This is a genomic window from Mesorhizobium sp. M0074, from assembly GCF_040322975.1.
Lineage (GTDB): Bacteria > Pseudomonadota > Alphaproteobacteria > Rhizobiales > Rhizobiaceae > Mesorhizobium.
Genome location: NZ_JAMYUM010000004.1, coordinates 113,303 through 226,923, shown reverse-complemented (window position 1 = coordinate 226,923; position 113,621 = coordinate 113,303). Strand labels below are relative to the sequence as shown.

At 62.4% G+C, this 113,621-nt stretch carries 101 protein-coding genes and 1 pseudogene (2 of these 102 running past the window's edge); 46 read left to right on the top strand and 56 right to left on the bottom strand.

The genetic code is table 11. The features are described from left to right. A protein-coding gene (locus NKJ73_RS07970) for a DUF4893 domain-containing protein (RefSeq protein ID WP_352568947.1) crosses the window boundary here: on the bottom strand, positions 1-148 show its 5' end (the start). 428 nt of this gene lie to the left of the window's left edge; 148 of the gene's 576 nt are visible here — the first part of the coding sequence; the start codon lies at positions 146-148; the stop codon falls past the left edge of the window. A gap of 121 nt (positions 149-269) precedes the next feature. On the opposite strand from NKJ73_RS07970, the gene NKJ73_RS07965 reads away from it, so the two are divergent. Then, positions 270-1,193, top strand: a complete 924-nt coding sequence (locus tag NKJ73_RS07965) for an NAD-dependent epimerase/dehydratase family protein (RefSeq protein ID WP_352568946.1) — start codon at positions 270-272, stop codon at positions 1,191-1,193. A gap of 8 nt (positions 1,194-1,201) precedes the next feature. Here the strand turns inward: NKJ73_RS07965 and NKJ73_RS07960 are convergent, their stop codons facing one another. Next, on the bottom strand, positions 1,202-1,831 hold the full coding sequence (locus tag NKJ73_RS07960) for a DUF1638 domain-containing protein (protein ID WP_352568945.1): 630 nt from the start codon (positions 1,829-1,831) through the stop codon (positions 1,202-1,204). 64 nt (positions 1,832-1,895) lie between these two features. Here NKJ73_RS07960 and NKJ73_RS07955 point away from each other — a divergent pair, with 64 nt between their 5' ends. Further along, positions 1,896-2,036, top strand: coding sequence for an entericidin A/B family lipoprotein (locus NKJ73_RS07955; protein WP_023676507.1), 141 nt, complete (start codon positions 1,896-1,898; stop codon positions 2,034-2,036). 81 nt (positions 2,037-2,117) lie between these two features. On the opposite strand, the gene NKJ73_RS07950 is transcribed toward NKJ73_RS07955, so the two are convergent. Continuing rightward, positions 2,118-2,816, bottom strand: coding sequence for a cobalamin B12-binding domain-containing protein (locus tag NKJ73_RS07950; protein WP_023676506.1), 699 nt, complete (start codon positions 2,814-2,816; stop codon positions 2,118-2,120). 308 nt (positions 2,817-3,124) lie between these two features. On the opposite strand from NKJ73_RS07950, the gene NKJ73_RS07945 reads away from it, so the two are divergent. The 5 genes from NKJ73_RS07945 (at position 3,125) to NKJ73_RS07925 (ending at position 9,086) form a co-directional block, all read left to right on the top strand. Beyond that, the gene (locus NKJ73_RS07945) at positions 3,125-4,699 is read left to right on the top strand and encodes a trimethylamine methyltransferase family protein (RefSeq protein ID WP_292654762.1); all 1,575 of its coding nucleotides are present in this window, start codon (positions 3,125-3,127) and stop codon (positions 4,697-4,699) included. A gap of 148 nt (positions 4,700-4,847) precedes the next feature. Next, entirely contained in the window at positions 4,848-5,477 is a 630-nt protein-coding gene (locus NKJ73_RS07940) for a hypothetical protein (protein WP_352568944.1), read from the top strand. A 104-nt stretch (positions 5,478-5,581) separates the two neighbouring features. Next, positions 5,582-6,337: a dienelactone hydrolase family protein gene (locus NKJ73_RS07935; RefSeq protein ID WP_352568943.1), complete on the top strand. Its 756-nt coding sequence runs from the start codon at positions 5,582-5,584 to the stop codon at positions 6,335-6,337. A 68-nt stretch (positions 6,338-6,405) separates the two neighbouring features. Next, positions 6,406-6,966, top strand: a complete 561-nt coding sequence (locus NKJ73_RS07930) for an RNA polymerase sigma factor (RefSeq protein WP_352452095.1) — start codon at positions 6,406-6,408, stop codon at positions 6,964-6,966. 2 nt (positions 6,967-6,968) lie between these two features. Next, a complete protein-coding gene (locus tag NKJ73_RS07925; protein ID WP_352568942.1) occupies positions 6,969-9,086 on the top strand; it encodes a vWA domain-containing protein in 2,118 nt (705 codons plus the stop codon). Positions 9,087-9,235: 149 nt separating this feature from the next. On the opposite strand, the gene bmt is transcribed toward NKJ73_RS07925, so the two are convergent. Continuing rightward, the gene (gene bmt, locus NKJ73_RS07920; RefSeq protein ID WP_352568941.1) at positions 9,236-10,252 is read right to left on the bottom strand and encodes a betaine--homocysteine S-methyltransferase; all 1,017 of its coding nucleotides are present in this window, start codon (positions 10,250-10,252) and stop codon (positions 9,236-9,238) included. Positions 10,253-10,340: 88 nt separating this feature from the next. Continuing rightward, positions 10,341-11,183 (bottom strand): helix-turn-helix domain-containing protein, encoded by an 843-nt coding sequence (locus tag NKJ73_RS07915; RefSeq protein WP_352454605.1) that lies wholly within the window; start codon positions 11,181-11,183, stop codon positions 10,341-10,343. Between the two features lie 227 nt (positions 11,184-11,410). Here NKJ73_RS07915 and NKJ73_RS07910 point away from each other — a divergent pair, with 227 nt between their 5' ends. Continuing rightward, complete coding sequence (locus NKJ73_RS07910) at positions 11,411-12,421, top strand: fatty acid desaturase (RefSeq protein WP_352568940.1); 1,011 nt, start codon at positions 11,411-11,413, stop codon at positions 12,419-12,421. An 83-nt stretch (positions 12,422-12,504) separates the two neighbouring features. After that, positions 12,505-13,305: a phosphate/phosphite/phosphonate ABC transporter substrate-binding protein gene (locus NKJ73_RS07905; RefSeq protein ID WP_352454603.1), complete on the top strand. Its 801-nt coding sequence runs from the start codon at positions 12,505-12,507 to the stop codon at positions 13,303-13,305. A gap of 110 nt (positions 13,306-13,415) precedes the next feature. Here the strand turns inward: NKJ73_RS07905 and NKJ73_RS07900 are convergent, their stop codons facing one another. The 4 genes from NKJ73_RS07900 to NKJ73_RS07885 all read right to left on the bottom strand — a co-directional run bounded on the left by NKJ73_RS07900 (position 13,416) and on the right by NKJ73_RS07885 (position 20,716). Then, on the bottom strand, positions 13,416-14,729 hold the full coding sequence (locus NKJ73_RS07900; RefSeq protein WP_352568998.1) for a M24 family metallopeptidase: 1,314 nt from the start codon (positions 14,727-14,729) through the stop codon (positions 13,416-13,418). A 25-nt stretch (positions 14,730-14,754) separates the two neighbouring features. After that, positions 14,755-16,332 (bottom strand): ArnT family glycosyltransferase, encoded by a 1,578-nt coding sequence (locus tag NKJ73_RS07895; protein ID WP_352568939.1) that lies wholly within the window; start codon positions 16,330-16,332, stop codon positions 14,755-14,757. A gap of 88 nt (positions 16,333-16,420) precedes the next feature. Continuing rightward, entirely contained in the window at positions 16,421-19,006 is a 2,586-nt protein-coding gene (locus NKJ73_RS07890; RefSeq protein ID WP_352568937.1) for a GcvT family protein, read from the bottom strand. 132 nt (positions 19,007-19,138) lie between these two features. After that, entirely contained in the window at positions 19,139-20,716 is a 1,578-nt protein-coding gene (locus NKJ73_RS07885) for a trimethylamine methyltransferase family protein (protein WP_023676493.1), read from the bottom strand. 208 nt (positions 20,717-20,924) lie between these two features. Between NKJ73_RS07885 and NKJ73_RS07880 the strand changes: the two genes are divergently transcribed. The 3 genes from NKJ73_RS07880 to NKJ73_RS07870 all read left to right on the top strand — a co-directional run bounded on the left by NKJ73_RS07880 (position 20,925) and on the right by NKJ73_RS07870 (position 25,869). After that, positions 20,925-22,085 (top strand): MFS transporter, encoded by a 1,161-nt coding sequence (locus NKJ73_RS07880; protein ID WP_352568936.1) that lies wholly within the window; start codon positions 20,925-20,927, stop codon positions 22,083-22,085. A 94-nt stretch (positions 22,086-22,179) separates the two neighbouring features. After that, positions 22,180-24,249: a prolyl oligopeptidase family serine peptidase gene (locus NKJ73_RS07875; RefSeq protein WP_352568935.1), complete on the top strand. Its 2,070-nt coding sequence runs from the start codon at positions 22,180-22,182 to the stop codon at positions 24,247-24,249. A gap of 240 nt (positions 24,250-24,489) precedes the next feature. Further along, positions 24,490-25,869, top strand: a complete 1,380-nt coding sequence (locus NKJ73_RS07870) for an aspartate aminotransferase family protein (RefSeq protein WP_352568934.1) — start codon at positions 24,490-24,492, stop codon at positions 25,867-25,869. 329 nt (positions 25,870-26,198) lie between these two features. Here NKJ73_RS07870 and mmsB read toward each other — a convergent pair whose 3' ends face one another. Further along, positions 26,199-27,083, bottom strand: a complete 885-nt coding sequence (gene mmsB, locus NKJ73_RS07865; protein ID WP_352568933.1) for a 3-hydroxyisobutyrate dehydrogenase — start codon at positions 27,081-27,083, stop codon at positions 26,199-26,201. A gap of 140 nt (positions 27,084-27,223) precedes the next feature. Continuing rightward, complete coding sequence (locus NKJ73_RS07860) at positions 27,224-28,390, bottom strand: isobutyryl-CoA dehydrogenase (RefSeq protein WP_352568932.1); 1,167 nt, start codon at positions 28,388-28,390, stop codon at positions 27,224-27,226. Between the two features lie 151 nt (positions 28,391-28,541). On the opposite strand from NKJ73_RS07860, the gene NKJ73_RS07855 reads away from it, so the two are divergent. Then, positions 28,542-29,156: a dimethylsulfonioproprionate lyase family protein gene (locus tag NKJ73_RS07855; protein ID WP_023676484.1), complete on the top strand. Its 615-nt coding sequence runs from the start codon at positions 28,542-28,544 to the stop codon at positions 29,154-29,156. A gap of 2 nt (positions 29,157-29,158) precedes the next feature. Further along, complete coding sequence (locus tag NKJ73_RS07850; protein ID WP_023676483.1) at positions 29,159-30,628, top strand: cobyric acid synthase; 1,470 nt, start codon at positions 29,159-29,161, stop codon at positions 30,626-30,628. A gap of 52 nt (positions 30,629-30,680) precedes the next feature. Here the strand turns inward: NKJ73_RS07850 and NKJ73_RS07845 are convergent, their stop codons facing one another. The 3 genes from NKJ73_RS07845 to NKJ73_RS07835 all read right to left on the bottom strand — a co-directional run bounded on the left by NKJ73_RS07845 (position 30,681) and on the right by NKJ73_RS07835 (position 32,286). After that, positions 30,681-31,100 carry a VOC family protein gene (locus NKJ73_RS07845; protein WP_023676482.1) on the bottom strand — a complete coding sequence of 140 codons (420 nt, stop codon included), beginning with the start codon at positions 31,098-31,100 and terminating at the stop codon, positions 30,681-30,683. Positions 31,101-31,173: 73 nt separating this feature from the next. Continuing rightward, positions 31,174-32,004: a helix-turn-helix domain-containing protein gene (locus tag NKJ73_RS07840; protein WP_352568931.1), complete on the bottom strand. Its 831-nt coding sequence runs from the start codon at positions 32,002-32,004 to the stop codon at positions 31,174-31,176. A gap of 111 nt (positions 32,005-32,115) precedes the next feature. Further along, complete coding sequence (locus NKJ73_RS07835; protein ID WP_023676480.1) at positions 32,116-32,286, bottom strand: hypothetical protein; 171 nt, start codon at positions 32,284-32,286, stop codon at positions 32,116-32,118. A gap of 511 nt (positions 32,287-32,797) precedes the next feature. On the opposite strand from NKJ73_RS07835, the gene NKJ73_RS07830 reads away from it, so the two are divergent. Next, positions 32,798-33,229 carry a TerB family tellurite resistance protein gene (locus tag NKJ73_RS07830; RefSeq protein WP_023676479.1) on the top strand — a complete coding sequence of 144 codons (432 nt, stop codon included), beginning with the start codon at positions 32,798-32,800 and terminating at the stop codon, positions 33,227-33,229. 298 nt (positions 33,230-33,527) lie between these two features. Here NKJ73_RS07830 and NKJ73_RS07825 read toward each other — a convergent pair whose 3' ends face one another. From NKJ73_RS07825 to NKJ73_RS07770, 12 genes are all read right to left on the bottom strand, one after another. Continuing rightward, positions 33,528-33,803, bottom strand: coding sequence for a hypothetical protein (locus NKJ73_RS07825; protein ID WP_023676478.1), 276 nt, complete (start codon positions 33,801-33,803; stop codon positions 33,528-33,530). 134 nt (positions 33,804-33,937) lie between these two features. Next, positions 33,938-34,129: a hypothetical protein gene (locus NKJ73_RS07820; protein WP_156937333.1), complete on the bottom strand. Its 192-nt coding sequence runs from the start codon at positions 34,127-34,129 to the stop codon at positions 33,938-33,940. 17 nt (positions 34,130-34,146) lie between these two features. After that, a complete protein-coding gene (locus NKJ73_RS07815) occupies positions 34,147-34,587 on the bottom strand; it encodes a hypothetical protein (RefSeq protein ID WP_352568929.1) in 441 nt (146 codons plus the stop codon). Between the two features lie 127 nt (positions 34,588-34,714). Continuing rightward, positions 34,715-34,915, bottom strand: a complete 201-nt coding sequence (locus NKJ73_RS07810; protein WP_023676476.1) for a DUF4926 domain-containing protein — start codon at positions 34,913-34,915, stop codon at positions 34,715-34,717. 139 nt (positions 34,916-35,054) lie between these two features. After that, positions 35,055-35,246, bottom strand: a complete 192-nt coding sequence (locus tag NKJ73_RS07805; protein WP_023676475.1) for a hypothetical protein — start codon at positions 35,244-35,246, stop codon at positions 35,055-35,057. 137 nt (positions 35,247-35,383) lie between these two features. After that, positions 35,384-36,007, bottom strand: coding sequence for a DNA polymerase Y subunit UmuC family protein (locus tag NKJ73_RS07800; protein ID WP_156937332.1), 624 nt, complete (start codon positions 36,005-36,007; stop codon positions 35,384-35,386). Between the two features lie 292 nt (positions 36,008-36,299). Then, positions 36,300-36,764 (bottom strand): Imm26 family immunity protein, encoded by a 465-nt coding sequence (locus NKJ73_RS07795; protein WP_023676473.1) that lies wholly within the window; start codon positions 36,762-36,764, stop codon positions 36,300-36,302. Positions 36,765-37,212: 448 nt separating this feature from the next. After that, the gene (locus NKJ73_RS07790; protein WP_023676472.1) at positions 37,213-38,832 is read right to left on the bottom strand and encodes an ABC transporter ATP-binding protein; all 1,620 of its coding nucleotides are present in this window, start codon (positions 38,830-38,832) and stop codon (positions 37,213-37,215) included. Then, positions 38,829-39,698 carry an ABC transporter permease gene (locus tag NKJ73_RS07785; protein WP_023676471.1) on the bottom strand — a complete coding sequence of 290 codons (870 nt, stop codon included), beginning with the start codon at positions 39,696-39,698 and terminating at the stop codon, positions 38,829-38,831. Before NKJ73_RS07785 ends, NKJ73_RS07790 begins: the two co-directional genes overlap by 4 nt. Further along, positions 39,695-40,642, bottom strand: coding sequence for an ABC transporter permease (locus NKJ73_RS07780; RefSeq protein WP_352568928.1), 948 nt, complete (start codon positions 40,640-40,642; stop codon positions 39,695-39,697). The genes NKJ73_RS07785 and NKJ73_RS07780 overlap by 4 nt, the downstream gene beginning before the upstream one ends. A 236-nt stretch (positions 40,643-40,878) precedes the next feature. Continuing rightward, a complete protein-coding gene (locus NKJ73_RS07775) occupies positions 40,879-42,357 on the bottom strand; it encodes an ABC transporter substrate-binding protein (protein ID WP_352568927.1) in 1,479 nt (492 codons plus the stop codon). 130 nt (positions 42,358-42,487) lie between these two features. Next, positions 42,488-43,777 carry an acetylornithine deacetylase/succinyl-diaminopimelate desuccinylase family protein gene (locus NKJ73_RS07770; RefSeq protein WP_352568926.1) on the bottom strand — a complete coding sequence of 430 codons (1,290 nt, stop codon included), beginning with the start codon at positions 43,775-43,777 and terminating at the stop codon, positions 42,488-42,490. A gap of 222 nt (positions 43,778-43,999) precedes the next feature. Between NKJ73_RS07770 and NKJ73_RS07765 the strand changes: the two genes are divergently transcribed. Beyond that, on the top strand, positions 44,000-44,428 hold the full coding sequence (locus tag NKJ73_RS07765; RefSeq protein WP_023676467.1) for a L,D-transpeptidase: 429 nt from the start codon (positions 44,000-44,002) through the stop codon (positions 44,426-44,428). Positions 44,429-44,571: 143 nt separating this feature from the next. Here NKJ73_RS07765 and NKJ73_RS07760 read toward each other — a convergent pair whose 3' ends face one another. From NKJ73_RS07760 to NKJ73_RS07730, 7 genes are all read right to left on the bottom strand, one after another. Then, complete coding sequence (locus NKJ73_RS07760) at positions 44,572-45,564, bottom strand: lipid A biosynthesis lauroyl acyltransferase (RefSeq protein ID WP_352568925.1); 993 nt, start codon at positions 45,562-45,564, stop codon at positions 44,572-44,574. 1 nt (position 45,565) lies between these two features. Then, complete coding sequence (locus tag NKJ73_RS07755) at positions 45,566-46,594, bottom strand: zinc-binding dehydrogenase (RefSeq protein WP_352568924.1); 1,029 nt, start codon at positions 46,592-46,594, stop codon at positions 45,566-45,568. Positions 46,595-46,630: 36 nt separating this feature from the next. Then, positions 46,631-47,920: a beta-ketoacyl-ACP synthase gene (locus tag NKJ73_RS07750; RefSeq protein WP_352568923.1), complete on the bottom strand. Its 1,290-nt coding sequence runs from the start codon at positions 47,918-47,920 to the stop codon at positions 46,631-46,633. Between the two features lie 75 nt (positions 47,921-47,995). Further along, complete coding sequence (locus tag NKJ73_RS07745) at positions 47,996-49,183, bottom strand: beta-ketoacyl-ACP synthase (RefSeq protein ID WP_352568922.1); 1,188 nt, start codon at positions 49,181-49,183, stop codon at positions 47,996-47,998. 39 nt (positions 49,184-49,222) lie between these two features. Further along, entirely contained in the window at positions 49,223-49,507 is a 285-nt protein-coding gene (locus tag NKJ73_RS07740) for an acyl carrier protein (protein ID WP_023676462.1), read from the bottom strand. Between the two features lie 213 nt (positions 49,508-49,720). Beyond that, positions 49,721-50,269, bottom strand: a complete 549-nt coding sequence (locus NKJ73_RS07735; RefSeq protein WP_023676461.1) for a histidine phosphatase family protein — start codon at positions 50,267-50,269, stop codon at positions 49,721-49,723. Between the two features lie 106 nt (positions 50,270-50,375). After that, positions 50,376-53,387, bottom strand: coding sequence for a caspase family protein (locus tag NKJ73_RS07730; protein ID WP_352568921.1), 3,012 nt, complete (start codon positions 53,385-53,387; stop codon positions 50,376-50,378). Between the two features lie 149 nt (positions 53,388-53,536). On the opposite strand from NKJ73_RS07730, the pseudogene NKJ73_RS07725 reads away from it, so the two are divergent. The 6 genes and pseudogenes from NKJ73_RS07725 (at position 53,537) to NKJ73_RS07695 (ending at position 63,067) form a co-directional block, all read left to right on the top strand. Continuing rightward, positions 53,537-54,486, top strand: a pseudogene (locus NKJ73_RS07725) (AEC family transporter). A gap of 191 nt (positions 54,487-54,677) precedes the next feature. Beyond that, a complete protein-coding gene (locus NKJ73_RS07720) occupies positions 54,678-56,135 on the top strand; it encodes an NAD-dependent succinate-semialdehyde dehydrogenase (protein WP_352454576.1) in 1,458 nt (485 codons plus the stop codon). Positions 56,136-56,215: 80 nt separating this feature from the next. Further along, positions 56,216-57,241 (top strand): aldose epimerase family protein, encoded by a 1,026-nt coding sequence (locus tag NKJ73_RS07715; protein ID WP_254818213.1) that lies wholly within the window; start codon positions 56,216-56,218, stop codon positions 57,239-57,241. Positions 57,242-57,576: 335 nt separating this feature from the next. Further along, positions 57,577-59,505: an adenylate/guanylate cyclase domain-containing protein gene (locus tag NKJ73_RS07710; protein ID WP_352568919.1), complete on the top strand. Its 1,929-nt coding sequence runs from the start codon at positions 57,577-57,579 to the stop codon at positions 59,503-59,505. 1,315 nt (positions 59,506-60,820) lie between these two features. Further along, complete coding sequence (locus tag NKJ73_RS07700) at positions 60,821-62,557, top strand: adenylate/guanylate cyclase domain-containing protein (RefSeq protein ID WP_352568918.1); 1,737 nt, start codon at positions 60,821-60,823, stop codon at positions 62,555-62,557. Positions 62,558-62,656: 99 nt separating this feature from the next. Next, a complete protein-coding gene (locus NKJ73_RS07695) occupies positions 62,657-63,067 on the top strand; it encodes a GNAT family N-acetyltransferase (protein WP_352568917.1) in 411 nt (136 codons plus the stop codon). 499 nt (positions 63,068-63,566) lie between these two features. On the opposite strand, the gene NKJ73_RS07690 is transcribed toward NKJ73_RS07695, so the two are convergent. The 5 genes from NKJ73_RS07690 to NKJ73_RS07670 all read right to left on the bottom strand — a co-directional run bounded on the left by NKJ73_RS07690 (position 63,567) and on the right by NKJ73_RS07670 (position 68,375). Then, the gene (locus NKJ73_RS07690; protein WP_352568916.1) at positions 63,567-64,421 is read right to left on the bottom strand and encodes a phosphorylase family protein; all 855 of its coding nucleotides are present in this window, start codon (positions 64,419-64,421) and stop codon (positions 63,567-63,569) included. Positions 64,422-64,501: 80 nt separating this feature from the next. Further along, positions 64,502-65,293: an ABC transporter permease gene (locus NKJ73_RS07685; RefSeq protein ID WP_352568915.1), complete on the bottom strand. Its 792-nt coding sequence runs from the start codon at positions 65,291-65,293 to the stop codon at positions 64,502-64,504. Further along, entirely contained in the window at positions 65,286-66,173 is an 888-nt protein-coding gene (locus NKJ73_RS07680; RefSeq protein ID WP_352568914.1) for an ABC transporter permease, read from the bottom strand. The genes NKJ73_RS07685 and NKJ73_RS07680 overlap by 8 nt, the downstream gene beginning before the upstream one ends. Beyond that, a complete protein-coding gene (locus NKJ73_RS07675; RefSeq protein ID WP_352568997.1) occupies positions 66,170-67,207 on the bottom strand; it encodes an ABC transporter ATP-binding protein in 1,038 nt (345 codons plus the stop codon). Before NKJ73_RS07675 ends, NKJ73_RS07680 begins: the two co-directional genes overlap by 4 nt. A 127-nt stretch (positions 67,208-67,334) precedes the next feature. Beyond that, entirely contained in the window at positions 67,335-68,375 is a 1,041-nt protein-coding gene (locus NKJ73_RS07670; protein ID WP_352568912.1) for an ABC transporter substrate-binding protein, read from the bottom strand. A 146-nt stretch (positions 68,376-68,521) separates the two neighbouring features. Between NKJ73_RS07670 and NKJ73_RS07665 the strand changes: the two genes are divergently transcribed. Further along, positions 68,522-69,571 carry a LacI family DNA-binding transcriptional regulator gene (locus NKJ73_RS07665; protein ID WP_352568911.1) on the top strand — a complete coding sequence of 350 codons (1,050 nt, stop codon included), beginning with the start codon at positions 68,522-68,524 and terminating at the stop codon, positions 69,569-69,571. A gap of 12 nt (positions 69,572-69,583) precedes the next feature. On the opposite strand, the gene NKJ73_RS07660 is transcribed toward NKJ73_RS07665, so the two are convergent. Beyond that, positions 69,584-70,168: a TetR/AcrR family transcriptional regulator gene (locus tag NKJ73_RS07660; protein ID WP_352568910.1), complete on the bottom strand. Its 585-nt coding sequence runs from the start codon at positions 70,166-70,168 to the stop codon at positions 69,584-69,586. A 107-nt stretch (positions 70,169-70,275) separates the two neighbouring features. Here NKJ73_RS07660 and NKJ73_RS07655 point away from each other — a divergent pair, with 107 nt between their 5' ends. The 3 genes from NKJ73_RS07655 to NKJ73_RS07645 all read left to right on the top strand — a co-directional run bounded on the left by NKJ73_RS07655 (position 70,276) and on the right by NKJ73_RS07645 (position 73,132). After that, positions 70,276-71,091, top strand: coding sequence for an oxidoreductase (locus tag NKJ73_RS07655; protein ID WP_352568909.1), 816 nt, complete (start codon positions 70,276-70,278; stop codon positions 71,089-71,091). Between the two features lie 86 nt (positions 71,092-71,177). Further along, the gene (locus NKJ73_RS07650) at positions 71,178-72,125 is read left to right on the top strand and encodes an alpha/beta fold hydrolase (RefSeq protein WP_352568908.1); all 948 of its coding nucleotides are present in this window, start codon (positions 71,178-71,180) and stop codon (positions 72,123-72,125) included. Positions 72,126-72,130: 5 nt separating this feature from the next. Then, the gene (locus tag NKJ73_RS07645) at positions 72,131-73,132 is read left to right on the top strand and encodes an NADP-dependent oxidoreductase (protein ID WP_352568907.1); all 1,002 of its coding nucleotides are present in this window, start codon (positions 72,131-72,133) and stop codon (positions 73,130-73,132) included. On the opposite strand, the gene NKJ73_RS07640 is transcribed toward NKJ73_RS07645, so the two are convergent. Then, on the bottom strand, positions 73,125-74,054 hold the full coding sequence (locus tag NKJ73_RS07640) for a sugar kinase (RefSeq protein WP_352568906.1): 930 nt from the start codon (positions 74,052-74,054) through the stop codon (positions 73,125-73,127). The two genes, NKJ73_RS07645 and NKJ73_RS07640, sit on opposite strands and share 8 nt — an antisense overlap. Before the next feature lie 158 nt (positions 74,055-74,212). On the opposite strand from NKJ73_RS07640, the gene NKJ73_RS07635 reads away from it, so the two are divergent. Next, positions 74,213-74,659, top strand: coding sequence for a FixH family protein (locus tag NKJ73_RS07635; RefSeq protein WP_352568996.1), 447 nt, complete (start codon positions 74,213-74,215; stop codon positions 74,657-74,659). A gap of 7 nt (positions 74,660-74,666) precedes the next feature. Beyond that, entirely contained in the window at positions 74,667-75,866 is a 1,200-nt protein-coding gene (locus tag NKJ73_RS07630) for a cytochrome-c peroxidase (protein WP_352568905.1), read from the top strand. A 237-nt stretch (positions 75,867-76,103) separates the two neighbouring features. Here the strand turns inward: NKJ73_RS07630 and NKJ73_RS07625 are convergent, their stop codons facing one another. Then, positions 76,104-76,556 carry an Lrp/AsnC family transcriptional regulator gene (locus NKJ73_RS07625; RefSeq protein WP_352568904.1) on the bottom strand — a complete coding sequence of 151 codons (453 nt, stop codon included), beginning with the start codon at positions 76,554-76,556 and terminating at the stop codon, positions 76,104-76,106. 162 nt (positions 76,557-76,718) lie between these two features. On the opposite strand from NKJ73_RS07625, the gene putA reads away from it, so the two are divergent. Continuing rightward, complete coding sequence (putA, locus tag NKJ73_RS07620; RefSeq protein WP_352568903.1) at positions 76,719-80,330, top strand: bifunctional proline dehydrogenase/L-glutamate gamma-semialdehyde dehydrogenase PutA; 3,612 nt, start codon at positions 76,719-76,721, stop codon at positions 80,328-80,330. A 169-nt stretch (positions 80,331-80,499) separates the two neighbouring features. Here putA and NKJ73_RS07615 read toward each other — a convergent pair whose 3' ends face one another. From NKJ73_RS07615 to NKJ73_RS07605, 3 genes are read right to left on the bottom strand one after another with little or no spacing between them, the layout of a single operon-like run. Then, entirely contained in the window at positions 80,500-81,780 is a 1,281-nt protein-coding gene (locus NKJ73_RS07615) for an energy transducer TonB family protein (protein ID WP_352568902.1), read from the bottom strand. A gap of 48 nt (positions 81,781-81,828) precedes the next feature. Next, a complete protein-coding gene (locus tag NKJ73_RS07610) occupies positions 81,829-82,260 on the bottom strand; it encodes a hypothetical protein (RefSeq protein WP_352568901.1) in 432 nt (143 codons plus the stop codon). 5 nt (positions 82,261-82,265) lie between these two features. Beyond that, a complete protein-coding gene (locus NKJ73_RS07605) occupies positions 82,266-84,479 on the bottom strand; it encodes a TonB-dependent hemoglobin/transferrin/lactoferrin family receptor (RefSeq protein ID WP_502905366.1) in 2,214 nt (737 codons plus the stop codon). 201 nt (positions 84,480-84,680) lie between these two features. Between NKJ73_RS07605 and hemP the strand changes: the two genes are divergently transcribed. From hemP to NKJ73_RS07580, 5 genes are read left to right on the top strand one after another with little or no spacing between them, the layout of a single operon-like run. After that, the gene (gene hemP, locus NKJ73_RS07600; protein WP_352568899.1) at positions 84,681-84,887 is read left to right on the top strand and encodes a hemin uptake protein HemP; all 207 of its coding nucleotides are present in this window, start codon (positions 84,681-84,683) and stop codon (positions 84,885-84,887) included. Between the two features lie 9 nt (positions 84,888-84,896). Beyond that, positions 84,897-85,955, top strand: a complete 1,059-nt coding sequence (locus tag NKJ73_RS07595) for a hemin-degrading factor (protein ID WP_352568898.1) — start codon at positions 84,897-84,899, stop codon at positions 85,953-85,955. An 11-nt stretch (positions 85,956-85,966) separates the two neighbouring features. Further along, positions 85,967-86,875: a heme/hemin ABC transporter substrate-binding protein gene (locus tag NKJ73_RS07590; RefSeq protein WP_352568897.1), complete on the top strand. Its 909-nt coding sequence runs from the start codon at positions 85,967-85,969 to the stop codon at positions 86,873-86,875. Positions 86,876-86,880: 5 nt separating this feature from the next. Next, on the top strand, positions 86,881-87,984 hold the full coding sequence (locus NKJ73_RS07585; RefSeq protein WP_352568895.1) for a FecCD family ABC transporter permease: 1,104 nt from the start codon (positions 86,881-86,883) through the stop codon (positions 87,982-87,984). 10 nt (positions 87,985-87,994) lie between these two features. Continuing rightward, positions 87,995-88,783, top strand: coding sequence for a heme ABC transporter ATP-binding protein (locus NKJ73_RS07580; protein ID WP_352568894.1), 789 nt, complete (start codon positions 87,995-87,997; stop codon positions 88,781-88,783). A gap of 29 nt (positions 88,784-88,812) precedes the next feature. On the opposite strand, the gene NKJ73_RS07575 is transcribed toward NKJ73_RS07580, so the two are convergent. Next, positions 88,813-93,978 carry an ATP-binding protein gene (locus NKJ73_RS07575; RefSeq protein WP_352568893.1) on the bottom strand — a complete coding sequence of 1,722 codons (5,166 nt, stop codon included), beginning with the start codon at positions 93,976-93,978 and terminating at the stop codon, positions 88,813-88,815. A gap of 394 nt (positions 93,979-94,372) precedes the next feature. Further along, on the bottom strand, positions 94,373-94,834 hold the full coding sequence (gene rirA, locus NKJ73_RS07570; RefSeq protein ID WP_023676431.1) for an iron-responsive transcriptional regulator RirA: 462 nt from the start codon (positions 94,832-94,834) through the stop codon (positions 94,373-94,375). Positions 94,835-95,025: 191 nt separating this feature from the next. On the opposite strand from rirA, the gene NKJ73_RS07565 reads away from it, so the two are divergent. The 3 genes from NKJ73_RS07565 to NKJ73_RS07555 all read left to right on the top strand — a co-directional run bounded on the left by NKJ73_RS07565 (position 95,026) and on the right by NKJ73_RS07555 (position 97,478). Further along, positions 95,026-96,330, top strand: a complete 1,305-nt coding sequence (locus tag NKJ73_RS07565) for a DUF445 domain-containing protein (RefSeq protein ID WP_352568892.1) — start codon at positions 95,026-95,028, stop codon at positions 96,328-96,330. Between the two features lie 83 nt (positions 96,331-96,413). Beyond that, positions 96,414-96,842, top strand: a complete 429-nt coding sequence (locus NKJ73_RS07560) for a phasin family protein (protein WP_352454553.1) — start codon at positions 96,414-96,416, stop codon at positions 96,840-96,842. Positions 96,843-96,980: 138 nt separating this feature from the next. Continuing rightward, complete coding sequence (locus tag NKJ73_RS07555; protein WP_292664992.1) at positions 96,981-97,478, top strand: MaoC family dehydratase; 498 nt, start codon at positions 96,981-96,983, stop codon at positions 97,476-97,478. A gap of 30 nt (positions 97,479-97,508) precedes the next feature. On the opposite strand, the gene NKJ73_RS07550 is transcribed toward NKJ73_RS07555, so the two are convergent. Beyond that, positions 97,509-98,912, bottom strand: coding sequence for an aminotransferase-like domain-containing protein (locus NKJ73_RS07550; protein WP_352568891.1), 1,404 nt, complete (start codon positions 98,910-98,912; stop codon positions 97,509-97,511). A 104-nt stretch (positions 98,913-99,016) separates the two neighbouring features. On the opposite strand from NKJ73_RS07550, the gene NKJ73_RS07545 reads away from it, so the two are divergent. After that, positions 99,017-99,925, top strand: coding sequence for a DMT family transporter (locus NKJ73_RS07545; RefSeq protein WP_352568890.1), 909 nt, complete (start codon positions 99,017-99,019; stop codon positions 99,923-99,925). A 42-nt stretch (positions 99,926-99,967) separates the two neighbouring features. Here NKJ73_RS07545 and NKJ73_RS07540 read toward each other — a convergent pair whose 3' ends face one another. Then, on the bottom strand, positions 99,968-101,416 hold the full coding sequence (locus NKJ73_RS07540; protein ID WP_502894569.1) for an MFS transporter: 1,449 nt from the start codon (positions 101,414-101,416) through the stop codon (positions 99,968-99,970). A 139-nt stretch (positions 101,417-101,555) separates the two neighbouring features. Here NKJ73_RS07540 and NKJ73_RS07535 point away from each other — a divergent pair, with 139 nt between their 5' ends. After that, the gene (locus tag NKJ73_RS07535; RefSeq protein WP_352568889.1) at positions 101,556-102,449 is read left to right on the top strand and encodes a LysR family transcriptional regulator; all 894 of its coding nucleotides are present in this window, start codon (positions 101,556-101,558) and stop codon (positions 102,447-102,449) included. 19 nt (positions 102,450-102,468) lie between these two features. On the opposite strand, the gene NKJ73_RS07530 is transcribed toward NKJ73_RS07535, so the two are convergent. From NKJ73_RS07530 to NKJ73_RS07520, 3 genes are read right to left on the bottom strand one after another with little or no spacing between them, the layout of a single operon-like run. After that, a complete protein-coding gene (locus tag NKJ73_RS07530; protein ID WP_352568888.1) occupies positions 102,469-103,509 on the bottom strand; it encodes a zinc-dependent alcohol dehydrogenase family protein in 1,041 nt (346 codons plus the stop codon). Positions 103,510-103,543: 34 nt separating this feature from the next. Next, a complete protein-coding gene (maiA, locus tag NKJ73_RS07525; RefSeq protein ID WP_023676422.1) occupies positions 103,544-104,194 on the bottom strand; it encodes a maleylacetoacetate isomerase in 651 nt (216 codons plus the stop codon). Continuing rightward, entirely contained in the window at positions 104,191-104,901 is a 711-nt protein-coding gene (locus NKJ73_RS07520; protein WP_352568887.1) for a fumarylacetoacetate hydrolase family protein, read from the bottom strand. The genes maiA and NKJ73_RS07520 overlap by 4 nt, the downstream gene beginning before the upstream one ends. A gap of 373 nt (positions 104,902-105,274) precedes the next feature. Between NKJ73_RS07520 and NKJ73_RS07515 the strand changes: the two genes are divergently transcribed. Then, positions 105,275-106,297 carry an acyltransferase family protein gene (locus NKJ73_RS07515; RefSeq protein WP_352568886.1) on the top strand — a complete coding sequence of 341 codons (1,023 nt, stop codon included), beginning with the start codon at positions 105,275-105,277 and terminating at the stop codon, positions 106,295-106,297. Between the two features lie 19 nt (positions 106,298-106,316). Here NKJ73_RS07515 and NKJ73_RS07510 read toward each other — a convergent pair whose 3' ends face one another. Then, entirely contained in the window at positions 106,317-106,814 is a 498-nt protein-coding gene (locus tag NKJ73_RS07510; RefSeq protein ID WP_352568885.1) for a GNAT family N-acetyltransferase, read from the bottom strand. Positions 106,815-106,833: 19 nt separating this feature from the next. After that, a complete protein-coding gene (locus NKJ73_RS07505; RefSeq protein ID WP_352568884.1) occupies positions 106,834-107,598 on the bottom strand; it encodes a copper homeostasis protein CutC in 765 nt (254 codons plus the stop codon). Positions 107,599-107,823: 225 nt separating this feature from the next. On the opposite strand from NKJ73_RS07505, the gene NKJ73_RS07500 reads away from it, so the two are divergent. Together NKJ73_RS07500 and NKJ73_RS07495 are read left to right on the top strand one after the other, a co-directional pair. Then, complete coding sequence (locus tag NKJ73_RS07500) at positions 107,824-108,267, top strand: SRPBCC family protein (RefSeq protein ID WP_352454545.1); 444 nt, start codon at positions 107,824-107,826, stop codon at positions 108,265-108,267. 119 nt (positions 108,268-108,386) lie between these two features. Then, positions 108,387-108,842 (top strand): carboxymuconolactone decarboxylase family protein, encoded by a 456-nt coding sequence (locus NKJ73_RS07495; protein WP_352568883.1) that lies wholly within the window; start codon positions 108,387-108,389, stop codon positions 108,840-108,842. A 28-nt stretch (positions 108,843-108,870) separates the two neighbouring features. On the opposite strand, the gene NKJ73_RS07490 is transcribed toward NKJ73_RS07495, so the two are convergent. After that, positions 108,871-109,779, bottom strand: coding sequence for a LysR family transcriptional regulator (locus NKJ73_RS07490; protein ID WP_352568882.1), 909 nt, complete (start codon positions 109,777-109,779; stop codon positions 108,871-108,873). 122 nt (positions 109,780-109,901) lie between these two features. Between NKJ73_RS07490 and NKJ73_RS07485 the strand changes: the two genes are divergently transcribed. Genes NKJ73_RS07485 through NKJ73_RS07475 form a run of 3 tightly spaced genes read left to right on the top strand, consistent with a single transcriptional unit; the run spans position 109,902 to position 111,996 of the window. Continuing rightward, complete coding sequence (locus NKJ73_RS07485; protein WP_352568881.1) at positions 109,902-110,405, top strand: nuclear transport factor 2 family protein; 504 nt, start codon at positions 109,902-109,904, stop codon at positions 110,403-110,405. Positions 110,406-110,464: 59 nt separating this feature from the next. Continuing rightward, positions 110,465-111,448 carry an alpha/beta hydrolase gene (locus NKJ73_RS07480; protein ID WP_352568880.1) on the top strand — a complete coding sequence of 328 codons (984 nt, stop codon included), beginning with the start codon at positions 110,465-110,467 and terminating at the stop codon, positions 111,446-111,448. Continuing rightward, entirely contained in the window at positions 111,445-111,996 is a 552-nt protein-coding gene (locus NKJ73_RS07475; RefSeq protein ID WP_352568879.1) for a nuclear transport factor 2 family protein, read from the top strand. Before NKJ73_RS07480 ends, NKJ73_RS07475 begins: the two co-directional genes overlap by 4 nt. 37 nt (positions 111,997-112,033) lie before the next feature. Here the strand turns inward: NKJ73_RS07475 and NKJ73_RS07470 are convergent, their stop codons facing one another. After that, complete coding sequence (locus tag NKJ73_RS07470; RefSeq protein WP_352568878.1) at positions 112,034-112,465, bottom strand: cupin domain-containing protein; 432 nt, start codon at positions 112,463-112,465, stop codon at positions 112,034-112,036. A 70-nt stretch (positions 112,466-112,535) separates the two neighbouring features. Further along, positions 112,536-113,366 (bottom strand): AraC family transcriptional regulator, encoded by an 831-nt coding sequence (locus NKJ73_RS07465; protein WP_352568877.1) that lies wholly within the window; start codon positions 113,364-113,366, stop codon positions 112,536-112,538. Positions 113,367-113,450: 84 nt separating this feature from the next. On the opposite strand from NKJ73_RS07465, the gene NKJ73_RS07460 reads away from it, so the two are divergent. Next, positions 113,451-113,621, top strand: partial view of an amidohydrolase gene (locus NKJ73_RS07460; RefSeq protein WP_352568876.1) — the 5' portion only. Its footprint extends 1,029 nt past the window's final position; 171 of the gene's 1,200 nt are visible here — the first part of the coding sequence; it begins with the start codon at positions 113,451-113,453; its stop codon lies off the right edge, out of view.

Below are 113,621 nucleotides of genomic sequence, written 5' to 3'. Positions count from 1 at the left end.
CGTCAAGCGCTGCCTTGCGCGTCTCGCCATATTTGTTGAGCCGCGCCTTGTCGGCAGCCGTTATCAGCTTCTGCACCTCGCCATCGGCGAACGCGGGCATGGTCAAGCAGAGGACAGTTGCTGCGGCAAACATGAGGCGAGCGATCATCGGTGGCGTTTCCCTTTTGATGGCTGGAGCAGGCTGTTTTCTTGTCTGGCGCATACCTTAATGTTTCGCCGCGTTCTGTCATCCGTGCCTGAGCATCGACAGCAGAAACGAGGTGGAAAGAATGCGGATCTTGCTGACGGGATCGTCCGGTTGGCTGGGCAGCGCCTTGGCGCCGCGGCTGCGGGCTCTTGGTCATGACGTCACCGGCCTCGATCCCGTCCCATCCTCGGAAACGCGAATCGTCGGCTCTGTCGCCGATCGCGACCTGGTCATGAGGGCGGTCGAGGAGAACCGCATCGAGGCCATCATCCATAGCGGCGCGCTGCACAAGCCTGACATCGAACGTCATCGCAACGAGGATTTCGTCGAGACGAATGTGCGCGGCACGCTCAACCTGCTCGATGCGGCAGCAGCTTTTGGCGTTCAGCGCTTCGTGTTTACGTCGACGACATCGCTGATGATTTCCGAGTCCATACGCACCGGCTTCACCGGCGGGGCGCGCAAGGCGGCATGGCTGACGGAAGACATGTCGCCTGAACCGCGCAACATCTACGGCGTCACCAAGCTTTCAGCCGAACAGCTCTGCCGGCTCTATCATTTGCAGTTCGGCCTGCCGGTGATCGTGTTGCGCACCGCCCGGTTTTTTCCCGAGGCGGACGACACGGCGCACGTGATCGAACAGTCGGATGCCAACACCAAGGCCAATGAGCTGTTGTTCCGCCGGCTGACGGTGGAGGACGCAGCCGACGCCCACATCGCTGCCCTGGAGAAAGCGCCGCAATTGGGCTTCGACACTTTCATCATCTCGGCACCGACGCCTTTCCAGCCCGAAGATTGCGCGGCCTTGATCGCCGACGCGCCGTCGGTCGTCGCGCGCTATTTTCCGGATTATCCGGCACTCTACACGAAGAAAGGCTGGACGATGTTTTCGTCGATCGACCGGGTCTATGATGCGTCGCGGGCGAGGGACCGGCTGGGTTTCGTCTGCAAGACGAGCTTTGCCGATGTGCTCGCCGGGCTCGAAGCTGAAGAACGCTTTGCCTAGAAATATCGTCAAGCCAGGATTGCAGCGCTGGCCAGTTCCTTCGTCAGGTCACCATAGCCGGTCGAGCGCCGCTCATAAGCGAGGCCGAGCATTTTCGCCGCCTTTTCGGCGACCTTGTCGAGTTCCGGGTCGTCGGTCTGGGCGATATAGATCAGCTTCTCGTAATTGCCGAAATAGTCCTTGATCAGCTCCGGGTGCTTGTCCAGACCGAGCGGCTTCATGAAGAAGGCATCGAATTGCCGGCAGAGGAAATCGGTCATGTAGAACGACATCATGTCGTCATCGGCGACCTTCGCATAGGCATCCATGCCCTGGTAGAAGGCAAAGCAATGCGGCCCGGCCATACGCTCGACGCCGTGCTTCTCGCAGATCCGGTCGAGCAGGCCACCCGTGCCGCAATCGGCATAGCCGACGAATATGTGTCTGTAGCCGTCGGTCTTGGCCTTCTCGATAGCCTTGTCCATGGCCGGCGCGATGCGGTCCGGATAGAAATGGAACTCCGCCGGCAAGCAGGTCAGGTCGAGATGGTCGAGCCCGAGCTGCTCCTTGACCGCCAAAACTTCGCGCGCAATCATCCCGCAGGCGATGACGAGCAGCCTGTCGCCTTGATCGGATTGTTGTTTTCGCGCGGTAGTCATGGAACCAGTCTAATCCATCTTCGTTGCTGTCCAGCGAATTTATATCCTGAGGGAGACACCATTCATGAAATTGTTCCGCGTCGCGCCAATCGCTATTCTCGCCTGCGCCTTGGCTGTTTCGGCCTGCGCCAACACGGTGCGCGGCGTCGGTAAGGATATCAAATCCACTGCGAAGGCTGTTGACGATACCGTCAAGAAACCCTGATCCGCACGGCTCTAAATATTTGGGAATAAAAAAGCCGCACTGCAAGGCGCGGCTTTTCTCGTCGGTGCCGGACTTATTGGCTCAGGCCGAAGCGCGGACGTTGTGCTTGCGCTTCATGAAGTCCTTGGCGGTCTCGACCGCCACCGCGGCGTCGCGGCAATAGGCGTCGGCGCCGACGGCTTTGCCGAATTCCTCGTTGAGCGGTGCGCCGCCGACCAGCACGACATAGTCATCGCGAATGCCCTTTTCCTTCATCGTATCGATGACGACTTTCATGTAAGGCATGGTCGTCGTCAGCAGCGCCGACATGCCGATGATGTCGGGCTGGTGCTTTTCGATGGCATCGAGATATTTTTCGACCGCATTGTTGATGCCGAGGTCAATGACATCGAAGCCGGCGCCTTCCATCATCATGCCGACCAGATTCTTGCCGATGTCATGGATGTCGCCCTTGACGGTGCCGATCACCATCTTACCCTGCTTCGGCGCGCCGGTGGCGACAAGCAGCGGACGCAGGATGAACATGCCGGCCTTCATCGCGTTGGCCGACAGCAGCACTTCGGGAACGAACAGGATGCCGTCGCGGAAGTCCTCGCCGACGATGCGCATGCCCTCGACCAGAGCCTCGGTTAACACCTTGTAAGGCGCCCAGCCGCGCTCGAGAAGGATATTGGTGCCTTCCTCGATTTCTTCCTTCAACCCGTCATAAAGATCGTCGTGCATCTGCTGCACCAACTCGTCGTCGGAGAGTTCCGAAAGGATGATCTCGTCGTCGGCCATTTTTTCTCAGGCTCCTTGCCGGCTACAACTGTTGCGGCAGCTTAAAAATATCGCGTCAATACCTAACCCGCACGGGCCGGTTGTCCATAGCTGATTTGCGACTTCCCGCAAAACGAAAGCGACCGTAAATCTCTTGGAATTCTTGTCGATTTTGCGACAGGCGTTGGCGCTGGCGGGCCGTTTCGAATAGGGTGCATGGCTACGATCCGGCCAGAGACCGCAATATGCGGCCGCAAACGGATTTCAGGCCGGTTCAAGAGCCCGGCCGGAGTAAATCAGGCCAGAACGAAAGCCAGGGAAGAACGATTATGAGTGAGAACGCGCCGGTCGATCAGGAAGCGTCAAACGCACGGCGCGGGCGCGCTGCCAGCGGTGGCGCCGCAGCCCGACGGGCTGCGCGTTCGGGCGGCGGCCCCGGCACACAGCTCACCTATATCAAGCGCAAGATCAACGTCTATGAAGTGCTGGACGAGGAAGGGCTGGCGCTGATCGAAAAGAACACCGACACCGTGCTGGAGGAGATCGGCATCATCTTCCGCGACGACGCCGAGGCGCTGCAGCTTTGGAAAGAGGCGGGCGCCGACGTCAAGGGCGAGCGGGTGCATTTCCCCAAGGGCCTCTGCCGCTCGCTGTTGAAGACCGCTCCGTCCGTCTATACCCAGCACGCCCGCAACGGCGAGCGCTCGGTGCAGATCGGCGGCAACGCGACAGTGTTCGCGCCGGTCTATGGACCGCCCTTCGTGCGCGATCTCGACGGCGTCCGGCGCTACGCGACGATCGAGGATTTCCGGAATTTCGTGAAACTCGCCTATATGGCGCCGTCGATCCACCATTCGGGCGGCACGGTTTGCGAGCCGGTCGACGTGCCGGTCAACAAGCGCCATCTCGACATGGTCTACAGCCATATCAAATATTCGGATAAGCCGTTCATGGGTTCGGTTACCGCGCCCGAGCGCGCCGAAGATACGGTGGCAATGGCCAAGATCGTATTCGGCGACGATTTCGTCGAGAACAACACGGTGCTGACCAGCCTGATCAACGCCAACTCGCCGATGGTCTTCGACGAAACCATGCTGGGAGCGCTGAAGGTCTATTCGCGCCACAACCAGGCCTGCATTGTCACACCATTCATCCTTGCCGGTGCGATGAGCCCGGTGACGGTCGCCGGTACGCTGACGCAGGTTTTGGCCGAAGTGCTGGCCGGCGCGTCGTTCACGCAGCTGATCCGGCCGGGTGCGCCGGTGCTGTTCGGCACCTTCGCCTCGTCGATCTCGATGCAGTCGGGCGCGCCGACCTTCGGCACGCCGGAGCCATCGCTGGTCTCGTATGGCGCCGCACAGCTTGCCCGCAGGCTCGGCCTGCCGTTCCGCACCGGCGGTTCGCTCTGTGCTTCAAAAATCCCCGATGCGCAGGCCGCCTACGAGAGCGCCAATACGTTGAACTCGACGATCCTCGCCGGCACCAATTTCGTGCTGCATTCGGCCGGCTGGCTCGAGGGCGGTCTCGCCTCCTGCTACGAAAAATTCATGATGGATATCGACCAGCTCGGCATGACGCAGAAGTTCTCCGAAGGCGTCGACCTGTCGGAAAACGGCCAGGCGATGGACGCCATCCGCCAGGTTGGCCCGGGCAGCCATTATCTCGGCTGCGATCACACCCAGGCCAATTTCCAGACCGCGTTCTACCGTTCCAACATCGCCGACAACAATTCCTACGAGCAGTGGCTGGCGGAAGGCGAAAAAACCGCACCCCAGCGCGCCAACGAGCTCGCCCGCCGCTGGCTGGAGAGCTACGAGGCGCCGTATCTCGACCCGGGCATCGACGACGGGCTGAAGGACTTCATCGCCAGGAAGAAGGCGTCGATGGCCGACGCCTTCACCTGAAAGGAGCCCGAATCAGGCGGGGCTAAAGTCGCCAACATCATCCACAAGGAAGTCTGGCGGAGTGCCTTCTCCGACCCGGACAAGAAGGGATGATCCCGAGCGCGGCATGACTGAAACAATCGCGGCAGCGCTTTCCGCCTCCGGCCTCATGCTTCGCGGCGGCTTCAATTTTGCAGGTGGTGAAGAAACACCCTCCGGTCTCTCCGGCGCTGCCGCCAGATCCGTTCTGCTGGTGGGGCAGGCGGGCGCTGCGCCATGGCCGCATTTCCTGCGCTGGCTGGAAAGACAGTCACAGCCGATCGACGATCCGCTCGACAGATGGTCTCGCGAAGTGATCGGCGCGGTGGCCGGAAAATTCGGGGCGCGCGCCGTGTCACCGTCCGACAGGCCTTATCTGCCGTTCCAGCAATGGGCGATACGTGCGGAGGGGCTGAAGCCGTCACCGCTCGGCATTCTCATGCATCCGCAATACGGGCTCTGGCATGCCTATCGCGGCGCGCTGCTGTTCGAAAATGAGATTGCGCTCCAAGAACCCCACGACGTGATTCACCTTTGCGATACATGTTTGGAAAAACCTTGCCTGAAATCCTGTCCGGTCGAGGCTTATTCTGCGAATGGTTTTGCACATGAAACCTGTCTGGCCCATGTGCGCGGGCAAAACGGCGCGCCCTGCCGGACCGGCGGCTGCCTCGAACGCAACGCCTGTCCTTACGGTACCGATTATCGCTATCCGGCCGAGGTTCAGGCCTTTCACATGGCAGCATTCGCGCGTCTGTAGCGTCGCCGAATGCCGCACGAAATCTTGAAGCAGATCGCCTCATTACAGCTTGCCGCGACGGTCACCGCGGGTATCTATCGCACGTCAGATCAACGGAGCGGATGATGGCCACGCAAGCGATGCAGATCAAGACAAGCGACGGCATTGCCAAGGCCCGGCTGTTCCGTTCGGCGGCCCCAGCCAAGGCAGCGATCATCCTCTACATGGACGTTTTCGGTCCGCGACCGGCGCTTGATCAGATGGCGGAGCGGCTTACGGGCGAGGGCTATGCGGTGCTTGTGCCGGACCTTTTTTACCGCAACGCGCCCTACGGCCCTTTCGAAGCCAAGACTGCGTTCAGTGACGAGAGGAGCAAGGCCGCAATCACAGGTCTCGTCGGCGGCACGACCCAGGAGATGACGATCCGCGACAGCGGCGCTTTCCTCGATGCGCTCGCTGCGCAAGGCCTGACCGGGCCGGTCGGCATTGTCGGCTACTGCATGGGCGGAGCGCGGGCGCTGAACGCCGCGGCCACCTATTCCGACCGCATCGCCGCCGCTGCCAGTTTCCACGGCGGCAATCTGGCCGGTGACGCCGCCGACAGTCCGTACCGGAAGGCAGCGTCAATCAAGGCAAGGATCTATATCGGCACTGCCGGTGTGGACCGCAGCTTTCCGCCGGAGCAATCGGCGCGGCTCGCCGAAGCACTGCGCGCCGCCGAGGTCGACCATGTCATAGAGAACTATGCCGGTGTGACGCATGGCTGGTGCATGCCGGACCATAGTGCCTTCGATGCAGCCGGCGCCGAACGCCACTGGAAGCGGCTGACGACGCTGTTTGCGGAGACGCTCGGCCAAGGCACGCCAACCATTACGACGTGACCGCCCGCCAAAAAATTCTTTCCATCGCCCCAAGGAACCGCCATTAGCCTTCGTCCAACAGGCAAATGATGGCGATGATGCTGGACGAAAGCGAAGCCTCCGACGCCGAACTGATCGGACGGGCGAAGGGCGGAGACCGGGGTGCTTTCGGCAAGTTGCTCGAAAGGCACTATGGTTTCGTCTATCGCGCCGCCTATCGTTGGTGCGGGAAAAAGGCCGACGCCGAGGACATCGCCCAGGAAGTCTGCGTCCGGCTCGGGCGGGCGATCCGCGACTATCACGGCAGCGGTGCCTTCACGACGTGGCTCTACACCATGACGCTGAATGCGGCGCGCGACATGATGCGCAAGACCGCCCGCGAGACGGTCAAGACCGAGGCCTATGGCGCCTATGCGCTGATTTCGGGGGAAATCTCGGCTGAGCCGGAAGACCCGGCCGAGGCGCTCTGGGCAGCGGTGCGCAAGCTGCCGGACAAGCAGCGCGATGCGGTGCTGCTGGTTTATGGCGAAGGGCTGAGCCACGCCGCCGCCGCCGAGGCGATGGCGATCTCGGAGACGACGGTTTCCTGGCACATCCATGAAGCGAAGAAACGGCTGAAGACGCTGATGCGTTCAGCCGGGGAAGTGTGACCATGGTCGACGACAACGAACTGAACAGACTGCGCGACATCGCAGCACCGGCGCCGGACGCGGACGCAAAGGCGCGTGCCCTCCAGGCCGCGCTGCGCGCCTATGACATGGAAGAAAAAACTTTGCCGGGCGCCCAAGGATCGGTGAGCGGGCTTCGTCTCACAGAGCGAGCACAAAGGCTCTGGAGCGAAATCATGCAAAAGAAACTCTTCGCCACGCCGGCCATTGCCGGGCTCGTTGCCCTGCCGATCGCCGGATACGCTACCATTTATATGCTGGGGGAATCCAAATTCGGCGGGCCCGAATTCGGCGGGGATAAGATCACCGAAACGCTGGCTGACAAACCGGCGACCGTCAAACCGCCGGTCGTTGCCGAAGCGGACAAGCAGAAGAAGGCGGACGCCGACAGTGAAAGCCGCGACACCGGCGAGGCGCTTGTGGCGCCGACATCGCCGCCGAAGGCGGAATCGACCGCGGTCGGCGGGCTGACGCAGCAGGATGTGCTCAGCCGCAATGCACCCGAACCGGCGCAGAGCGGCGAGTTCGCGTTGGATGGGGGTGCAAGCTCCGCGGCTCCGGCAGTCGATGGCGGCGCGCGGGTCGGACGCATGCCTGGCACGGTTGCCGAGCCCAAGCTGATGGCACAGCAGCCCGCCGCTGCGCCGGCCGACCAGATGCTGCCGCAAGAGGAAAACCGCGACCGTGTCGAGAATTTCAAGACCAACCCCGTGCATGCCGCACTTGAAGACCCGGTCTCGACCTTCTCGATCGATGTCGACACCGCTTCCTATTCCTTCGTCCGGCGCTCGCTGAAGGAAGGCTTTATCCCGCAGGCCGACACGGTTCGCGTCGAGGAGATGGTCAACTACTTCCCCTATGACTGGAAAGGCCCGGACTCCGCCTCGACGCCGTTCAACTCGACCGTCAGCGTCATGCCGACGCCGTGGAACGAGCACACCAGGCTGATGCATGTCGCCATCAAGGGTTTCGACGTGAAGCCGGCCGAGCAGCCCAGGGCCAATCTGGTCTTCCTGATCGATGTGTCGGGCTCGATGAACGAGCAGGACAAGCTGCCGCTCCTGCAGTCGGCCTTCCGGCTGCTGGTCAACAAGCTGAGACCTGACGACACCGTCTCGATCGTCACCTATGCGGGCGATGCCGGTACCGTGCTGGAGCCCACCAAGGCTTCGGAAAAGGACAAGATCCTCGCTGCCATCGACAATCTGACATCCGGCGGCTCGACGGCAGGCGAGGCCGGCATCAAGGAAGCCTACAGGCTGGCGCAGAAATCCTTCGTCAAGGACGGCATCAATCGGGTGATGCTCGCCACCGATGGCGACTTCAATGTCGGCCAGACCGACGACGACGACCTGAAGCGGCTGATCGAAAAGGAGCGCAAGACAGGCGTATTCCTGTCGGTGTTCGGCTTCGGCCGCGACAATCTGAACGACCAGATGATGCAGACCATCGCCCAGAACGGCAATGGCACTGCTGCCTACATCGATACGTTGGCGGAGGCCGAGAAGGTGCTGGTCGAGGATGCCTCCTCGACACTGTTCACCATCGCCAAGGACGTGAAGATCCAGGTCGAGTTCAACCCGAACAAGGTCTCGGAGTACCGGCTGATTGGCTACGAAACCCGCGCCTTGAACCGAGAGGATTTCAACAATGACCGGGTCGATGCCGGCGAGATCGGCTCAGGTCATTCAGTCACCGCGATCTACGAGATCACGCCTAAGGGCAGCGGCGGCGAACAGATCGACCAGCTGCGCTACGGCCAGGCCTCGGTGAACAATGGCGGTGTCGCCAATGCCGACGAATATGCTTTCGTCAAGATCCGCTACAAGCTGCCGAACGAGGACACCTCGAAGCTGATCACCACGCCGGTAACGTCAGCCAACGAGGTGGCGTCGTTCGACCAGGCCAGCACCGACCAGCGTTTCTCCGTTGCCGTTGCTGCTTTCGGCCAGAAGCTGCGCGACGAGGATGCGACCGCGAAGTTCGGCTACGACAAGATCATGGAGATTGCCACCGCCGCCAGAGGAGCCGACCCGTTTGGATACCGGTCCGAGTTCCTCTCGCTTGTGCGCCTTGCCTCGGCGCTCGGCGGTAACCGGTAGTGGCAATGACGGCCGGTTTCTTTCAGATGGGATCGTTCTGATAGGGGGAGCCGGCCTACGGGCGGGTGAGGCAGGCCGGCGAGGGAAACCTTGCCGGCCTTTTTTCGCGGCCGCACTGCTTCGCGCGGACTATGTCGCAGACGAAAGCGTCAGGCGCGTCCGCGGCGCCGCTCGCGGCGGGCTTCGCTGGTCTCGGCGGCATTGACCGTAGCCTGCTTGTTGCGCATCGGGCCGATGCGTTCGACGATCTGCTCGACGGTCGGGCGATCCGACTTGGTGTGCGCATCGAGCGCCTTGCGCATGGCGGCGAGGTGCTGGAACGAGGTGCCGCAGCAGCCGCCGACGATTTTGGCGCCGGCATCGACGGCGAGGCGCACATAGTCGGCCATCAGCTCGGGTGTGCCGGAATAGTAGATCTCGGCACCGCGAAATTCGGGAATGCCGCAATTGCCCTTGACGATCACCGTTGCTTCCGGCTTCGCCTCGGTCATGTCGAGCAGCGACGCGAGAATGTCGGAGGCGCCGACACCGCAATTGGCGCCGACACCGAGCGGTGTCTGCGACAGGCCATCGACGACGCCGTGGATGTCCTTCGGCAGCAGTCCCATCATGGTGCGGCCGGCGGTGTCGAAGGAGCCGGTATAGGTATAGGGCAGGCCGACGCGGATGGCGGCTTCGGCGGCGGCGCGGATTTCGTCAGGCGCCGACATGGTTTCGATCCAGGCGACTTCGGCGCCGCCGGCCTTCAGCCCCTCAATCTGCTCGGCAAAGGCTTCGACCGCCTCGTCATAGGTCATGGCGCCGAGCGGCACCAGCAGCTCGCCGGTCGGGCCGACGGAGCCGGCCACGATCACCTTGCGGCCAGCGTTGCCGGCGACGGCGCTTGCGATCTCGGCCGCGCGCTTGTTCAGCGCATAGACGCGGTCCTGCGCGTGGTGCAGCTTGAGCCGATGGCGGGTGCCGCCAAAAGAGTTGGTCAGGATGATGTCGGCGCCGGCATCGACAAAGTTCTGGTGCAGGCTGGTGATGGTGTCGGGCGCGGTCTCGTTCAAGAGCTCGGGAGCCTCTCCGGCCTCAAGGCCCATGGCGAACAGATTGGTGCCGGTGGCGCCATCGGCGAGCAGGACGCCCTTTTCGGCAAGCAGAGCGTCGATCGGATTGGTCATGTGAAATACGCCTTCGCGGAAGAATAACTGAGATAAGGATATAAAGAATTCTTTATGTGCCGTCAATGTCGGCGCGTAGAGCAACCGGTCAAAATCGCATCTCCGCCAGCTTTCGTGTGAAGCTGGCCGCTTCATGCGCGTTGACGTCCGCGGCACGGATCAGATTGTCGAAATGGCTGGTCAGGATGCGGATCGGCTGCGTGGCGTTCAGCACCAGATACATGTCGCCGACGTAAATGGCGGCGCGATAGGGTCCAAAGATGGTGTATGGGATCGAATAGCGCATCCGCCCGTCATAGAGAAACAGGCGGAAGGTGGGATAGAGGTCGTCGAGCAGCGTCGCCATATGGAGGAGCTGCTGGTGGCGGTCGGCCTCCGGAAAGCGGTCCCACACGCCCAGCCCACGCGAGAAGATCTCCAGCGTGTGGCGCGGCATACAGACTTCCATGTCGGTTTCGGGCCGGCGGTTATAGTCGATGCGGTACTGCGTTTCGCCGGCCTGTGCCTCGCGGCTCTTGTTGGCGATGACGGCTTCGTAGTCGACAAGCGCCTCGGTGCGCAGAAGGTCGGGAATGCCGGCCGGCACGTAGCGGATTTTCGTTCCCGCCGCCTCGGCATGCCAGCGAGCCAGCAGCGTGCGGTCGAAGCCGTCCGGCGCCTCCTCGATCTCAAGGCTCTCGCGGATTTCACCGGTGACGCCCTCATCGTGGCTGAGGCCGAGCAGCCAGTCGAGCGAGACTTTGAATTCGGCGGCGATGTTGAGCAGCGTTTCAGCACGGGGAAGGCGGGTCGAGGCGCCGGAGAGCAGCTGCGACAGTGCCGAACGGTCGATGCCAACCGCGGCGGCGAAGGCCGACTGGTTCAAATCGGACCTTGTCAAGAGCATTTTCAGGCGCTCGCGAAAGATCGTCGACAGGTCGCGCTTGTCCAAATCCCTACTCTCCCTACGTGAGCAAAATTTTGCGCCGAAGCGGTCTACATGGCGTTTCGAGCGTAAATGAATCTACGAGCTTGTTTACAATACATAACATATGCAGCTGAAAATGCGCAATCGCAACAGTTTGTGCGCTTTATCGCGTTGCGCCGACGCAACGCTCCTGACACAATGTTGTCAGGAATCAAACGGGTTCCGGCGACTGGAAGGCAGTGGTCGATAGCATGACGAGCATGGGCAACAGGCGACACGGCGCAGCGACCATCGAATGGCCGACCGTATTTCTCGCACTTCTATGCTACGGCGGCTGGCTCGCTGCCGGCTTTCTGCTCTGGCCATCCTACCCGCTGCTGGCACTCGCCTTTCTGACCCTGATTGCGGCGCTGCAATCCTCGCTGATGCACGAGGTCCTGCACGGCCACCCAACCCGGAATGCGCGGCTCAACGAAGCCTTTGTGTTCCTGCCGATTGGCCTTGTCTGGCCGTTTCGCCGATTCAAGACCATTCACCTGCGCCACCATGCGGACGAGCGCCTGACCGATCCGCTCGACGATCCCGAAAGCTATTACAAGGCGCTCTGGCAGCACGAGGAGCTGCCGTCGGCGATGAAATTCCTGCTGAAGGTCAACAACACGATGATCGGGCGTTTGGTGCTAGGCCCGTGGCTTTCCTGCATCGGCTTTTTCATCGACGACGCCAGGCAGGTTGCCGCGGGCGACAATTCCATCCGCAAGGCATGGCTGCTGCATGCGATCGGCCTCGTCGTGGTGCTGCCTGTCGTGCAGTTCGGCTTCGGCATGCCGTTGTGGCTTTACGTTCTGGTGCCGGTGTGGCTTGGGCAGTCGCTGATTTCGATCCGCACCTACGCCGAGCACCAATGGTCTGAACATCCGGAAGGCCGCACGATCATCGTCGAGCGCTCGCCGCTGTCCTTCCTGTTCCTCAACAACAATCTGCATTTCGTCCATCACAAGAGCCCGACGGTGGCCTGGTACAGGCTGCCGAAGGTGTTTCGCGACCGCCGTGACGAATGGCTGCGGATGAACAATGGCTACGCCTATCCGAACTATTTCGCGCTGCTCAAGGCCTATGCCTTCAAGGCGAAGGAGCCGGTCGTCCATCCCGTGCTGCGGCGCATGCCGGAACCAGGACGCGCATTCAAGCCGCGCGTCAGGGCACGCAGCCTCAATGGGCTTGGCAGCGCACCGGTACCCGCCGAGCCGCCGAAAGAATGATTCTTGCGTTGTTGCAGGCGGTGCCGCGCGGACGACGCTTTCCTGACCTTGTCAATTTCCCCGCATAACGGTCAAATCCCGGCATGAGTGAATTCATTGCGGCTTTGCCGATGTACGACTGGCCGGAAGCGCGGGACGATGTCGACGCGCAATGGGCGCGGCTGCGCGATGCTTTCAGACAAAAAGGCATCGATGCGCCGGAGACGATCATCCGCCGCACCGGCGATTTGCCCCCCGTGCCTGGCGGTATTCGCGATGATCAGGGAAAACCCATCGCGCCCGATCCGGCGACATTGCCGCCGGACGAACTGGATTTTCACCAGCTCTGGCTGCATCCGGCGCTGCTCTTTGCGCAAACCTGCTGGGGACCGATGGAACTCGGCCTGTCGCAGCGTGTCCAGCTCGTCGGCCAGCCGCGTTACGACGCCTTCGAGGGTGGACAGGGCGAACTCTATTCGAGCGCCATCGTCATGAGGGCGGGCGAGGCACCGCCGGCAAGGGCGCCGGCCGACGGCGGTGCCGTCATTCCGCTCGATCAGCTTCGCAGCAAGCGCTTCACCTTCAACAGCCTCGATTCCATGTCGGGCATCATCGCGCCAGCCCGCGACCTGCAAGCATTGGGCGAGAGTTTGGATATCTTTTCCGCGCTGAGCGAAAGCTGTGGGCACCGTGCTTCGATCGTTGCCGTTGCCGAGGGCAGGGCGGACGTCGCGGCGATCGATTGCGAGAGCTGGGCGCTGGCGCAGAGTTTCGAGCCGGCGGCGCAGAAGGTGACGGTCGTCGGCTGGACAAGGCGGCGCAAAGGCTTGCCGTTCATCACGGCCAGGACAACGCCGGAAACGATCGTCGCTGCGATGCGCGAGGCGATCGCCGCGCTCGCATAAAGCGCGTCGCGTTCGGTCGGCCTCATGCGACGCGCTTTAGATTCTTGTTTTATGCATGTCGTTTATCGCAAAGCCGCTGCACACTTTTGCGCGACATGCATTAGCGTCGCTCAGCCGCCAAGCAGCCGATTGTCGAGCGGGTAGGTCGAAAGCTTCTCGTTGCCGGTTTCAGTGATCAGGATCTGTTCTTCGATCTTGACGCCTTCGTAGCCGCCAAGCCGACCGATATAGCTCTCGACGCACAGCACCATGCCAGGTTCGAGCACTCCGTCCGGTGTGTCGTCGGTCCAGTCGCTAGCATGCGGCAAAGTCGGGTATTCGTCGGCAAGGCCGACGCCGTGATAGAGCACCCCGTAACGGGCCGGGAAGCAGTCTCCCGGTGGCACTGACGAGCGCTCGACGAGGTCGCGGAACGATATGCCCGGCCGCATCAGCTCCGTGTTGTGGGCGATCTGGTCGGCGGCGATGCGGAACAGGTCGCGCTGCTCCTGCGACGGCGGCGCGTCACCGCAAAGCCAGGTGCGCGAAAGGTCGGCGCAGAAGCCGTAAGGACCGATCAGGTCGGTGTCGAAAGCGACGAGCTCGCCGGCCTCGATCGTCCGCGACGAACACTCCTGGAACCATGGATTGGTGCGCGGACCCGACGACAGGAGCCGGGTTTCGATCCATTCGCCGCCGCGCGCGATGTTGCCGCGATGGAGTTCGGCCCACAATTCGTTCTCGGAGATGCCAGGCCTCAGCGCCTTCTCCATCTCGCCCATTGCCGCCTCGCAAGCGGCGATCGCCCGGCGCATGGCAAGGATTTCGTCGGGCGATTTGATCAGCCGCGCATTTTCCATCACCGCCTCGCCATTGCCGGTCGAGATGCCGAGGCGGGCGAGCTCTTCGATGCCCTCGGGATTGATGTGGTCGACTGCGATGCGGCGATTGCCGCCGCCATGTTCCAATACCAGGTCGGCGATGCCGGCTGCCCAGCGGCGGACTTTTTGACCGGTCAGCTCGCCGCTGTACAGATAAGCCCACGACACCGCCGGCCGCACCTCGTCGACGACGCCGGAATGATCGGAAAGGTGCTCGCAGGAGAAATAGTCGAACAGCACCACCGGGCCATCGGTGGCAACGAAACAATGCCTGGTCCGATTGTGTGCGACCCAGAGCTGCATGTTGGTTGCGTCGGTGGCATAGCGGATATTGACCGGATCGTAGAGCAGGGCTCCCGCATAGTCGCGGCGCTTCAGCTCGGCGCGGATGCGCTCGAGCCGGTATCGGCGCATGGCGGGCAGGTCAGGAGCAGCAATGCCCGCCGCCTGCCATTCGGCTTCCGCCAGCGCTCCATAGCCCAGCGCATGCTGGTTGAGTTCAGCGGCCTTCAGCTGCGATTTTTTGCGCAGCACATCATTCGAGCCGTCGGGCTCGAACGGCATGATCTTGCGGTGATGACGGGGCCGGTCAGTCGGGTTCCTGTCCACCCTCGGCTCCTCCGCTAACGCCTCCCTTGGGCGCCGTGGCTTCTCCCACCGCCATTCTCTTCAATCTTACATAGGCGCCGGCCCGGGCGGACTTGCCGGTGCCGCGCAACAGCGGAACCATCATTTGCCGTGGTTGGCCGTCCGGCTCATAGCCGGCCGCTTTGAGCTGCTCCAAAATGACCGGACGCGGATCGTCTCGGTCAAGCCAGACGAGTACGGCCGGCTCCTGCATCAGCGTTTCGAAATTAGGCACTTCCTGGTCAAGTGCGAGCAGTTTTTCGTCGACCAACCGCAGGTTTCCGACCCATGCACCATCAGATATTGCGGTTTTGACCGGTCCGTCCGCAGTCAGTTGGCGATAGAGGGCGGGGTAATCCACGCGGATCATCCGCGAGAGGCCACTGGTCCCGTTTATCTGGACGTACCAGGTGGCGGGCGCGAGCAGCACGGCGATGATCGCTCCAGCCGCGATCACCAGGAGCTGCGCATTCCTGCCCCGCGGCGCCAGCCGTTCCATAGTGGCGACGATGGCCAGCGGCAACATGAACAGGACCGGCAGCAGCCAGCGGTCCTTGACCACCGTCACGCCGGTGGCAAGTACAAGTATTGCCAGCATGGCCAAGCCGAGCGCCAAGGTACGCCACAACAGAATTTCCCTTGCCGGACCTTTCGGGAGCCGCTCCGAGAAACGGAACTTCGCCAGCCAGAAAGCCAGGGCGGAAACGAGCACCGGCAAGACCGCGAAATTGAAGGTGCCCATGATAAACTTGCCGGCGCCGACAAAGGCCGCCGCCACGCGCCCTTGTTGCGCGTCTATTCCGAACTTCTCGCCTCTCGACAATAAATCGGCGGGATGCATGAGGCTCCAATAGGTGGTCGGCGCCAGCACCAATATCGCGACCGCTATGCTGATGGCGAACTTCGGATCGAGGATCGCGCTGCGCCATTCGCGCAGCGACAGCACGGCCGCAACAAGGGCCACCACGAGGAAGACATCATTATATTTGGCAAGAATTGCCGCCGCGGTGGCCAGGCCAAACGCCGCATAGGCGATCATGCTTCGCCGCTCGAGAAGATAGGCCATGGCCAGCAGGAGCAGCGAGCAGAAGCCGACGACGGCGACGGAATGCGACAAGGCGCGCTGCGATTCCCAGACGATCTGCGGGATCGTAAACAGGCCGAACATGGCCGCCGCCGCTGTCGCTTTGGTGTAGCCGAACCGCCGCATGGCGGCGAACACGCTGCAGGCGGCAAGGAACAGCACGGAGTATTTGACGAGCTTCAGCGTGAAGATACTGGTGCCGAAAACATGCGCGGCCAGCCAGTTGATCCAGGTGTACAGGGGTGGTTGCGAGCCGCCATATCCAGCCCAGAGATACGGAACATAGATCAGCTGCTCCGCATCATCGATGCCGACGCCGGTTCCCGCCCAAGAGCTCAACAGGGACAGTATGATGGTCTGCAAGGCAAAATAAGCCGCGACCATGACGATCGTTGCCGGGAAGGGGCCGATCCGTCCCTCGGCCAGCCACTCGGCCCATCTCAGATTGTACTTCAATGAAATCTCATCGCCCTTGCCAGCAGAGTGTTGCCGGCTGCGCTAGCATGAAGAGTATGCTCCGCACAATGCGACCGGCTGGCTGCGCCTACGTCCTCATCTTTTCGCCGCTCGGGTCGAAGGGCGGTTCGACATTGATGCGTGCGGGACGCCGGTGCCCGAGGATTTCGATCTCGAACAGGCCGGCGCTCTCGTTCTCGGCAAGCGCTGCCGGTACATAGCCTTGCGCCATCGACTTCTCGACATAATGCGCATAGCCGCCGGAGGTGACCCAGCCGACCACCCGCCAGTCGCCGTCGACAATGCCGCGCACGGCAGACGCGCCTTCGGCGGCGTTCGAGCCGCGCACTTCCTTGCCGCCCGCGTCGAAGCGCGGCGCGCCATAGCCATGCGGCTTTTCCACGGTGCCGTAATCCTTGCCGCCGACCTTGGCCCAGATCGGCTCGTCGCCCATGACGTCTGCATCCGCGGCATCGACGATGAAGGAGACACGGCGCAGTTTCGGCCCTTCTGCCTGTTCCTTGGCCGCTGCTTCCCGGCCGATGAAGTCGTTCTTCTCCAGCTTGATGAAGCGGTCCATCGAGCCTTCGAACGGTCCGTAGATCGGACGTAGCTCGCGGAACCAGGTCGGGAAGTTCTTCTCAAGGCGCATAGAGAGCAAAGCCCGCATGCCGAAATCGACAAGCCCAAACTCTTCGCCAGCCTCCTTGATCGCCTTGTAGACCAGGCGCTGGTAGGCAGGCGCCATCCATATCTCGTAGCCGAGGTCGCCGGTGTAGGTGATCCGATTGACCATGCAAGGCGCGCCGCCGACCGCCATCTCGCGGAAATCCATAAAGCGGAAGGCCTTGGTCGAGATGTCGACATCGACCAGTTTCTGCAGCAGGTCGCGGGATTTCGGCCCGGCGATGGAGAGACCGACCAGCGTCTGGTCGAAGCGGTGGATGCGGATGCTTCCATCCTTTGGCAGATGCTTCTCGAACCAGCGCATGTGGTATTTTTGCGCTGCCGAAGAACCCCAGATCATGAAGCGGTCTTCCCCACCCCTTGGGCCCGCCTTGGCGATGGTGAAGTCGCCGATCAGTCTGCCGAACTCGTTCAGCATCGGCGTCAGCACGATGCGGCCGGTCTTCGGCATGCGATTGGTCATCAGCCGGTTGAGAAAGTCCTCGGCCCCCGGTCCGGAGACTTCGTATTTGGCGAAGTTGGCGATCTCGGTGACGCCGACCTTCTCGCGGGTGGCGCGCACCTCCTCGCCGATCGGGCGGAAATCATTGGAGCGGTGGAAGGACACGACGTCGTTCGGCTCCGAGCCTTTCGGCGCGAACCAGAGCGGGGTTTCGAGACCCCAGCTGTCGCCCATGACGGCGTTGTTGGCCAGCATGGTGTCGTAAAGCGGGGTCGTCTGCGCTGGTCTTGCCGCCGGTAATTCCTCGTTGGGAAAGCGGATGGAGAAACGGCGCGAATAATTTTCGCGGACCTTTGCGTTGGTATAGCGCAGCGTTGCCCATTCGCCGAAGCGCGCAACGTCCATGCCCCAGACGTCGAAGCCGGGGTCACCATGGACCATCCAGTTCGACAGCGCCAGGCCGACGCCGCCGCCCTGGCTGAAGCCGGCCATGACGGCGCAGGCGCACCAGAAATTGGTCAGGCCCTGCACCGGGCCGACCAGCGGGTTGCCGTCCAGCGCGAAGGTGAAGGGGCCGTTGATGATCTGCTTGATGCCGGCCTTTTCGATGCCGGGGAAATGCTTGAAGCCGATCTCGAGCGACGGCGCGATGCGGTCGATGTCTGGCTGCAGCAGCTCGTGGCCGAAATCCCAGGGCGTGTTGACCGGCGACCACGGCTTGCAGGCCTTTTCATAGGTGCCGAGCAGGATGCCGTTGCGTTCCTGGCGGGTATAGATTTCGCCCTTGAAATCGAGCACGCCAATCATCTCGCGGCCGGTCGACTTGTTGAATTCCTCGACCTCCGGCATCGGCTCGGTCAGGAGATACATGTGCTCCATGGCCAGCACCGGCAGTTCGACGCCGACCATGCGACCGATCTCGCGCGCCCACAGGCCGCCGCAGTTGACCACATGCTCGGCTTTGACTGTGCCTTGCTCAGTGACGACGTTCCAGGTGCCGTCGACCTCCTGCGTCAGTTCCACGACGCGGTTGCGCAGTACGATCTCGGCGCCTAGCTTCCTGGCGGCCTTGGCATACGCATGGGTGGTGCCGGAAGGGTCGAGATGGCCCTCGACTGGATCCCACATGGCGCCGACGAAATTCGTCTCGTCCATCAGCGGGAACATCGCCTTGGCTTCGGACGGCGTGATCAGTTCGGTGTCCATGCCGAGATAGCGGCCCTTGGCGTGGGCGAGCCGCAAGAAGTCCATGCGCTCGGGCGTGTCGGCCATCATCACGCCGCCGGTCAGGTGCAGCGAGCAGGATTGGCCGGAAATCTCCTCGATCTCCTTGTAAAGCTGCACCGTGTAGGCCTGCAGCTTGGCGACGTTGGGATCGCCGTTCAGCGTATGGAAGCCGCCCGCCGCATGCCAGGACGAGCCGGAAGTGAGCTCCGAACGCTCGATCAGCATGATGTCGGTCCAGCCAGCCTTGGCCAGATGATAGAGCACCGAGCAGCCAACGACCCCGCCGCCGATGACAACCGCTTTTGCATGAGATTTCATGAAGATAATTCCGTTTTTGAAGAGATTGAATCGAGTGAGCGGGGCGCGAAAACAAAGCGGAGATCGGATACAGCGATGTTTCCGGCCAGCCTGCCATCAAGACGGAGTGGGGGTCGACTACTCATCAGATGATCAGAAATCGGTCGGCGCGCCGCCTTCGGCCCGGCGCTTGTCGACGAAAGCGTTGAGCTCCTCCCTGATTGCCGGATCCATGTAAGGCTCTTCATAGGAGGCCAGCCGTTCCTTCCAGACGCGATTGGCCTTTTCGAGCGCCGTCGGCGACCCGGCCTCCGCCCAACTCTCGAAATTGCGCCAGTCCGAGATAATAGGCGCATAGAACGCGGTCTTGTAGCGGTCCTGCGTGTGCTGGGTGCCGAAGAAATGGCCGCCGGGGCCGACGGACTGTATGGCGTCGAAACCGAGTGCTTCCTCGGAAAGATCGAGCGGCGTCAGGAACTCGGCGACCATCTGCAACAGGTCTATGTCGAGGATGGTCTTCTCGTAGGAGCAGCGCAGGCCGCCTTCCAGCCAGCCGGCCGCATGCATCATCAGATTGCCGCCGCCCTGGATGGCGCCCCACAGTGAGAACACGCTTTCATAGGCGGCCTGCGCATCGACCGTGTTGGCGGCGCAGGTGTTGGAGGTGCGGTAGGGGATGTTGTAGCGGCGGGCGAGCTGCCCTCCGACCAGCTGCGCCTTCATATATTCCGGCGTGCCGAAGGCCGGCGCGCCGGACTTCATATCGACGTTCGAGGTGAAGCCGCCGTAGCCGACAGGCGCGCCCTTGCGCACCATCTGCGCAAAGGCGATGCCGGACAGCGCCTCGGCATTCTGCTGCACCAGCGCGCCGGCAATCGTCACCGGCGCCATGGCGCCGGACAGGGTGAACGGCGTCACGATGACAACCTGGCCCTTGCTCGACATCTGGATGATGCCTTCCATCATCGGCACGTCGAGCTTGAGCGGCGAATTGGTGTTGATGATGGTGAATACCGACGGCTCTGCAAGCAACTGCTCATGGCTGATGCCGCGTGCGATCCTGGTGATCTCGATGCCGTCGACGTTGCGCTCCTTGCCGAGCGAATAGATGTGGAACATCTTGTCGGTCAGCGTGGCGAGGTCACGGATGCATTCAAGGTGGCGGACGGACGGATGGATGTCGATCGGCTCGACCGGATAGCCGCCCGTGCAGTTCAATATGTTGTGCATCTGCGCAAGCTTGAGGAAGTTGCGGTAGTCCTGCTGGTTGCCCGGCCGGCGGCCGCGATCGACGTCGGAGCAATTGGGCGCCGACGCCATCATCGAGATGATCAGATTATCGCCGCCGAAGCGCACGTTGTGCGCCGGGTTGCGGGCGTGGATGGTGAATTCCGGCGGGCAGTGCGCAACCAGTTCCAGGATCATGTCACTGTCGAAGCGCACCCGCTCGCTGCCTTCGCGGACATCGGCGCCATGCGCCTTCATGATGCGCCGGGCTTCGTCATGCAGCACGTCGACGCCGATTTCCCGCAGCACGCGCAGAGAGGCGAGGTGGATAGATTCCAGCTCGTCGTCGGAAACCAGCCGGGTCGGCGCCAGCGGGTTCTTCAACTGCCGAAACGGCGGCTGCTCGAACGCCGCCGATCCGCCGGCACGCTTTCCCGCGCGGCCGCCGCGACGGGCGCGGTCGTTTGCCAATGCAGGTTCGGCGGGCTGAAGGGCGGCGGTCATGATAGTCCTCGTACGCTGCGGCAATGCGGCGGCATAATGGACTGCCGGCCGGCCAGCCATTGCGGAGGCGGCGACCACTAGGACGAGGGAAGCGACATGCCTGAAGGGCAGCCGGAGGGATCGTCAGGCTCTTATCTCTTCCGGCTGGCGCAAGCGGTTTTCGTTGCCGGTGCTTACCGCGATGAAAGCGAAACGCTAGTCCTGCATCATGGACCGGGCGGAACAGGACAGCGGCGAGACAGTGCAATGGGCGGCAATCACCGGCGTGATCGCCACCGTCTCGGTGTTCGCCATCGCGCAAGGGCTGAGCTATCCGCTGTTGAGCTTCATCCTGCAGCGCCAGGGCGTCTCGCCGGCCATGATCGGCCTGTCGGCGGCAATGACGCCGATCGGCTTCATCGTCTCGTCGCCGCTGGTTCCGGCGCTGGCACGGCGTTTCGGGGCAGGGCGCACCGCGCTTACTTGCGCGGCACTTTCCGCGCTGGTGCTGGCGCTGATCGGCTGGACGCAAAATGTCTATCTGTGGTTTCCTCTGCGCTTTTTGATCGGCGCCGTCACCAACCCGCTCTACGTGCTGAGCGAAGTCTGGGTGATCGCACTGGCGCCGCCGACACGCCGCGGCCGCGTCATGGGCATCTATTCGACGATCATTTCGGCGGGCTTTGCGGCGGGACCGCTGTGCCTGCTTGCGGTCGGCACCATGGGATGGCCGCCGTTTCTGGTCGGCATCGCCGCATTTCTGTTTTGCGGCGCCTGCCTCGCCTCGGTGCTGGCACGGCTGCCGAGGGTCGACGAGAGCGGGCACCGCGTTTCGGTGCTGGGGTTCGTGCCGCAGGCGTGGCTGCTGTTATCGGCGGTGATCGTGGCCGCCGGTTTCGAACAGGCGGTGCTCGCCTTGCTGCCGGTCTATGGAACGCATTACGGCATTGCGGAAGCGCGCATGTCGGCGCTGCTGTCGGTGATGATCGCCGGCAACATCGCTATGCAGGTGCCGCTCGGCCTGCTGGCGGAACGACTGACGGCGCGGCTGGTGCGGTTCATCTGTGTTTCGATGACGGTGCTCGGATGCGTTCTGTTGCCGGTTCTCATCGAGACGCCGCTGATCTGGCCGTGCGTCTTCATCTGGGGCGCGGTTTCCTACGGCATTTACACGATGTCGATCATTGAACTCGGCGAGCGGTTCACCGGCTCGGCACTGGTCGCCGGCAACGCCGCCTTCTCGCTGATGTGGGGCGTCGGCGGCATCGCCGTGCCGCCGCTGGCGGGCAGCGCCATGGATGTTGTTGGCGCCGGCGGCCTGCCAATGACGCTCGGTGCCATTTGCCTGGCGCTGGCAGTTGTAACGGTCATTCGAAGACGGATGGTGTGAATGCCAGAAAGCCGCCGTTTCTGACGAATGACTTGAATGTAAGCGGCCCATGTCGATCTTGGCTATGTCGCCACCCGACTCAACCGGAGACCTCATGACCAAATCGAATACCAAGGGCCAGCCGGGTTCGGCGGCCGAAGACCCGTTTCTCTGGCTTGAGGACAGGAGGGGCAAGCAGGCGCTCGACTGGGTGCATCACCAAAATGCAGTTACGGTCGGGGAGCTGCAGGGTGATCCGTCCTATCAGATGTCGTTCGAGACGGCGCTCGACCTGATGACAGCCGAGGATAACATCGCCGTCGGGGCCGCTATCAACGGCTATGTCTATAATTTCTGGCAGGACCGGACGAACGTACTCGGCCTCTGGCGGCGCACCACCGTCGCCTCCTACAAGACCGACAAGCCGGAATGGCAGACGATCATCGACTTCGACAGTCTGGCGGCGAAAGAGGGGGTGAAATGGGTGTTCAGCGGCGCCAGCCGGCTCTACCCCGACTTCAGCCGCTGCCTGCTCAACCTGTCGCCGGATGGCGGCGATGCCAGCGAGATGCGCGAATTCGATATCGAAAGCAGATCGTTCGTCGATGGCGGCTTTCGCGCTCCTGCCTCGAAATCGAGCTTTAGCTGGCTGGACGAGGACACGGTTATCGTTTCCGCCGCCTTCGAGGAGGACGACAAGACCCAGTCCGGTTATCCGCGCGTGGTCAAGCTTTGGCGGCGCGGCACGACACTGGAAGCGGCGATGCCGATCTTCGAGGCGCTGAAGCAGGATCTTGCCGCCGGCGGGTCCGTCGAATTCGACGGCGACAAGCGTCATGTCTTCCTCGCCCGAACCATCGACTTCTTCGCCTCGCACAGTTTCCTGCGGCTGCCTTCCGGCGAGAACAGGCGCATCCCGTTGCCGGACGACGTCACCGATACAGCGCTGTTCAAGGGCCAGCTCGTCTTCGGCGTGCGTACCCCGTGGACTGCGCCGGACGGCACGCTTTGTAAGCCCGACGGGCTCTATTCACTCGATTTCGAGCGCTGGATCGAAACCAGGCTATTCGGATCCCTCGGTACCGTGCTCGAGCCGGCGCACCGTGTCTCGATCGCCGGTATTGCCCGCACGCAGGACCGGCTGTTCATCAATTTGATGGACAATGTGCGCGGCAAGGTCGTCGCCGGCAAGCGCAGCGACAGCGGCTGGGAGTTCAAGCCCGTGGCGTTGCCCGAAAACGGCAATGTCGGCATCAGCCATGCCGAGCATTTCGGTTCCAGCGTCTCCTTCTCCTTCACCGATTTCCTGACGCCGAGCTCGATCATCTGGTCGGACGACAACGCCGCGGGGCTGGCAACGGTGAAGTCGCAGCCGGCGCGTTTCGATGCGTCGTCCCTGGTCTCCGAACAGTTCGAGGCGCGCTCGAAGGATGGCACGATGATCCCGTACTTCGTCGTCAGGAGGCGCGACTTGCATGGACCCGTGCCGACATTGCTTTACGGCTATGGCGGCTTCGAAGTGCCGCTGCTGCCCGGCTATGCCGGCGTGCGCGGCAGGCTGTGGCTGGAGAAGGGCAATGCCTATGTGCAGGCCAACATCCGCGGCGGCGGCGAGTTCGGCCCGAACTGGCATCAGGCGGCGCTCAAGGCCAATCGCCAGAATGCCTTCGACGATTTCGCCGCGGTCGCGCAAGATCTGGTCAAACGCGGCATCGCCACGCCCGCCACGCTGGGCATCCAGGGCGGATCGAATGGTGGCTTGCTGACCGGCGTCTCGCTGACCCAGCACCCGGAATTGTTCGGTGCAGTGATCATCGACGTGCCGCTGCTCGATATGCTGCGCTACACCGAGCTGCCGCCCGGCGCGTCGTGGATGGCCGAGTATGGCGATCCGGAGAAGCCGGAAGGGGCAGCCTGGCTCGCCGCCTATTCGCCCTACCAGCATGTAGACACGGACGCAGCCTATCCGCCGGTGTTGCTGACGACCTCGACCGCCGACGATCGCGTCCATCCCGGGCATGCGCGCAAAATGGCGGCACGGCTGCAGGCGGCCGGCCACGGCAAGACGCTGTTCTTTGAGGAGACCGAGGGCGGCCATGGTGGACGCGGCGACCGGCGGCCGCAGGCCGCACAGGCGGCGATGAAGTACGTCTTCCTGCAGCGGGCCCTGACTGGCACCAATTGACTGGCGTCGCTTGACCGGCATGGCTTGAACTGAGGGCTCGAGGCAGCCTAAGGTACATGCATGGCTCGGCTGGCGAAATCGGGTTGCACATTTGGGGTGGCGGTGACGCCGTCGTCGCGCACGCTACGCGCCGAGCTGTTGCGGCTCTGCGCTCGCATCGGCTATTCGCCGCCCGCTGTCCTCTGACGAATCCGCCCCGGCGCGAAAGCTGCCGGATTGGTTCAAGAGGAAAGACCAGACATGACCTACCAGAATTATTCGCTGAAGCAGCTTCAGCAGATCGATGCCGCGCATCACCTTCATCCGTTCACCGACCACAAAGAGATGCGCGAGACCGGCTCGCGCATCATCACCCACGCCAACGGGCCGTTCATCTATGATGCCGAAGGGACGGAAATCCTCGACGGCATGGCTGGGCTGTGGTGCGTCAATGTCGGCTATGGCCGCGACGAGCTTGCCGACGCCGCCTACGCCCAGATGAAGGAATTGCCCTACTACAACTCTTTCTTCAAATGCTCGACGCCGACGCCGGTTCTGCTGTCGAAAAAGCTGGCGGAGATCGCGCCAAGGCACATCAACCAGGTGTTCTACGGCTCGTCCGGTTCGGAGGCCAACGACACGGCGCTGCGCCTGGTCCGTCACTATTGGGTGCTGGAAGGCAGGCCCGAGAAGAACCGCATCATCTCACGCAAGATGGGCTACCACGGCTCGACCATCGCCGGCGCCTCGCTCGGCGGCATGGATTTGATGCACAAGCAGCTCGGCGGTGCCGTGCCCAACATCGTCCATGTGATGATGCCCTATGCCTATGAGCTCGCACTGCCCGGCGAAAGCGACCATGATTTCGGCCTGCGCGCGGCAAAAGCGGTCGAGGACGCGATCCTCGAAGCCGGCGCCGACAAGGTGGCCGCCTTCATCGGCGAGCCGGTGATGGGGGCAGGCGGGGTGAAGATCCCGCCGATGAGCTATTGGCCGGAGGTGCAGCGCATCTGCCGCAAATACGATGTCCTGCTGATGCTGGACGAGGTCATCACCGGATATGGCCGCACAGGCGAGTGGTTCGCCGCACAAGCCTTCGATGTCGAGCCCGACACCATCACCACGGCCAAGGCGCTGACCTCTGGCTATCAGCCGCTGTCGGCGCTGCTGGTCGGCGACCGCATCGCGGCGACGCTGGTCGAAAAGGGCGGCGAATTCTATCACGGCTACACCTATGCCGGGCATCCTGTGGCCTGCGCGGTGGCGCTAAAGAACCTCGAGATCATCGAGCGGGAAGGCCTGGTCGAGCGCGTGAGGAACGACACCGGGCCTTACTTCGCCAGGGCGCTGCAGGAACGCCTCGGCGGCCACGATCTGGTCGGCGAGGTGCGCTCGTTCGGGCTGATGGGGGCGATCGAGATCGTCAAGGACAAGGTGACCAAGGAGCGCTTCCTGCCGGCCGGCAGCGCGGCGGTGATGGTTCGCGACCACGCGATTGCCCAGGGCATGATGCTGCGCGCCACCGGCGACACGATGATCCTGTCGCCGCCGCTGATCTGGACGCGCGAGACGATCGACATGGCCTGCGACCGCATCGCCACGGCGCTCGACCTGGCGCAAGCAGATTTGCGCAAGCATTAGGGAGGCGATCGCCGGGCGCTCCATGTCGGGCGGGCGCCCGGCGTTTGAATGGGCGCTCGCCAGGCGAGGATGCGAAACGCAAAAACCGCGCTCCATCGGAACGCGGCTTTGCCAGATACGCATGGCGCTTCGCCAACAATACACTTGCGAAACTAACGGCGAAACTTACGGGCTCCGGTACGCGAGACCTGATCCGGAGCGCCGGGCGGATGTCCGCCTCGCAATCCGTTTTAAACGCATATCGTTACTGCAGGGTTAGCAAGAGCTTAAGCAAACCTAAATTTGCCGGCTTTCCGCTTTGGGCAGATCGAAACCTGTGAACTTGGAGCTTACGCCGGGTCACCACGGAGGAAATTAATGATGCCGGAAAAATCCGCGCCGGCATTCCCTTGTGCGTTGAACAGCGCATAGAGCTGGGCTGCCTCGGCGCCGAGCGGCGTTGCTGCACCGACGCTCTGTGCGGCCTCCTGTGACAGTTTGAGGTCCTTCAGCATCAGTGCCGCGGCAAACCCCGGCTTGTAGCCTGTGTTGGCGGGCGATGTCGGCACCGGGCCGGGCACCGGGCAATAGGTGGTCAGCGACCAGCACTGGCCGGACGAGGTCGAGGCGACGTCGAACAGCGCCTGGTGCGACAGGCCGAGCTTTTCCGCCAGCACGAAGGCCTCGGCAACGCCGATCATCGAAATGCCCAAAATCATGTTGTTGCAGATCTTCGCCGCCTGTCCGGCGCCGGCGTCGCCGCAATGAACGATGCGGCCGGCCATCGGCTTGAGGATTGGTTCGGCCTTGGCGAAGGCATCCTTCGAACCGCCGGCCATGAAGGTCAGCGTGCCGGCCGCCGCACCGCCCGTGCCGCCAGAGACCGGCGCGTCGATCGTCAGCAATCCATGCTTGGCGGCGATGGCATGGGCCTTTCGGGCCGACTCGACATCGATGGTCGAGGAATCGATGAACAGCGCGCCTTTTTTTGCCTTGGACACTATGTCAGCGTAAACCGACAGAACATGCTTGCCGGCCGGCAACATGGTGATGACCGCATCGGCATCCTTCACCGCCGCAACGGCATTGGCCATGACGATGACGCCGTGCTCCCTGGCAATGACGAGGTTCTCCGGCACCAGGTCGAAGCCGTGCACGGCATACCCGGCCTTGACCAGGTTGGCGGCCATCGGATTGCCCATATTGCCGAGGCCGATGAAGGCGATGGTGGTCATAATGGCGCTCCGTGAGTGGAATAGTGAATAGTGAATAGTGAATAGTCAGTAGTCAGTAGTCAGTAGGGATCATGTATTACTCATGGTCTATATGATAGCCTCACCATTCACCATTCACCATTCACTATTCACTAAATTCTCTATCGTCCGATTAGGGCGCGAGCGATGATGACGCGCATGATCTCGTTGGTGCCTTCGAGGATCTGGTGGACGCGCAGGTCGCGCACCAGCTTCTCGATGCCGTAATCATGCAGATAGCCATAGCCGCCGTGCAGCTGCAGGGCGTCGTTGGCGATATTGAAGCCGGTGTCGGTGACGAAGCGCTTGGCCATCGCCGACCATTTCGAGGCATCCGGCGCGTTGCGGTCGAGCTTCGAGGCGGCGGTGTAGAGGAAGACGCGCGCTGCCTGCAGTTCGGTCTCCATGTCGGCGAGCTTGAACTGCAGCGCCTGGAACTGGTTGATCTTCGAGCCGAAAGCCTTGCGTTCGGCGGTGTAGGCGAGTGCCTTGTCGAGCGCCGATTGCGCGCCGCCGAGCGAGCAGGCAGCGATGTTCAACCGGCCGCCGTCCAACCCGGCCATGGCGATGCCGAAACCGGCGCCCTCGACCGACAGCAGGTTTTCCGCCGGCACCTTGCAGTCCTCGAAGACGACCTGGCGGGTCGACTGCATGTGCCAGCCCATCTTGCGCTCGTTGGCGCCGAAGGAAAGGCCTGGCGCATCGTTCGGCACGACGAAGGTGGAAATGCCTTTCGGCCCGTCGGCGCCGGTGCGCGCCATGACGACATAGAGGTCGCTGTCGCCGGCACCGGAGATAAACTGCTTGGCGCCGTTCAGCACATAATCGCCGCCGCTTTTGACCGCACGCGTCTTCAGCGCCGCGGCATCGGATCCCGAACCCGGCTCGGTCAGGCAGTAGCTGGCCAGCCATTCCATCGAGGTCAGCTTCGGCAGGAAGCGCCGACATTGCTCGTCGCTGCCGAAGCGGTCGATCATCGATGCCGCCATATTGTGGATCGAGATGAAGGCGGAAAACGCCGGATCGGCCCGCGAAAGCGCTTCGAAGATCAGCACGGCGTCGAGCCGGCCGAGCCCCGAGCCGCCGACATCCTCGCGGACATAGATGCCGCCAAGGCCGAGCGGACCTGTCTCGCGGATCACATCGGCGGGGAAATACTTGTTGCGATCCCAGTCGAGTGCGTTCGGCGCCACACGGTCGGCGGCGAAGGCTTGCGCCATCTCCTGGATGGCGCGCTGGTCTTCGTTGAGTTCGAACTGGCTGGTGCCCGCATCGACAGCGGCGTCCATGGCGTGCTCCCTGATGTTTCCGGCCTGCTGGCCTGTCGTTTTTGGCTTTGCGCGCAGTCCAATCTAGACCAATGATGCCGCCGCGCAACCCGATCGTCTCCATCCAACCATCTGGGCAGCGGCTGTGTGCGAATGCGCTTTGGAGCAAAGTGTGACGACAAATTTCGACGAACTGCTTGGACGCTTCCATGCCTATCTCCAGACGTTCGATGATGCGCTGGTGCGCGACGCCGTGGCCCGAATCGGCTGGGACATGCCAAGCCGGCCGCTCGAACCGCATGCACTGCCTTGTCTCCTTCAGCTCGACCGTATCGTCGAACTCGCTCCCGCTGCGGCCAAGCCGCTGGCGCGGCTGGTTGCGGAGCGTCGCGGCGATCTGCGCTGGGGGCAAACCTATGGCGAGGCGGATTTCGGCAAGGTTTTCATCGACAATTACGGCTGGCTGGAGGTGTTCGGTACACGCGGGCATTTCGTCAATGACGAGGTTGCGGCCGGCCTGCTGATCCTTGGACCCGACATCGTCTACCCCGATCATCACCATGTCGCGGAGGAGATCTACATCCCGCTGACCGGCGGCACCGAATGGCGCATGGGCGACGGCGGTTTTCGCCTTCGAGCGGCGGGCGAGGTGATCCACCATGCCTCTGACATCAACCACGCCATGCGCACCGGCAAGGAGCCGCTGCTGGCGCTCTATCTCTGGCGTGGCGGGCCACTGGCGGCCAAGTCGACGATCACCGGAACTGTTGCGCAGGGCAGGGGCTGATAATGGCCAAGGCGATCATGCTGCAGGGCACGGGTTCGGATGTCGGCAAGACGGTGCTCGTCGCCGGTCTGTGCCGCGCGGCGAAGAAGCGCGGCTTGAAGGTGCGGCCGTTCAAGCCGCAGAACATGTCCAACAACGCCGCCGTCGCCGATATTCCAGGCGATTCAGGCGGCGGCGAGATCGGCCGCGCCCAATGGCTGCAGGCGATCGCCTGCGGCGTGGCGCCGACGATCCACATGAACCCGGTGCTGCTCAAGCCGCAGACCGATGTCGGCGCTCAAGTCGTCGTGCAGGGCAAGGTGTTCGGCGAGGCGCGGGCGCGCGACTACCAGGCGCTGAAGGGCCGGCTGATGGATGCGGTGCTGGACTCCTGGGCGACGGTCGGCGAGGGCGCCGACCTAGTCATTGTCGAGGGCGCGGGATCGCCGGCCGAGATCAATCTCAGGAGCCACGACATTGCCAATATGGGCTTTGCGACGCGCGCCGGCGTGCCGGTGATCCTGGTCGGCGATATCGATCGCGGCGGCGTCATCGCCTCGGTCGCGGGCACCCATCTGATCCTGCCGGACGAGGACCGGCGCATGATCGTCGGCTACCTTATCAACAAGTTCCGCGGCGATGTCTCGCTGTTCGACGATGGCATCGAGGCGATCGAAAAATTCACCGGCTGGCGCTGTTTTGGCGTCGTGCCGTGGCTGAAGGCGGCGGCGCGGCTGCCATCGGAAGATTCCGTCGTGCTCGAACGACTGGCGTCCGGCGAGAAGCGCGCGCTGAAGGTTGCCGTGCCGATGCTCTCGCGCATCGCCAATTTCGACGATCTCGACCCGCTCAAGGCCGAACCGCAGGTCGAGGTGGTGTTCGTGCCGCCTGGTGAGCGCTTGCCCGAAGATGCGGGTCTGGTGGTCATTCCCGGCTCGAAGTCGACGATCGGCGATCTCCTGAAATTTCGCGAGAACGGCTGGGACCGCGACCTTGCCGCGCATAGGAAACGCGGTGGTCATATCGTCGGCATTTGCGGCGGCTTCCAGATGCTTGGTCGTAGCGTGCGCGATCCCGACGGCATCGAGGGCAGCGTTACAGAAACGCAAGGCCTCGGGCTGCTCGACGTCGAAACGGTGATGGAGCCGGAAAAGACGGTGCGCAACGTCAGCGCGCGCTCGGTGCCGTTCGATCTGCCGCTCGAGGGCTACGAGATCCATCTCGGCCGCACCACAGGTCCGGATACGCTGCGGCCGTCCGCCGTTATCAACGGCATCGATGACGGTGCTATCTCGGCCGACGGCAAGGTGCTGGGCACCTATATGCACGGGCTGTTTTCCGCCGATGCCTTCCGGGCGAAATTCCTCGAAAGCCTTGGCGTCAAGGGCGGCGGCATCGACTACCGCGCCGAGGTCGAACGGGCACTGGACGAGATCGCAGCCGAACTGGAAACCCACCTCGACTGCGACGCGATTTTTGGGCTGGCGCGTTAGATACTTTGCTTGAGCATGATCTTGTCCGAAAACCGGTCTCCACTTTTCGGGATCATGCTTTCTCGTCAGCCTTCGGCCAGTAGGTGCCGAACGACCAGACATTGCCTTCCGGATCGCGGCAGATGAATTCGCGGCTGCCATAGTCGCGGTCGGTGAGTTCTTCCAGAATCTCGGCGCCGGCGGTCTTTGCCCGCGCGTATGCCGCGTCTGCGTCAGCGACCGCAACGTAGATCGACTTGCCGCCGTCCGAACCCGGCGCGCCGACCATCTTGCCATAGGCGTCGTCGCGCGCCGTGCCGAGCATGATGATCGAGGAGCCGAACGCGAGTTCGGCGTGGTGCACCACGTCGCCTTCGCCATAGCGGGCGCGGACGCTGAAGCCGAAGGCCTCGCACAGCCAATCGATCATCTTGCCGGCATTCCTGTAGCGCAGCGCCGGATAAAGCCGCGGTGGTTCGGTGGTGTTCGGCATGGCTGATCTCCTTCAGCGGGTTGGTCGATCAACCCAGTCTGCGCGAAGGCCGGTTGCGCGTCTTGAAGAAATGTTACCTGGCGGCAAGGGCCGTCGGCGCGACGCCTGCGAGGTCGCGAAACTCGCGTACCAGATGCGCCTGGTCGGCATAGCCGCAGTCGGCGGCGATGTCGGCCCAAGCGCTGTTCGACTGTCTCGACAGCCCAAGCGCATGGTTGAAGCGGACAATGCGCGACAGCGTTTTTGGGCCGGTTCCGATCGCGTCCGAAAATTTTCCGTTAAGATGCTTGCGGCTCCAGCCAAGCTTTTCGGCCAGCGTCGAGATGCGGGTCCGCCCACGCGTCGAGACGATCGTCTCATAGGCCCAGACTATGTCGGCTTGAGTGCGGTCCGCGGTTGCCAACCGATCGCCGACGAAGGCTTCGGCGATGGCAAAGCGTGAGCTCCAATCCGGCGCATTGCCGAGCCTTTCGCGAAATGCGATGCCTTCAACGCCGAGCACGTCATCCAGGCCGACCATGCGGTCGGTCAGTTCGCTCATCGGCCGGCCGAAGAAGCGACGAGCGCCGAGCGGGGTGAAATTGACCTGCATACAGCAGGTGCCGCCGCAGGATTCGATCACCACCGGCCCGGCATAAAGGCCGGCGGCAAAACTGGCGAAGCGGTCATTGTCGCTGGGGTCCCTGCCGAGCCCAATGGCAAAGGGTTCGGCAAAGCTGATGACCAGCGGCACGGTCAGCGAGGCATATTCGATGGCGCGGAAATGGCCTGGCATGGTTTCGCGAAAGCCGCACATGTCGGTGACGACGCCCTGAAGCCGATGGCTCGGCGCGCGCCGCACCATCTCGAATCGATCGAGGCCTGGGCTGTCGTGATGGCTGCCGTCTTTGCTGTCGGCGGGCATGCGCTTTCCTTCCGCCAAGCGACTTTAACAGACCATCCGTCGGAATCAAAAGCGCCCGGCTTTTGGCCGGGCGCTCCGAGTTGCCTGAGATTCGGAGTTGTCTGGATGTGTTTAAGCCCCGCGCATCAGGCAGCCGGCGGCCAGCACGATGTAGGCGATGACGACAATCCACGCGGCATTCAAAGGTATAAACGCAAGAACGCCAAGCGCGGCGAGAACGCCGATGATGGCGATGACAAGGGATATAATGAAAATAAGCTGGGTAGGCGCACTGAGATTCATGTTCGGTCCCTCCTCAACATGATTCGTACAGCGGCATAGTATCAGGCGCGCGGTCACACACCAATGAGCGCACGCAGCGGGGCTTGCCGGATTGGCCAGCAGTTTTATGGGAGTGGCCAGAACGGTGCTGCGCGTTCGATCAGAAGGGCATCGCTTCAGACGAATGACAGTTTCCAAATTGTGGCGGAGACCACCAATTGTCGATGTCGCCGCCGCCCCTCATTGCCCTGCCGGGCATTTCTCCCCGTATAGTGACGGGGAGAAAGGGCTGGTCGCAACGTCGGCGCCTTTTCTTGCATCGCCTGCGATTGGCGAAATCGGTGACGAGAGCGCCCCTCTCCCCGTCACTAAACGGGGAGAGGACGCCGGCAGGCAGGTGAGGGGCAGCGCCAACGCCCTAAAAGGGTGAGGAGGCGAATTCAAACCTGAAGCGATTGTCCTTTTCACCATTCGCACCCCGTTTGCGCAAATCCGATTCCGCGCTACCTTCCGAACGAATCGGAAGGGGCTGATGGCGATGGGATTGCTGGACCAGATACGCTCGATCTTCGACGGCGATCCTGGCGTGCGCAAGGTCGCGGACGATCCGGTGCTGTCGGCGGAGCTGCTGATGCTGTTCCGTATGATATTGGCCGATGGATCGGTCAGCGAAAGCGAAATGACAGCCTTCAGGCGTATCTGCCGGGACGCCTTCGGCATTCCCGAAACCAGCATCGACAGCGTCATCGAATATCTCAACGAATTCGGCTACGAGACCAACGGCTCGCAAGCCGTCGCGCAGTTCCGCGACCTCGACGTCGAACGGCGCAAGCTGCTCGCCCGCCACATGGCCGAAATCGCCAAGGCCGATTCGCAACTCGCCGGGAGCGAAATGCAGCTGTTGCGCCGCACGCTCGACCTGCTCGACATCAGCCCGGCCGATGTGGTGAAGCCTCAAGGCTGAGGCATCGGCTGACTTTCTGAACGTCATTTTGTCTGTCATAGGCCATCCTCCAGGATAACCTGTCACAGATATTATCTGTGTTCTCACTTACGGGGTGCAGTGTATTCGCGGGTGGCGCACGGGGTATGGGATAGTTTGCCAAGCGCACGTCACTGTCACCACTACTCCTCAAGCGTCAAATGTGATGAATTCAGTATAAACTTGTGGTCAAATAAAATAACGGTGCATTGGTAAAACATATATGCCGCGATCGGATCTTGATGATCCGGTTCCGCCTTATATTCTTCAGTGCTGTATACTACGTCGAAAGATTTTCAAATAAAGCATCGTCAGACCAAAGATCGTATTGCTTGGGCATATTTGGTTCATCAGGCTTGCCGAGATAGGTCCAAATCTGACTTCTTCTAATGGCTTTTATGTCACCAAATTGTGCGGTCAATTTTTCACGCGATAGTGCGTCCTTCCATCTGGACGAAGGGCCGGTGATTTTCTGATAGAATATAAGCAAGACCAATACGGCAGTCACAGCACTCAGCACAGCTGCCGAAAATATGCACTGCTTACTAATTTTCATTTCAGCCCCCAATTTCTGACGTCGACATCAATCGGGATCAAGCGACCTGAAAGAGGGTGAGCTATAAACCCCGGGGTAATCGTGCTTCAAGCCCTCCTCTGTTCCGTAGTGAACATCGAACTAGCCCGCACCAATCATTCCAAAATCGCCGGCAACTGTCGGGGCGCGCTACCATTAACATTCAGACTTCCCGTGTAAACTGCAGTGTGCCCGGTGGCATCATCGAATTTTGCAGTCCACGAAACAACATCACCGATTTTAGCGTCTTTTTGGGAAACAATCTTGGAACCGGGAAGATCCCCCTTGCCGCTCCAGCGGATGCTCAAAGTACTATCATAGTGCGCTATCTCTTTCTCTTATGCCGGGCAATAAAAGCAACGGAAATCAAAGAGAATGCAGCCATAATTGCGAGATACGCGACAGCTAATTCGCTTTCACCCAAGGCACCTGAAATCAAAAAATGAATGACAGTAATTAAAAGTAATACATAGTGATACTTCTGGATCATACCCAAATTATATATCATGTTTATGTTTGATTTTGTATACGACCATCCGGTCCAGTCATTTTTGAAATTCCTCTCCAGATAACCGATGGGGTGTTCGAAACGATTAAGAAGCTCCGCTAACCTTCTTGGAAATGCAAAGGAGGCAGCAAGTATCGCGAAAATAAAAACCACCATCCAGGCGGATTCACCCCACGCCAGCGAAATAGGAATGGTCGCAATCGACGTCCATACGGATGTTACTGAGAATATCCTCTCAAAAGTCCCGTTCATATCCATAGTCTCTGCGCCTCCGATCTTCTAGCTATTTCGACCGAGCGAACACAACAAAAAGTGCACTGTTACCGTAATTCGCACTGTCACCGTAATTCGGAGAGGAGATATGGAAAGAGTGCGCTGTAATTCCTTACACAGCAATCAGTACGAACTGGTTTGGAAGTAAGGCTAATTGAGCGATGGTCTTCCCATTTTCGCTACTGAATTCAATCTCGTATGCCTCCTCGGGATAAGAATGCTCTTCAACAACGACTCCTAACGCTCCGGCCTGAAGGGATTCTCCCAGCATATCACAAATCAATCTCACAACGTCGTTGATCTTTGGTTTCATAGCGGGACTCTACTTCACGAATAGTGTCATCAGCGACGGGACGTTTGAACCGGGGGCTAAAAATCCACCCGGTGCGAACCTCAACGGTGCCGGCCGGACCTGTAACAGTTACGTCCACCGTATATCGAGCTCCGTATTATCAACAACCCGTCTGGCCGGAGGCATCGCGCACGCTGGTCGTGGTGTGGGTCAGCGTGCCCAGCGTGACGTCCCGGCGGGCGAGCTTGCCAAAGCCGTCATACTTGTTGCCTTGCGTTGCCCCAGGGTTGGTGGAGGTGAGCTGGCCGATGTTGTAGAAGCCGGACGCCGCTATGCGGGCAAGGCGGGCCATGTGGTCAATCTACGTGCAATGATAGCCGGGCGAACGCGATAAAAGTGCACCGAAATTGCGAAATTCTCTCCAGTTCCTGCCGCACAATAGCGGCCACTAAGTAATGACCCGCGTCATTTAGGATCTGTGAATGGCAACTAACGACCTTGTGCACTGGCCCGATAATCCAACAACTCTTGCATTTCTACAATCTCTTCCCCGTATTGTCCCGTGACCTTAATGGTGTGGGTGTCAAGATCAACCAGACTCTTCAGGAACAAAATGGTGGGCCGCGCGTGCTCAATTCGAACCAAACCTAAAAGCCTTATCGCATAGAGCGAATTCGCATCCCCGCCTCCTTTTTGGGCCAAAGACATTTTCAATTCTTCCTGCAATTTTTCAATATCGTCGTAAATGCCAACATAAGAGTCCGTAAGCGATCGAGTTACTTGATCAAAATCTTTCGTTCTCTCGTCCAATTGCAATGGAGTCGCAAGATTCTTATCAATCAATCTCGTCCATATAAAAAGGTAAAGTGCACCAGTATCCTCATTAAATTCTTCATATTTCGTATTCCAGTCTATGAACTCCTTCGCAATTTGCGAGGTTACGCGTGATATACATTTCTCCTCAACTGCTCGCCAAGTGAACGGCCAATTATCTGCAAAGATTCCATTTGAACAGTTCAGTATCTCAGGAGTTGATGGCACAGTACAGGCCGATCCTCCGAAAACCAAAATTGCAACAAATCCGGCAATTTTCAATGCTATTTTAAAATGCATGATGGCAACTCCTCACGGACCAATTGGGAAATCATTTACCTGTAAACTCGCACTACCCACCTTATTCGGGCCGATTACATTCATAAGCGAGTTATAGTCTTTATTGTTCTCCACCAAACAACCCAGTGACATCCCTCCTTCACTAGTCGTGGGGCTCCTCCCCGGATGAATAGTCCGCCCGATGCAAATTAGCCGCTGACGCCGCCAAAAAAGTTCCGCGCGGCATTGACGAGAGGCCGGCTAGTGGGAGTCACCGTAATTCGTAATTCACATCGTTACCGTCATTCCTTGATCAATGGGGTTTCAGCTGCTCGATCAGAATCAATTCGACGGCTTGATATCCGTGTAAACCGTCCTGCTCCAAATCGCCCGCCGAAGCTACGCTAGTTTGGCTCTCTAGCTTCGATGGATCAGACTCTGAGTATTTTCGAATAAGAATTCGGTTGGAAAGGCTTTCTTTGTGAACGAAGGTTGGCATAGGCCATTTGTCTTCTGCCCAGCTCTTCATTTGACCAATAATTGGCCAAGTTCCATTTATTAAACCGAGATCGCCACACCGTAGGCACCTGACTGCATTATCTGGACTAAGGTCATTTAATTCATCCGCCTTTGGCAATTCCAGACGCATTGGTCCAAATAGATATGCTAGAATAATCTTTCCCATTGGGGCCATATGAGCTACCAAGCCAAGCCCATAGCCACCTGATCTCAACGGAATGGCAAACAGGGTGCCTTCCTTGTAGGGTAGTTTTCTCACTTTAAGGTTACCTTTACTACAGATGCCGGCGTGATGCGGAAGGCGCGAGTGGTGATTAGTTACGGCTTTGTTGGAGCGCCAAGCTCTCGTGTGTTTGGGGGCTATCCGTTGCTGCCAGTCGTTTTGCTTAGCTTAAGCGCGACGATGCGGAGAATACGCGGCAGGACAAAGCCGAACGGGCGAGGCAGAAAACATACATTAATACCGCAATTTCCAAACCTAAGTTCGCTAAATCTCCTTCGCGCGCAAAGGGACGATCAGGTCCGGGTTGCGCGATCGGCGATCGGCCCAATGGCCCCATATTTTTTCTACTTTCATAGGCTGGCCACAAACAGTCGTCTCCCCCACGTCGCCAACCACCGGAGCCTCCTCGTGGGGCGAGCCACCGGTCTCGCCCCGTCCTTCGGACCCCACAGTGGGAGATCGGAAGGCCCGTGCCCCTTGCGGCTCAGCCCTGTTCGTGCAGCCGTTTTGCAATCGCCCGGTGCAGGTCTGGAGCAGCAGTGATCAGCGCCTTGGCGGCTTCTGATTGCGGGTGGTCGAGTACTTCGCTCGTCCTGCCGCGCTCGACGATCTTGCCGTCATGCATGACCATCACCTCGTCGGTGATGGCGCGGGCGACGGTCAGATCATGGGTGATGAACAGATAGGCGATGCCGAGTTTTTGGTTGAGCTCGGCGAACAAATCGAGGATCTGCGCGCGGATCGAGACGTCGAGCGCCGAGACCGGCTCGTCGGCGACGACCAGCTTCGGCCGGGTGATGATGGCGCGGGCGATCGAAAGGCGCTGGCGCTGGCCGCCCGAAAACTCGTGCGGGTATTTGTCCATGTCGCCTGGTGAGAGGCCGACCTCGTGCAGCGCATGCGCCACCATCTCGCGCCGCGCGGCGGGCGCCGGCTTCTTCTCCAGCACATGCAGCGGCTCGGCCACCAATCTCTCGACCTTCTGGCGTGGGTCGAACGAACCATACGGGTCCTGGAACACGACCTGCATGTCGCGCCGCGCCGGCCTCAGCTCCGCCTCGCTCTTGCCGGTGAGGGTGTCGCCGCGGAAGCGGATTGTCCCTGATGTCGGCCTGTCCAGCGCCAGGACCATGCGGGCAAGCGTCGACTTGCCGCAACCGGAACGGCCGACCAGCGCCACCGACTGACCGGGCGCCATGGAGAAGGAGACATCGTCGACGGCGCGGATGGGAGCCCCTCGCTTGAGCAGCGATATGCGCCGTGCCGGATAGTCGCGCGTCACGCTCTCTACCTCAACCAGAGGTTTTCCTTGGCCGACGCTGTGCCTAGCCCGCGCGGGCACATGCATCGAGGCCTGCGCCAGCTGGCGCGTATAGGGATGAAGCTGTCCGGACAGAATGCGCGCCGTGTCGCCGGCCTCCATCACCTCGCCATGGCGCAGGATGGTGATGCGGTCCGCCATCTCGGTCACCACGGCGAGGTCGTGCGAGATCAGCAGCAGGCCCATGCGGTTTTCCGCTACGAGGTCGCGCAGCAGGTCGAGGATCTGCGCCTGCAGCACCACGTCGAGCGCGGTCGTCGGCTCGTCGGCGATCAACAGCTTGGGTTTCAGCGCACAGGCGATGGCGATGACGACGCGCTGGCGCTGGCCTCCGGACAACTCGTGCGGATAACGCGACAGCGGGAACTGCGCCGCCGGCAGGCCGACCCGGTCCAGCATTTTTCGCGCCCGTTCCTCGGCGTCGCCGCGGCTCGCCCTGGTGTGCCAGCGAATACCCTCGGCGACCTGCTCGCCGATGGTCTTGACCGGGTTGAGCGCCGTCATCGGCTCCTGGAACACCATGCCGATGTCGTCGCCGCGCAGCGCGCACATCTGGTCCTCGCTCGCCGCCAGGATGTCGATGCCGTCGAAGGTGACGCGTCCGCTGGCGTGCGCCGCCCAGGGCAGCAACTGCATCACCGCGAGCGCCGTCATCGACTTGCCGGAGCCGGATTCGCCGACCAGCCCCATGACTTCGCCGGGCGCGACGGAAAGTTCGATGTCCCTGAGGATGGGCGTGCCGCCGATGGTCAGCGACAGCTTGTCGATTTCGAGCAGGCTCATCGCTGCCGCCGCGATTTCGGATCGAGAATGTCGGCAATGCCGTCACCAAGCAGGTTCAAGCCAAGCACGGTGATGACGATCGCCATGCCGGGAAAGATCGCCATCCACGGCGCCACCACCATGCGGGTCTGGGCGTCGAACAGCATGCGGCCCCAGCTCGGCATTGGCGGCTGGGTGCCCAGCCCGACATAGGAAAGCCCTGCTTCGGCCAGTATGCCCAGCGCGAACTGGATGGTGCCTTGCACCAGCAGCAGCGTGGCGATGTTGGGCAGCACATGTTCGATGCTGATCAGCGTCCTGCTCTTGCCGGCGGCGCGGGCGGCGAGGATGAATTCGCGCGGCCAGATCGCCAGGGCGGCGGCCCGGGCGACGCGCGCGAATACCGGGATGTTGAAGATGCCGATGGCAATGATGGCGTTGAACGCGCCCGGCCCGAAGATGGCGGTGATCATGATTGCCGAAAGCAGCGCCGGAAAGGCGAAGACCAGGTCGTTCAGCCGCATCAGCACGTCGTCGACGATGCCGCCACGCGCCGCGGCAAAGGCGCCGAGCGGCACGCCGATGCCCATGCCGATGCCGACCGCCACCAGCGCCACGGCAATCGAGTTGCGGGCGCCGACCATGATCATCGACAGGATGTCGCGACCGAAATGGTCGGTGCCGAACCAGTGCGCCAGCGACGGCGCCTGGGTCTTGTCGGATATGACCAGTTTGGTGACATCGTAAGGCGTCCAGAAGAAGGAGAGGATCGCGACCGCGGCCACCAGTGCGGTGATGGCGAAGCCGGCAAGGAACGAACGGTTTTTGAACGCCTTGGCCAGGATGCCGGCAAGATTCTCGTCGGGGATGTCGATGTGCAGCGTCATTGCCGGCCTCTCAGGCGCGGATCGACCACTGCATAGGAGAGGTCGACAACGAAATTGACGACGATGACGGCTGCAACCAGCAGCATGACGACGCTCTCGACCACGATCAGGTCACGCTGGTTGATCGCCTGGAACACCAGGCGGCCGAGGCCGGGCAAGTAGAAGACGTTCTCGATGATGATGGTGCCGGCAAGCAGGAAGGCGAATTGCAGGCCTAAAATGGTGACCACCGGGATCATGGCGTTGCGCAGCGCATGCCGCCACAAGACAAGCCGATAGGGCAGGCCCTTGGCGCGGGCGGTTCGGATGTAGTCCTCGTTCAGCACTTCGATCAGCGCCGAGCGGGTGACCCGGGCGAGGATCGCCGCCTGCGGCAGAGCGAGAGCGACTGCCGGCAGGAGCAGCGACTTCAGCGCCGGCCAGACACCGGCGCTCCAGCCAGGAAAACCGCCGCCCGGCACCAGCCGCAGCCAGACGGCGAACAGATAGATGAGCATCAGCGCGAACCAGAAGTTGGGCACGGCGACGCCAAGCTGGGCGGCGCCCATCGCAATCGTGTCGCCGGCCCGGCCGCGTCTGCTGGCGGAAAACAGCCCGACCGGAATGGCAATGACTGTGGACAGCGCCAGCGCCATCAGTGCCAGCGGCAGCGAGACGACGAGGCGCTCGCGGACCAGATCGATGACCGGCACCGAATAGGTGTAGGAACGGCCGAAATCGAGGCTCAGCAAGCCGCCGGCCCAATGCAGGTAGCGCAGCACGACGGGAGCGTTGAGGCCCATCTGGTTGCGCAGCAATTCGATCTGGTCGGCGCTGGCGTTCAGGCCAAGCATCAGCCGCGCCGGGTCGCCGGGAATGATCTCCAGCACGGCAAAGACCACCATCGAGGCCAGAACCAGCGTGACGATGGCGATGGCGAGCCGCTTGAGGAGATAGGCGGTCATGAGGGGACCGGTGCAAGCGCCGGGCGAAGCTTGCGTTCCCGCCCACCCCCCTCTGTCCTGCCGGACATCTCCCCCTCAAGGGGGGAGATTGGCAGTTTCCACGCCGGCACTGTCCTTGCAACGCTAGTGGTTAGCGAAAGCGGGGGTGAGGGCTCAATCTCCCCCCTTGAGGGGGAGATGTCCGGCAGGACAGAGGGGGGTGTGACGGAGTGCAACTTTCGCCTTTCTGTCAGCGATCAATCCGTCCACTTTACCTTGGTCAGGTCGTTGGCCTGGATCGGGGCGTTTTCCCATAGGCCCTGCAGTTTGGCGTCCCAGACGCCGACCTTCGGCAGCTCGTAGAGGAAGCCGACCACGGCGTCATCGGCCAGGACCTTCTGCGCCTCGCCGAGCAGCGTCGTGCGCTTGGCCTCGTCGGAGGTAAGGTTCAGCTCGTCGATGATCTTGTCGAAGGCCGGGTTGTCGTAGTTGAAGTAATAGTCCTTGCGCGAATAGATATCGATGTCGTTAGGCTCGGTGTGGGAAACGATGGTCAGGTCGTAATCCTTCTTGGTGAAGACCTGGTCCAGCCATTGCGCCCATTCGACCGGGATGATCTCGAGATCGATGCCGATTTCGCGAAGCTCGGAGGCGATGATCTCGCCACCAAGCCGCGCGTAGGAGGGCGGCGGCAGCTTCAGCGTCGCCTTGAAGCCATTCTCCAGGCCGGCTTCCTTCAGCAACTCCTTGGCTTTCTCCACATTGTGCGGGTAGAGGCCGGTGAGGTCGACATAGGCCTTGCTGGCCGGCGACATGTGCGAGCCGATCGGCACGCCGAGGCCGGCCGAGGCGCCGTCGATGATCGCCTTGCGATCGAGCGCAAAGGAAATCGCCTGCCTGACCTGCAGCTTGTCGAAGGGCGGCTTCTTGTTGTTGATCGACAGGATGGTTTCACCCTCGGTCGAGCCGATTACCACCTTGAAGCGCGGGTCGTCCTTGACCTGGGCGACGCTGTCGGGGTCGAAGAAGGGAAAGGCCTGAACGTCGCCGGAAAGCAGCGCCGGAACGGCGGCGGCGGCATCCGGAATGATGCGGAACTCGGCCTTGTCGAGGAACACCGGGGCGCCCCAGTAATTTTCCGACTTGACCAGCGTGATCGACGAGCCCTTGGCCCAGTTCTGGAACTTGAACGGGCCGGTGCCAACAGGCTTTTCCTTGTTGGTGTCGGCGGTCTCAGGCGCCACGATCACCGCATCGCCCCAGCCCATATTGTAGAGGAACGAGCCTTGCGGGTTCTTCAGCGTGACATTCACCGTCGCAGGATCGACGACCTCGACCTTGTCGATGGCGGCGAACAGGCTCTTTTGCGCGTTGACGGAATTGTCGGCGCGGGCACGATCGAGCGAGAATTTCACGTCGTCGGCGTTGAAGTCGCTGCCGTCATGGAATTTCACGCCTGTATGCAGCTTGAAAGTGTAGACCTTGCCGTCGTCGGAAATGCTCCAGCTTTCGGCGAGATCGGGCAGCACCTCGCCGTTCGGGCCGATGCGGGTCAGGCCCTCGAAGACATTGGCATAGAGTACCTCGTCGATTGCCGCGGCGGCACCCGCGGTCGGGTCGAGATGCGGGGGTTCGAGCGTAATGCCGATGACCAGGTCGGTGCGCGCGGCCATCGCCGAGGTTCCGGCGGCCAACGCCAGCGCCGCGGCGGCCAGAATGGTTTTCCATAATTTCATCGTGCAACTCCCCATGTCTAAAACACGTGCTCAAACCCGGGCGGATAGAAGCGTGAATTCGCCGCCGAGTAAATTGCGTTTCGTACCGTCCGCCGACGCCGGGAGGAATGTTTTTCCGCCCATGGCCGGATCATAGCGGGCCGGCGCCCCTCAGCAGAACGCCGAGGCCGATGGCCATCACCTTCGCCGAGTCCAGCATGTCGGCAATGCCGACCCATTCATCGGGCCGGTGGGCTAGATCGAGGATGCCCGGGCCATAGGCGATGCAGTCATAGATGTGGCCGATACGGGCGATGTGCTTCTGGTCGTAGGTGCCGGGCGAAATCACGTAATCCGGTTCGCGGTCGAATATCTCCATGATGCCTTGCGCGACCGCCTTCACCACCGGTGCGTCGCGCTCGGTCATCAGCGGCAGCACCTCCATCAGATCGCGGATCTCGTAATCGAACTTTTTGCGCTCGCGCTTCAGCCGTTCCAGGATATCGGTCACCTCGCTCTTGACCGTAGCGAGATCCTCTTCGAGCAGAAAGCGGCGGTCGATGGTCAGCCGGCAGGAATCGGGCACGTTGGGCGAGGGCAGGCCGGGCCGGAAATCCTCCGTCTGGCCGCCATGGATCGAGTTGATGTTCATGGTTGAGCGCTTTGCGCCTTCGGGCACGACCGGCATGCGCGTCATCTTGCGGTCGAGCGCCGGAAACAATTCATCCTCGAAGGCCCGCAGCACGGCGCCCATATGGCGCACAGCATTGTCGCCGAGGAACGGCATCGAGCCGTGCGCGATCTCGCCCTTGGTCTCGATCTCCGCCCACCAGACGCCGCGATGGCCAAGGCAGATGCGATCCTTGTTGAGCGGCTCGGGAATGATGACGTGGTCGACCTTCGGCCTGGAGAAATAGCCGAGCTTCGCCAGATGCGCGACGCCGCCAAAGCCGCCGGACTCCTCGTCGACCGTGCCTGAAATCTCGATGGCGCCGGGAAAATCGGGAAAGACCTCCATGAAGGCTTCAGCGGCGATGATCGAGGCGGCAAGCCCGCCTTTCATGTCGCATGCGCCGCGGCCATAGACCTTGCCATCCCTGACGATGCCGGCGAACGGATCGAGGCTCCAGCCGTCGCCGGGCTCGACGACGTCGATATGCGAATTGAAGTGCACGCAAGCACCCGGCGCCCGGCCATCGAAACGGGCGACGACGTTGACGCGCGGATAATGGTCAGTGTCGCCAGGCGTGCCTTCAGCACGGATGAATTCGATCTCAAAACCGCGCTTCTTCAGCCGCGCGCCGATATATTCGGCACATGGCCGATAGGCTTCGCCGGGCGGATTGATGGTCGGAAAGCGGATCAGATCCGCAGTCAGTGCAACCAGATCATCGGCTCGGTCATCGATAGCCTTGAGGAGCCGTTCGTTCGGTTCGTTCATTCGGCGAATTGAGCAGCGGATGAGGGGGTTTTGCAAGCCCGATGGCGAATTGCGAGGCGATTGCGTGTCGTTACAGCAACTATTGCGGGAAATCGTTCAAATTCGCTGCTTTGGATTGGTGAAATCGTCAGGGAGTGGGTGTTAGCTCGCTGGCTTGCCATCAAAACGCTGGAGAACAGCGCGAGGGCAGGCAGGCAAGGGGCATCAAAGGGGTTTGATTGCATGAAAAACACTGTTCTCATGGCAGCGGCATTGATGGCGATGCTGTTCGGTTCGTCGTTCGAGAGCCGGGCGGCCAGCCTGGTCGCGAACATCGATATTTCCTCACAGACGATGACGGTAAGATACGGGCTTTCGTATTACCGGTGGAGCGTTTCCACCGCCCGCAAAGGCTACATCACGCCGCGCGGCAGCTATCGCCCACAGCGGACGGCCCGGATGTGGTATTCGCGCAAATACGACATGTCGCCGATGCCCTATTCGGTGTTCTTCCGCGGCGGCTATGCTATCCACGGCACCGGCGCGATCCGGCAATTGGGGCGCCCGGCATCGCATGGCTGTGTGCGCCTCCACCCCAGCAACGCCGCCGCGTTCTATTCGATGGTGCGCAAAGCCGGCTTCGGCAATACGCGGATTCTCGTGACGAATTAGGGCCTGCTCCTCGGCCCGCAATAAAAAACCCGCCGGAGCGGCGGGTTCGTCGGGGCCAAATAGCACCATACCGAAGTTAATAGCATAGCTGCCGGCACAAAGCAAGAACAAAATAGGGCCTGTGCCCAAAAAGATCGTTCCGCTCAGGCGGCTTTGTCGCGCACTGTCGCCGGCCGACGCTTTTTGCGGCCGCTGATCTCCCAGCGCTTGTGGAACCACATCCACTGGCCGGGGTCTTCTCGCACCCAGCGCTCGACCACCTCGTTGAGAAGCTGGGTGGTGGCGCGGACGTCGACACTGCCGCCGGCGGTGCGCGGCAAGGTGAGCTTGTCCTCGATCTCGAGCCGGAAACGGTTGTTCGGCAGGCGCACGCAGCGCGCCGGGTAGACATCGCAATCGTAGTGCCGCGCCAGGGTGCCGAGAACCCGGTTGCTCTCGCAGGGGCGGCCGAAGAATGTCGTCTCGAGCCCGCCCGTGAATTTCTGGTCGACCAGCACGCCGATATTGCCGCCTTTCTCCAGGATGGCCGCAAGCGCGAACGAGGCACCGGTCGAAGACGGCAGCAGCGATCCCATGCTCGAGCGGCGGGTCGAGAGGATGTAGTCGGCGAGGTAAGGGTTGTTGGGCGGGCGAAAGAGCGCCGTGATGTTCATGCCGAAGGTCGCCGCCGCCACTGGCAGCAGCTCGAAATTGCCGAGATGCCCGGTGAAGACGATATGCGGCTTGTCCTCGCCGGCAATGCGCACGAAATGCTCCACGCCCTTGACCTCGACACGGCCCGGCTTCGTCGCAGTGGGATCGTAGTCGAACAAAGCATCGAGAAAGATGTATTCGGTGGCCAGGCGGGCCATGTTGCCCCACATGTCGGAAGCGATCGCCTCGATCTCGGCATCGCTCTTTTCCGGATAGGCCTTGCGCAGATTGTCGACAGCAACCTGATGGCGCGCTACCCAAGGGCCGATGCGGCGGGCAGCGCGGTCGGCGAAATTGAGCGCCCTGTCGGGCGGCAGCAGGCGCAGCGCGGCGATGATGATCATCGCGACGCGCGCGACCAGCCAGTAGTTGAACTGGCGAAGCCGCCTGCCATAGCGGAATCCCACGTCCCTGCGGATCTTCCTGAAGGCGTTGCCGATCATTTCAGCCGACGCGCAGGATGATCTTGCCGAAGACGTCGCGGCCTTCCATGCGCTTCAGCGCCGCATCGATTCCGTCGAAGCCAACCTCGGTGTCGATCACCGGCGCGACCAGGCCCGCCGCCATCTTCTGCATGGCGTCAGCCATGTTTTCCATGCGGCAGCCGAACGAGCCTAGCAGCTTCAGCTGCTGCTGGAACAACTGCATCAAATTGATCTGCGTCGACACGCCGGAGGTCGAGCCGCAGGTGACCAGCCGACCGCCGCGTTTGAGGCACAGCATCGAGGCGGCAAATGTGTCGGCGCCGACATGCTCGAACACCACGTCGACGCCCTTCTTCTTGGTCAGCTTGCGCACGACGCCTTCGAAGCGGTCGTCGCGGTAATTGATGACGTGGTCGGCGCCGAGCGCCTTGGCCTTGTCGATCTTGTCGTTCGAGCCGACGGTGGTGATGACCGTGCAGCCCATCTTCTTGGCCAGCTGAATCGCGGCGGAGCCGATGCCGGAGCCGCCGGCATGGACCAGTATCGTCTCGCCGGGCTGCAGCCGGGCATTGTCGAACAGCATGTGCTCGACCGTGCCGAAGGTGACAGGCGCCACCGCCGCGCCGATTTCGCTCACGCCGGGCGGAGCTGGGACCAGAAGGCGCGCCGGCAGGTTGATCTTTTCCTGCGCAAAGCCGTCGAGATGGAAGCCGTGCACGCCCGAAACATGCTCGCAGAGATTGTCGCGGCCTTCGCGGCAGGCGCGGCAAAGACCGCAGGTGCGGGCGCCATAGATCGACACCAATTGCCCGGTCACAAGGCTGGAAACGCCTGGGCCGACCGCCTCGACCTCGCCCGAGGCCTCGGCGCCGACAACCAGCGGCAGCTTGCGCTTGGCGAAGGCCATGCCGCGCCAGCCCCAGACATCGATATGGTTCAGCGCCACGGCCTTGATGCGCAGCGTCACCTCGCCGAGCAAAGGCGGCGGCGGCGGCGGCAGGTCCATCGTTTCAAGGCGGCGGTCCTCGATAAGTTGCAATGCGCGCATGGTGCCTGTCGGTTCGGTCTGGCTGAAAAAGGTCGCTTAGACCGGTTCCCGCGCCATGACAAGGCAGGTGTTCTGGCCGCCGAAGCCGAAGGAGTTCGACAGGACCGTGCCGACCTCGGCGTTGCGCTTGGTGTTCGGCACCACGTCGAGCACGATTGCCGGGTCGGGATTGTCGTAGTTGATGGTCGGCGGAATGACGCTTTCGCGCATCGTCATCAGCGAAAATGCGGCCTCGACGGCACCGGCAGCCGATAGGGTGTGGCCGATCATCGACTTGTTCGACGAGACCGGCATTGACGAGATCCGCTCGCCGAACACCGTCGACAGCGACAAATGCTCCATCTTGTCGTTTTCGGGCGTCGAGGTGCCATGGGCGTTGACATAATCGATCCCGTTCTCACTCAAGCCGGCATCGGCAAGGGCGGCGCGCACCGCCGCGATCGCCGGTGAACCGTCCGGCTTGGAGCGGGTGCGATGGAAGTCGTCGGCCTTTTCGCCGCAGCCGCGCAATATGCCGAGAACGGTGGCACCGCGGGCAAGAGCTGCCTCCAGCGATTCCAGCACAAGGGCGCCCGAGCCTTCGGCGAGCACGAAGCCGTCGCGATCCTTGGAGAAGGGTTTTGAGGCCTTTTCGGGGATGTCGTTATGGGTCGAGAGCGCCGATAGAAGCGAGAAGCGGATCAGCGCCTCGGCGGTCGCCGAGCCGTCGGCGCCGATCGACAGCGCCCTGTCGCATTCGCCGCGGCGGATCGCCTCGACGCCGAGCTGGATCGCCGTGGCGCCCGAAGCGCAGGCTGTCGACAGCGTGATCGGCAGGCCGCGCGTTCCGAAACGGTCGGCAAGCCGGTCGGCAATCGAGCCGAACTGGGTGGTCTCGAAAATGTCGAGTTCCCTGAGGCCGCGCGCTACCCGCAGCAGCCTTTCGGCGCCGGAATCGTGCCTGTCTGAATTATTGGGCTTGTCGGAATTGTAGAGCGAAAAGCGCTCGCTCCAGTCGAGCTCGACCGGCGGCGAAGCGAGGAACAGCGGTCCGCCGAAATCGCCGGCATCGAGGCCTGCCTCCGACATCGCTTCCTGGGCGGCGGTTTCGGCAAGCTCATAGGTGAGGAGACTGGCGCCCTTGGAGCTCGACGGCAGGAAATCGACCATGCCGGAGATGCGGGTGTTGAGATGATCGACCGGGAAGCGGGTGATCGGATGGATGCCGGATTTGCCTGACGTAAGTGCCGCCCAATTGTCGGCTTTGCCGACACCGAGCGACGTCACCACGCCGATGCCGGTGACGGCGACGATGGGCCTGCCCATGTGGTCGTTCAGATTGGCCATTTGTTGTCCAAAAACCTGTTTCTCTTGGAGCGTCGGATCGCCCGAAAACCGCGCCACACGTTTCGGTCCGATGCTCTAGGCGGCTTTGATCAGCGCCATGCCCTCGAATTGGTGATAGCCGATCGCCGTTGCAAGGATGGTCTTCGGGACACCGGCAAACGGTTTTTCGACTGTGGCGTCGAAGACAGGGTAGGCGGCCTTGCGGTCGACAGCCAGGGCCGCCAGCGCGACGGCAAAGGGGAACTGCGCTTCCTTCATGTGACCGGTCAGCGTCGAAAAGCCGCGTGCGGCGATCGCCGGATTGGCGTCGAGCGCCGATTTCTCGGCGGCGGTCGCGGCATGGGCGCCCGAAGCGCCGGAGATCGCCAGCAGTTCGCCATTCGGCAATGCGGCCTGCTTCAGCAGCGCGGCGATCTCGCCATCGAGTTCGCCCCGCCGGCGCCTGGCGCGGCCGGACAGGATCGGGCCGAGTTCCGCATAGATCTTCCGGCCACGGCTTTCCGCATGCTCGCGCTGCTCCAGGACGAGAAACGCGCCGCCGGATCCGGTCACCACGCCGCCGCCCTCGGCACCTTGCCTTTGCCAGACCGGCGTCCACGGACCGCGATGCAGGTAGCCGGCCAGTTCATAGCCGAGCAGCATGTCGGAGTGTTCGGTCTGGAAAGCGCCGCCGACCAGTATATGCGTCGACTGGCCGGAGCGGATGCGCGCGGCCGCCGTCTCGACAGCGGCAACGCCGGCACCTTCCTCGCCCATGAAGGTGCGCGACGATCCCGTCACCTTGTGGACGATCGAGATGTTGCCGGCGAGCAGGTTGGAGAGCTGTGCCAGAAACAGCGTCGGGCGCAATTCCGTGGTCAGCTTCTCGTTGAGCAGCACGTCGCGGTCATTGCGGCTTTCCGATGCCGCGAGAATGGCCGCGTCGACCGCCTCGTCGCGCTCGCCGCCGCCGGCGGCCACCACCATGTCCATGGTCGCGCAGAGTTCGTCATTGCCCTTGATGCCGGCATCGTCGAGCGCAAGGCCGGCCGCATAGGTGCCGAGCCTCTGCCAGGTCTCCATCTGCCGCTGGTCGCCACGCTTGGCGATCTGCAGGTTCCAGTCGATCTCCGGCAGCGGGTGGACCGTATAGGGCGAGAAGCGCGAGGCCTCCAGAACCGGTTCAAGGCGCGGCTGGACGAGCTTTTGCCAATGCGCATCCGGACCCTCGCCCAACGACGAGACAAGGCCGATGCCTGATATGACGACGTCGCGGGGGTTCATGGGCGGCTGTTGTGGGTGAGGGCGCGGCAAGCGCTGTGCTTAGATGGCGTTCTTGGCGGCGACGAGCGCGTCGATCTTGGCGCACAGGTTCTTCATGACGAAATAGTCGTCGGTCGAGGCCTTGCCGTCGTTGACCTCCTGCGTCCACTTTTCCAACGGCACCTTGATGCCGAATTCCTTGTCGATGGCAAAGACGATGTCGAGGAAGTCGAGGCTGTCTATGCCGAGATCGTCGATGGTGTGGCTTTCGGGCGTGATCGTCTCGATGTCGATCTCGCTGGTGTCGGCGATGATCTTGGCGACTTTGTCGAACGTGGTGGACAAGGGCTTTTCCTTCGATTGCGGGCGGAATCTGTCCGCATGTGTTTTGGGCTGTCTAATCGGTTTTTCCGGGCAGGAAAAGGCCTGATAAGCCGGGCGCAGATGGGATTGCTGCCCAGGCAGAGCAAGATGAGATCGGAATCCAACCACGGCTTCTCGTGGCAGTGGCATTTCGGCAACACCTATCTCGCTCGACGCGAGGAGCGACCGGCCCGGTCAGAAGGTAACGCGGCCGAGCACGCGCAGTCCGTCGCCTTGCGGCTCGACGACCACGGCTTCGCCTTCGCGCGGCGAGATGCCGGTCAATTCCTTGATGTCTTCGAGATGCGTGACCATGACCAGATTGTCGGAGCCGGAATAGCCGCGGATCTCTGCCAGGATCGCAGCGATCTGAGCGGCCTTCTCCTTTTCGTCGGTCTTCAGCAGGTCAAGCGGTGCGAACGGCTCCGGCTCGCTTTCGAAAGCGATGCGGGCGGTCTCGAGGCAGCGGCAATAACGGCTGGACAGCACGCGCTCGACCGGTGCCGCGCGGGCGCCAAACAGCGCGCCGATCTTGCGCGCCTGTTGCTTGCCGCGCTCCGAGAGATTGACCTGGGTGGTGCATTTGCCGAGGTCGAAATTGGCCGCATCGGTGGTGCCTGTGACCATGGCATGGCGAAGCAGCACGACATGCCCGCCGTCGCGCAGCAGCGCCCAGCCGGCTTCCGTCGCATGGGCTGTGGCGGAAACGGCAAGCAACAGCAGCGCCAGCACAAATCGAAGCATCAGACATCCTTTTCGGGTGACCGGCAGGCAGGTCCCCGGTGACCGGCATATAGGGACGGCAAAGCCGGCTGAAAGACAAGCCGAGTGCAACCTGCGGCCGAGACGCCTATTTCTTCGCTATCTGCTTCTTCACCAGATCGATCTTGCGGTCGGTCAGCGGGATGGGGAGTGTATAGCCAGCATCGGTAAAGCCCTGCTTGGCGTTCTCGAAGAATTCGATCGCCTTTTGGTATTCGGCATTGCCACCGCCATAGCTGCCGCGGTTCCAGTGGACGTCGCCGAGATTGTTCTGCTCGAAGGCCCATTGCATCGGCTGGCTTTCGCGGGTGAAGACCTTGAGCGTTGCCTCGAAGGCGGCTTCGGCTTCGTCCAGATATTTGCCGGTGCGTTCGAGATTGCCTAGATTGATCAGGCTCATGCCGATGCCGTTCTGCGCGTTCGCCCAGTCGACGGGCGAGGTCTCGAAGGTCAGCACCTCCAGCGCTGCCCGGCGCGCGGCGATCGAAGCGGCCAGTTTGCGGGGATCGGCCTCGCTCATGCTCAGCCATTGCAGCGCCGAGCCTAGACCGGCCTGCGCCAGTGCCCATTGCCGCGGCGTCGTCTCGCGCTTGTATTCGCGAAGTGCATCGCGATAGGCCTCGATCGCCTCCTCGTAATGCACCGGCTTGTCGGTCACGCCGCCGAGCAGTTGCAGCGTGTTGCCGAGATTGTAGTGGGTCATCGCCCAGTCGAGCGGAAACTCCTTCTTGGTGTAGACGCGCCGTGCCGCCCGGTATGCGGCCGCCGATTGCTCAAGCCTGGCAGGATCGCGCGTGCGCTGGCCGAGCGTCTGGTAGATCGAGCCGAGATTGTTCTCCGCCGAAGCCCAATCCGTCGGAAAACGTTGGCGTGTGAATATGGTCAGCGCGTCGCCATAGGCGGCAGCCGCCTCTTCGAGCAGGCCGGTGCCGAGATCGAAACGGGCAGCACTGCTCAGCGCGTTACCCAGATTGAGACGGCTGCTCGCCCAGGAGAGCGGGAAGGTGTCGCGTGTGCGGATTTCGAGCGCGGCGCGGAATGCCGCGGCTGCCTCGTCGATTTTTGCCTTGTCGTTGCGTTGCGTGCCGAGAGACACCAGCGTGTTGCCGAGATTGTTCTGGACCATCGCCCACTGAACGGGCGCCTTTTCGCGCGTGTATTCTTCAAGCGCCAGCCGGTAGGCGGCCTCGGCCTCGGTCAGGCGCTCGCCGTCCGGTTCGCGCTCCGAAAGCGCGTAAAGCGCAAGGCCAAGGTTGCTTTGCGAGGCGGCCCAGTCCAGCGGGACTTTGTCGCGGGGCCGCTTCTCCAGCGTGGCGCGCATCGCCACCACCGCCTCATTCAGGCGTTTCGGGTCGCTCTCGCGTTCGCCGATCTTCAACAGCACATTGGCCAGGTTGTTCTGGGCCGCGGCCCAGTTGATGTCGTCCTTCTCGCGCTCGAACACGGCAAGCGAATCGCGAAAGATTTTCGCTGCCTCTTCCAGCCGGTCGGTTTCGCGCTCGCGCTCGCCGATCGTCTGCAGCACCACCGCCATGTTGTTGCGGGTGATCGCCCAGTCGCGGTTCTGCTCGCCATTGGGGATGAAGTTCAGGATGACGCGGTAGGCGTCGATAGCGTGCTGCAGCGCTTGCCTGTCGCCGGTGGCGTTGCCATGCGCGTTGAGCGCTTCCGCCTCCTGGTTCTTGTAGTTCCAGCGCAGCCTGTCGTCCCATCTCTCGACCAGCGAGAAGGCCTCGCCGTAGTCGTTGGCGGCCGACAGATAGTCGAAGACCAGCGCCGAAGCGTCGGCGCGCCTGGCATAGATCGCCGCGTCGGCAAGACGCTTCTGCCTGACCAGATCCTCTGCCCGATCGACCACGCCGCTGGCCTGCTCGACCCGGCCCACCGCCTGGTCGAGGAAGTTGCGCGCGGTGACGATGGCGCCCTGGCCGATCGCTTTGTCGGCCGAGGCGACGAGGCGGCTGATCTCGGGGTCGTCGGTGCGCAGCGCGTTGCGCTCGGAGATCATCTTCTTCAGGCGCTCGGCCTGCGCATCGAGCAGCTTTTGCAGGTCGGTGGGGTCCTCCGGCATCTTTTCGGTGCCGAGCGCCTTCAGCACGCCATAAAGCGCGTCGAGCGGCACGCCGTCCTGCAGCGAGGCCAGTTCGACCTGTGCCCGCTTGGGGTTCGGCAACTCGGCGATCGTCAGCAGCAATTGCCGCCGCTCGCCGGTGATCAGGTCGTCGTCGCCGGTCGGCTCCTGCGGTGCAACGCCGAAATAGAGCAGCCGGCGCAGGCTTTCATTGACCCATGGCCGCTGCCTTGCCTTGGTGTCGAGATAGACCTCCTCGGTCACCATGCGCATGACCGAGCCGAACTCGGTGCCCTTCATTGCCGCTAGGTGGCGCAGAAGTGCCGCTGCGTAGGGGCTGTTTTCGCCGACGATGCCGTCGAGTGCCGGCCGCCCCGGCTCGGCGGCAAAGCCGATCACCGTTCCCAGATTTTCCGTCGCGGTCGCGTTTGCCAGTGCCCTGGCACCGCGCACCGGCTCCAATCCGCCGGCGCTGATCGGCGAGGCCGAGGCCGTCGGCGCCCGGCGCAGCACCGCATCCGCCGGAAACGGGTTGGTGCGGCAGGCATCGAGCAACATGATCGTTACCGGCACGGTCGTCTTCAATTCGTCCATGACGGCGGAGATCGGCACCAGGGCCTGATCGGCGTCCTTCAATGAAGAAACGTCGGCGTCGACCGGCACCAGATAGTTTTCGCCGCCGGCCTCGATGCCGTGGCCGGAATAGTAGATCAAGGCGACGTCGGCGTCCTCTGCATCCTCGGCGAAACGCTCGAGGTCGCGCTTCAGCTTTGCCGTGTCGCGGTCGGTTACACTGCGCGCGTCGAAGCCGAGGTCGGTCAGCATCTTGGCGATCTCGCGGGCGTCGTTGGCGGGGTTGGGAAGAGCCGCTATGTGCTGGTATTTCGACTGGCCGACGATCAGCGCCACACCCTTGAGGCTCGCCGGCTCCGCGGCATGAGCCGAGGTCACCACGAGGCAAAGCATGGCGCCGACGAAAGCCGTCAGCCACGCCTGCTTGAAGAAGTGCTGATTTCCGACAAGGCCCATTCGCCGCGTGTCCCCCGACAACCCTGTATAGCGCTGGCATCCAACCATGAGCAAATTCGGGCAAGATCCGAGCGGCCGGATTGTTGGCCGGTACATTCGCGAGGGAAGGGCGATTGCGCCGCCGCCGGGGCTCGCCTATCACGGGAAAAATGTCTCCGCTTACCGAAACCGTCCTCTTCGTCTTCAGTCTCGTCGGGCTCGGCTATCTTGCCGGGTTGACCGGCTATTTGAAGCCGGCGAGCGGCGAGGGCGTATCCGAATTCGCCATCAACGTGGCAATGCCGCTTTTGCTGTTCCAGACCATGGTAAAGGCCGATTTCCACGGCGTGGCGCCGTGGTCGCTATGGGGCGCTTATTTCGCGGCGGTGGCGCTTACCTGGGCTGCCGGCCATCTGGTCATTACGCGCATCTTCGGGCGGGACGCCCGCGCCGGCGTCGTCGGCGGCGTGTCGTCGTCCTACTCCAACGTCGTCCTGCTCGGCGCGCCCTTCATCATCGGCGTGTTCGGGCCGGCGGGGTCGAAGTGCTGTCACTGCTCGTTTCCATTCACCTGCCGGTGATGATGATGGCCTCGATCATCCTTTTCGAGATGTTCGGCCGCGGCGGCAGCGAGCCTGTGCATCCGCTCCGCGTCGTCAGGAGCTTTCTCAGGAGGGTATTCATCAATCCGCTGATCATCGGCATACTGGCCGGGCTGGCGTGGCGCTTCACCGGTGCGCCGCTGCCGGTGCTTGCGACGCGGCTGAGCGACGCGCTGGCCGGCACGGCCGCCCCGGTGGCGCTGTTCGCCATGGGGCTCAGCCTGCGCCGTTTCGGCATTTCCGGCAATGTAAGGCCGGCGCTGGCGCTGTCGGCGCTGAAACTGTTCCTAATGCCGGCGCTGGTTCTCGGCCTGGTCTGGCTGATCGGCCTGCCGCCATTGACGGCCAAGGTGGCGGTCATGGTTGCGGCGTTGCCGTCCGGCATCAATTCCTATCTCATCGCGGTGCAGTTCAACACCGGCCAGGCGCTGGCGTCGAACCAGATGACCATCGCCACCGCCTGTGCGGTCGTGACCACTGCGTTTTGGCTGACAGTGGTCGTCCATGTTTTTGGATAAGAGCCCGGGTTTTTGGATAAGAACCCGGCTGCATCGCCTCTCGCTTTGGCTGGCCCAAACCCTATATGCCATCTTGTGATTGCTTGCGGGGCTTGCCCTGGGCTAAGAGCAGTGGCTCTAGCGATGCTATCGCGCACGTCCATTCACGAAATCAGCGACCGGCCCGCCAGGTGCCGAACGGAGGCGAGATCATGCTTCAGAAAACCAGCCATTTCATGCGGCAGGCCAATCTCATCAATGGCGAATGGGTGCAGGCCGATTCAGGCCAGACGGTCGACGTCAACAATCCTGCCACCGGCCTCAAGATCGGCACCGTGCCGAAGTCGGGCAAGGCCGAGACCCGCCGCGCCATCGAGGCCGCCGACGCTGCCTTCAAGACATGGCGCAAGACCACCGCGCTCGAACGCTCGAAGCTGTTGCGCAAGCTGCACGACGCGATGATGGACAATCAGGACGTGCTGGCCGAACTACTAACCATCGAGCAGGGCAAGTCGCTGTTCGAATCGAAGGGCGAGATCGGCTCGGCCGCGTCCTACATATTGTGGTTCGCCGAGGAAGGTCGCCGCACCTATGGCGACGTCGTGCCGTCGCCCTGGGCTGACCGCCGTATCCTGGTGACCAAGGAACCGGTCGGCGTCGTCGCCGCCATCACGCCGTGGAATTTCCCATCCTCGATGCTGGCCCGCAAGCTTGGCCCGGCGCTTGCCGCCGGCTGTACCGCCGTGGTCAAGCCGGCGTCGCAGACGCCTTATTCCGGCCTTGCCTGGGGCGCGCTTGCCGAGGAAGTCGGCTTCCCCAAAGGCGTAATCAATATCCTGACCGGCGCTGCCGGTGAGATCGGCGACGAGATCTGTGCCAACCCGCTGGTCAAGAAGATCACCTTCACCGGCTCGACCGAGGTCGGCAAGATCCTGATCCAGAAGTCGTCGGTGACCGTCAAGAAAGTGTCGATGGAGCTCGGTGGCAATGCGCCGTTCATCGTCTTCGACGACGCCGACATCGAGCGGGCCGTCGCCGGCGCCATCACCGCCAAGTACCGCAATTCCGGCCAGACCTGCGTCTGCACCAACCGCTTCCTGGTGCAGGCCGGCATCTACGACCGGTTCGTCGAAAAATTGGCTGCTGCGAGCAACGGACTGAAGGTCGGTTCCGGCCTCGAAGACGGCGTCCAGCAGGGGCCGCTGATCGACGAAAAGGCGGTGGAGAAGGTCGAGGAGCTGATTGCCGACGCTACCGCCAAGGGCGGCAAGGTCGTCGCCGGCGGCAAGCGCCACGCGCTCGGCGGCTCGTTCTTCCAGCCGACGGTGATCGCCAATGCGACGCCGAAGATGCGCTTCATGAAGGAAGAAATCTTCGGCCCGGTGGCGCCGGTATTCAAGTTCGAGACCGAGGAAGAGGCCGTAGCACTCGCCAACGACACCGAGTTCGGCCTGGCCTGCTATTTCTACACCGGCGATCTCGGCCGCGCCTTCCGGGTCATGGAAGGGCTGAAATACGGCATGGTCGGCGTCAATGAAGGGCTCATCACCACCCCTGAAGCGCCGTTCGGCGGAGTCAAGGAATCGGGCCTCGGCAAGGAAGGCGGCCATCAGGGCATCGAGGATTATCTCGACACCAAATATGTCTGCATCGGCGGACTTGGTCTCTAGAAGCCCGATGCGGTAATACCGAAAACGATCCTGGGCCGCTTCGAAAGGCCAGGCTGGCATCGAGCAACGAACTTGCGAGCATGGCGATGAAGGACGGCGAGGTTTTCGGCACGACGCAGGCGGGCGAGGCCGTCCGCCGCTTCACCATCCGGGGCGGCGGCCTGACCGCCAACATCATCGGGCTGGGTGCGATCATCCAGGATCTGCGTCTGGCCGGGCACGACGCGCCGCTGGTGCTCGGCTATGATCGTTTCGAGCACTATGAGACGGACACCGCCTTCTTCGGCACCGTCGTCGGGCGCTATGCCAACCGTATCCGCGACGGCCGCTTCACGCTTGCTGGGAAACGCTACCAGACCGAGCGCAATTTCCTCGAAAAGCACACGCTGCATGGCGGTTCGCAAGGTTTTTCGCGCCGGGCCTGGGCGGTTTCGCTGCATGGCAGGGATTTTGTCACGCTGACATTGCACGACCCCGACGGCACGATGGGCTTTCCCGGGGCGCTCGACGTGACCTGCACCTACCGGCTCAAGATCCCGGGCACGCTCAGCGTCGAACTGACCGCCACCTGCGAGGAGCCGACGCTCTGCAACCTCACCCAGCATTCCTATTTCAACCTGGATGACGGCGGCGCCGGCGACATTCTCGATCACCGGCTGATGCTGAATGCCGGCGCCTATCTGCCGGTCGACGCGGATCTCATTCCGACAGGCACGGTAAAGCCGGTCGACGGCACGCCCTTCGATTTTCGCCAGGCGCGGCCGCTGCGCATGGAGACCGAGGGCGAGCAGCTCCCTTACGACCAGAATTTCTGCCTCGCCTCGACGCGCGGGCCGCTGAAGCAGGCGTCGTGGGCGCAAGGCGCGAATTCCGGCGTCGAGATGGAGCTCTGGACCACCGAGCCAGGTGTCCAGCTCTATACCGGCCAGTATCTGGCACCGTCCTCGCCTGGACTGGGCGGACGCCAGTACAAGGCCTTTTCGGGCTTCTGCCTGGAGCCGCAAATCTGGCCGGATGCGCCGAACCGGCCGTATTTCCCGCAAGCCACGCTGTGGCCGGGCCAGATCTATCATCACGTGACGGAATACCGGTTCAGGCTGCCTTAGGGCATGACCCCCGGAAACCGGCATGGTTTTGCTGCGCTGACCTCCGGTTCGGAAAGGATCATGCAAAATTCAAAGTGTTATAGCGTCCTTTGCGCGTCCAATGACGCGCGGCGCTCTGGAGTCAAAACGCAATCACTCTGAACGACCGACTTCGAACCCTCTCGGACCTTTGACGCCGAGAGCCCTGACGACGCAAGTTGACCCGTTGAAGACGTTCATCCGCACCCGGTCGAAAGTCAGGAACGGCTGACGAGCGGTCATTCACCGCGCGGCCAACGGCGCGTTCTGGCTCCGACGCTTCCATGGGTGTAGGGTTGTGCCATAAAGAGGCGCATATGGCGGTTCCCCCTCTCAATCGGAAGCTGCTGGCGATCCTGGCGGCCGATATGGTTGGCTACTCGAAGGCGATGGAGGCCGATGAGGCCGGAACCATTGAGCGATTGAAAACCGTTCGTTCCGAGGTGTTCGACCCCGCCATCTCCCAGCACCATGGCCGCGTCGTCAAGTTGATGGGCGATGGCGCGCTTGTCGCCTTCGAAAGCGTGGTCGACGCAGTCGCCTGCGCAGCGGAAATCCAAAGCGCGGCGGCCGCGCGCAATGAAGGTCTGCCAGAGCCTGAGCGCATCGTGTTCCGCATCGGGGTCAATCTGGGCGACGTTGCGCTGGTTGACGGCGATGTCTATGGCGACGGCGTCAATGTCGCCGCGCGGTTGCAGCAACTCGCTGAGCCGGGCGGCGTGATCGTATCGGGCACGGCCTTTGACCATCTGCAGGGCAAGCTTGATTTGCCCCTCGATTTCGCCGGCGAGCAGCAGGTCAAGAACATCAGCCGCCCCGTGCGGATGTACCGACTGAGGCTCGATGGCAAGCGGGTGCGTTGGACCTTACGCAAGGCGATGCCGCGCTGGACCAGGACGACTGCAGCGGCCATCGTCGTGCTGGCTCTGGCGGGTGGAGGGACCTGGTGGTTCTTTCAGCCCGCGCCGCTGGGGGCCAAGCCATCGGTCGCGGTGCTGCCCTTCAATAATTATGGCGGCGACGAGGCCACCGGGCGTTTGGCCGATGGCTTGACTGAGGATATCATAACCGACCTCGCGCGGTTTCCCGAACTTGAGGTCGTGGCCCGGAATTCGACGGAAGTTTACAAAGGCAAGCCGGTGGATGCCCGCCAGGTAGCAAGTGCGCTCCATGTCGGCTTCGTACTAGAAGGCTCTATCCAGCGGCAAAATGGGCGGGTGCGGGTCACCGCGCAGTTGATCGATGCACAAACCGGCAACCATCTTTGGTCGGATCGTTGGGACCGGCCTGCTGAGGACGTTTTCGCCGTCCAGACCGAGATCGCAGAGCAAGTCACCAACCGTCTGGGCGGCGGCGTAGGGTTGATTCAGGCGGCCGGGCGGGCCGCGGCCAAACGTAAACGACCTGAAAACCTGAATGCTTATGATTATTATCTGCTCGGGACCGAGAAGATTGAAAAGATCACCATAGCGGATGAGGAGGAGGCCATCGCGCTTCTCAACCGCGCCGTTGAGCTGGACCCCGGGCTGGCCCGGGCCTGGGTAGAACTTTATCATGCTCATGGTATATTGGCTGGCTTCGGTATCAATCCCGAGAGCGAGATCAAGGCGGCTGCCGATGTGGCCGAACGCGCGGTGCGGCTCGATCCAAGTGACGCTGAGGCACACGCCGTGTTTGGTATGAGCCTCAGCCAGAAGGGCGACAACGCCCGCGCCAAGGCTGAGCTGGACACGGCCCTTCGTCTAGCTCCCGGTTCGTCCGAAATCCTGACATTCTATACCGGCTTTGCGGCACGCTTCAATGAACCCGAACGCGGCGCTCAGATGGTCGACCAAGTAATGCGGCTCGACCCGAACTACCCGATGTGGACGTCCAACTTCTTCGCCCCTGCCTATTTTATGGCCGGCCGATATGAGGACGCGTTGAAGATGCTGGAGCGCATGACGCCTAACAACTACGACAAGTGGAAGTGGGTGGTGCTTAGCAGCTCCCTTGCGGCTCTGGGTCGAATGGATGAGGCGAATGCTTCGGTTAGGGAAACTCTCAAGCAGTACCCGGACCTGACCGTCGAGAGCATGATTAATGAAGTGGGCTTGAGCACTAAAGAGCGCAGCCGGTTTATTGAAACAATGCCGCTCGCCGGCTTTCCGGCTTGCGCCAAGCCCGAGGCGCTGGCGAAACTCGCCAAACCTGTGCGATTGTCGGAATGCGAGGCGGGGGAGGCGAAGCCTCTCGGGCAGCCATAGAACACCCCTGTGCAAAGAAAGGCGAGGGCCGCTGCTCGCCAGCGCGCGAACGGCGCGCGTTGCCAGGAACGACCGCTGTGCATCGAAAGCGACAGTTCACTGGCCAAACGATGAATGGCGGCAAGTGGCGCTTAAATTTGGGTCCTTATCGGCTGCCGGAGAGCCAATCGCTCTCGAGTGCAGGCACTCCAGTGGAGTCCAGACGTTGGATTGGACCCTCGACCTCTACAAAAGCTCACTGAGCTTCGGGTCGGGCTACGACGGCATTCCGAAGCGATCGCTTCGGCGAGAAGTCGTCGTTCTCAATCGGGCGAAGGGGGAGACATCGGCGAAGACGGCATAAGGGAGGATGGGCCAGACCGAGCCGACGGAAAGGTCGTAGCCATTGGAGCGCATAGCGCCTGGCCGGGAGGCCGCCGCCAGCCAGACTTACGCGGCGCGTCGTTGAGCGAGGTGGAGACCCGAACGGGCTCGACGAGGGTCCACGGCGGTCACAATGTGGTGGTGGTGATCGCAGTAGACGCGATCCGGCGAAGTTGGCCCAGCACAAAAACGATAGCCGCCGGGTACTGACGGGTCTTCGCTCACCGGGAAGCGGCACTGATAGAGGCCTAGCTGAATGAGAGGGACGTCTCTCGAAGTTAGTCTGATATTTTCAGGCATGATGGTTTCCTAGTTCACAGCAATTGCCGGCTGACGGCCGCAGTGCGACCCGTCGGGGCGAGCTTCTCTCGTTTGGGAGGGCTACGGACCATATGGTGTTGGTAGCACCGTCAATGAAGCCCGACGCCCTGCTTCTGAAGCCAATAGTTTGCGACTTAAGGCCACACCCGCGAACGCATTGGCAATCTACCATCGTGTCCCCGAGGCACCCGCCCGCCGGTGTTTGTCGGCGGCGGGGCACTGGCTTGTGGCCCCCTATGAGACGCGCTCTGCCGACACCCTCGTTCACAGTCCGGACCACCTCATGCCGGGTCGCTCTAGCCGCCAAAACCCAAATCACTCTAAGACGACCGAGTTCCGACCCTTGCAGCGATCAGTTGCGAGCGTCGCATGACGCGATCTGACCCTGAGCTGCCCTTCGTCAGCCCATTTCACTGCCCGATAGCCGACATTCGCGGCAATCGGCACTGATCCCTTGCTGACCTTCTCCAAGACGATCCCCAAGGGCAAGTCGTGGCCCCAATGGGGACAATCGACAGGCGCGATCACCCTATGTAGCTGCTTGACGATCGAGCCTCGAAGTCAGCCTGATAGACTTTTGAAATGGGCGGCATAAAATTCGCTTTTCTGCTTTCAATGAAAGCAACGCGAAATGGCCGAAGAACGCGTCCAACGCCGCCTTGCCGCCATATTGGCTGCCGACGTGGTGGGCTACAGTCGACTTCTGGACCTGGACGAGCAAGGAACGTTGGCCGCGTTAAGGAGGAGGAGGAAGGAAATCCTCGAACCACTCGTCCGCGACCGTCACGGCCGTATTGTAAAAGTGATGGGTGATGGCGTTCTGGTTGAGTTCGGAAGCGCGGTGAACGCCGTGTCATGCGCCGTGGACCTTCAGAAGCGGATGGCGGCCGCAAACGAGGGTGTGACCGCCGACCGGAGAATCAACCTGCATATCGGCATCAATCTGGGCGATGTCGTTGTCGAGGACGGCGATCTGTTCGGCGACGGCGTCATTGTCGCAGTGCGGCTCCAGGCAATGGCCGGGGCAGGAGATGTCTGTGTGTCCGGCAGCGTCTACGACCAAGTCAAGCGGAAGCTCGATTGCGGCTTCGACGAACTTGGTCCGCAAGCGATCAAGAACGTCACCGAACCGGTGTCTGTCTACCGGATCCGGTTGTCGACCGCATCGGACGATGGCGGGCTCGCGGACAACGCGCCTCTGCAGCTCCCCGCCAAGCCCTCCATTGCCGTCCTCCCCTTTACGAACATGAGCAATGATCCGGAGCAGGAGGCATTTGTCGATGGCCTCACCGAAGACTTGATCACGGATCTGTCGAGGACAAGCGAGTTGTTCGTCATCGCTAGCAACTCGGCATTTGCATACAAAGGCAGGCACGTGGATGTGCGTCGCATCGCGCGCGAACTGGGAGTTCGCCATCTTCTTGAAGGTAGTGCACGGCGGGCCGCTGGACGGGTGCGTATCAACGCCCAACTGATCGACGCGATCGCGGGTGACCACCTTTGGGCCGAAAGATTCGACCGGAGCCTAGAAGATATCTTCGCCGTTCAGGACGAGGTGACCGGCAAGATTGTCGAGGCTCTGGTTGGCCGCCTGATCGCCGCGCCGGCGCGCAACAGACCGAGCAACCTGGAGGCCTATGATCTCTGTGTGCGTGCCCGGGCCCTTGGCCTGCAAACGGCGCTCACCGCGAAAGAGGCCATTTTGCTGCTGAACCGGGCAATCGCGCTCGACCCGGAATACGCGGAGGCGCACCGTTGGCTGGCACTCAACCTCTGGCTGGGCTGGGAGTTCTGGGACGAACCGATGGACCCCAACCGCACAAGAGCGCTCGCCGAAGCACAGCTGGCGGTCGAACTCGACCCGAACGACGCCGGGAACAGATGGGTATTGGGCGTCATACTGGGACATGAGAGTCGCTGGGTGGAATCGGATGCCGAATTCGATGCTGCCCACGAGCTGGATCCCAACCACGCCGACGCTTGGGCGATGCGGGCCGAGTTGACGACGGAAAAGGGGCGACCTGCCGAAGCCATAGAGCAGGTCCGCAGGGCACTGCGACTCAACCCTCACCCGCCCGGTTGGTATTACTGGATGTTGGGCCAGGCCCAATATGCCATGGGCGACTACGAATCCGCGATCCAAACGCTGCGCAGGCCCGAAACCTATCGCACGACTTCACGACGCCTGCTTGCAGCAAGCCTTGCGCAACTTGGCCGTTTGGAGGAAGCGCGCTGGGAGGCGAAAATGTTCATGATAAGCAATCCGCACTTCACTATCCGGCACTGGTCGGATTCGCAGCCATTCCCAGCCGAAGACGTGCGACGGCATATCGTGGAGGGCTATCGCATGGCGGGGCTGCCAGAATGACTGTCATTGGCTGTACCTTCGGCCTGCTGTCGACAGGCGTCCCAAGGCTGTCGCAGCAGCGAACATTTGGTCTTCTGACGGAACGAAATTCGCCATATCGTGCGTTTGTTTCGCCTCACGGTCACGCAGCTTGTCGATGATGGCACCTATTTCGTCGTGGAGCACGACGGCGTCCTGGCAGGGTGCGGTGGCTGGAGCCGGCGCACGACCATGTATGGTGGTGATCAGTCACCGGGACGCAACGCGGCACTGCTTGATCCAGCCACGGACGCGGCGCGTATCAGAGCCATGTATACGCATCCGGACTTTGTCCGGCGAGGCGTCGGCCGCCTTATCCTTTCGCTGTGTGAACGTGCCGCTAAGGCTGAGGGCTTCCGCCGTGCCGATCTGGCAGCCACGATGGCAGGAGAGCCGCTCTATCGAGCCTGCGGCTACCAACCCGCCGAGAAATTCGTCGATGACCATGGCGGCGCTCCGGTTCCGATCCTGATGATGAGCAAGACGCTCTGAGCTACGCTCAAAGGCCACTCGCTCGCGGCCGGCACTCGCTCCGGCCAGTATGGCAGGAGGAGGATGCTGGAGATTGAACCAGGCCATCTCGAACGAAACAGTACTTCGCCTGTACTTCCGCTCCATGGTCGAGTCGCGACCGACGTGGAGGTTTTCGCGAACGTCTCGAGATGGCGCACGTGGTAGGGTGGCGCGTTGAGTTTAACCGGATCAAACGACCATCCGCTTCGGGTCCGCATCAGGTCGTAGCGAGAACGACCGCAATGGTGAAGCGCCATGATTGTCAGCAAATGGCGCTCTGTGCTCATTCCCGCCGACTAATTCAAACGGCAAGTTCCGCCCATCTGGGCCATTGGCGGCAGCCAGTCTGATTGAGTTTTGACCCTAATCCTCAAACGCGGCCCTCAGCGTTTCGAACGTCGCAAACACGCCCAATGCAGCGCCCTCGGGATTCTTGGTCGGTGGCAGAGCTTCAGCTATCCGGCGCACCAAGGTCGTCTCAGAACCGGCTGGAGCGTTCTTTCGGCTGAGGCGACTTCAAGCCGTGACAGGAGCATTCCGGATCAGCGGGAAGTCGCGCGGCGGTCTCCAGCGCGACCCGCGAGGCTGTCATGGAGAGACTGGGCAGCACGTCCTCCTGCAGCAATTTCTGGCGATTGCGATCCATATAGTCGTTGAAGCCCGCCGTCACGAACGCGCAAGGCACGAAACACGCGCCGATCTCGCGCGACAAGGTCGCCTCAGGGGCGATGGAATGGTTGAGTACATCCGCCCCCATGCCCCGATATGCCAAGGCTTCGGCAGGCGTTGTCAGCCGGGGCCCATAACAATGGGCAGCCACCAACTGCTGTTCGATGCCATAAACGCGGCATTCGGCTGGCCAATGACGGCGGGCCGTTTCGACCAGAACCGCCGCACATCTTGGACACACGATTTGCTTGCCCGAACAGTCGAAGCTCTGGCGGTCAGGAAGCAGTGAAAACGGGGTCTGCGTCAGTTCGATGATGTCGGCGGCCACGACCATGTCGCCCGGCTGGATCGCCTTGTTGACGGCGCCTACAGTCGAGCAGGCGAGAACTTGCCGTACACCCGCCCGCATCAATACCCAGAACGCGCGGCGATGGCAGGAATGGTCGATACGGTCGCGGGGATTGCCGTGCGAATACATGCACAGCGCGCGTTTTGCTCTCCCTTCCGCTGTGATCGACGCATCGAACTCGAGCAGCTTCCAGTTGTCGGTGCGACCGAAAGGTGTTTCAAAACTCATGTCGCGCCGCAAGGTGCGCACACCATCGAATTCGACATCTTCCGGGAAGGCAAGCCCCCAGTTTGCCGACCCGGTGATGATGGCCAACCCTACCTGAGGGATGTCCGTCGAATGATCCGTCAGATCGTCGGCTGCATGGTAATTGGTGGGCATGTTTCCAGTCTCGGTCAGGATTTTTGGCGAAGGGTCACAATCAGGACCACGGCCACGACGATGACGGTCCACAATGTCGAGATCGCCGCAATGGTCGGATCGATCTGATCGCGCAGCGACAGGAACATAAGCTTCGGCATCGTGCTATTGCGACCACTTGCGATGAAGATCGAAATCACGGACTCGTCGAGCGAAGTCAGGAACGCCATTAATGTCGCCGACAGCAAGCTGATCCGAAGTTGCGGAACGATGATTCCGCCAATGGACCTGGCCCAGTTTGCACCGAGGCTGCGCGCCGCCTGAACCTGGTTCCAGTCAAAGCGGGCGAGAGCGGGTAGCAACACAATGCAGGCGACCGGAACGGCCAGCACCACATGTCCGACCAGCACACCGAATAGCGTTCCGATCAGATGTTGTGCGGCCAACACAAAGAAGAGACCGATCGCAAGCAGGATACCTGGGGTGATCGAGGGGGTCAGCAGGACGCTCTGGATGGCCGCAGCGGTCTTTCCGCCCAGCCGATTCATTGAAATGCAGGCGAGCAGCGCGAAAGGCACCGCGATCAACGCCGTCAACGTCCCAAGGATCAAACTCGTTCTGAGCGCGGCCATCCACGTTGCCGAGCCGAAGAAGTTCTCGTACCAGCGCAACGAGTAGGCGTGCGGCGGAAACTCGAGGAGATTCGACGCCGAAAAGGAAAGCGGCACCACCACGAGCGTCGGCAGCATCAGAAATGCCATGATAAGAGCGGCAAAGCTCCAGAGCAAAATGCGGGCGAGCCTGTTTTGCGGATAGGCTTCAAGCATGGGAGGCTTCCACGGTGTTCTGGGCCACCAGACGGCGTGCCGCCAGCAACATCACACCGATCAGCGCCATAAGTACGAGGAGCAGAATGCCCAGGACGCTTGCCGATCCCCAGTCCTGAAAGGTCGATAGTGTACGCTCGATCCGGGTAGAGAGCGGATTTACCTTGCCGCCGCCAAGCACCGCCGGCGTGATGAAAAAACCTATGGCGTAGATGAGGACGATGATCGAACCCGAGAAGATGCCGCCCGCCGAAAGCGGCATAATGACTGTGCGGATGACCTGCCTGAGAGTGGCTCCCATGCTCGCAGCCGCGCGAATGAGATTTGGGTCGATATCGCGCATCGCAGCATAAACAGGCAGCAGAAAAAGTGGCAGCATGTAGTGCACCATGCCGATGAGCGTTCCCGTGAAGTTGTAGACCAGCGGCAATGGCTCCGCCGTCAGGCCTGAACCGGTCAAAGCCGCGTTGATCAGGCCGTCGCGCCGCAAGAGCACGAGCCAACCATAGGTACGCACCAGAATAGAGGTCCACAGCGGCAGCATGACGAACGCCATGAGCACGTTGGCCAGCCTTGGTCTGATGCTGGCCAGAGCCAGCGCCAGAGGGGTACCGAGAACAATGCAGGCCGCCAGCGTACCCAAGGACAGTTCGAGGGTCGTGACGAGCGCCGACCATGTCAGTCCGCTCGAAAGGACCTTCTCGTAATTGCCGACGGTGTACTCACCCCCGGTGGTCAGGAAGGATTGCCGGATGATCCAAAGGATGGGCAGTATCGCCGCCAGTCCAACGATGAACAGCGCCGGGAGCGAAAGTGAAAGAAAAAACCGCCGCTCGCGCCGCGCATCCGCAGCGAGCGCCGGGTCCCGGACGACGATCACGCCATCGCTCCCGGTATCGCGTGAACCTTCGCTGCTGGTGCATATGCGGTCATCCGCTGACCGGCGGCAAGCTCGGCGCAGCCGCCGGCCAGCGCTGCCGGAATGCAGACAAGAACCTCTTGCCCGCCGTCAAGCGCCAGCGTCAAAAGCCAGTTCTCGCCGCGGAACGCTTTGGCGCGCAGTATTCCTTCGAGAGCCACTCCGTCTCCCCCGACGAGCTTCGCATCAAGATGGAAGCTTTCGGCGCGGATCATCAGAGTTTCGCGTGATGCTTCGGCGCCGTCGATTCTGCGCGCTGAGCCCGGGGCCACAATGTTGGCCTCGCCCATGAACTCCGCGACGAAGCGGGTCGATGGACGATCATAAATCCGCTGCGGCGTATCTATCTGCTGGATGCGGCCAGAATTCATCACCGCAATCCGGTCAGACATAATCAGCGCTTCGCGCTGGTCGTGGGTTACATAGATTGTGGTGATCCGTAGATGATCATGCAGACGCCGGATCTCATACTGCATGCTCTCGCGCAGGTTCTTGTCGAGCGCCGACAGCGGCTCGTCCATCAACATCACGCGCGGTTCGAAGACGATAGCCCGCGCCAATGCCACCCGTTGACGTTGGCCGCCGGATAGTGCGGCAATATTGCGCTCCGCCAGACCATCCAGCTTCACGCGGGCCAAGGTATCAAGCGCCCGCTGACGCGCCTCCGCTCTCGGTACCTTGCGCAGCACCAGCGGATACGCGACGTTCGCCATGACATTCATGTGGGGAAACAAGGCGTAATTCTGGAATACTATGCCGATGTCTCGTTTGTTGGGCGGCAGGCGGGTGATGTCTCGATCGCCCAAGAAAAGTTTACCGGAATCCGGCCGGACAAAACCGGCCAGAGCCATGAGTAACGTGGTCTTGCCCGATCCCGATGGCCCTAGCAGCGTGAGGAATTCGCCAGCCTGGATGTCGAGCGAAACATCATCCAGTGCGACGTAGGACCCATAAGCCTTGTGCACGCTTTCGATGGTGATCGCGAGCGACTTCATCATGTGCTCCAGCCTTGAAGCGCGTCGCGTTCGACTGGCTTCACGCGACGCGCTTTAGGTTCTTGTTTTCATGCATGTCGTTGTCGCGCGCTGCACATTTTTGCGCGACATGCGTTAGAGCTGAGAGTCAGCGGGCCATCATTTCATCGAAGGCTCTTTGGGCAGCCTCGCCATTCTTGACCCACCATTCTGAATTGGAAAACACCGAAGTGCCAGCATTTTCAGGCGCGGTCGCAAGGGTCTTCAGACGGTCCTCGGGAATAAGGCCACCCTCATATGCCGCAGGATTGACGGGGCCGTAGGCAATGAAATCGGTCAGCTTGGCAACCCGCGCGGGCTGCGTCATCGCTGCGATGAGTTTCATGGCGGCCTCCTTGTTCGGCGCTCCCTTCGGCACCCCAAGGCAGTCCGTGCCGATGACCGAACCCTTGAACGTGTAGTCAGCCGCGCCGCCATCGGCTTTCACGGTTTGGGCCCGTCCGTTCCAGGTAATGACCAAATCCGCCTCACCATCTTTCAGCAACTGCGCGGACTGAGCCCCCGAGGTCCACCACACGGCGACGTTTGGTTTGATCGCTTCAAGCCGCTTGATGGCGCGCTCTAGCCCTTCCGGCGTGCTGAGCACGGAATAGACGTCCGCCGGTGCCACGCCATCGGAGAGAAGCGCGATCTCGATCGAGTCTTGCGCATTGGCGCGCAACGCGCGACGGCCAGAAAATTTGGCAACATCCCAGAATTCCGCCCACGTCTTCGGCGGGTTCTCGCCATAGGTCTTGGTGTTCCACGACATGACGGTGCCATAGGAGTCAAACGGATAGCAGTAGTCGGACTTTGCACCTACCGGCACGGATTTCGGATCGATGATCTTGTAGTCGAGCGGCTCCAGCAGCGATTGTGCGGCCGCCTGGGCACCTTCCGGTGAGCCCAGGTGAATGACGTCGGTCGTGACCGCACCCGAGGTGACCTGCATCTTCAAGGCGGCCAGGCCGTCGCTTAGGGTCTCCTCGCGGACATCATAGCCAAGCTCTTTTGCAGCAGGGCCCCACATGGCTTCCTTCATGGCGTTACCATAATCCCCACCTGCGGTCGTGATGGTGACTGTTTGCGCATGAACGGGCAGGGCAGCCGAGATTGCGAATGCTGTTAAGGAAATGCGTAGCCAAGACATAGGTTCTCCTCCCCAACTTTATCAAACATCGCTCAAAAGAGCCATTATTTTGTAATCGTAACGTTACGATTGCATCTCAATGCGCTGGAGTCAAGCTGCTTCCTACGGGAGTTTCGATTGACCGGGATGTCGAATTCGGTAACGTTATGGCGGTCAGCAAATCAGCCGGCGCTTTCGCAAATGAAGTCGGGCGAACAATGGCCAATCTAAAGCAGATCGCCGCGGAACTTTCCCTCTCGGTGACCACGGTGTCCCGCGCTCTGAAGGATGGGCCGGAGGTGCAGCCCTCGACCATAGCCCGCGTCAAGGAGGCGGCTAAGCGGGTCGGCTATTTGCCAAATCATCATGGTCGCGCGCTCAAAACCGGTCGAACGCAGACGCTGACGGCAGTACTCCCGATGGAAACACGAGACCATCTGTCCGATTTGTTGAAGCTTCCTTTGATCGAAGGCATGACGCTGGCGGCGCGGCAAGCCGGTTATAGTCTGTCCATCTATTCCACCACTCCCGACGACGATCCCGTTGAGAGTGTGCAGCGCCAGCTTCAGGCGCGCAACGCAGACGGCCTGATCATCACGCGTCTGGTGTCGGCTGATCCGCGCGTCAAGCTGCTGCTGGACAAACGCATGCCGTTCGTCGCGTTTGGAAGAACCGACCTGGATATCGCGTATCCTTATGTCGATGTCGATAATGAACAGATTGCCTACGAGGCGACCCGGCGGCTCATGGATAAGGGCTGTCGACGCATTGCGCTGCAACTTCTCGTTCCGGAGGACCAGACGAGTGCCATGCGTCTTTCCGGGTATGGAAGGGCAATGGCCGAGGCTGGTATTCCGATCGACCAATCGTTGATCGGTCATGGCATGTTCACCATGGAATCGAGCGCAGGCTGGTTCGATCGCTTGCTGGCGTCATCAGATCCGCCAACGGGCTTGGCGTGCGCCAACGAACTGGGCCTTCTGGGAGCGTTGCACGCTCTCGGCAAGCGGGGTCTTACACCTGGCCGCGACGTCCACATCGTCACCCGTGACAGCACGCGGCTGGCACGCTTCCTGCCGGCAAAGATCGGAGTTCATTCCGTGGATATGGCGGGTGTTGGACGCAAACTTATCGAAGTCCTGGAGAGCCGGATCATCAATCCGCTTGGGCCGGTGGAGACAGTCTTGGTGCAAGGCAGATTCGAGCCGGCCGAATAATCCGGGCTGCCCTCAGGAGGCCACCTCGTCTTGAACCGGCCGGATCAGCGCCTTTGCGGCAGCTGCTCCCGCCGCTAGGATACGATCCGATAATTCCGTTCCTTCCACGGCGCGCGCGAGTTGGAGCGCGCCGATGAGCGTTGCAAACATGCCCAACGCAGCGCCCTCGGGATCGTTCGTCTGCGGCAGAGCTTCAGCTATCTGGCGCACCAGGGATTGAGCGCGCTCGGCATAGAGGGCTCGCGTTTCAGGCGGCTGCCGCGCGATTTCCGGCAACAACGCGGCCGAAGCGCAACCCTTTCCAGGATTGTCCCGGTGCTCGGCCGATAGATACGTCTCTATGGCCATTTCCGGACCGCCGGCGGCCAATGCTTCCTGCACTTGATGCGACTGCGCGTCCAAGGCCACCGCGACGCTTTCACGGACGAGCTCCGCCTTCGACTGGAAGTGCGGATAGAAGGCGCCGTTCGTCAGCCCGGCGTCGCTCATGATGGTTGCCAGCCCGGACGCCGCGATGCCGTCAGATCGAAAACGTTCGGCGGCGACCTCCATGATCCGGCTGCGTGACGCGTCTTTTCGGCCCTTTTCGTAGCGCATAGTCTTTCTTCCCTGTCCTGCTATTGCATTATGCTCATAATCTGATATTACTACCATAATTCAATTCGTGGAAATAAGCTAGACCTCTCGAACCTGGAACATCAAAAATGAATGGGAATTCTGAAAAGACCGCAATCGTGACCGGAGCCTCCTCGGGCATCGGCCGCGCCAGCGCCGAGGCCTTGGCGCGGGCGGGTTTCACTGTCTTCGGGACAAGTCGCCGCAAGACCAGTAATGGTCCGGGCGGAGTGACCATGCTGGCATGCGACGTGACCGATGATGCGGCCGTCAATGCGCTCGTTGCCAACGTGCTCGCGCAGACCGGCCGGATCGATCTCCTGGTCAACAATGCTGGTGTCGGTCTGCTAGGCGGCGCCGAGGAATCCTCGGTCGCACAGGTACAAGCTCTATTCGACGTCAATCTGTTCGGCGTCATGCGGATGACCAATGCGGTGTTGCCGTCGATGCGGCGGCGCGGCGAAGGGCGCATCATCAATATCGGCTCGATCCTGGGACTGGTACCCGCGCCATACTCAGCTCATTACTCGGCGGTCAAGCACGCGCTCGAAGGCTATTCGGAATCGCTCGACCACGAGGTGCGCGCCTTCAACGTCCGCGTTTCCGTCATCGAGCCGGCATTCGTCCGCACCGTCTTCGACCAGAACGGCATCGAGCCGGATTCGCTGTTGAAGGAATACGATCGGGCTCGAGCCGGGCTCAAGGCGCTGCTGGGCGATGTGATGCCCAAGGCCGATCAGCCGGAAGTGGTGGCGGATGTGGTTGTCAAGACAGCGACCGATGCCCGTCCGCGGCGGCGCTATACCGCTGGCAAGGCAGCGCGCCAGGTCAGCCTGCTGCGCCGCTTTGCCCCCGCGGGGATTTTCGACAAGAGCCTGCGCAAGCAGTTCCGACTGCCGGTCTGAACAACGGCGAGCCAGACGATTTCACGCACATGCGACTAGCAACTACGACACATTTGGCCAGGCCCTACGAAACGGAGGCGCCAAGCATGACACATAGATCCAATCGGTCGCCGCGTTCACCGGCGTTGTTCCAGGACGCGCCAACGCGCTCCGTCGATGTCGGCGGCATAGCTTTTGCGTACAGGGAACTCGGGCCTAGGACGGGCGTGCCAGTGATCCTGCTCAACCATCTGGCTGCTCAGCTGGACAATTTTGATCCGCGCATCGTCGATGGCCTCGCTGCGACCCGGCGGGTAATTGCCTTCGACAATCGCGGCATCGGCGCTTCGGGTGGCAAAACTCCGTCGACCATTTCCGGCATGGCGCGGGATGCAATCGCCTTTGTCCGGGCGCTGGGGTTCGAAGAAGTCGATCTCTTCGGCTTTTCACTCGGCGGCTTCGTGGCGCAAGAGATTGTGCTGACCGAGCCCAAGCTTGTGCGCAAACTCATCCTGGCTGGCACGGGGCCGGCCGGTGGGCAAGGCATCGACAAGGTGACGCCGCTGACGATCGTGGACATGATCAAGGGCGCGCTGACTTTTCGGGATCCGAAGTACTATCTCTTCTTCACAAGAACGACGAATGGGCGCCGCGCCGCAAACGCATTTCTGGAACGGCTGAAGGAGCGCCGGAATAACCGGGACAAGGCGATATCGCTGAGCGCGTTCGGCGCGCAACTCAAGGCGATCAAGGCCTATGGACTCCAGGCGCCTGAAGACCTGAGCACCATCCGCATTCCCACTTTGGTTGCGAATGGCGACCAGGACAGGATGGTGCCGAGCAGCAATACCTATGATCTCGCAGGGCGTATCCCGGGGGCGCATCTGGTTATCTATCCGGATGCCGGGCATGGCGGGGTATTTCAGAACTACGCCGATTTTGTCCCGAAAGCCCTGTCCTTCCTCGAGGCTGAGGCCTTGCCGCAGGGCGGCTATGCAGCTGAAAACGTTCGGCTTGTTTCGTCCCGAACAACAACAGACATTCTTAGAAAGTAACTGCCATGAAGGCATTCGTTGTCGATAAGTATAACAAGAAGGGCATTCTGCGGCTGGCCGAAATGCCGGAGCCGGAGCTCCAGGACAGCGATGTCTTGGTCGAGGTCCATGCCGCAGGGGTGAACCTGCTCGATTCCAAGATCAGAACCGGGGAATTCAAGCTCATCCTGCCTTATCGCCGGCCCTTCATCCTGGGCCACGACGTGGCTGGGAAGGTTGTTCGCGTGGGATCGAAAGTCCGCAAGTTCAAGGCCGGCGACGATGTCTATGCGCGGCCGCGCGACGGCCGGATTGGGACATTCGCCGAATTCATTGCCGTGAATGAGGCCGACGTAGCCTTGAAGCCCGAGAATCTCAGTATGGAAGAGGCGGCGTCGATTCCCCTGGTCGGTCTCACCGCCTGGCAGACGCTCATCGAACGGGCAAACCTGAAGAAGGGACAGAAGGTCTTCATTCAGGCTGGTTCCGGCGGCGTCGGGACATTTGCTATTCAGTTGGCCAAGCACCTCGGCGCGACCGTTGCGACAACCGCGAGCGCGGCGAGTGCCGATCTGGTCAAAAGTCTCGGCGCCGATGTCATCGTCGACTACAGGAAAGACGACTTCGAGAAAGTTCTGTCGGGCTACGATGTCGTCTTGAACAGCCAGGACGCCAAGACACTGGAAAAATCCCTGAGCGTGCTGAAACCGGGTGGCAAGCTCATCTCCATCTCCGGTCCACCGGATGCCGAATTTGCCAGGGAAAAGGGGCTGAACTTGATGCTGAGGCTGGCGCTGCGCTTCCTGAGTCGCGGAATTCGGGCCAAAGCCAAGCGCCGCGGCGTGCAGTTTTCGTTCCTTTTCATGTGGGCGCAGGGCGATCAGCTGAGCAAAATCACCGCTCTCATCGAAGCCGGCGCGATCCGCCCGGTTGTGGATCGGGTCTTTCCATTCGAAGCGACCAATGACGCCCTGGCCTATGTCGAAACAGGACGCGCTAAGGGCAAGGTCGTCATCAAGGTCAGATAGCAGTTGCCTCGAACGCTGCCCTCAGCGTCTCGAACGGCGCCAGGGCGCCGCGCACCTGCACGACGGCGGCGGCAACGCGATGGGCGCGCAGCACCGCCTCTGCCGGGGCATGGCCGGCAAGTCGGGCGGCGAGGTAGGCGCCGTTGAAGGAGTCCCCGGCGCCGGTGGTGTCGACCGGCGCGGCGACATGCACCGCCGGAACCGATTGCAAGGTTCCGTTTTGCGCGATCAGCGCCGGTTCCTCACCGTTCTTGACCACGACTTCGCCGGCCAGCTTTCGCAGCCGTTCAGCTGTTTTCTGCGGTGTCGTATCACCAAACAGCATCTGCTCGTCGGGAAAGGTCGGGAGCGCGATGTCGGCGACGGCGAGCGCCTCGAGGATCGCGGCCTGCGCTTCCTCGCTTTGGCGCCATAGCCGCGGCCGGTAATTGGGGTCGAAGGCAATCAGCGAGCCGGCCGCGCGCGCCTTGGCCACGGCCGTCAGCAGCACCGTGCGTGCGTCGTCGTCGAGGATTGCCAAAGTGATTCCGGAAAAATAGACAAGCGCCTGGTTTTCAAGGCTTTTCTGCAAAGCGGCTGGGTCCGAAGCCAACTGCCTTGCGGCCGCATCGGCCCGCCAATAGGTGAAAGAACGTTCGGCGCCGGTCAGCGTGATCGCATAGAGGCCGGGGCGGGCGCCCGCTATCACCGGGCTGGCGCCGATGCCGATGCCGCTCTCGGCCAGGAACTTGATCTGGTCGCGTGAGAACGGGTCGTCGCCGAAGGCCGACACATAGGTCGCCCGCCGCTCGCCGCTCAAGGCATGCAGCGCCCACAAAGTGTTGAACGTGTCGCCGGCAAAGCCCATGCGCCAGTTCGGCCCGGCCTGGCCCGAAAGCTCTAGCATGCACTCGCCGATCGAGGCGATGCCGTTTCCTGCCATGAAGCACTCCTCCATCCCTGCAATTGCGGTGCTGTAGCTTTTTGCAGCCGGCAGCGCCATGCTTGGCGACGGCGGATTCTTGCACTGGGCGCGATTTCCCACAGGGGCGTGGGACGCGATCTGCCCAGCGAAACGTTATCCGCAGAACAGGAATGGGTTTGGCATCGTTATGGCGTTATCTTCTTGGAGGCCTCGGCCTGGCTGCCTTGCTCGCCGGCGTGCTGGCAATCGTCTATCTGACGGCGCCGCGTGCGCCGCAACCAAGCTCGGATGTCGGCCGTTCCAAGACGACGGCGAACAAGCTGTTCGCGGCGACTTTCGAGCCCGAGAAAGGCGTCATCCGGCAGGGCGAACTGGAATCCTGGCTGCTCACGCTCAAAACCGTCGAGGGTGCGCCGGTGGAAGGTGCTGCGATAACGATTTCCGGCGGCATGCCGCAGCACAAGCACGGTCTGCCGACCAGCCCGCAGGCGACCGATTACCTCGGCGCGGGGCGCTATCGCATCGACGGGGTCAAATTCACGATGAGCGGGTGGTGGCAATTGCATTTTGCCATTTCCGCTGCGGCCGGTTCGGACACTGTCGTCTTCAATGTGGTGCTGTGAGCCATAGATGAGCCGGTTTCCCAGTCTTCTCGCGTTGGTGGTGGTGGCCGTGCTTGCCGGCTGCGGCAGACCGGAGTTTTCCGATGCCGAAAAGCAGACCATCGCCTCACTGGCCCTGTCCAAGCTGCCGCCGCTGAAGCCCGATACCACCAATCGCGTCGCCGATGTGCCGGCCGCCGCGGCACTCGGCTCGACGCTGTTTTTCGACACCGGGATGAGCGGCGACGGCACGGTATCGTGCTCGACCTGCCACAAGATCGACCGGCAGTTCCAGGACGACCTGCCGCAAGCGGTCGGCGTCGGCCGCACCAACCGTCGTACCATGCCGTTGGCCGGCGTCGCGCATGATCCCTGGTTCTTCTGGGACGGGCGGCGCGACAGCCTGTGGGCGCAAGCGCTGACACCGCTCGAAAATCCGCTGGAGCAGGCCGGCAACCGCGCCGCCTTCGCACATTACATCAAGGCCCGCTTCGGCGAGCGCTACGAGCGCATCTTCGGGCCGCTGCCTGACCTTTCGGGCGTGCCGGCCAATGCCGGCCCGTTCGGCACCGATGCCGAGAAGGCGGCCTGGAACGCCATGCCCGCCAGCCAAGCCGAGGAGGTCAACCGCGTCTTTGCCAATATCGGCAAGGCGATCGCCGCCTTCGAGCGCTCGATCGCGCCGCCGCAGACACGCTTCGACCGCTTTGCCCTCGACCTGGCTGCGGGCGCCGAGCCGAAAGGCGACGCCGCCTTTTCGTCGGAGGAAATCCTCGGCCTGAAATTGTTCATCGGCAAGGCCAATTGCGTGACCTGCCACAACGGCCCGCGTTTTACCGACGGCAGCTTCCACAATACCGGCGTGCCGCCGGTCGCGGGCCTGCCGCCGGATCGCGGCCGCGTCGAGGCGGTGGCGCAGGTCGAGGCCGATCCGTTCAACTGTTTCGGCGCCTTTCGCGACGGCGATGCCAGCGCCTGCCGCGAGTTGCGCTTCATGGTCAAGACCGGGCCGGAACTCGTCCGCGCCTACAAGACGCCGTCGCTGCGCGGTGCCGCCACCCGTCCGCCCTACATGCATGCCGGGCAGTTTTCCTCGCTCGACGAGGTGGTGGCGCATTATTCCAAGGCGCCGGCAAGTGTCGAGGGTGTGTCAGAGGTCCACCCGCTGCAGCTTTCGGACCACGAGCGCGCGGCGCTGGTGGCGTTTTTGAAGACACTGGCGGAGTGACGTTGGGTTTGCCGGGACGTGAAGATAGATTTCGACTTTCCCGACTTGAAGCAAATTAAAAAGGTGGCAATCACAAAGCCTCGAGATTAGCTGAGACATCTCTCCACTTCGTCATCCCAGGGTCTGCGCCGCGTCGCTTCGCTCCTTGCTCCGCCCTGGGATGACGAAGGGATGGTGGGGATAGGCTAGTCGCCAGCGTTGGATCGGCCGCTGATATCGGTCTGTATGCAGAGATACTCACCGATCCTTCACCGTCTCCATCGCGACAAACGTCGAGGTCTGGGCTACGTGCGGCAGGGCGGAGATGCGCTCGCCAAGCACGCGGCGGTAGGCGGCGATGTCGGTGGTGCGGACCTTCAGCAGATAGTCGAAGCTCGATGCCATCATGTGGCACTGCTCGATCTCCGGCACCGCCTGCACGGCGCGGTTGAAGGCGTCGAGCGCGGCCGAGCGGGTGTCGGACAGTTTCACCTGGACGAAGGCGACATGGCCTTCGCCCATGCGCTCACGGTCGATGATCGCCTGGTAGCCCCTGATGAAGCCGTCCTTCTCCAGCCGTTTGACTCGTGCCTGCACCGGCGTCTTCGACAGGCCGACTTTAGCCGCCAGGTCCGACATGGAAAGCCGGCCATTGCTGCCCAGAGCCGACAGGATGTTCCTGTCGATCCGGTCCAATTGGTCTTCTGTCACTGGATTCCTGGTCGAATTGGAGGTGATCAGTCCTAATGATAGATCGATCGATCTGTTCTGTCGACTTCTTTGGACCGACTGCAATCCCTACTTATGTTAGCTTGCGCCGTTCGGTCCGGTGACCGCCGGCCCGCTCCCTTATGCTCGCTCTACAGGACCGCCATGCCAGCGCTCGACACCATCCGCCAGCAGATCCGTGCTAATTATTTGCCCGACGAAGACCAGGCGGTGAAGCGGCTGGCCGAGGCGGCCGGGCTGTCCGCGCAAGACCGCAAGGCGATTTCGGCCCGTGCCGCCGATCTAGTGCGGGCGGTGCGCGGCTCGTCCGATCCGCGGCTGATGGAGGTCTTCCTGTCCGCCTATGGCCTCTCGACCAAGGAGGGCGTGGCGCTGATGTGCCTGGCCGAGGCGCTGCTGCGCGTGCCCGACACCGAGACGATGGACGACCTCATCGCCGACAAGATCGCGCCGCACGACTGGTCGGCGCATTCGGGCGGCTCGAGCTCGATCTTCATCAATGCATCGACCTGGGCGCTGATGCTGACCGGCCGCGTGCTCGACGAAGGCGAGGGCGGCATCGAAGGCACGCTGCGCGCCATGGTGCGCCGGCTCGGCGAGCCGGTCATCCGCAAGGCGGTCGCGGCGGCCATGCGCGAGATGGGCGAGCAGTTCGTGCTTGGCCGCACGATCGCCGAGGCGGTCAAGCGCGGCCGGCCGATGACGCAGAAGGGCTATCTCTATTCTTTCGACATGCTGGGCGAGGCGGCCCGCACCGAGGCCGATGCGCTGCGCTACCTCAAGGCATATGCCGATGCGATCTCTTCGCTCGATGCCGGCGCCAACGGCCCCGACATCCGCCAGAACCACGGCATTTCGGTAAAACTGTCGGCGCTGCATCCGCGCTATGAAGTGACGCAGAAGGAAAAGATGCTGCCCGTCATGGCCGAGCGGCTTTGGTCGCTGGCGCTGGCGGCGCGCCATTCGCGCATGGGCCTCAACATCGACGCCGAGGAGGCCGACCGGCTCGACCTGTCGCTCGACGTCATCGAACGGGTACTGGCCGAGCCGGAGCTTGCCGGCTGGAACGGCTTTGGCGTCGTCGTCCAGGCCTACGGTCCGCGCGCGGCCTTCACCGTCGACTGGCTCTATGCGCTGGCGAAGAAATACGATCGCACCATCATGGTGCGGCTGGTCAAGGGCGCCTATTGGGACACCGAGATCAAGCGGGCTCAGACGCTCGGGCTCGACGGCTATCCGGTTTTTACCCGCAAAGCCAACACCGACGTCTCCTACCTGGCCTGCGCGAAGAAGCTTTTGTCGATGACCGACCGCATCTATCCGCAATTCGCCACCCACAACGCCCACACCGTCGCCGCCATCCTGTCGATGACGACGGAGCGCGATACATTCGAGTTCCAGCGGCTGCACGGCATGGGCGAAGCACTGCACGAGACGGTGCGCAAGGCCGAAGGCACGCGCTGCCGCATCTATGCGCCAGTCGGCGCTCATTCCGACCTGCTCGCCTATCTGGTCCGCCGGCTGCTCGAGAACGGCGCCAATTCCTCCTTTGTCCACCAGCTCACCGACGAGGAAGTCGAGCCGGAGGATATTGCTCGCGACCCGCTCGACACGGTGGAGAAACAAGGCCCCGCGGCCAATCCGGCGATCGTGCCGCCGTCGGCGATCTTTGGCCCCGGCCGGCGCAATTCCAAGGGCTTCGATATCACCGACACGCCGACGCTGGCGGCGATCGACAAGGCCAGGGCCGAGTTCGCCGGGCCGGACCGCTGGCACGCCAAGCCGGTCAGCCGCGCCGCCGGCTACGGCAAGCAGCGTCCGGTGGTCAATCCTGCGAAACCTTCGGAAGTGGTCGGCACGGTCAGCGAGGCCGGCGCCAAGCAGGTCGAGACCGCCGTGCGCATCGCCGTCGAGGCACAACCGGCATGGGCAAGACGCCCGGTCGCCGAGCGCGCTGCCATCCTCAACCGGGCGGCCGATCTCTACGAGGCGAACGCCGTCGAGTTCTTTGCGCTCGCCGCCCGCGAAGCCGGCAAGTCGCTCGCCGACGGCGTTGCCGAGGTGCGCGAGGCGGTCGATTTCCTGCGCTACTATGCGGCCGAGGCCGCCAATGCCGAGGCGGGCACCGAGGCGCGCGGCGCCATCGCCTGCATCTCGCCGTGGAATTTTCCGCTCGCCATCTTCACCGGCCAGATTGCAGCGGCACTCGTCACCGGCAATTCGGTGATCGCCAAGCCAGCCGAACAGACGCCGCTGATCGCCTTCCGCGCTGTCCAGCTGCTGCGCGAGGCCGGCGTGCCGGAAGACATCATCCAGCTTCTGCCCGGCGACGGCCCCACGGTCGGCGGCCCGCTGACCGCCGATCCGCGCATTGCCGGCGTCTGCTTCACCGGCTCGACCGAGGTCGCCAAGCTAATCGAAAAGCAGCTCGCCGACACCGCCGCGCCTGACGCCATGCTGATTGCCGAGACCGGCGGCCTCAACGCCATGATCGTCGATTCCACCGCACTTCCCGAACAGGCGGTGCGCGACATCCTCGCCTCCGCTTTCCAGAGCGCCGGCCAGCGCTGCTCGGCATTGCGCATTCTCTACGTGCAGAAGGACGTCGAGAAGAAGATGCTTGAGATGCTGAAAGGCGCGATGGAAGCGCTCAGCCTCGGCGACCCGTGGCGGATATCGACCGATGTCGGCCCGGTCATCGATGACGAGGCGCAAGCGTCGATCCGTGACTATTGCACCAAAATGGGCCTGCAGGGCCGGCTGATCGCCAAGCTCGAAGCGCCGAAGGACGGCCGCTTCGTTGCGCCGCACGTCTTTCGGGTCAAGGGCATCGAGGAGTTGGAGCGCGAGGTGTTCGGGCCGGTGCTGCATGTCGCCACCTTCGATGCCGACGAGATCGATGCGGTGATCGCTGCGATCAACCGCAAAGGCTATGGCCTGACCTTTGGCCTGCACACCCGCATCGAAGGCCGCGCCCAGCATTTCGTCGATGGCATCCATGCCGGCAACATCTACGTCAACCGCAACCAGATCGGCGCCGTCGTCGGCGCGCAGCCGTTCGGCGGCGAGGGCCTTTCCGGCACCGGGCCGAAGGCCGGTGGCCCACATTATCTCCGGCGCTTCCGCAAGGGGCCGGAAGCCGGCACCCATCTTGCCGAAGGCCGCAAGGTGACGGCGACCGAGCTCGCCGACAATCTGCCGGACCCGGCCTTTGGCGGCTGGTCGACGCGGCCGGATCGCGTCGCCATCCTGAGGAAACATCTGCGCGGCAAGGGTGCCGCGGCTATCGGCACTGCCGCCGGCATCGATTTCGGCCAGGTCGACCTGCCCGGGCCGACCGGCGAGGCCAACACGCTGTCGCTGTCGCCGCGCGGGCGCGTGCTGTGCCTCGGTCCCGACGCGGATACGCTGCTTGCGCAGACGATCCAGGCGCTGGCCGCCGGCAATGCCGTGCTCGCCGTCGCACCCGGCGCGCCGGCGGCACTTTCATCATTGACCGGCAAGGGCCTGCCGCTGGCGGCGATCGACGGCCGGCCGGACCCGGTCGAAGCGCGCTCGCTGCGGGTCGATGTCGTGGCCTTTTCCGGCACGCCCGAGGCCGCGCGCATCGTGCGCAAGGTCATCGCCGAGCGCGCCGGCCCGATCGTGCCGCTGATCAGCGAAGTCTATTATCCGGCCGCCTACGCCCACGAGCGCGCAGTCTGCGTCGACACCACGGCGGCGGGCGGCAATGCCAGCCTGCTGGCCGCGGCCTGAGGGTTTCGCCAGGGCTCGCGTGTCGCGGGCAGGGCAAATCGCTTGGGGTTGCGCTGTCCCTCACCCTTACCCTCTCGCTGTGAAGAACGGGGAGAGGGGTCGCCAGCGTTGCGTCCACGCCCCTTCTCCCCGGGGCGGCGCCGACTTTGATGCCTGATGAGAGCGATAGCTATCTGATACCGAGCGGCACTTCGAACTGCCAGGCCGAGCGACCGGCTCCGTCTGGAATAGGGGGAAAGGGAGAAGCCCGGCGGACTGCGTCGAGTGCGGCCTTGTCCAGCGCGGCAACACCCGAACTGCCCGTCAGCCTGGCCGACCGGACGCTGCCGTTCGAGCCGACGGTAAAGGCAACCGTAGCTGTGCCGGTGGCGCGCGTGCGTGTCGAATTGAAGGCCCGCACCAGTTTTGACCTGATCTTGCCGGGATAGTTCGTGACGGCTGCATTGCCGATGCCTGATTTGCCGCCCCTGCTGGCGGTCAGGATCTTGCCGTCCTTCCTGGCGTCGGCCATGCCGCGCGCGACATCCGTTTCGTCACGGCCGCCGGAGCCGGCTTTTTTCTTCTTGGTGTCGGCTTTGGCCGCAGCCTTGCCCGCCTTCTTGCGCAGGGCCGGCTTTTCAGGCTCGTTTGGTTCGACCTTCCTGGCCGGCTTGCTCTTTGCGGTTGCCTTCTTCGGCTGCCTGGGCTCAGGCTTGTTCGGCCTCGGTTCTTCCGCCGCGACGACGGTCTCGGCCGTCTCAACCGTTTCGGCCGGCGCCGGGTCGGCTGGTGCCGGTGCGCTTGTCTCGGCAGGCTCGGCCGTTTCGGCCGCGCTGACTGGCGGCGGCACGGCATTGTCGTCGGCAGGCACCAGCCTGTCGGTCGCAAGAACGTCGGGCGATGGGTCCTGGCGCGCCGGCTGGACAGGTTGCGCAGGCTCAGTCCGGTCGGCAACGGCAGCGGTTTCCATGGCGGCCTCGTTGACCGGCTCAACCACTTCTTTGTCCGATGTCTCCGCCGCATCGGTGACCGGCTGGAGCGTCTCCTCTGCCGCGGCCGCCTGCGCCTCGACCGTTTCGACCGGCTTGGCGTCGAGCATGGTCACCATCGTCACGTTGGCCACTTCCGGATCGTCTCCGACATCGCCGGCCGCCTGCTGCGGGTCGGCGCCGAGCAGCATTTCGCCTTGCTGGTCGGCACCTTCGATGCTTGGCCGGTCGTCCGGCAGCGTGAGGAAGGCCAGCGCCACCGCCACGTGGAATGCGCAAGAGCAGGCGATCGCCACCGTCCAGTTGCGGCGCCGCCGCGTCTGTCGTGCCTGCCGCAATGGCTCCATAGGTACCGCAGTCAAGTCGCCGTCGGCATCGGCGATGTAACTGTCTTCCGGCCTGTCGCGCGGCGAAACACGCAGCGCCCCGCGCGGGATGGCGAAATCCGGATCGTCCGGTTCCGGCGGCAGGAAACCGGCCAATGGCCACGCGACGGGGTTTCGTGCGAATGCGGGTTCCGGTCCCAAAATTCAGACCCCGAAGGCGATGCCGGTCCTGGTCTGCGTCTTCAGCCCGCGCATGCAGGCATTCGGCTCGGCGCCGGCGCATTCCGTGGCGCTGTTGATCAACACGCGGCTGACCTTGCCGCAATCCGTGCCGGCAAGATCGAAACGCGTCACCTTGGTCTTGCCTGCCGGCAGCTCCTTGAAATCGAGTACCGTCAGCCGGTCGACAACGCCGGCCCCGTTGAACAGCGCGATCTCGAACGCCGCCTTGGAAAGACCGGCGCCGAGATTGTTGGTGACCACGAAGGTAAGGCGGCAGCCCTTGTCGGAAGGCTGCGCGCCATTGAGCTCGAGGATCAGCGCCGGTGCTTGCTGCTGTGTCCATGCCGGAGCCGCCGCAAGCAATATTGCCAGCACCGCGGCGAACAGACGAAGGGATGCCGTCATGCCTGTCATTGTCGTCAGCCTCCAAACCTCATCGTCGCCGCCAGCTTCAGGGTGACGCCGGGCTCGTAGACGACGCTCGTCGTCGATGCGTTCAGCGGGTTGGCGTATTTGACGTCGAACAGATTGTCGGCGCGGAAATCGACCTTGAAATTGTCGGTCGCCTGGTAGCTGGCGAAGGCATTGACCAGTGTATAGTCCTTGGCCACCGGGTTGCCCTGCGGCTTGCCGTTGTACTGCACCTCGCCGCCGATGGTCAGCCTGTCCTCGAGGAAGCGAAAGCCGAGTTGCCCGGTGATCTGGGAGGAGGGGACGGTGACAAGGTCTGCCCGTTCGCCTTCATAGGAAATCGTGTGGCCATCGGTGAACGACGCCGAAAGCCCGGCAAAGCCCCAGGCGGCATCATAGACGCCCTCCATCTCGAAGCCGTGGATCCTGGCCTTGGCGAAATTCTGATACTGGAAGCAGATCGGTATGCCCGGACCGAACGGGCAGCCGCTGGTCGGGTCGAACGGCGAGAGCGTCACGCCGTCGATGTAATCGTCGACATTGTTGTTGAAATAGGCCGCCTTCAGCCGCAGCGCGTCGTCGGCCTCAATGACGCCGTTGGTACTGTAATTGACGCCGAATTCCACGGTCTTGCCGGTTTCAGGCTTGAGATCGGGATTGGGGAGGAACGGGAAGCTGACGCCGGCCGGATGATTGCCGCTGATCAGGGTCTCCGACAGCGACGGAGAACGGTAGCCTTCCGCATAGGTGCCGTAGAATTGCAGGCCGGAAAGGCTGGCGGTTTCGAAGGGCGAAATGCCCACTGTGATGCGTGGCGACAGCCGGTCGCCAGAGGTTTCGCCGACATCACTGTCGAGCTTGTAGCTGTCGTAACGCAGCCCGGCGATGACCTCGAGCCAGTCCCAGGTGAGCTTGTCCTGAACGTAAGCGCCGGAGACGTTCCTGTTGCCCGAGGGCGTATAGAAGCTGTCGCCGCCCGCCGTGCCGCCTGTCTCGACATCGTCGCCAACCCAGTCGCCGCCATAGGTCAGCTCATGCGCGATTCCAACGGTCTCGAATCTCGACGTGTTCCAAATGTCGATGCCGGAGGTGCCGATGTCGAACGTCGATTTCGAACCCGCCGGCAAAACCACGGGCAGACCGGTGACCGGATCAAACCGGTTTTGCGCGACAAGGGCCGTCAGATCGAGCTTGGTCTTGTTGTAGGACGCGTTGATGTGGAGGTCGAGCCAGCTCTTGTCTTCGTCGGTGATGTTGTAGCGGGCCGTGAAGGTATTCGCCTTCAGGTCGGCGTCGTTCACCGGCGCGCTGCCGCTGGTCTCGGTCCATCCGTCGTTCGAGCCGATCCAGCCCAGCTTCAGCTCGCTGTTTTCGCTGGGGCGGATGGTCGTCTTGAGGAGGCCGCTCAAGACGTCGAAGCCGGTGCCCGCTACAGTGTCGCCGCCGCCATGCTTGTAGTCGTCATAGTCGCGGTAGACGATATTGCCGAGCACGTCCCAGTTCTCGTTGATCCGATAGGCGCCGGTGGCGCTGGTGGTCCAGCCTTTGCCGTTGGTTTCGTAGCGCCCAGTTGCGGATACCGCCCAGGTCTCGTCCGGCTTGAGGAAATCCTGCGCATCCTTGGTGTCGAAAAATACGACGCCGCCGATCGCCCCGGAGCCATAGGTGTTGGCGACCGGGCCGCGGATCACATCGACGGATTTGATCAATTCGGGATCGATGTAGAAGGTCGATTGCGTACCGTGATCCGAGCGCTGGAAATTCTGGCGGGCGCCGTCGACGATGACGGAGACGCGGCCGAAATCCTGCAGGCCGCGGATGTTGATGCTGGAACTGACACGCCTTGCGTCGGCCTGGACGGCGACACCCGGCACACCGAACAGCATTTCGTTGGGCGTCGTCGCCATGCGGCGCTCGAGCTGTTCCTCGTCGACATGGCTGGCTGAAGCAAGCGACTCGATCGCCGTCTCGCCGGTACGGCTGAGGATCAGGATCTTGTCGAGCAGTGTGGTACCCGCCGGGGCCGGCTTTACCTTTTCGGGCTGTTGAGACGGGTCAGTCTGCTGCTGGTCGGCTGCCGGTTGGGCGGCCTGCTGGGCGCCGGCCGGTGTGGCGAGCAGCGGGATCGCCGCCGCGCCGGCCAGCAACGCGGCCATTTTGCTTGTCATAGAACAATGTGTCAGGCCGCTGCCCGCCAGCCGTCCCCAATTCGCCAACCCCATGCTGCAGCTCCAAGAATCCATGTTCGATGCTGGCTGGCTTGGGGCTCGCTGGCATTTTTCATCGTGTCCGGCGTCTTAAATGTTGACTCATTTACTCCGGTATTGCACTGCTAGATAACATGATCATTCGAGTCAAGAATTGAATCGGCATTTCACGCAGGCGCCGAGCCAGATGCCAGGCACAGGAAAGGGATCGAACCCATGAACACGCACAATCCCAGCGACTTTCGCTATCGCGTCCGCCGTTCCGACGAAAATTCCGCCCGTTTCGACAGGGTCCAATCGGCAGTGAGAACGCTGTCCAGCAACACGCTGTTCCAGGGCGAGCACGAGATCGGCATCGAGCACCACGGTGCGCTGTACCGGCTGAAGATCACCCGGCAGGGCAAGCTCATCCTCAACAAGTAGGTGGTAGAAATGGACCAGCGCGTAAAACCCGCCCCGCACGAGATCCGGCGGGCACGGGCAGACAATCCGAAAATGCGCGAGCGCGACCTCGCCGCCCAGCTCGGTATTTCGGAGGCCGAACTGGTCGCCGCGCATTGCGGCGACGGCGTCGTGCGCGTCGAGCCGCGTGTCAACGACCTTTTGACTGGCCTCGAAGCTGTCGGTGAGGTGATGGCGCTGACCCGCAACGAAAGCGCGGTGCACGAGAAGATCGGCGTCTACGACAAGGTCGTCACCGGTAATCACAATGCCATGGTGCTCGGCGAAAATATCGACCTGCGTATTTTCCCAAAAGTCTGGGCGCACGGCTTTGCCGTGGAAAAGCGCGATGGCGCCGACATCCGCCGCAGCCTGCAGTTCTTCGACACCGCAGGCGAGGCGGTACACAAGGTGCATCTCAGGCCAGCCTCCAACCTCTACGCCTATCAGAAACTGGTGGCCGGGCTGGAATCGCCGAACCAAGAGCCGACGGTGGCGATTTCAGCGGGCACGGCTGACGAGACCGAGACTGCGGACAACCCGGCGAGCGTCGACGATCTGCGCGACCGCTGGAGCCAGCTGACCGACGTGCACCAGTTCTTCGGCATGCTGAAGACACTGAAGATCAGCCGCCGACAGGCGGTGCGAATGGTCGGCCAGGACTACGCCTGGCTGGTCGACAAGGATGCGGTGAACGCCATGTTCAACCACGCCGCTGCTGGCGCCATGCCGATCATGTGCTTTGTCGGCAATCGCGGCTGCATCCAGATCCATTCCGGCCCGGTCGCCTCGATCAAGCCGATGGGACCATGGCTCAACGTGCTCGACCAGACCTTCCATCTGCACCTGCGGACCGACCACATCGATGAGGTCTGGGCCGTGCGCAAGCCGACCAAGGACGGCTATGTCACGTCGCTCGAAGTCTATGGCGCCGACGGCAAGATGATCATCCAGTTCTTCGGTAAGCGGCATGAAGGCGAAAGCGAGCGCGAAGACTGGCGCTTTCTGGCCGAAAACCTGCCGCGTATCCCAAGCCCGACCGCAGCCTGAGGAAAACGACGATGGTTCTTTTTTCCAGGCTGGCATCGGTCTCCAGGTCGGCGCCTGGTCCTGCGGCGGCTGTTTTTCTGGCGTTCGCCGCGCTGATGCCGGCTCAAGCCGCCGAGGGCATCGCGACTTTCGCCGACCGCTCGAGGATCGTTGCCATCGGCGGCTCGATCACCGAGATCGTCTACGCGCTCGGTGAACAGGATCGTCTTGTCGCGCGCGATTCGACCAGCCGCTATCCGCAAGCGGCGGCGGAACTGCCTGATGTCGGCTACATGCGCCAGCTGTCGCCGGAGGGTGTGCTGTCGGTCAATCCGTCGGGCATATTGGCCCTGCACGGCAGCGGACCGAAGGAAGCCGTCGACGTCTTGAAGAAATCAAGCATCCCGTTCGTCGAGGTGCCCGAGCGCTATGATAATCAAGGCATTCTCGAAAAGATCCACATCGTCGGCAAGGCGCTCGGCACCGAGGCCATGGCCGATGCGCTGGCGGCCCAGATAGACGCCAGGCTGAAGGCAGCCGAAAAGCAGACCGCCTCGATCAAGGATCGCAAGCGCGTCCTGTTCGTGCTGTCGATGCAGGGCGGCAAGCTGCTTGCCGCCGGCAGCGACACCGCCGCCGACGGCATCATCAAGCTTTCGGGCGGCATCAACGCCGTCGACGGCTTTGCCGGCTACAAGCAATTGTCGGACGAGGCAGTCATCACCGCCAGGCCCGACGTGATCCTGATGATGAACAATGCCGGACCGGCCACCGCGGATGACGAATTGTTTTCGAACCCTGCCGTGGCTTCGACGCCGGCGGGTGCCGCCCGCAAGCTGATCCGCATGGACGGCGGCTATCTGCTCGGCTTCGGCCCGCGCACGGCCGACGCCATCCACGATCTCGCCGTCTCGCTCTATGGCGGCCAGGTCACGGATTGAGCGCGATGGCCGATCATTCGATCGCCGGTGCGGCGGGCATCATGACGACGGCAGCCGAGGGTGACCGTTCGCGGCGCGCCCGCCTCGTCGTCGTGCTGCTCTGCGTCGGGCTGGCTATCGCCGCGCTATTGTCTCTGACCTCCGGCGCATCCGATGCCTCGGCCATCGGCGTCATGCATGACTGGCTGTTCGGCGCGTTGCCCGGCGACGCGGCATTGAGCGCCCGCGACCGCCTGATCATCCATGACATCCGTCTGCCGCGCGTCATTCTGGGCGTACTGGTCGGCGCATCGCTTGCCGTCTCCGGTGCCGTCATGCAGGGGTTGTTCCGCAATCCGCTGGCCGACCCCGGCCTGATCGGCGTTTCGGCGGGATCGAGCCTCGGTGCGGTCGCCGTCATCGTGCTTGGCTCGACCATGCTGGCGCCGCTGACTACGGCGCTCGGCACGATGGCTTTGCCGCTGGCTGCGTTCTGCGGCGGGTTGGCGACGACATTGCTGCTCTATCAGGTCGCGACACGGCAAGGCCGGACCTCGGTCGCCACCATGCTGCTCGCCGGCATCGCGCTCGCCGCGCTCGCCATGGCGCTGACCGGCATCCTGATCTTCATGGCCGACGACCGGCAATTGCGCGACCTGACCTTTTGGCAGCTCGGCTCGCTAGGCGGCGCAACCTGGCAGAAGATCAGCTCGGTCGGGCCTGTCATCGTGCTGGCGCTGGCGGCAATGCCGTTCCTGGCGCGCGGCCTCAACGCGCTGGCGCTCGGCGAGGCCACGGCCGGCCATCTCGGCATTCCGGTTCAGCGGCTGAAATACACCGCGATTGTCGGCGTCTCGGCAGCGGTCGGCGCGTCGGTCGCCGTCAGCGGCGGCATCGGTTTCGTCGGCATCGTCGTGCCGCATCTGCTGCGTCTGCTGATCGGCTCCGATAACCGTTACCTGCTGCCGGCATCGGCCCTGCTTGGTGCGGCGCTGCTGCTTTTGGCCGACGCCGTCGCCCGCACCATCGTCGCCCCGGCCGAATTGCCGATCGGCATCGTCACCGCTGTCGCCGGTGCGCCGTTCTTCCTGTGGATCCTGCTGCGCAAGCGCGGCGTCATCGACCTGTGAAAGTTTGCCTATGATCGAAGCGCGCGATGTCTCGGTGGCGATCGGCGGCAAGCGCATCGTCGCCAACGTCGATTTCGAGGCGCGGCCGGGCGAAGTCGCGGCCATCGTCGGCCCCAACGGTTCGGGCAAGACGACCTTCCTCCGAGCACTGTCCGGCGATCTTGGCTATTCGGGAGAGGTCACCGTCAACGGCCGCAATCTATCCGCGATGAAGCCGGTCGAGGCGGCGACGGTCCGTGCGGTGCTGCCGCAGGCGACGACGCTGTCCTTCCCGTTCACCGTGCGTGAGATCGTCAGGCTAGGCCTGGTCGGCGGGCGCTCCGGCGCGTTGCCCGGCGAGGACCAGCGCCTGCCCGAACGGGCGCTGGCTCGCGTCGACCTCGACGGTTTTGCCGGCCGCTTCTACCAGGAGCTGTCCGGCGGCGAGCAGCAGCGCGTGCAGCTTGCCCGCGTTCTGTGCCAGGTCTGGGCGCCGGTGCTTGACGGCAAGCCGCGCTATCTGTTCCTCGACGAGCCGGTGTCCAGCCTCGATATCAAGCACCAGCTGATCATCATGGACATCGCCCGCGATTTCGCCAGACGCGGCGGCGGCGTGGTCGCCATCCTGCACGACCTCAATTTGACGGCGATGTATGCCGACCGGATTTTCGTCATGCATCGCGGCAGGCTCGCCGCTACAGGTTCGCCGCAACAGGTGCTCAGCGACGAGCTGATCGAAAAGGTCTTCGATTGCCGGCTGAAGGTCGGTGTGTTGCCGGCGGCAAACATGCCGTTCGTATTGCCGCAGTCGGCGGCGTAAAGCGGTTCATGTCACAGTCAATAGGTTAGTCACCTTAAGCGCTTGATGCGCTCCTGAAGCGCCAGCGCCGTGGGAATTTGCCTAGCCACAAGATACGACGCTAGTGCCACTAGCGCATCCCGAGCCGACTGATCCCGTCTCAATATCAATGCGTTCTGTTGGAGTGTTACGTCGAGAAGATTGACGAGCGCGTCTCCCGTACCTCTGCGATCCGGCCAATATTGTTCGCGGCTCGCGCCGGCGAACGATGCGGACAGCCATTTGACGCCATCGATCCGCAGTCCCGCGCCAGGCTTCGAAGCGAGAAAATAGGCGAATCCGGTCACGTTCTCCTCATCGATCTGCAAGTTGGCTTCCGCCCAGCGCTGGTAGAGTTCGCGCATGCCAAGCACTGTCTGTGCGGCATCCGGCAGATTGGTCAGGAACGCCTCCGACCCAAATCCGAGCAAACGCAGCAATAGCCGTTGTTCATCGAACCAATGGCCGCCCTTAGCCCAGCCGGCGCTTAAGGCGAATTCGATCATGTCGCGCCAGCGCGCGCAAAACGCAACCGCATCGCAGCTGCGGCTCAGTTCGATAAACCAAGCGCCGACGAAATGCTCGATGAGGTGATGCGCAGCGGGACCGAGGCCCAGAACCCCGCGCCAAATCTCCGGCGCACGTTCCGCCGGAACATGCGCGGCGTAGAAAGCAAGCTTGCCGATGATGTCGTACCCAAACTTTTCCGGCAGGCGATACTCGCCGCGCTCGTCGCGATGCTCCGAACAAAAGGCCGCCTCATAGACCCAGAGCGACAAGATCGCCGTGCGGCCGATTGCGAGCTCTGCTCCTTCCGGACGCGACTCGTCGGCGAGCAACCAGCCGTAGAAGCTGCCCAAGAAACTCGTATCGAGACCGTGCGAAGTCGTTTCATGCTCCGACGCGCGAAGCCAGGCTTTGTCCTCGGCGGCCATTTGGCGACGCCAGCGCGCTCGTTCAAGTCGTGTAAGACGTTGCCACGTGTGGAGCGGATCAAGGGCGGATTCATCGCATGGTGCGCCGGATAGCCGCCGGGCGCGCAGCCATTGTAGCCAGCGTTGCCAGCGCACGGCGATGTCGGGCGGGTCATCATAGTCCGGTCCGAACATCGACAAGGCTGACCAGAGGGTGCCGAGTTGCAGCAGGCGCCACCACCGCTCACCAAGCACTGTTCGGTGGTCGTAGGCAAGGAAACCCAGCACGCCGGCGGCATGCCCATCGCCGCTGGTCAGAATGCAAAGCAGGGCCTGCTCCCATCGTGTTTCTTCGCTGCCGCCACGGCGCCACAGATGAAAGATTCCATAGGCCGCGAACTTCAGAGGTTCGTCGAACCTGATACGCCGCCGACCTAGTGACTCGAAATCGTTTGCAACGCCATCGACGGCGGCTCGGAGTTCGGATTTGGCCGCTTCCTCCGCATTGGGCCGAGCCGAAAGCCACGCGCAAGCACAGACAACAAGTGTCGCCGCGGCCGCCAACCTGTTGAGCGCTTGGCGGCCCTTATCGTCAGAATCGTCCTCGGTCGACGCGGCGGTCAACACGCCCATCAGGATCTCAGCGTCTCGATCTGCCAGCTCGTCGCGCTGTTGAAGAACCTGCTCGCACCGATACGCGAGCATGAGATTTTGTAGCTTTGGAACGCTTGCCCGCTGGAAAGCAACAGCCTCGACTTTGACCGCTTCGGGGCAATCGAACTCGACCGTTTCTTTGCCGGTATGCGGGTCGTGATTGACCCGATAGTTTGCTTCATCAAGCTGCGCGCAAAGGATGCTGAATTCAATGGCTTCCTTGGGCGCTTCGGGTCTTTTCCAATTGGACATCGCTGCTTTGAGGAAGGCGGCAACGCCAGCGTCCCGAGGTATGAGCGCACTGACGCATTCAAGTAAATTCCGTTGTCGATAAGGCGCTACCGCCCAATCCCGTGCTGCGTTGAAAATGGCTTCTCCTGTGCGGCACCACGCGTATGCGTTGAATCGGCTGTTCTTGACCCGGCCCGCATCGAGCCAGAACACGCTCTCGCTGCTGAGCACAGGCATGAGCACGCCCGAAAGCAGGACAGACCGGTACTTGGCGATGTTCACTAGCAGGCCGATGAAGGCGAGCGAATTCCCTTCGTTCAGAAGCCGCTCCAGATAGCGGTCAATGTCTGCTCCCTGGTCCAACTGCAAGGTCAGCCACCGTTCCAAACCGTTCAATGCACAGTGAAGGTGTCCGGCCGAGTTGGATTCTTGCTGGGTCCAGTCAAAAACCATCCAATCGCCGAGATAGGACTTCTTCCTACCATCGCGCATCATCAGTGTGGTCTGGCGCGGTTTCCAACTGCTGCGCTTCTTGGGATGCCCCCATCTTTCAGCGGCGAAATTCACCAGGCGGATGAGAGTTGTCAGCGCAATGTCAGGGTTGATTTGCAGGAAGGTGAGGAACTGGCTTTTCCAGAAGGCGGTGGGATAGCTTTCGGCGTCGTATTCCAGGCCGACCCTGTCGAAATGCAAGCTGTCAGATTCTTCCTCTCTTGGGTTCCCTTCAATGATAGCGGCAAGCATGATCTCGTCGGCCAATTCGGGACGCAGGTTCATCAGAGGCGTCAGCGCCGCCGTATGAAGGGCGACATGGCGGAAGTCACTCTCGACGCGGCCTTTCGGGCCCAGTGGCCAAGGCGGCAGCTTTCGTGGACTGAGGAAGCTCACCGGGCCAATGGATCGCCGCTGGGCCAATTTTTTCTGATGATTCCGATACTCTGGATCGGACTTCATACGCTTCGCATGGTCTGCTGCCGTCTTTGCTTTGGCGTCAGCGATCTTTTTCGCAACCGCCGCGGCCTGAGGACGCCGTTGGGCCATTTCCAGCGCCCATGTGGCCACGTCGTCAGGGAGATCCCATCCACCGGAAAACGCCGCCGCGTAGATTGGGCGCTCACCATCGCCGACGTAGATTACATCTTTGCCCTGATCGACCTGGAGCGCCCGCGCCGTCGCCAATGCAATCTCGGCAAACTCCTCACGAAACGGCAGGGGCATATCGGCGTGCAGCCGCAACGGGGTTGTCGTCAGCCACGCCGCACAGACGTCGGCCACAGTTGGGGAGACGAGTTCCGCAACTTGCGCCAGGTGCGCGTAAAGAAAATTCGCCATCGCGGGCCAAAGCCCAATGATTGGGGTTCGATACCTATCTTCCATATAGAGTGCGAGGGCACGATCGACGTTTTGTAGTGCCTCCGGTGCACTGGGTAACGTGGCGATGTGAAGGAACCGGCGAAGCAGGCGATTTAGCCTTCCACCACCGTTCGAGAACAACAGTTCAGCACGGGCATTCAAAAATCGGGCAGCTTGCGGATCAAGGCACAGTGCATCCAGCATTATGTCAGCAGCGGACGTGGCTCCCTTCGCCTCCAAGACCGAGAGCACCTCATCCCATTCACTTACGGTGCCGGCGGGCTCGCGCAGAAGGAATTGACCGAAAAGGCGCAATGCCCCGCCCCACAGCGGATTATTGGCCAAAACGGCCCACCGATCGACATCATGCGAAATTTCCTTGAGCCGTTGGAACCGGACCCAATCCGCCGCAAGATCGTGCTCGAACTCAATCCGGTTGCGCGCGTTCTTCCGGAGCGGCAGGTGCGCTGGCCTGTTCTGGAAGATTATTGCGTCTGTCGCGTCCAACTCGCTTAGCGCGAAGCTTCGCACGAACTGCGCTTCACGTTCCGCCAGCCGAATAAGCAAGTTTTGGGAGGCCGGTTGCCCTTGCGTCCAAAATGCCCAGATACGATCCGCAATTGCCGCAGGTGACGTCAGTTCCGGGCTTCCCGCCTGAAACACGGCCGATGCCTGGACGACCCAACCCAAGATTCGTAGGTTGGTGAGGGCCGCCACTGTTTCATCCCGATTAGCCAGCCAACGCAGGTCGCCGCTCGCGCGCAACGCGGTTCTTACATCCTCGACACTGATGGTCTCCACGGCGAGATGATCGTGCACGGCTTGGCCGATCAACGGCTGGAGCCGGTCGCGCCACCCTTCGGTTTGACTGAGGATTACAACGCGCCACGGCAGGCTGCTTGCCGAACCAGTGGGCTGCGCCAGGCGCTGAATGAGCAGTTTGGTTCGAGAAAGTGCGTCGGTATCGAGCTTTTCTGCCGCATCAATCACGAGCACATTGGCAGGCCTCGAACTCCCCTGAAGGACATTGTGCAGAGGGTACGCCAGTTGGAGCCGGGATCGATTTATCTCGCTGGTCGCAAAATCGATCTGCTCCGCGCCAAGCCACACTTGATTCTCGGCAGGAAACAACTCGTCGAGTGTCATTTTGACGAGCGCCGATTTCCCGGTACCGGACTCGCCAAACACTGCCACGATCGGCTGATTTCGCAGAAGCGCCGCAAGCTTGGCCTTGTCGTCTTTGCGGTCGATGACCAAGCCTGAAGGAAGCGCGGTCTCGATCCGCGCTTTGTAATCCAAGGTTAACGCTCGGAGAGCGTTCCATGACCCCTCGAAGCTCGGCTGATCCTTGAGGCGGTATTTGACGCGGAGGTTTTCCCAAACCGTGCAAAGCGTCAGCGTACCGGAGCCGACTCGCGTGTCGGTAGCCATTTGCACCAGATCGGTCCAGACCGATTGTGCCTCGTTTCGGTGGCCGGTCTGCAAGAGCGTCCGGCATCTGGCGATTGCTTCCTCAACCGAGGATGATTGATCGAGCTGAAAGTCGAGCGGGATGACGGCGAGATGCCGGATCAGATCGACGGTTTCGGAGTCCGTTGCTATGCTGGAGCCGCCTGGCGCTTGGATGCTCTCAAAAATGCGCGTGTGCTTTTGCGTTTTTCGAATGCGCGCGATAGCGAGAGCCGGGTCGTCACCCGAACACCAACTAACGATATCGCTCCATAGCGCTGTGAATGCCGCGTGCCGCCCACGCGTCACGAGCGCCAACACATCGGTCGTTTGCTGCATCGGACCGTGGGAGTCTCGCCATTGCTTCCAGGCGCGCTGAACGAAGTCGGCCGGTAGACCGTTGGCCGATACCTGCATGTTGCTCTTGCAGGAGAGGGCAAGGTGGCTGCCGCCGACTTCAGCCGTCACCAATAAGTCGTCGATCTGCCAGTGTAATGCGTCGGTCTGCGACTGGATTTTTGTACCCCCGACTCCGATCCCCGGCAATTTTTCGCCGGTCAGGATCTTAGTCGCCAACCATCCAGATGAAAGGTCCTCAAAGGTAAACCCAGGGCCGGCAGTCTGGCGCGTCGTTACAGGGCTAGGCGCTCTCTTCTTCACTGAGCTTTTCAGCGCGTCGCTTTTAATGGAGGACAAATTTATGCCTGATAGGACTGCGGCCCGCACCTGCGTTGAACGTCAGAGCGATTACAACAACGCAGACTTACACCGCTAGGACGTTTATAACCTTTTGATGCTCCCATCTCCAAACCGAAATGTACAACTATTTCAGGGATTTTCCATTGTTTTGCACAAGGGAAAGCCAGAAAACTATGGAGCTTGGACTGCTGGCCTTGATGACGTCATTTCCGAATGCCCTCCAAAACCGACGTGTGACCAGTTCTGGGCTAAGCTCCACATTAGCCAAAAATCAGGCGGCCGGCGCCCTTTGCACCAGCATGTCGATGCCGAGCAGGTGCCGCACATTCGGGCGCGCCGCCACCAGATCGGCGATCGTGTAGCGCGACAGCACGGCGAAGAAGGCGTTGAGCGCTTCGCGCAATGCCGAATTCAGCGCGCAGCTGTCGACCAGCGGACATTCGGCGGCGTCGTTCTCGAAGCACTCGGCCATGGCAAAGCTTTCCTCCGTCACCCGCACGACATCGAACAGGCTGATTGATTCGGCCGCGCGGCCGAGCCTGACGCCGCCATTCCTGCCGCGCACCGTTTCGATCAGGCCGTTTTCGACCAGCGGCTGCAGGATCTTGAACAGGAAAAGTTCCGATACCGAATAGGCGGCGGCGATCTCGGGGATGCGGCTCAACCGCTCGGTGTTGGCGGCGCAATACATCAGAATGCGCATGGCGTAGTTGGTCTGACGGGTAAGCCGCATTGTGTCCTCACATAACAGTGGTTGGCGTCAATATGGCCTATAGTTTGGAACAATTCCAGACTGGCGCTGCACAATAGATGAATTCCGGCGTCAAGTTTGCGTGCACGATTGCGCGCACCGGAACCAGCGGCGCGCTTTCTGGGGCAGGCGACACTAGATAAGTTCGCATACACGATCAGGAGCGGCCCATCATGTCACGACCAGCCCCGGCATTTGCATCCGTCGCGTCCGTCCGGTTCGACGCCGATGCCGACGCCAAGCTTTTGGCGCTCAGGCGCACCAAGTTCGTCGCCGCCGCAGCACTCGCGTTTTGCGTGCTGATCTTCGCGGTGGCGAAATCGCTCGAGAGCCGGCATGCATGGTTGGGCTTCGTCGCCGCTTTCGCCGAGGCGGCGACGATCGGCGGGCTGGCGGACTGGTATGCGGTGGTGGCGCTGTTTCGGCGGCCACTTGGCCTGCCGATCCCGCATACGGCCATCATCCCGGAAAACCAGAATCGCATCGCCGACAATCTCGGCCGCTTCATCGAGGTGAATTTCCTGGCGCCGGAACCGGTGCGAGAAAAGCTCGCCGAGGTCGACTTTTCCGCGCTGGTCGCGGACTGGCTGGCCGACCCGAACCGCGCCGCCGATTTGTCGCGCTTCGTCGGCCGGCTGGTGCCGCAGACGCTGGCGGCGGTCGAGCAATCCGGACTGCGCGGCTTCGTCACCAGCCGTATGCTGGAGCAGATCGAAAAGGTGCCGCTGGCGCCGCTCGCCGCCGAGCTGCTGTCGGCGCTGACTGACGATCGCCGCCACCAGAAATTATTCGACGAGTTCACCAAGGTGGTCGGCCGCTTCCTGAGCGACGAGCAGGCGCTGGCGACGATGCGCGAGAAGATCCGCGAGGAACTGCCGTCGCTGTTCAACCTGTTTCGCGCCGACGCCTATCTGTTGAAGAAGATCATTGCGTCGGCCGGCTCGCTGCTCGATGAGGTGCGGGCCGATCCGCACCATCCGATGCGAGCCGAATTCGACCTTTTCGTCGAAACCTTCGTCAAGCGGTTGAGGACATCCAAACAATATGCCAGGCGCGCCGAAAAGCTGAAGCGCGATTTCCTTGCCCGGCCAGAGCTCAGCGCGCTGGCCGGCGATATGTGGGACAGCCTGCGGCTGTTCATCGAACAGGACGCCAAGGCGCCGAATTCGATGATCCGCGACCATCTCGCCACCATGTTCGTCGAGGTCGGCCGCCATCTTGCCGACGACGCGCAGATCAGGGCCGACATGAACCAGGGGTTCATCGTGGCGCTGGCGTCCTTCGTCGAAAGCCAGAAGAGCGGCGTGTCGAAGTTCATCGCCGACCAGGTCAAGCGCTGGGACCTCGCGCAACTGACAAAGCTTATCGAAATGAACATCGGCAAGGACCTGCAATATATCCGCTTCAACGGCATGATCATCGGTGGCCTTGCCGGGCTCGTGCTCTACACTGCCGAACGGCTGTTTCTTGTCGGCTGACTCGTCCGAATGGACCGCTGAGCTTCGCTGCACTATCTTCCGTGCAGTGGCGGGGCTCACGGCAACAAGGGGAGAGAACCAGCATGGCAAAACGACCGGAGTCCGAGTCCTTCATCGACATGTTCGGCAAGTTCGGCCGCGACCTGAAGCTGCCGAATGTCGACGTCGAGGCGATCCTCGCCCACCACGCCAAGAACCTGGAAGCGCTGGAGAAGTCGGCACGGGCGAGCGCCGCTGGAGCCTCGGCGCTGTTGTCAAGGCAACGCGAGATGCTGCAGGACACGCTGCGCGAAATCACCGACATGGCACAAAGCTACAGAGCGCCCGGCAATCCGCAGGAAATGATGCAGAAGCAGGCGGCGTTCGCCAGAAAATCCTTCGAGACCGCGCTGAAGAATGCCGGCGAGATGGCCGAACTGGCGAGGGCGTCCGGCACCGAATCGATCGAAATCCTGCGCAGCCGCATCAAGGAGGCGATGGAGGAGATCCGCGCCGGCCACGACAAGAAATAAGCTGTTCCCCAGCAGCACGCTTGCCGGCGGCGAAGACTGGCGGTTCGCGGCCGAAGATTATGGGCTGGAATCGCACTGGCGAATTGACAGGGGCGGCCCGTCGTGGTCCGGAACAGGCAAGCGATCGGGAAAGCAGGAATGACGCAGATACGGCCGAGGACGCCGCCGACCTTCGAGCAACTCAGGGCGATGGCCGGGCAGGAATTAGGCGTCTCGGACTGGACGCTGGTCGATCAGCACCGCATCGACCAGTTTGCCGAATGCACGGGCGATCATCAATGGATCCATGTCGATCCCGAGCGGGCGAAGCGGCAAAGCCCGTTCCGCACCACGATCGCGCATGGCTATCTGACCCTGTCGATCATCGGCGCGCTGGCGCTCGAGATGGGGATCGTACCCGAAAACACGCAGGCCGCGTTCAACTACGGTTTTGACAAAGTGCGTTTCGTGGCACCGGTCAGAGTCGGCTCGCGAATCAGGCTGCGCACCACGCTGTTGTCGATGGAAGACAAAGGTCCGGGGCAGTATCTGATGAAGGCCGCCAATACGGTCGAGATCGAAGGCGAGCAGAGGCCGGCGCTGACCGCCGAGACGCTCGTCATGCTTTACGCACGCCGCAAGCGGGCCGGCACCTGAGAGTTCAGCCTCAGTTTTGCGGCAGGGCAATCAACGCGACATCGCCTGTTCAAGCGCCCTGAAAATCCGGTCATCTCCGGACTGCGCGACGTTGAAGCGCATGAAACGGCTGGCCGACCGGGACAGGCTGAACGCATTGCCGGGCGCAAGCACGACGTTGGCCGACAGGGCATGGCGGGCGACATCCGCGGCATCTATCCCCTCCGGCAGCCTGCACCATAGAAACATGCCGGCCGGCTGATCTATCCATGGCACGATGCCGATCGCCCTGAGGCGGGTGCCGGTTTCTTCCATGGCGCGCGAGAGCCGCGCGCGCAGCAGATCGACGTGCTTGCGATAGAGGCCGTCCTTCAGCAGCGTCAGTACCAGTTCGGATGCAAGCCGACCGCTGCCAAACGATGTGGCGATCTTGAGATCGGTCAATCCTTCCATCCAGTCGCGAGGAGCGGCGATGAAGCCGCAGCGCACCGATGCCGACAACGTCTTGGAAAAGCTTCCGATATGAATGACCCGGCTGAGGCCGTCGAAGGCCGCCAGCCTGGGCGCCGGCGTGTGTTCGAAATCGGCGAAGATATCGTCCTCGATGATCGTCAGCCCCGACTGGTCGGCGAGCTTCAGCAGCCGATGGGCAACGACCGGGGACAATATAGCGCCGGTCGGATTGTGGAGCGCCGAATTGGTGATGTAGAGGCGCGGCCGATGCTCGTTCAGTGCCTGCGCGAACAGCTCGATGTCCGGACCCGAGCGCGTGTAGGGGACGCTGATCACCTTGGCCCGATGGGCGCGCAACAGGGCATGGAAGTTGAAGTAGCAGGGATCGTCGACCAACACCGTGTCACCCGGTTCGAGCAGGAACCGGCACAGCAGGTCGATCGCCTGAGTGCCCGATTCCGTCAGCATGATCTGGTCCGGAGAGGCTTCGATGCCGTGCTCGGCCATGCGCCGCGCCAGCAGATGGCGTAGCGCCGGCAAGCCGAGCGGCGTGCCGTAGTCGGTCAGCGCGGCGTCGTCGGCGCGGGCCGTCGTCCGCAGTGCCCGGCGCAATCCAGCATCGGGCATCCATGTTGCCGGCAGCCAGCCGCAACCCGGTTTCAGGACGCCGTCGCCGGCTTCCAGCGATTGGCGCGAGACCCAGAGCGGGTCGACGGCACGGTCAAGCCTGGGGCCGATCTCGGCCAGCGACAACGGAGCCAACGGTCCGGCGGCATAGAAACCCGAGCCCGGCCGCGAGCGGATCATGCCTTCCGCCGCAAGACGCTCATAGGCTTCGACCACGGTGGATTTGGAAACCTGCATGGCTTTGGCGAACGCCCGGATCGAAGGCAGCCGCGTTCCCGGTGTCAGGCTGCGCGCGGCGATCCTGTGCCTGATCGTCGCCATGACGCTTTCGACAAGCGTCCGGCTGCCCTCATCTGTTGTCGTCTGCTCATCCATCCGTACTGCTCGCCCTACCATGACGGTTTTGTCAAACTGTACCTGATTGTCTCTGGCGGAGCCAGACGCCCGGCCCGATAGAGGGCGAAATCAGCGGGGCATCGATGGACAAGGCGGCGAGTAGTTGGGCGGCGAGTAGTTGGGCGGCGAGTGGTTGGGCGGCGAGTGGCTGGATCAACGGGTTCATAGGCGTGCTGATCTTCAGCGGTTCGCTTCCGGCGACGCGCGTGGCGGTGATGGATTTCGATCCGGTGTTCGTAACGGTCGCCCGTGCGGCTTCGGCGGGCATCCTCGGCCTGGCGCTGCTGCTCGTTTTTCGTCAGAAGCGCCCGGAGCGGCGAGATCTGTTCCCGCTGGCGATCGTGGCGCTTGGCGTCGTGGTCGGCTTTCCCCTGCTGACGGCGCTGGCGCTCAAGCACGTCACGTCGGCTCACTCCATCATCTTCGTCGGCCTGTTGCCGTTGGCGACCGCGATCTTCGGCATGGTTCGAGGCGGCGATCGCCCGAAGCCGGCGTTCTGGCTGTTCTCGTGCCTCGGTAGCGCCCTTGTCGCCAGTTTTGCAGTCACGCAAGGCCTGTCGGTCTCGCCGCTCGGCGACATCTTGATGCTGGCCGCCATCATCATGTGCGGATTGGGCTATGCCGAAGGAGCGGCACTGTCGCGCAAGCTCGGTGGTTGGCAGGTAATATCGTGGGCGCTGGTGCTGTCGCTGCCGGTCATGCTGGCGCTGACGTTCATCACCATGCCGCCGTCGCTCGAAAGTGCCGGCAGGGGCGCGTGGATCGGCCTGGCCTATGTGTCGCTGTTCAGCATGCTGATCGGCTTCGTGTTCTGGTATCGCGGCCTGGCGCAAGGCGGCATCGCCGCGGTCGGGCAGTTGCAACTGCTGCAGCCCTTCTTCGGCCTGGGGCTGGCGGCAGCGCTGCTGCATGAGCAGGTCAGTCCCGCCATGATCGCCGTCACCGCCGCCGTCGTGCTTTGCGTTGTCGGTGCCAAGAGATATGCGAGATAGGTGCGCCGGCTGCCGGAGTTGCATGCGAACCGGGTGGAATCCTCAAGGATGCTTGGCAACGATATCTGTTCGCCCGGCAGTGGCGCGGGCTGAAAATACCGCAAGGATCAGCGCCATCAGCACCAGGCCCGTCGCCACCTGGAAAGTGACCTGCATCCCTCGTGCCGCTGCCGCAGGTGCCAACACTGCCAAGCCAGTGCCTTCCCCAGCCGATGCGAAGGCGAACACCGCGCCCATCACCGACGCACCGGTGATCAGGCCGAGATTGCGCGACAGATTGAGCAGGCCGGAGACGACGCCACGCTGGTCGGGTGCGACGCCCGTCATCACGGCCGAATTGTTGGAGGTCTGAAACAGGCTGTAGCCGGTGCAGACGATGATGATTGGTACGACATAGCCGGCAATACCGAATTCCGCCCGCGACAGAGCAAAGGTGCCAATAGCGAGATCGAACAGGCCGACGATCATGATCCGGTTCGCCCCGAAACGATCGACCAGGCGTCCGGCCGGCAGCGCCGCCAATGCGGTAATCAGAGGGCCGGTCGACAGAACCAGCCCGACCATGGCTGCGTCTAGCCCAAGCGCGCGCGACAGATAGAATGGTGCGACCACCAGCGTCGCCATCATCACCGTGGCGACGATCAGGTTCATGGCGAGGCTTGCGTTCAACGCCTGGTCGCGGAACCTCGCAGGCTGGATCAAAGGGTTCTGGACCCTTGTCTGCGCAATGACAAACAGCAGGCCAGCCACGGTGGCGGCAATCAGCAAGCCGACATTGAGAGAACCAAAACTGCCACGCCCAAGGGTCATGGCGAGCGCATAGGCGGCTAGCGTCAGCGCGAGCAAAGCCGTGCCGATCCCGTCGAAACCGCGCCGACCTGGCGTCTTTTTTCCGGCCGGCAGGAAGCGCCAGGCAAGCGCAAAGGCCAGCACCCCCAACGGCAGATTGATGAGGAAGATCGCGCGCCAGCCGAGGCCGGCGATCAACAGTCCGCCAAGCGAGGGGCCAAGCGTGGTGCCGATCGCCGACATGGCGCCGAGCAGGCCCATGGCGCTGCCGGTTTTATCCCGGGGAACCGTGTCGGCGACAAAGGCCAGCGTCAGAGCCATCATAATGGCCGCGCCGAGCCCCTGTGCCGCCCGTGCAGCGATCAGCAGCCAGAGCGTCGGCGCGAGCCCGCAAAGCACCGATGCGAAGGTGAACAGGGCAATGCCGCCGAGCAATAGCGGTCGGCGGCCGAATATGTCGGCGAGCCGCCCGACGCTGACGATCAAGGTGGTGATGGCGAGCAGATAGGCCAGGACGACCCATTGCACGAGCTGGAACGATGCGTCGAACGCCTGCATCAGCGATGGCAGCCCGACGCTGGCGATGCTGGTGGCGAGCGACGACAGCAGCGTTGAAAGCGACAGGCTTGCCAATGCCCATCGGGTCGAGCGTGCGCTCACCGGGGCAACTTCGTCCCAGGTCTTTTCAGCGGTCGACGCCAAGGTGAACTCCTTTGCCGGCAGCCCCCAATCGGAGCTGTCGGACGCTATTCCCTCGCATGATGTGGCGGAAGGCGCAGTATTTGCATCTTATTCGTGCACGGAACGCCACATCACGGCTGAGCTGTGCTATGGTCCTTCCATGTCGTCACCCGATCTCAATCTGCTTGTCGCCCTCGATGTGCTGCTGAGCGAGGGCAGTGTGGCGCGTGCTGCCGCGCGGCTGCGCCTCAGTCCCTCGGCGATGAGCCGGACCTTGGCGCGGTTGCGCCAGGCGACAGGCGACCCATTGTTGGTCCGGGCCGGCCGTGGCCTGGTTGCGACGCCGCGCGCGCTCGAATTGCAGCAACGGGTAGGTCGAGTCGTTCAGGATGCGGAAGCGCTGCTGCGCCCGGCCAAGCTCCTCGACCTCTCTGCTCTCGACAACGTCTTCACGCTGCGCGCCAACGAAAGTTTCGTCGAGGAGTTCGCACCGCGTCTTCTGACCCGTGTCGAAGCGGATGCACCTGGCGTGCGGCTGCGGTTTGCGCCGAAATCCGACAAGAACGACATGTCGTTGCGTGACGCGGCGGTTGATCTCGAAATCGGGGTTGCCAATGAAACGAGCCCTGAAATGCGCATTCAGGCGCTGTTTCGCGACCGCTTCATCGGTGCGGTGCGAACGGGTCACAGGCTGGGCGAGGGCCCAATGACGCCGGAACGCTATGCGGCCGGCCGCCACATCAGCGTTTCGCGGCGTGGCCGCGAAAAGGGCCCGATCGACGAGGCCTTGAAACTGCTCGGTCTCCAGCGGACGATCGTGTGCATGGTTTCCAGCTTCTCGGCCACGCTCGCCATGGCGCGCGCCTCCGATCTGATCGCCAGCGTCCCCGAGCGGCACACGCTGGGCGCGCGCACGGGCATGTACAGCTTCCCGTTGCCGGTCGATATCGAGGAGGTCACCATTTCGATGCTGTGGCATCCGCGACTCGATGCCGATCCGGCACAACGCTGGCTGCGAGCCTGCGTGCGCGAGGTCTGCGCGTCGTTTCGCTGATCCAGACTCAGGGCGTGATCTAGAATCTGGTCACCACGCCGATGCCGATGCCTTCGAAGCCGCCCATCGCCATCAAAGCGGCCGGCGCTTCCTCGAGGCTGATCTTTTTGCCGACCAGCAGTTCGGGTTTGAGCTTGCCGGTGCGGATCATCTCCATCATCGCCTGGTAGCGAAACGCCTGCATACCGTGGCTGCCGCGGATTTCGAGCTCGAATGCGATCACCTTGTCCATCGGAATCTGCGACCTGGCATGGTCGCCGAGCATCAGGCCGACCTGCACGTGGCGCCCGCGGCGGCGCAGGTTTGCGATCGAGTTGAACGAGGTACTGGGGTGGCCGAGCGCGTCCATCGACATGTGCGCGCCGCCATTGGTGATTTGCTTGACCGCCTTGACCACGTTCGGCGTCTTTGCCGCGTTGATCGTCGCCACCGCGCCGATCTTTTTGGCAAAGTCCAGCTTCTCGTCGGTGAGGTCGATGGCGACGACATTGGCGCCCATGGCGCTGGCGATCATGATCGCCGACAGGCCGACGCCGCCGCAGCCGTGCACCGCCACCCATTCGCCGGGCGTCACCCGGCCCTGGTCGACGATGGCGCGGAACGAGGTGACGAACCGGCAGCCGAGGCTGGCGGCGGTGGCGAATTCCATCTCGTCGGTCAAGCGCACGAGATTGGTGTCGGCATGGTCGATGGCGACATATTCGGCGAACGACCCCCAGGCGCTGAAGCCTGGCTGGAACTGGTGCTCGCAGACCTGGTGGTTGCCCGAGGTGCATTCGAAACAGCGGCCGCAGCCGACGGCGAAAGGCACAGTGACACGCTCACCGGTCTTCCAGCGGGTCACCTGCTTGCCCACCGCGGCGACGACGCCGGCAAGCTCGTGGCCGGGCACATGCGGCAGGCGGATGCCGTCGTCGTGGCCCATCCAGCCATGCCAGTCGCTGCGGCAAAGCCCGGTCGCCTCGACCTTGATGACGACGCCTTCTGGCGCCGGCGTCGGATCCGGCACGGTCTGGATCGTCGGCGCCTCGCCGAATTTTTCGAAGACGACGGCTTTCATCGGCAGTTCCTCATCACTTCATGCAATTTGCGGTCTACTCGGCATCGATCTGGTTCTCAGGCGCGGCCTTCTGGAACGCCGGCAGCGCCATGCAGGCGGCATTGATGCGCGAGATCGTCGGGTAGGGCGTCATGTCGACGCCGAAGCGGGCATTGCTGGTGACCTGTGCGACCAGGCAGATGTCGGCCAGCCCCGGCGTGTCGCCATGGCAGAATGTCTTGGTCTCAGGCGAGGAAGCCAGAATCTTTTCAAGCGGCTGGAAGCCTTCGTTGACCCAGTGCCGGAACCAGTTGACGACATCCTGGTCGCCGGCGCCGAACAGTGTGCGCAGCGAGGTCAGCACGCGCAGATTGTTCACCGGATGGATGTCGCAGGCGATCATCTGCGCCAGCATCCTGACGCGGGCGCGGCCAGGCGCATCCTTGGGCAGCAGCGGCGGCTCAGGCGTGGTCTCGTCGAAATATTCGATGATCGCCAGCGATTGCGTCAGCAGCGTGCCGTCGTCCAGGACCAGTGCCGGCACCAGCCCTTGCGGATTGACCGCGAGGTAGGCGGGTTCGAGATGCTCGCCGTGGCGCAAATGATGCGGCACGTAGTCGTAGGACAGGCCCTTCATCTCCAGCGCGATCCGCACCCGGTAAGAGGTCGAGGAGCGGTAGTAGTTATGGAGGACGATGTCGCTCATCGGATCGGTTGGCCGATGGTCAGTTCGATTTCGCCGATGCCGTCGACGCCACCGGTGATCTTTTCGCCCGGCCCGACGGCGCCGACGCCAGCCGGTGTTCCGGTGAAGATCAGGTCGCCGGGCTTAAGCTCTAGCGCCTCGCTGCAAATCGAGACGATGTCGGGAACCGGCCAGATCAGTTCGGCGAGGTCGCCGTCCTGCCTGATCTCGCCGTCGACCGCGAGCCAGATGCAGCCCTTGTCGGGATGACCGGATTTTTGCGCCGGAACCAGCGGGCCGCAGGGCGCTGAACGGTCGAAGGCTTTCGACCAGTCCCACGGCCTTGCCGCCTTTTTCGCCTCGTCCTGAAGGTCGCGGCGAGTCAGGTCGACGCCGACGCCGTAGCCCCAGACATGGTCCAGCGCCCGCTCGCGCGGTATGCGAAAGCCGGCTCTGCCGATCGCGACGACCAGCTCGATTTCGTGATGCAGGTTTTGGGTCAGCGGCGGGTAGGGGATCGTGGTGCCCGAACCGACTGCCGCGTCGACCACTGCGTCGCCTGGTTTGGTGAAGAAGAAGGGAGGGTCGCGCTCGTCATTGCCGAGCTCGCGGGCATGGGCTGCGTAGTTGCGGCCGACGCAGAAGATCCGGCGCACGGCAAAACGCTCCGGCGAGCCGGCCACGGCCACCGACGGGGTTGCGGGCAGGGGAAGGACGAAGCCGGTCATGCACTGTCTCTGTTCAGTGGATATGTCGCTGGCACATTCGACCGATTTGGCCGGTCGGGCAAGGCATTGCATCGCGCAAAGGCTAGGCCTGCCGCGTTGCGTCGCGGAAATCGCCGGTACATTTTGCTCTGCCGGCCAAGATGGCAATGTACTATTTGGGAACAAGCCGGCCACGGCGCGAAGCGCCTGCCGCCAACGCCTGAGACTGTCGACCGTTGGTTTCGGGGAACGGACATGACAGCCCCTTTCGGTCCGTCCCCCTACTTCGGGCGTGTCGTTATCTCGCACTTGCACAAAGCTCTGGTGCGCTGCAATATAGCTGGAGGAATGCGGCCTCCAGCCCACCTTTCGCAGGTTCAATGAAGGGACCGGCATGACGGACATCTCCGCGACGCGTCTTGTCGTGTCCAGGCCTGTGGCCGATAGCTCGGCAAGAACCAGGCTTGCCTATCTCGACGGCTGGCGCGGCCTGTCGATCGCGCTGGTGCTGATCGGCCATTTCTTCCCCGTTCCCGGCATCAATCTCGGCGTCCTGGGCGTCGAATTCTTCTTCGTGCTCAGCGGCCGGCTGATGGCCGAGATCCTGTTTGTCGAATACTATCCGCTGAAGAAATTCTTCAAGCGCCGGTTCTCCCGCATCTACCCGGCACTGCTGATTTTTGTCGTCGCCGCGATGGTTGCCTTGTCCGGCACATTCATCGCCTTCAAGTCGAAGGCGGCGCTGACGGCGCTGACGTTCACCTACAACTATGCCGGAATTCTCGTCACCCGCGCCGGCGCGCTCGACCATATCTGGTCGCTCTGCGTCGAAGAGCACGCCTATATCATCCTGGCGCTGATCAGCGTCGTCGTCTCGGGGCGGTCCCGGGTCATCATGTTGCTCGGTGCATTGTCGGTGCTGGCCATGGCAAACGGCGCCATCTCCTACTGGGTGCTCGCAATAGGCTACGAGGGCACCTATTGGCGCACCGACGTGCACATCGCCTCGATCCTGCTGTCGGCGGTGATATGCCTGCTCAAGGCCGACGACAGGCTGCCGGCGCTGCTCAAGGGGCCGCATGTCGCCCTGGCGGCCTCAGTAGTGGCTGTGCTCCTTTTCATGGCTGCCGTGCCAACCCCGATCCACTATCTGCTCGCGGTGCCGCTGCTGGCGCTCGCCGTCAATTCGCTCGACTTCAGCAGCCGGTATCTGACCGGGTTTCTATCGTCCCTGCCGATGACGATGCTGGGGCTGTGGTCGTATTCGCTCTATCTTTGGCAGCAGCCTTTTTATCAATTCGTCGACATAAAAGGCAGTTCGCCGTGGTTGATGCTGGCGGCGGCGTTCGCTTGCGCGCTGTGCAGCTACTACATCATCGAAAAGCCGGCCCGCTCCTGGCTGAACCGCAATTGGTAGGGCGAACGGCGCCCGCCGTTCAGCCGGCGATCCGTCTTGCATAATACCGCACGGCTTTCCTGCCGCCGTGGATTACCGCGTCGCCCACTTCCGCAAAGCCGATTGCGGCATGGAAGGCGTCCGAAGCCGGATTGGGTGGCTCGGCATTGACTTCGCAGGTGACGATCGCCTGGCCCGCGCGTGACGCCTGCTCGAACAGATCCTCGTACAGCCGGCGGGCATGGCCGCGCCCGCGCGCTGCGGCGGCGACCACGACGCGATCGACATAGACGAACCGCGGGAAGCGCTGGCGAAACCACAGGAAGTTCGGGCTGTCGTAGCTCGCGTGCTGGTCGAAGGTCATGATGAAGGCCTGGAGCGCACCGATACGGCGCGCGTAAAACGCTTCGCCGAGCAGGAAGGACAGGCGCTCAGGTTCGAGCCATGATAATTCCGCAGCGTGCTCGTTGTTGAGCGCGAGGATGGCGGGCTCATCCTGCGGCGAAACCCGTTCGATCGGCAAACGCACTTCGATCATGTTGTTCGATCTTCCAGGATCATGCCCGGGCAGCGGCGATGGTCGCCGCCACCAGCGCCTCGTCGGTCACGGTGTTGCGGTATTCGCGGTCGAGGTCGGTGCCGCCCATGCCGACCCCCGGGTTGCGGTAGCGCATGGCACTCGGCACGTCCTTGAGCGCGGCGAAGTGCATTTCGCTCAACCCGGTTTTCCTCCGCACCTTTCTGATGTTCTCGGGATCAAGCCCGCCGCAGCCGAGGATGATGATGCGGTCGCCGGCCTGCCTGACAAGATCGGCGAGCAGGTCAGCGCCTTCCAGTGCCGTGTCGCGCTGGCCGCTGGTCAGCACGCGGCCGACCTTGCAGCGGATCAGCGTCTCCAGCGCCTCGGTCGGGTCGCGGGTCATGTCGAAGGCGCGGTGGCAGGTGACGTTCAAGCTTCCCGCTGCCTGCGCCAGTTCGCTCATGCGCTGTTCGTCGATCGTGCCGTCGGCAGCGAGGCAACCGACGACGACACCGGCGACGCCGAGCTCGGCAAGCGCGCCGATATCGGCGAGCATCGAACGATATTCGGCTTCGCTATAGAGAAAATCGCCGCCGCGCGGCCGCACGATGACGTGGAACGGGATCGTCGCCAGCTCGAGCGCCGTGCGCACCGTGCCGAAGCTCGGTGTGATGCCGCCTTCGATCAGGCTGGCACAGAGCTCGACACGGTCGGCGCCTGCGGCTTGCGCGGCCAGCAGGCCGTCTATGCCTTCGACGCAGATCTCGATCAGCGGGAGGCGAGGACGTTCGGTCTCGGTCATGGGCGATCCGTCGATGATTTCAGCTGGCCAGCGGTAGCATCGGGCATGGTGCGATGAAAGCCGGAAGTGTTGGCTCAATGTGCTTGCGGGCGCGCCTGCCATTCCGCCGCTTGACACATTCATAACTTAAGCGTTATACGTAACTCATAGCTGGTGGGTTATTGGTTCTCATGGAGAGCGCGTTGTTGATAACCCAGCCAAACCGCAAACAACGGGTCCGAAGTCATGACTGAAGCAACCACAATCGAAACCAAATCCATTGTCGTCGAGCGTCTGATCCCGCATGCGGCTGAAAAGATATGGCGCGCACTGACCGTGCCGCATCTAGTTGCCGAATGGCTGATGGAGAACGACTTTGCGCCTGAGCAAGGCCATCGCTTTACCTTTCGCGCGACGCCGGTGCCTGGCTGGTCCGGCGTGACGAACTGCGAGGTGCTGAAGATCGAGCCGCCACGCCTGCTAGCCTACAGATGGGGCGACGGCACCGAATCCGACAGCGGTCTGAAGACCGTGGTGACATGGTCGTTGACGCCCGAAGGTACAGCGACGCGGGTGCGCATGGAGCATTCCGGGTTCCGGTCCGAGGACGAGCGCGGCTATATCGGCATGGGAAGCGGTTGGCCGCGCATTCTCGAGCGGCTTGAGCGGGTGACTGCCTCGCAAAGCTGAAGATCCCGGCGCTCGCCTTGCCGCAACGCGGCGGCCGGCGAACTGACAGAACCAAGACATATCGAGACCCCGGATGTTCGTCGTCCGGGCTTGAAAAAACACGCCCGAAGGAGACCACTATGCAAGCACGATTGAAAAACCCGGTGATGCTCATTCCCGGCGCCTTGCAGGCGCTGCTCGCGCTGGACAAGTCGACAGAGACTGCCGACCTGTCCTATGTGACGCGCAAGCTCGTCCATTTACGCGCCAGCCAGATCAACGGATGCAGCCTCTGCGTCGACATGCATGCGCGCGAATTGAAGAAGGCCGGCGAAAAGGACGAGCGCGTCTTCACCGTGTCCGCATGGCGGGAGACACCCTACTTCACCGACGCCGAACGCGCCGCGCTGGCACTGACCGAGGCGGCAACCCGGTTGGCCGACCGGCCAGACGCGGTAACGGATGCGGTCTGGGATGAAGCCGCCCGGCACTATGACGAAAAGGCGCTTGCCGCCCTGGTCGTCCAGATTGCCCTGATCAACGCATTCAACCGGCTCAACGCAACCACCAGGCAGATGGTCGGCGCCTGGGGCTGAACGGGGCTCCCTTTTTCGCAACGGCACGTCAGATCCGCAACTCGTGAGCGTTCGCGCGGACGAAGTCGATGAAGGCCCGCAGCTTCGGCGGTACCAGGCGGCGGCTCGGATAATAGAGGTGGAGCGGCTCGTAAGCTGGACAGAAAGGTTCCAGCACCTTGACCAGCGCGCCTGAGGCGAGAAGCGGCGCGGCGAGGCCCTCGACGGCGAAGGCGAGGCCAAGCCCTTGCGCGGCGGCGGTAATGCACAGCGGAAGCGTGTTCACGACCAGACATGCGTCCGGCGTGAATGCGACTTCGCGTCCCTCCACGATGAACTCCCAGGGTGAAATCGTGCTGGTGCGGGTGAGGGCGAATGCGATGCAGCGATGGGCGGCGAGGTCTGCCGGCCGTTTCGGTGTGCCGTTGCGCGCCAGATAATCGGGGCTGCCCACCACGACCATCTGCAGGGGCCCGCCTAGGCGCGCGCCGATCATATCTCTCTCGAGAAGCTCGCCGATGCGCAGGCCGGCATCGAAGCCGTCGGCGGCGATGTCGACGAAGCTGTCGTCGAAAATCAGACTAAGCCGCACTTCGGGATAAGCATCCATGAACGGCCGCATCAATGGCTCTATCAGCAGCGGCGCGGCGATCCAGGGCAAGCTGAGGCGCAGCGTGCCGGCGGGACGATCGCGGCTCTCGCGCAGAGCCGCACCAGCCGCCCAGATGTCTTCGGCTGCCGGGCGCACATGGTCGAGGTAGTGGGCGCCAGCTTCGGTCAAGCCAACGCTGCGGGTCGTGCGGTTGAGCAGCCGCACCCCCAGGCGCTCCTCGAGCCCCTTGACCGCCTCGCTCAACGAGGCCGGAGCGACGCCGAGCTCAGCGGCGGCGCGGGTGAAGCTTTTGGCCTCCGCAACCTTGACGAAGGCGACGATGCCGCTGAATTGGTCGAGGCGCATTGTAAGGATTTTCCAAATAGCCCTGTCGAACTCTACTGGTTTTTCCGGCGAACAAAAGGCGTCATGTTGGGTCCGACGAACCGGCCTCGGGAACGGCTCGAAAAGACAAGGAAACAGGATCGATGACCAGGCTTGCTTTACTCGCCGCCGGCACTCTTCTGGCGGTGTCTGCCGCCCCGGCGCACAGCGGGCCACTGGAAGACCGCAATATCCAGCTCATCAAAGACTATTACGCAGCTTACGCGACCGGCAATCCCGAGGCCATGCGGCCCTTCCTCGCGCCCAACGTCGTGTGGCGTATTCCCGGCCATCATCCGCTCGCCGGCGACAAGCGCGGGCCGGACGAGGTGGTCGCCTTCTTCCGCGGCCTGGCCGATGGCAAGTTCAAGGCCGAGCCGATCTTCTTCCAGGCGCAAGGCGACGTCGTTGTCGACGTCCATCGCGGCTGGTCGAATGTCGGCTCAGGTCCCGAGATCGACCAGTTCTACGCGCTGATGTTCCGCATCAAGGACGGCAAGATCGCCGAGGCACAGAATTTTTTGACCGACATGTACCAGTCGGACACCTTCTACTGGGCGCATTACCCGCTGAAGCCGCTGCCCGGCCGACTGGCTGGCGAGCGCTGAGACGGCGGTCTTTCTCGCAACGCGCAGCGCTTCTCACTCCAAGCCAAAGGAGACTTGCGATGTTTAAAACCCTGACACTTGCCGTAGCAACCACCGCCGCGCTCGCCGCCTCCAATGCCGTCGCCGCACCGCGCGTCGAGCGCGTCACATTCTCCTCGCATGGTGAGCAGCTTGTCGGCGAGCTCTATCTGCCAGAGGATCTGGACGCGGCAAAACCTCGGCCGGCGCTGGTCGTGACCGGCGCCTGGATGACGGTGAAGGAACAGATGCCGGGCCGCTACGCCCGCGAGATGGCCGATCGTGGCTTCGTCGCCTTGACCTTCGATTTTCGCGGCTGGGGCGAAAGCGGCGGCATGCGCCGCCAGTACGAGGACCCTAGCGCCAAGATCGCTGACATCGAAGCGGCCGTCGCCTATCTCGCGAGCCGGCCCGAGACCGACAAAGACCGCATCGGCGGGCTCGGCATCTGCGCCAGCTCCGGCTATATGGTCACCGCTGCGGCAGGAAACGCCGCGATCAAGTCGGTCGCCCTCGTTGCGCCCTGGTTGCAGGATGCCGAAGTGGTCGAGCAGACCTATGGCGGCCGGAATGGCGTCTTCAGGCTTGAGGCCGTGGGCGATGCGGCCAAGGCTGAGTATCGCCGCACCGGCAAGCAAGCGTTCTTGCCGGCCGCGAGCCTGACCGACGAGCGCGCGATCATGTTCAAGGTGCCTTACTACACCGAACCCGATCGCGGCATGATCCCGGCGTGGCGCAACGAGGCCGATCCGGCGTTCTGGCGCGGCTGGCTGACGTTCGACGCCATCCAGGCTGCTCCGCGCCTGCACCAGCCTTTTTTGATGGTGCACAGCGAGGCGGCTGCCATTCCGAAGGGGGCGCACAAATTCTACACGCGGCTGACCAGTTCCAAGCGGGAGCTGTGGCTCGACAATGTCACCCAATTCGATTTCTACGATCGTGCCGCGCCGGTGAAGGCGGCGAGCGATGCCGCCGCCGCGCACTTCCGCGCGACGCTCGGCAGTGCGGGGGAGGCGGGACAATGAGCCTCGTCACGCGCCGGCATGTCCTGGTCTCGGCGATTTCCGCTGCGATGATTTCCGCCGTCTCGGCGCCCGCCTCGAGCGCGCCGGGAGATGCGCTGACGGTCAAAGACAGGATCGCAATCACCGAGGCAGTGGCCGGGATCGGCCTCTATGCCGACCTGCGTGAATGGAACCGGGTCAGATCCTATTTCGCGGCCCGTGTCACGACCGACTATACCAGCCTCTTCGGCGGCGAGGTCACGACCAGCGGCCGCGACGCGCTGATCGCCCAATGGCAAGGGCTGCTGCCGGGCTTCGACGCCACCCAGCACCTCATCACCAACATCATTGTCGAAGGCGCGGACAACGGTGCGGTTGCACGCAGCCATGTCCGCGCAACCCATTGGATCGGTTCCCGGTTCTGGACGGTTGGCGGCAGCTATCTCCACCGGATGGTGCGGACGCCTGAAGGCTGGCGCGTCAAGGCAATCTCCATCCGCCGCTTATACGAAGAGGGGGATCGCGCGGTGCTGGCCGCCGCCGCCGACCGGGTGAAAGCTGCGGAGTGAATCCGGTGTTCCTTGCTGGAGTGCCCGACGACCGCAGTTACTGGCGCAACACCGTGTTCTTGGTGCCCTCTTCGACCTGGTCAATGACCAGCAGCTTGACCGGATCGGCGCCGATATTGGTCGCCTGATGCCACTGCCCGATCATCTCGATGATGAAATCACCTGTTTGATAGGTGTTGCTCTTGCCGGTCTCGACATTGGTGACCTGAAGCGTGCCAGCCTCAACATAGGCATAGCGCGGAAACGGATGCTTGTGGACCGGCAAGGTGGCGCCCGGCGCGATCTGATAGGCCGAGACCAGGACCTGGACGTTCTTCTGCGGCAGCGTGATCGGCTGGCCGGATGCAGTTTCGGTGCGGGAGGCAAGCGGGGTCACGACAACCGGCGTCCCGCTGGCATCCAGCGCCTGGGCGTTATTTGCAAGCAGAACCGCCGCGAGCAGCAGCGTCGATCCCAAGATTTTTCGCATGATTCCCCCCGAGCTGCGTCAGCATTGCGCAGCAAGCATTGGCGCGCAAGCTTGTCTGTTCAAGAGCGCCTTATCCCGCTCTTCTGAACATGCCTGGGGTCATGCCATGCATAGTCCGGAAGGTACGGGAAAGATGGCTCTGGTCGGCGAAATCCGCCGCGATAGCGGCGTCGGCGAGGCCAAATCCCTGTTCGATCAGCGCGCTCGCCCGGCGCAATCGCCGGTCGCGGATATAGGCCGCCGGCGTCAGGCTAATTACCTTGTTGAAGTCGCGGATGACCTGGAACCGGGTCACGCCAGCCGCGCCGGCAAGCCGCTTGAGGTCGAGCTGCGAGCCAAGCTCGCTTTCGACAAGATCGCGGTAGAGGGAAAATCTTCGCTGCGATCCGGAGCTTTCGATCTCTTCGGCCTGTCCGCTCGAGTCGCCATGCCGAACGATCAGCCGTCGCAGCGCCACGAGCAGGGACGTCTCGGCCGTCATTGTGTCCGGGGATGTCGAGCCCTGGTGTGCTGCCGTCAATGCTGCGGCGAGACTGCTGTCTTCGATCGTCGCGCGCGAAAACACCGGAGCGCCGTCGCGGCCGAGTTCGCGGGCAAGCGCGGTCATCAGCGGCACCGAAGGATAAAACGTCCGGTAGGCCCAGCCTTCATCCGCCCCGCGTTCGCCGTCATGCCACTCCTCGGGATTGACGACGGCAATGGTGCCTGCCGGAGCGAGAACGCTTTTGCGGCCGATGCGAATGCGCTCGCAGCCAGAGGTGATCAGGGCGATCACATAGGTCGGATGCGTGTGCAGGTCGTAGCGGTGCCGGGTGAAGCGCGCCTCGAACAGGCCAAGGTCGGGGAAGCACGGATGGCGCCAGTATTTCCCGGTCTCTGCCGCTTCGTTTGTCCTTGCCATGGTCAATCCGGTTCAAGACGCCTCTCGCCGGGCCTTCTATGGCTGGCAAACCAAGCCGCTTTTTGTCGGCGGAAAGGAGGCATCATGTTGCATAATGACCCCATCGCCGCGCTGACACCAGAGGTCGTAGGCTGGCGGCGCCATATCCATGCCAATCCGGAGCTCGCATTCAATGAATACGAAACGGCGCGTTTCGTTGCAGAGAAGCTGCGCTCCTTCGGCGTCGACGAGGTGCATGAAGGGATCGGCGGCACC

What these genes read in the sequence shown, in the direction of transcription:
- NKJ73_RS07965 (WP_352568946.1), top strand. Translation starts at nt 270, where the DNA reads ATGCGGATCTTGCTGACGGGATCGTCCGGTTGGCTGGGCAGCGCCTTG.
- NKJ73_RS07960 (WP_352568945.1), bottom strand. Translation starts at nt 1,831, where the DNA reads ATGACTACCGCGCGAAAACAACAATCCGATCAAGGCGACAGGCTGCTC.
- NKJ73_RS07955 (WP_023676507.1), top strand. Translation starts at nt 1,896, where the DNA reads ATGAAATTGTTCCGCGTCGCGCCAATCGCTATTCTCGCCTGCGCCTTG.
- NKJ73_RS07950 (WP_023676506.1), bottom strand. Translation starts at nt 2,816, where the DNA reads ATGGCCGACGACGAGATCATCCTTTCGGAACTCTCCGACGACGAGTTG.
- NKJ73_RS07945 (WP_292654762.1), top strand. Translation starts at nt 3,125, where the DNA reads ATGAGTGAGAACGCGCCGGTCGATCAGGAAGCGTCAAACGCACGGCGC.
- NKJ73_RS07940 (WP_352568944.1), top strand. Translation starts at nt 4,848, where the DNA reads ATGCTTCGCGGCGGCTTCAATTTTGCAGGTGGTGAAGAAACACCCTCC.
- NKJ73_RS07935 (WP_352568943.1), top strand. Translation starts at nt 5,582, where the DNA reads ATGGCCACGCAAGCGATGCAGATCAAGACAAGCGACGGCATTGCCAAG.
- NKJ73_RS07930 (WP_352452095.1), top strand. Translation starts at nt 6,406, where the DNA reads ATGGCGATGATGCTGGACGAAAGCGAAGCCTCCGACGCCGAACTGATC.
- NKJ73_RS07925 (WP_352568942.1), top strand. Translation starts at nt 6,969, where the DNA reads ATGGTCGACGACAACGAACTGAACAGACTGCGCGACATCGCAGCACCG.
- bmt (WP_352568941.1), bottom strand. Translation starts at nt 10,252, where the DNA reads ATGACCAATCCGATCGACGCTCTGCTTGCCGAAAAGGGCGTCCTGCTC.
- NKJ73_RS07910 (WP_352568940.1), top strand. Translation starts at nt 11,411, where the DNA reads ATGACGAGCATGGGCAACAGGCGACACGGCGCAGCGACCATCGAATGG.
- NKJ73_RS07905 (WP_352454603.1), top strand. Translation starts at nt 12,505, where the DNA reads ATGAGTGAATTCATTGCGGCTTTGCCGATGTACGACTGGCCGGAAGCG.
- NKJ73_RS07900 (WP_352568998.1), bottom strand. Translation starts at nt 14,729, where the DNA reads ATGCCGTTCGAGCCCGACGGCTCGAATGATGTGCTGCGCAAAAAATCG.
- NKJ73_RS07890 (WP_352568937.1), bottom strand. Translation starts at nt 19,006, where the DNA reads ATGAAATCTCATGCAAAAGCGGTTGTCATCGGCGGCGGGGTCGTTGGC.
- NKJ73_RS07885 (WP_023676493.1), bottom strand. Translation starts at nt 20,716, where the DNA reads ATGACCGCCGCCCTTCAGCCCGCCGAACCTGCATTGGCAAACGACCGC.
- NKJ73_RS07880 (WP_352568936.1), top strand. Translation starts at nt 20,925, where the DNA reads ATGGACCGGGCGGAACAGGACAGCGGCGAGACAGTGCAATGGGCGGCA.
- NKJ73_RS07875 (WP_352568935.1), top strand. Translation starts at nt 22,180, where the DNA reads ATGACCAAATCGAATACCAAGGGCCAGCCGGGTTCGGCGGCCGAAGAC.
- NKJ73_RS07870 (WP_352568934.1), top strand. Translation starts at nt 24,490, where the DNA reads ATGACCTACCAGAATTATTCGCTGAAGCAGCTTCAGCAGATCGATGCC.
- mmsB (WP_352568933.1), bottom strand. Translation starts at nt 27,083, where the DNA reads ATGACCACCATCGCCTTCATCGGCCTCGGCAATATGGGCAATCCGATG.
- NKJ73_RS07860 (WP_352568932.1), bottom strand. Translation starts at nt 28,390, where the DNA reads ATGGACGCCGCTGTCGATGCGGGCACCAGCCAGTTCGAACTCAACGAA.
- NKJ73_RS07850 (WP_023676483.1), top strand. Translation starts at nt 29,159, where the DNA reads ATGGCCAAGGCGATCATGCTGCAGGGCACGGGTTCGGATGTCGGCAAG.
- NKJ73_RS07845 (WP_023676482.1), bottom strand. Translation starts at nt 31,100, where the DNA reads ATGCCGAACACCACCGAACCACCGCGGCTTTATCCGGCGCTGCGCTAC.
- NKJ73_RS07840 (WP_352568931.1), bottom strand. Translation starts at nt 32,004, where the DNA reads ATGCCCGCCGACAGCAAAGACGGCAGCCATCACGACAGCCCAGGCCTC.
- NKJ73_RS07835 (WP_023676480.1), bottom strand. Translation starts at nt 32,286, where the DNA reads ATGAATCTCAGTGCGCCTACCCAGCTTATTTTCATTATATCCCTTGTC.
- NKJ73_RS07830 (WP_023676479.1), top strand. Translation starts at nt 32,798, where the DNA reads ATGGCGATGGGATTGCTGGACCAGATACGCTCGATCTTCGACGGCGAT.
- NKJ73_RS07825 (WP_023676478.1), bottom strand. Translation starts at nt 33,803, where the DNA reads ATGAAAATTAGTAAGCAGTGCATATTTTCGGCAGCTGTGCTGAGTGCT.
- NKJ73_RS07815 (WP_352568929.1), bottom strand. Translation starts at nt 34,587, where the DNA reads ATGGATATGAACGGGACTTTTGAGAGGATATTCTCAGTAACATCCGTA.
- NKJ73_RS07810 (WP_023676476.1), bottom strand. Translation starts at nt 34,915, where the DNA reads ATGAAACCAAAGATCAACGACGTTGTGAGATTGATTTGTGATATGCTG.
- NKJ73_RS07805 (WP_023676475.1), bottom strand. Translation starts at nt 35,246, where the DNA reads ATGGCCCGCCTTGCCCGCATAGCGGCGTCCGGCTTCTACAACATCGGC.
- NKJ73_RS07800 (WP_156937332.1), bottom strand. Translation starts at nt 36,007, where the DNA reads ATGCATTTTAAAATAGCATTGAAAATTGCCGGATTTGTTGCAATTTTG.
- NKJ73_RS07790 (WP_023676472.1), bottom strand. Translation starts at nt 38,832, where the DNA reads ATGAGCCTGCTCGAAATCGACAAGCTGTCGCTGACCATCGGCGGCACG.
- NKJ73_RS07785 (WP_023676471.1), bottom strand. Translation starts at nt 39,698, where the DNA reads ATGACGCTGCACATCGACATCCCCGACGAGAATCTTGCCGGCATCCTG.
- NKJ73_RS07780 (WP_352568928.1), bottom strand. Translation starts at nt 40,642, where the DNA reads ATGACCGCCTATCTCCTCAAGCGGCTCGCCATCGCCATCGTCACGCTG.
- NKJ73_RS07775 (WP_352568927.1), bottom strand. Translation starts at nt 42,357, where the DNA reads ATGAAATTATGGAAAACCATTCTGGCCGCCGCGGCGCTGGCGTTGGCC.
- NKJ73_RS07770 (WP_352568926.1), bottom strand. Translation starts at nt 43,777, where the DNA reads ATGAACGAACCGAACGAACGGCTCCTCAAGGCTATCGATGACCGAGCC.
- NKJ73_RS07765 (WP_023676467.1), top strand. Translation starts at nt 44,000, where the DNA reads ATGAAAAACACTGTTCTCATGGCAGCGGCATTGATGGCGATGCTGTTC.
- NKJ73_RS07760 (WP_352568925.1), bottom strand. Translation starts at nt 45,564, where the DNA reads ATGATCGGCAACGCCTTCAGGAAGATCCGCAGGGACGTGGGATTCCGC.
- NKJ73_RS07755 (WP_352568924.1), bottom strand. Translation starts at nt 46,594, where the DNA reads ATGCGCGCATTGCAACTTATCGAGGACCGCCGCCTTGAAACGATGGAC.
- NKJ73_RS07750 (WP_352568923.1), bottom strand. Translation starts at nt 47,920, where the DNA reads ATGGCCAATCTGAACGACCACATGGGCAGGCCCATCGTCGCCGTCACC.
- NKJ73_RS07745 (WP_352568922.1), bottom strand. Translation starts at nt 49,183, where the DNA reads ATGAACCCCCGCGACGTCGTCATATCAGGCATCGGCCTTGTCTCGTCG.
- NKJ73_RS07735 (WP_023676461.1), bottom strand. Translation starts at nt 50,269, where the DNA reads ATGCTTCGATTTGTGCTGGCGCTGCTGTTGCTTGCCGTTTCCGCCACA.
- NKJ73_RS07730 (WP_352568921.1), bottom strand. Translation starts at nt 53,387, where the DNA reads ATGGGCCTTGTCGGAAATCAGCACTTCTTCAAGCAGGCGTGGCTGACG.
- NKJ73_RS07720 (WP_352454576.1), top strand. Translation starts at nt 54,678, where the DNA reads ATGCTTCAGAAAACCAGCCATTTCATGCGGCAGGCCAATCTCATCAAT.
- NKJ73_RS07715 (WP_254818213.1), top strand. Translation starts at nt 56,216, where the DNA reads ATGGCGATGAAGGACGGCGAGGTTTTCGGCACGACGCAGGCGGGCGAG.
- NKJ73_RS07710 (WP_352568919.1), top strand. Translation starts at nt 57,577, where the DNA reads ATGGCGGTTCCCCCTCTCAATCGGAAGCTGCTGGCGATCCTGGCGGCC.
- NKJ73_RS07700 (WP_352568918.1), top strand. Translation starts at nt 60,821, where the DNA reads ATGGCCGAAGAACGCGTCCAACGCCGCCTTGCCGCCATATTGGCTGCC.
- NKJ73_RS07685 (WP_352568915.1), bottom strand. Translation starts at nt 65,293, where the DNA reads ATGCTTGAAGCCTATCCGCAAAACAGGCTCGCCCGCATTTTGCTCTGG.
- NKJ73_RS07675 (WP_352568997.1), bottom strand. Translation starts at nt 67,207, where the DNA reads ATGAAGTCGCTCGCGATCACCATCGAAAGCGTGCACAAGGCTTATGGG.
- NKJ73_RS07670 (WP_352568912.1), bottom strand. Translation starts at nt 68,375, where the DNA reads ATGTCTTGGCTACGCATTTCCTTAACAGCATTCGCAATCTCGGCTGCC.
- NKJ73_RS07665 (WP_352568911.1), top strand. Translation starts at nt 68,522, where the DNA reads ATGGCGGTCAGCAAATCAGCCGGCGCTTTCGCAAATGAAGTCGGGCGA.
- NKJ73_RS07660 (WP_352568910.1), bottom strand. Translation starts at nt 70,168, where the DNA reads ATGCGCTACGAAAAGGGCCGAAAAGACGCGTCACGCAGCCGGATCATG.
- NKJ73_RS07655 (WP_352568909.1), top strand. Translation starts at nt 70,276, where the DNA reads ATGAATGGGAATTCTGAAAAGACCGCAATCGTGACCGGAGCCTCCTCG.
- NKJ73_RS07650 (WP_352568908.1), top strand. Translation starts at nt 71,178, where the DNA reads ATGACACATAGATCCAATCGGTCGCCGCGTTCACCGGCGTTGTTCCAG.
- NKJ73_RS07645 (WP_352568907.1), top strand. Translation starts at nt 72,131, where the DNA reads ATGAAGGCATTCGTTGTCGATAAGTATAACAAGAAGGGCATTCTGCGG.
- NKJ73_RS07640 (WP_352568906.1), bottom strand. Translation starts at nt 74,054, where the DNA reads ATGGCAGGAAACGGCATCGCCTCGATCGGCGAGTGCATGCTAGAGCTT.
- NKJ73_RS07630 (WP_352568905.1), top strand. Translation starts at nt 74,667, where the DNA reads ATGAGCCGGTTTCCCAGTCTTCTCGCGTTGGTGGTGGTGGCCGTGCTT.
- putA (WP_352568903.1), top strand. Translation starts at nt 76,719, where the DNA reads ATGCCAGCGCTCGACACCATCCGCCAGCAGATCCGTGCTAATTATTTG.
- NKJ73_RS07610 (WP_352568901.1), bottom strand. Translation starts at nt 82,260, where the DNA reads ATGACAGGCATGACGGCATCCCTTCGTCTGTTCGCCGCGGTGCTGGCA.
- NKJ73_RS07605 (WP_502905366.1), bottom strand. Translation starts at nt 84,479, where the DNA reads ATGGGGTTGGCGAATTGGGGACGGCTGGCGGGCAGCGGCCTGACACAT.
- hemP (WP_352568899.1), top strand. Translation starts at nt 84,681, where the DNA reads ATGAACACGCACAATCCCAGCGACTTTCGCTATCGCGTCCGCCGTTCC.
- NKJ73_RS07595 (WP_352568898.1), top strand. Translation starts at nt 84,897, where the DNA reads ATGGACCAGCGCGTAAAACCCGCCCCGCACGAGATCCGGCGGGCACGG.
- NKJ73_RS07590 (WP_352568897.1), top strand. Translation starts at nt 85,967, where the DNA reads ATGGTTCTTTTTTCCAGGCTGGCATCGGTCTCCAGGTCGGCGCCTGGT.
- NKJ73_RS07585 (WP_352568895.1), top strand. Translation starts at nt 86,881, where the DNA reads ATGGCCGATCATTCGATCGCCGGTGCGGCGGGCATCATGACGACGGCA.
- NKJ73_RS07580 (WP_352568894.1), top strand. Translation starts at nt 87,995, where the DNA reads ATGATCGAAGCGCGCGATGTCTCGGTGGCGATCGGCGGCAAGCGCATC.
- rirA (WP_023676431.1), bottom strand. Translation starts at nt 94,834, where the DNA reads ATGCGGCTTACCCGTCAGACCAACTACGCCATGCGCATTCTGATGTAT.
- NKJ73_RS07565 (WP_352568892.1), top strand. Translation starts at nt 95,026, where the DNA reads ATGTCACGACCAGCCCCGGCATTTGCATCCGTCGCGTCCGTCCGGTTC.
- NKJ73_RS07560 (WP_352454553.1), top strand. Translation starts at nt 96,414, where the DNA reads ATGGCAAAACGACCGGAGTCCGAGTCCTTCATCGACATGTTCGGCAAG.
- NKJ73_RS07555 (WP_292664992.1), top strand. Translation starts at nt 96,981, where the DNA reads ATGACGCAGATACGGCCGAGGACGCCGCCGACCTTCGAGCAACTCAGG.
- NKJ73_RS07550 (WP_352568891.1), bottom strand. Translation starts at nt 98,912, where the DNA reads ATGGATGAGCAGACGACAACAGATGAGGGCAGCCGGACGCTTGTCGAA.
- NKJ73_RS07545 (WP_352568890.1), top strand. Translation starts at nt 99,017, where the DNA reads ATGGACAAGGCGGCGAGTAGTTGGGCGGCGAGTAGTTGGGCGGCGAGT.
- NKJ73_RS07535 (WP_352568889.1), top strand. Translation starts at nt 101,556, where the DNA reads ATGTCGTCACCCGATCTCAATCTGCTTGTCGCCCTCGATGTGCTGCTG.
- NKJ73_RS07530 (WP_352568888.1), bottom strand. Translation starts at nt 103,509, where the DNA reads ATGAAAGCCGTCGTCTTCGAAAAATTCGGCGAGGCGCCGACGATCCAG.
- maiA (WP_023676422.1), bottom strand. Translation starts at nt 104,194, where the DNA reads ATGAGCGACATCGTCCTCCATAACTACTACCGCTCCTCGACCTCTTAC.
- NKJ73_RS07520 (WP_352568887.1), bottom strand. Translation starts at nt 104,901, where the DNA reads ATGACCGGCTTCGTCCTTCCCCTGCCCGCAACCCCGTCGGTGGCCGTG.
- NKJ73_RS07515 (WP_352568886.1), top strand. Translation starts at nt 105,275, where the DNA reads ATGACGGACATCTCCGCGACGCGTCTTGTCGTGTCCAGGCCTGTGGCC.
- NKJ73_RS07510 (WP_352568885.1), bottom strand. Translation starts at nt 106,814, where the DNA reads ATGATCGAAGTGCGTTTGCCGATCGAACGGGTTTCGCCGCAGGATGAG.
- NKJ73_RS07505 (WP_352568884.1), bottom strand. Translation starts at nt 107,598, where the DNA reads ATGACCGAGACCGAACGTCCTCGCCTCCCGCTGATCGAGATCTGCGTC.
- NKJ73_RS07500 (WP_352454545.1), top strand. Translation starts at nt 107,824, where the DNA reads ATGACTGAAGCAACCACAATCGAAACCAAATCCATTGTCGTCGAGCGT.
- NKJ73_RS07495 (WP_352568883.1), top strand. Translation starts at nt 108,387, where the DNA reads ATGCAAGCACGATTGAAAAACCCGGTGATGCTCATTCCCGGCGCCTTG.
- NKJ73_RS07490 (WP_352568882.1), bottom strand. Translation starts at nt 109,779, where the DNA reads ATGCGCCTCGACCAATTCAGCGGCATCGTCGCCTTCGTCAAGGTTGCG.
- NKJ73_RS07485 (WP_352568881.1), top strand. Translation starts at nt 109,902, where the DNA reads ATGACCAGGCTTGCTTTACTCGCCGCCGGCACTCTTCTGGCGGTGTCT.
- NKJ73_RS07480 (WP_352568880.1), top strand. Translation starts at nt 110,465, where the DNA reads ATGTTTAAAACCCTGACACTTGCCGTAGCAACCACCGCCGCGCTCGCC.
- NKJ73_RS07475 (WP_352568879.1), top strand. Translation starts at nt 111,445, where the DNA reads ATGAGCCTCGTCACGCGCCGGCATGTCCTGGTCTCGGCGATTTCCGCT.
- NKJ73_RS07470 (WP_352568878.1), bottom strand. Translation starts at nt 112,465, where the DNA reads ATGCGAAAAATCTTGGGATCGACGCTGCTGCTCGCGGCGGTTCTGCTT.
- NKJ73_RS07465 (WP_352568877.1), bottom strand. Translation starts at nt 113,366, where the DNA reads ATGGCAAGGACAAACGAAGCGGCAGAGACCGGGAAATACTGGCGCCAT.